The organism is Alkalihalobacillus sp. BA299, from assembly GCF_017745675.1.
Taxonomy (GTDB): Bacteria; Bacillota; Bacilli; order Bacillales; family Bacillaceae_F; genus Alkalihalobacterium.
Genome location: NZ_JAFLJM010000014.1, coordinates 57,672 through 141,026, shown reverse-complemented (window position 1 = coordinate 141,026; position 83,355 = coordinate 57,672). Strand labels below are relative to the sequence as shown.

Sequence of the window (83,355 nt, the reverse complement as noted above, 5' to 3'; positions counted from 1 at the left end):
TATTACATTGATAAGGTCAATCCAAATGGAACATTTAGTCCTAATAGTAAGTCTTGGACTAATTCTAATATCACTGTTGGTTTAGATGTTAGCGACTCTCGTTCAGGAATAAAACAGTTTAGATACCGTACTTATTCAAATGGAACGTGGAGTTCATATAGTTCATGGATAACCGGCACTAGCACCGATATTACATTATCAACCGAAGGACAAAATCGTATCCATATTCAATCCGAAGATAAAGCGGGGAATATTGGTAATGATTATTCAGGTTACTATTACATTGATAAGGTCAATCCAAATGGAACATTTAGTCCTAATAGTAAGTCTTGGACTAATTCTAATATCACTGTTGGTTTAGATGTTAGCGACTCTCGTTCAGGAATAAAACAGTTTAGATACCGTACTTATTCAAATGGAACGTGGAGTTCATATAGTTCATGGATAACCGGCACTAGCACCGATATTACATTATCAACCGAAGGACAAAATCGTATCCATATTCAATCCGAAGATAAAGCAGGGAATATAGGTAATGATTATTCAGGTTACTATTACATTGATAAGACTGATCCAAATAACTATTCCCACGGAATAACTGGACATACTTATAAAAATGGGGATAATTATTGGGTGAAACCGAACCAAAGCTTGGATGTTCGATTACGTGCCTATGATTATTCATCACGAGTGTATCTAAGTTATATTCGTTTGTATGGTTCGTCGGATGCTCGTTCTCAACACAATTGGAATAGCAGCGATTCTACACATCTAAATAACTATCTAACTAGTAGTGACATAATTGTTAATTCAGTATCGAGAACATATAAAAGTAGTGATAATCGATATAAAGAAGTTACTTTTAATGTGACACCGAAAACACATGGTCAATATTATAACGTGTATAGTTTGTATCGGGATAATGCTACAAATTGGAGCGACAATTACTCCTGGTATTCAACAGGCATGACTATTCGAACAGATGCTGTAGCACCGACTCACGTTTCAAATGGAGTTTATGGAGCTAGATTTGTTAATGGTGGTGATTACTGGATTCGACCTAATGACAATGTTGATATAAGGGTAAGACAAAACGATCCTCATTCTGGTAACAAATTTCAAAATTTACGATTTACTGGTAGTGACGTTGATGCCCGTTCACAACATTTGTTTAGCAATTCTAGCACACATAATAATCATTGGATGACAAGTTCTCATGTGAGTATTAATTCAGCCCATCGTGAAGAAAACACAAATTATGGCCGTGTTTTATGGAATGTGACAGCAAAAACACATGGACATACGTATGATATTCAATATTATTTTAGGGATAACGTAAATAATTCCAGAGGTTATCTTAATACTGGTAAACGTTTAAGAATAGATGGTGTTGCTCCATCTGTTGTCTATAGAAATAAAGAAGATACTAGCAATTTCACGAGCAGAGATTGGTCAGATGATGACATTGAAGTGCGTTTGAAGTATAGTGACTCACATTCGGGTTATAAACGGTCTCGATATGTTTGGACATTATCTCCTAGTACACCAAGTGAAAGTGAATGGTCTGCTTGGACAACTGATTCGAACTATGTTGTTACAAAAACAACAAAGGGAAAATGGTATCTTCATACCCAAATGCAGGATAATGTTGGTAACACAAGAACAGTCGTAAATGGAGAATACCGTTTAAATCATTATCCAGTAGCAGGATTTGAATTTGATAGCGGCACTTACTATATAGGTGACGCTATCAGCGTAACAAGTTTGTCCTATGATCCAGATGGTGATCCAATTACTCATGATTATGAGATTACAAAACCAGACAACACGAAAGTCACTTTTACAACACCTAACTTTACTTATGTTCCTGATATACCAGGTAATTACAAATTTACACTAACAGTAACAGATAACACCGGATTTTCAGACACTGTTTCAGCTACTATTTATGTTAATGACTTAACCCTAACAGGAAAGGTGCTTCATACTCCTGAGTGGGAATCAAAACACGATGCTTTAGGTCATGATCCATTAGAGTTTTATAGTGGAGAAAAATTTATACTTGAAGCGGATGTTACAGATTATCCAATTGATTATGTAACTGTAGATTTTGAAGGGACACAGGATAATGGTAATTTATATACTAGAACCATTACTTTATCCTATGCTTCGCCAACTCTTTATAGTGGAGAATTGTTTGATTCTCAGTTTACTGAAACAGGTACTACTCTTAAAAACGGAACTGTTAAATTCACCTTTACGGTGAGGTATGAAAACGGAATTGTAAAAACTGATGTTGTTTATCCGACCATCATCGGTTCGGTGTGGGACTACTTTAAAATTCACAGACGTTACTAAATTTTAATAATATGTTAATCATATTATTAAATGTCACAAATTATATTATAATTTGTCATAAAATCAGTATTAGCAAACCCTTGTTAATACTGGTTTTTTTATTTATTTCTTTAATAAGTGCTTTTTATTCCTTATGGTAAACTGACAATTAAAAAGTACTAAAATATATTGGTATTAATTATATTTGTCATAATTTGTTCCGTTTATGTCATAATTCGTATATGTTTTTAACTCCTTTGCTATCTCCACTTGTTTCATACATTTTTTGTGTAAGCGTAAGCTCATTTCTTTCTTAGTCAACTTTTCTTTTAACACTTTAACTACTTCATTCTTTTATAAGATTTTTTATCTTATTATAAGCAATAACAATTTTTTGCGAAAGTAAGTAAGAGATGTGAGTCTCTATTGTGAATAGGAGATGTGGTCACGATAGAATTAAGCAGCAAGACTTGTTTTATCACGTTTAAAGATTGCTGTTTGTAAAATAACTAAGTGACAGCTACCGTATTATGTTTTATATTGAGTTTAAGTTTAAGTTTAAGTTAATTTACTTTACTTTCCAATGAAAAATGGTGATTAAGTTCCACATTACAGAAAGGAGAGTCTTTAAAATTTCGCGAAAAGATAGCGTTACATTAGATAAATTTCCAAGTTTAATAAAGGAATGGCATTCTACAAAAAATGAAGAATTGTCTCCAAGTGAACTTACTAGCGGTTCCGGTAAAAAAGTTTGGTGGCAATGTGCAAAAGGTCACGAATGGCAAGCATTAATTTATTCCCGAACAAGTGGAAGAGGGTGCCCATATTGTTCAGGAAAAAGAGTTACTAAATCTACCTCACTTGGATTTAAACATCCAAACCTTTTAAAAGAATGGAATTATAAAAAAAATAAAGATATAGATCCATTTGCTGTTGCTCCCAAATCAAATAAAAAGGTTTGGTGGGAATGTAAAAATAAACATGAATGGAAAACATCTATTGCTCATAGGACTACTGATGGGACAAAATGCCCTTATTGTACAAATCAGAAAGTATCTAATTCTAATAGCTTAGCAACAAAATTTCCAGAGATCGCGAAAGAGTGGCATTCCATAAAAAACAATAAAAGTCCCAGCAAAGTAATAAGTGGTTCTAATAAAAGGGTTTGGTGGCTATGCGAACAAGGACATGAATGGCAGGCAACCATAATAGATAGAACAGAAAAAAAATACGGGTGTCCATACTGCTCTGGAAGAAGAGTAACTCTAGAAAACTGTTTAGCAACAGTGAATCCTAAAATTGCTGGAGAGTGGGTTCATAAGCGAAATGGTGATCTTACTCCTAGAGATGTTTTACCTAAATCAGGAAAAAAAGTATGGTGGCAATGTGAGCAAGGACATGAATGGCAGGCTACGGTCTATAACCGTACATATGGGTATGGATGCCCCTACTGTGTAGGACAGAAGGCATCTAGAGAAAATAACCTTTTGATTATTAGACCCGAAGTAGCAAAGCAATGGCATCCAACAAAAAATGATTCTTTAACCCCCCATGATGTTACCCCGAATTCTAAAATAGTAGTATGGTGGATTTGTCCAAAAGGGCACGAATGGCTAGAAGCTGTGGTAAAAAGAAAGAATAACAATTGTCCTTATTGTCAATCAATTGCTATACAAAAACCACAACTTCTTAAAGAATGGCATCCATTAAAAAATGGAGATTTATCGCCTTTTGATTTCACGCCTGGTTCTGATAAAAAGGTATGGTGGAAATGTGTAAAGGGGCATGAATGGAAAAGTAGTATATATAATAGAAGCAAAGGTGTTGGTTGCCCATTATGTAATGCATATACCCAAAGTTCATTTGCTGAAAAAGCTGTCTTTTATTATTTGTTAAGAGTATTTCCAGACTCTACGAGTAGATATATTTTTAACATTAATGACAAAGATTATGAAGTAGATATATACGTATCAAGTATTAATTTAGCCATTGAGTACGATGGGTATTATTATCATTCAAGTCATGATTCCTACAAAAGAGATCGAAACAAGAATAAAGCTTTACAAACTCAAGGAGTTAAACTTGTCAGAATACGAGAAGAAGGCTTGTTAAATTTTAATGAGGAACATCCTAAAGTGTTGATTAGAAAATATGATAAAGACGATCAATCGTTAAGTGAAGTTATTTTCGAATTAATTATGTATATAAAGAAAGTCCTCAATCATAATATCTTAATTCCAGAAATAGATGTAGAAAAGGATAGAACTTTAATTACTGAATTAATGGAGTATGGTGAAATAAAGAATAGTTTTGGAAAAGTAAGACCTGATTTAGTTAAAGAATGGAACAGTGAGAAAAATGGAAAATTAACCCCCTTTATGTTTAGTGCCGGTTCAACAAAAAAGGTATGGTGGCAATGTTCAAAAGGTCATGAATGGCAAGCTGGAATAAATAGTAGAGGTAGACAAAATGGAACTGGTTGTCCTTTTTGTGCAGGAAAAAAAGTAAACTTAGAAAATTGTTTAGAAACAATAAACCCTAGTCTAGCAGCAGAATGGCACCCCATAAAAAATAAAAAATTAACACCTAAAGATGTAACTTTGAACTCTGGAAAAAAAGTGTGGTGGCTTTGTTCCAAAGGACATGAATGGATATCGTCTATTAATCACAGATCCAATGGTAAAGGGTGTCCTTTTTGTGCAGGTCAAAAAGTTTCTAATGATAATAGCCTTTCTATAAAAATGCCTGGATTGGCAATAGAGTGGCATTCAACAAAAAATAGTTTAACCCCCTATGATGTCACATGTGGATCGGGTAAAAAAGTATGGTGGCAATGTGAGCAAGGACATGAATGGCAGGCAACAATTAATAGCAGAGTAGGAGGTAGAAGGTGTCCATATTGCAGTGGAAGGAAACCGACTCCCGAAAACTGTTTGGAGACAGTATTTCCAAATTTAGCGACAGAATGGCACCCTATTAAAAACAAAGATATAACTCCTAGAGATGTTTTACCTAAGTCAGGAAAAAAAGTATGGTGGCAATGCGAGCAGGGACATGAATGGCAGGCAAAAATAAATAATCGAGCAAACCTTGGCAGAGGATGCCCGTATTGTAACAACCAAATTAAAATGTATAAGAGATATAATTAATGTAGTTAATGACAAACGAAATCAATTTGTAAATATGGTAATCGAGGCATTGAAAGTGATTATTTCAACCAGTAATAAGTCCATTTTTTCATTACGGGAAGTGGCCATGAAAATTCTGGCGTAGGTTTATGATATAAATTTATTAAAAATCGACCGTTATTTATGACATTAAATAATGTAATTCACATAATACCTTTTTGGAAGTCAGTTTTACTGGCTTCCATTTATTTTTCCTATAAATAGGGGTATTCAATTGTAGTAGTCCTAATTACCTAGGTGATTTTATAGGTATTTATTCCCCTTTTTAGTTAAATGTTCACTTTTAATGGTTTTTCATTTCTGTTATTATGGTATTATTAATAATTTTACTATCCCTACAAATTTTTCTTTGATCACGAACTATATAATACCTAAAAAAATTAGTTATATTTGTTTAATTTTTAAAAAAAGGATAGAATTAAATACTTTTCAATTTTTAATCAATTACTATAATGGTAACAGTTTGTTTCAGAAAGGTAGGTTATAGTAGTGATAACTAAGGAGAGAGTCGAGTTTATGGGAATGGTCTTAAGCGATTACATCTTTCGAAAAACATACTTTCTTGCAGATGATAATACAGTGGTTGAATTTTTCTCATTAATTGAAGAGCGAAGAACTATATTTAAAAATAATCCAAAAGAAAATAGATTTACTGCAATCACTCTAAAAACTGATTTAAGAGAAATTCCTATAGATAATTTTGATGTATCTTTTGTAGAAAAATTAATGAATGAAGATGAAATCGTTGAAAAATACCGTGTTACAAAAGAGAAAAAGGATAAGCTTCTCCAATATAATTCTTTATTTGAAGCTAAAGCATCCGACTATCCAAAAAATCTAAATTAACAGTAGATATTATTGTTATTAATAGAGGTTTCATATATAATATAACTACATATAGTATTTCTTTTTAGTTTTTTTATTGTGCGACCATTTATTTAGGTCAGCAGAGTAGTTATTAAATTTCAAGAGCCCTTCGGGTTCAGACTAGAACACTACCAGTGTGTTCATTTTTATTAGTCTGTTCCTTGAAGGGCTTTTTTGCATTTTAAGGAGGTGAGAGGAAGTAGTTTATTAATCTAGTCTTTTTTCAGATTTAAGGGTGTATTTTCTAAAAAACTTTTTTGAAAGGGTGTTTTGTTTATGCTATTTAAGCATCAACTAAGTTGTTCTGTGAATTGTATTATTGGAAGCGGGGTTTTTATGTATGTTTAAGATAACGTGTTTTATCGAACATTCTCCCGAAAAACTTTCAGCTGCATTAACTGGATTACATTTTCAGAATAAAAAAGAAGGATTTATTTGGAGTGTAGATGGCCACATTTTTAGAATTGAACCGTTCAAATATCAAGGTAGAGCCACTAATTCTTATGGTTATCGTGTTTATTTTGACGGGTCTATTGATGGTGGGATTTATTTATTCGATTTATCTATGGGTTTTTTAAATCCAAAGGTTACGGGTGTTGAATATAATCTTTATCATCAAAACAGAGATAAAAATGATTGGTTAAAAGACTTAAATTCTCGAAAATCGTATCAGAAATCAGATACACTCGGTATTTACCGAAAAGGGAATGTTGGAGTCGTGGTATTAGATGATTGTGTGAATTTACAAATTCGTGCAACAAAAAAACGGTCATTAAAATTGATTGAGTGTTTGAAGCAGATCGATATGATACAGGAAGAAATTAAACCTGTTGAATACGATCTTTTTTCAATTCTGGAAGAAGGTGTTGCTATATGACCTTCGACTTTTATGTTGGAAACACTCAGTATACCGTTGGAGAGAGTATGATTCGAAAGAATGGAGAAGTTATTTTTCAAGGAAAACTCTATATTTATAGGTTGATCTTTGGAATGCCAGCTTTAATCATCATTAGCGAGAATGAAAACATTTCTCCTAAAGTGTTTAAAACCGGTAATGTTACTTCTATTCTTCCACACTATGAATTTTTAGAAGGTGAACAACAACCCACTAAACTCATTTATCAAATTGAATTTAAAAAACAGGGTTCACGTTCTATAAGAGGTTATAGTTGTCTTGCAGTATCTGATGTTCATGCAGCACAGCTTTTTCGAATTCGATATAAGGAAGAAGAAGCCATGATTTTATCTATTTCTTTATCGGAAAGAGAACAAAAACAAGCGTAAATTTTTCAGAGTGTAGTAAGAGATGGTGCAACGGAGCCTCTCTTTTTTTATTTCAAAATACCGAATGGAGTGTTCAAAATGAATAAAACAATAGATTTTCTTTCAAATAAAAAAAATAAACAGCGTCTTTTACGCCTTTTAAAGAAGAACGGAGAGTATTTAGGATTTCGTAAAACAGAAGGATTTATTTATCTTCTTAATATTGGAGAAGTCGATGGGAATGCCGTATTTATTGAAGTAGCACTAAATAACGGTGATTTAACCATTCTCGGTACTCATGTTGGTGAAGAAGTTAATGAATTTATTCATATTGCAAATTAATCATTTTTTAATAGGGAGGAATTTAATATGTTAAACAGTAGTCAAAGAGATGTTTGGGGGCTAAATTTAAGCCATACCGCTGCTTAATTACTAAACTTTTGAGAAAGTACTTAATAAACCAAGTGAGACAGTATGAGATTTATTCATACTGTCTTTCTATTTAAGGAGGATACACGATGATAGATAAAAAGACTGGTAAGGCTTATCGGAAATTGGTTACTGCTAGTTCACAATATGAAGCGTTTAAGATTATCGACAGATTAGATCCTCATATTGCAAAACGAGTATTACTTACGCTTTTTATGAATTCAAATCAATACGCTAAACAATAAGTTTTACCTAAAACAGTCTTGAATTCTACAAACTTCTTAATCGGAGGGATTACAAATGAAATTTAACACTATTAAGGATTTACCTTTAGTTATTGGAAATGTTCTAGATTCAAATAATTTTATCAATAAGTCTTTTGCTATGACTGTTGATCAAATTCCTTATTTTATTATGGAACATAGAACAAGTAATAATCGTTTACGGGTTCTTGCTCCTGTAACGGAATTTCCCTTACTAGAGGTAGATAACGGAGTTTTGGATGATTGTTGTGAAGAAGAATACCTAAATGAATTGTTTAGTACTTTGCTTAATTTACATGCAGGAATCGAAGAAGCTAGAGAGTTTAAGCCATTATGTCAAACATAATGAGTAAATAAACACATTTTTCATTAACCAAATAGCCCCTTCCTAGTGGGAGTAAACTAATCATACTCCCCGTGTACTAGGTGGGGAGTCTATTGGAGGAATTTTAAAATGAAAAGAAATTGTGAATGTAAATTTGATGGTTTTGAACTTGTACGTTGTGAAACGTGTTTAGAGTATGAAAAGTTTAAAGAGGGACTAGAAACTGAACCTACAGAGGTAGCGGGGTCCATAATGGAGGATTTACTTGAAAATCGCTTTTATCAACGTATGAAGATGGCTGAAGATAACACTAAAGCTATAAAGAAAACTTTGAGAGAACAATTAGAAAGTCATGAGAGCAAAAGGCATGAATTTAAAAACCATAACCTAGTCGCTAAGTTTGTTGCTAAAAAAGTAGCGAACACCGACTATGAAGGGTTAAATGAATTTTTAAATGATATCGGTTTACTTGTGCCTACTGTAAAGCTTAATCATAAAGACATTAAGAAGGATGCTCTATTGTTAGATGCTTTTTCTCCATATCAATTGGAACAAAAGTATAAACTTCATATTGCATTCAATAAAGAGGGGAAATTAATCAAACAATATCCTACACAAAGTTTTGAGGAACAATGTATCAATGAACTAATCGATTCTTATTCAAACTGGAATAGTGAACACAAACGCTTAGTGACTCAGTATGAGGAAACTAAAATTGAATTGCTTGCTTGCCCAATATTGAAAAAAGAAAAGAAGGTTAGCCATAAATATGGTTCTGTATCAAGAGTAGCCTTAGATCCTGAATATAACATTTCGCAAATTTACGATGAATTAGGAGCCGATTTCCTTATTCGTTACGGTAAACCGGATTCAGAGAAGTTACAGGAATTTGTATATAAAGGATTGCTTTCTCAAAAAGACATAGACCAATTTAAACAAGTCATTGATATTCGATTAGATTTCATCGTGCTTACATTGGATGCCGAAGAAAGAATGCTTTCCATGTTACACAATAAAAAGATGATAGCAGCTCAAAATCGACGTATTGGATAAATAGGAAAACATTAAATATTAAAGGGAGGGAATGTCCTCTTGCTAAGCATATTAGCAGGGGGACTCCCCTCTTTATGCTTAGTAATGACAACAAACATGAATGATATTTTTGAGAATATAAAAGAACATATGAAGGAAGTTTACCTTCGAGAAAAGAAAACATTAGCTATGGCTTTTAGTGGTGGAAAAGATAGTACTTTAATGCTTCTTTTATTGTGGGAAATGCTTGCTTCTTTACCGTTAGAACAACGGACTAAAAAGGTTCACCTTATTTCTTCAGATACAGGTGTCGAAACACCAGATATGACCGATTATGTCTATCGTGCCATATCTTCCATACAAAAATCTGCTAAAGAGCAACAGATCCCAATTGAAGCTACCATGATTCAACCTAGTTTGAAACAGAGCTTTTGGTGGAAAATTCTTGGTCGAGGTACTTTAATTTCTACACCAAATACTCGTCATAGATGGTGTACGCATACACTTAAGATTTCTCCTACACAAGAGAAGTTAAAGGAGTTATTGGCAACCGCTCCCGTTCGTTTTGATAACCAAGATAAGTATCAGCTGATTTTAATGTTGGGGACCCGTTTAGAAGAGTCAGCGCGACGTAAAGCATCAATGGAGCATTTTCAATTGAGCGAAGAATCACTTTTTAGTCGGCATAGTGATTTCGATGAAATACTATGTTATTCCCCATTAAAATTTGTCACCGCTGATGAATTATGGTTCAAACTCATGGATTATACAATATTCCCATTTGGTGTTGATTTTCAAGAATTAACAGTCCAATATGGTGAATCAGTCATGGAATGTGGAGTCAAGGTTTCGAGTGAACAAGGTAATTCTTGTGGTAGTGCTGGAAGTAGACAAGGTTGCTGGACTTGCGGTTTAATCAGTGGCAAAGACCCTATGCTTGTTCGTCACATTGAAGAAGGAAAATCTAAATATCAGTACCTTTTAGATTGGAAAACCTTGATGTTACGAATGAGAAATGACATACGCTTTCGAGAAGTCTTACCGCGACAACAATTCAATAAAAAATTGAAGGAATTAGCGGAAAAACGGAAAAAGAAAAAGCAAGTAGGTTTATTTGAGTTATTCGATGAACACGCACATACAGACCGTTATATGACGTTTCAAAAAGCTGAGAGGGATGAATATTCTCCAGGTGCAATGACAGTAGAAGGTCGTCGTATTCTATTAGAATACTTGCTATATATTCAAGAACAGACCAACTATAAACTCATTCATGAATACGAAGTGAATGCTATCCTCGATTGTTGGAAGGAGCTTGATGGAATTATTGTAAAGCGTGAGGATTTGAAACCAAAGGAATTTTCTTATGATGGAGAAGTTATTTTTCTTCCAGATAAGAAGATCAACAAGAAATTAACGACAAATCCTAATCCTGTTTTTTATGTGACAATCGATATGTCGATGGAAGAAGGAGAGCTTTATGAATTCTTTAAAGAACGCCAACAAGCTACTGGACAAAGTTATTTCTTCTTTCCCGCTACAATGGACTTTAAAGAACTTACCATTGTATATAACCAAGTTACTTTCGTTGTGTACAAGGAAGGTATTCTAGAGTCTATTGAAGCGCATAATGAGATTTTTAGATGGTTAGGGTGGCATTACGGTTCATTTACCGAGAAAACGAAAAAAGCGGCCTTAAATCATTTGATGCTAAGTGCTATTGGTGAAGGTTTAATCCATAGACAAAAAGAGAAAGAAAAAGAAAAGTTACGTTCAATGCCTAAAGTAGAGGTTCCAGTTATGGAAAATGATAATGGACAATTTACTTTAGCAATTTAACATAGAAATTGCCTTGAAGACTCAATGAGTTTCAGGGCTTTTTATTTTGGGGAGAAAGAGTAATAAAAAGAAAGAAGAAAGAACAAAAAATGCTCTTTCTTCAAGCCTTGTATTGCTCTTATACTGTTTCAAGAGAACGATATGATTTAGGGTGAAGTTTCCCTTCACCAATGTGAATCACTTTCTGATCCTCATGCGTTAACTCGAAAAGTTCCGAAGCTAATTCCTCTGAAACTCCGTAGGTCCAAGCTCGTTTAACATCTCCTGAGTCCTGATTCCACACAACAAGCCAGAATAGTTTAATTTCATTGTTTACTAACATATAACCACTTCCTTTTATATTTTTCGCAATTTATATGCGATATATATAATGGTAAATCATAAACTTTAGAATGGATATTATAGGGGATTTTTTTATTAAATGCATTTTCTTTACCATACACATCCATTTTTTCAATTAACCTACTATTAACTTTAGACCATTTTCTTGTTATTGTTATGTGATATAAAGGGGGAGTGTAATTTGCTTAATACACCAATTAAACCCATGCTTCTCCAACCTTCAACAACTATTCCCAAAGGGGAATTTCTACACCAATTAAAAATGGATGGGCATAGAACACTTTTACATTACGATCATGGGAAGATTAAAGTCTTTACCAGGCACATGAATGACGTAACTGCCAAATATCCTGAACTTCAACATATTAGACTGCCTGTAGATACTTGTATTTTGGATGGTGAACTTATTTGTTTTGATGAATCAGATCCACCAAAACCTTGTTTTGATAGTCTAACTACTCGTTTCCAAGCATCTAATCCAAATAAAATACAATCTCTTTTAAATACTTTACCGGTTTCATTTTCAGCATTTGATATTATTTTTCTTAATGGTCAAAGTCTAATTGATAAAAATTTAGCTTTTCGGTTTAATAAACTCCAATCCATTATTACGAATGAACCTTATATTTCGTTATGTCCAACCTTTTCAGATGGTGAGGCTCTCTTTGAGAAAATCGTAGAGTTAGGACTTGAGGGAGTTTGCAGTAAGTCGTTATCCGGTTTCTATCGTTTGAATGAAAGACCAACATCCAAAAGTAATGATGTATGGTTCAAAATTAAAAATTACCAGTACCAAATTATACAAATAGGAGCTTTGAGAAAAGGAGAATTTGGGTGGATGATGCTGCAAGATGGTAAGTATCGAGGGATTTTAGAATTTGTTCCACCTGATGAAAGGAAAGCATTTTATCAAGTTTCTAAACAGCTAGTTAAAGGTGAAGATAAAAAATATATCTACCTAGAACCACGTTTACAATGCAAGGTAAAATATCAATGCCTTTCCAAGAAAGGTTTAATGAGAAGTGCAAGTTTTGTAGAATTTATCTATTAACAATAATGCAGCATTGAAAATATGTTCATATTATTACGAACATAACTTCAATGCTTTTTTAATGTTTGATTATTGTTCGAATCTCTCATGATGAATACGGAAGTGGAACTGTCGTTGAATATCGAGATAATTACATATTTGTAGACCTAGATGATGGAGAAAAAATGATGTTCATCGCTACTGATTCTGTTATTGATTATAAAAATATTGAATTCTAATTTCATATATTGTCTTTTAATTTAAACAATAGTATTATAGATTTATAAGTATTTTTGTTTTTGTTTTTTTGTGTGCGACCTATATTTAAAGGTCAGCAGGGTAACTATTAAACTACGGAGCCATTTTGGTTCAGACTATGACACAACAAGTGTGTCTTTTATTAGTCCGAACCGAAATGGCTCTTTTTGCATTTTAGGGGGTGATTTTATCGAGTAGTAATGAATCTTTGTCTTTAATTGTTTTTTCAGATCAAAGGGTGTAGTTTAAAAAATTCTATTGAAAGGGTGTTTTATTGTGAAAGCAGCAGTTAACCAATCATTTGAAACTCTTAGTCAAGTTACGGAGGCATTTTCGTCAAATAGACGTTATGGAGCAGAAATTATTTTGCCTGATGGTGAACGTCGTTACTTCCGTAGCAGAAGTTGTAGTAAGAAGGAAGCCGAGAAAGAAATATTAGTCTATGTTGCTAGTATTGAAAATTACCTCAATCGACCTGTTTTTTGGCGCTTTGCTGGAGATAAGGTATATCGAATGGGTAATCTTGATGCTCCTAAAGGAAAGCTACGACAAAAGATCAAAAAAGCGGTTTTAGAATTTTTTGATTTAGACTAAGAGAAGGAGTGATATGATGGTCAGTTTTTTCATGGGAGTCATTTTTTTGTGTTGTGGAATTGGTTGTTTAATTTACAGGGATTTTCTCCTGAAATCATAACTTATTTCATCAATCTAAAAATCAAATTTAATTAAACATTTGGGAGGAAAACGAAATGAATCGCACAATACTTGTAGGACGTTTAACAAAGGACCCGGAGCTTAGATACACACCAAGTGGAGTAGCTGTTGCAACATTTACGTTAGCAGTTAATCGCACTTTCACGAATCAACAAGGTGAACGAGAGGCTGACTTTATTAATTGTGTTGTTTGGAGAAAGCCCGCTGAAAATGTTGCGAATTTCTTAAAAAAAGGAAGTCTTGCAGGAGTAGATGGTCGTCTTCAATCAAGAAGCTATGAAGGTCAGGATGGTAAGCGTGTTTTTGTAACTGAAGTTGTTGCAGAAAGTGTACAATTCTTGGAACCTAAAAATAGTAACAATGCACAGGGTGGCGGTAATCAACAAGGACAAGATAATTATGGCGCTAATCGTGGAAATAATCGTAATCAGAATTCTTACAATAATGATCCTTTTGCAAATGAAGGTCAACCTATTGATATTTCTGATGATGATTTGCCCTTTTGAGCAGCGTTGATGTAAATTGTCTTGAATTAACCAAAAGAGTGTTTTAATCCAATCGGATTGAACACTCTTTTTTATTTTATTAATCATTGAGAGGGTGAAGTAAGATGAATGAATATGAGGTAATTCGAAATGGTGAAAGTGTATTAACTGATTCTGCTGAAGGCATTCGTATTTGGATGGAAGATGAAATAGGAGATAAGCTTAACTTTATTGTCATGCTGCAAGAAAATGATGATGACGATGAGTTAGAAGTTTATTTGCATACTGACAATTACGAGGATCTAGAATCAGAACAACTTTTAAAACTTAATGAATTAGGATTATCTGAACATAATTCTCTTCAAGCTATTTGTAAGGTGTTAGACATAACCGTTCTTCAGTAAAACCTTAGTGCTTTTTATATAGCTTTCAATCCCTAGTGTAGAGGGGAATTAATCTAAACTCCCCCTACACAAAAAGGGGAGTTGAAAGGGTGTATATTAATGAATAAACAAGAGAAAATCAAAGTCATTAAAACCTTATCTGCAGGTGATGTAGTTACTTTAACCGATGGTAGAAAAGCCGAGTTCGTTGAAATAAAGCGAACAAAGTGGGTTGGCATTATCGAGGGTACACGTTACCGCATTCCAGCTGAAATGTTTGCAAATAAAGGAGAAGGACTTTCAGATGAAATTCTTTTAGAGAGAGCAAAAGCTCAGCAATCTAAACAACATGAACTTAATCAAAAGAAGACTCAACTTAAAGCACTAAAACCAGGTGACATTATTGAAGTATCTTCTGGTGAAAAGGTTGCTTTTCTTAAGTTGAACCGGACTAAGTTTATTGGGGAAGAAAACGATGGCATTCAATATAGCTATCCAATCTCCATGTTTGTGAAACTTGTTGAGAACAGAAAGCTAGATCCAAAGAAAGAAAGTATCAAAAAACTTGCTAAGAAATACAAAGGCCATACCATTCAAACTGGTTGGGGACCATCGAAAATTGGGTCACTATCAGCTGATGAAAGGTATGTAATCATGTATGAATTTGGTGAGGAACGATACGATTTAACTTTAGAGGACTTCTTAGAAGAAATGAAGTCTAATGGATTAGTTTAATAAACTCAATATCCGTTAATGGTTTGAAGGGAGAATATTTATGAGTAAGCAAAATCAGAGTGAAAATACTGTTGTATTCAATTTGGAAAAAATGAAGAAGTTTGCTGATCAAGATGCCTTAATTAAATTTATGGCCAACGATTTAGCAAAGAAAAATGGCAATTTAGAAGAAGCCTACCAAATTGTGTTTAACAGTGAAGTATTAGGAGATTCGACTATGGAGGATATATACAAATCTTTATAGTCCATTAAAGAAAAAGATCAATATTGGTCTTTTTCTTTTATTTTTAGAATCTTTAGGAGGAATGTTGGATGCCAAAAGCTGAGTTTATTTCTAAAAAACAATTAATCGATAAGCTGCAAAGCTATGGTTATGACCTTTTTTATGATGGAACAACGGATATTAATAAATCGGTTGTATATGAAATTGCTATCAATGAAGGTTATCGGTTTGAAGCAGCACTCGACCTTTGGGAAACACCCATTTATTAATCTAATTTTTAGGGAGGAATTTTAAAATGTCACATATCGGTAATAAGCTGCGTGCTGGATTTTTTGCTACCCCAGAACGTCAAGGAGAGTATATTTATCAACTATTAGATGTGCAATCAGATGGTGCTTGGTTTGACCCTACTTGTGGTGAAGGAGCAATTTTACAACAAATTGCCCAAAACCGTGAAAATGTAGAAATCAAAACCTATGGCGTCGAATTAGATAAAGGAAGGTTTGAAAAAGCCAACCAAGTCTTAGACCATTGTATTAATGCCCCGATTGAGTCAATGGTGATACAGAATGATGTTTTTTCTTGTGTCTTTCTAAATCCACCATATGATTTTACCATGAAGGGTATTGAAGATAATGGAGCGGAACGGAAAGAGTATCTAGAACTTGTTAGAAACACTAGATATCTTAAAGAAGGTGGAGTCATGATTTATGTAATCCCTTCTTACCGCTTTGCTGATAAAAAGATTGCTCGTCATTTAGCGAATTACTTTGAAAATATAGGAATGCTCCGTTTTAGTGATGAGGATTATGATGATTTTCGTCAATGTGTTTTTATTGGAACGAAAAAAAGAGGAAAGTTTAAAGATTTTAATGAAAAACTTTTGGAATTCCTAATGAATTTAGATAATGAGGATTTTGTTAAAACAAAAGTTACCCCTCTTAATCTATTAGTTGGGAAACATCAATGGACCGTTCCAGGTGGAGCTACAGAGTTACGGACATTCTACACAAAATTAGAGTTGAAAACCGATTATCATAATGCCATTCGCACTTCTAAGGGTATGGAACAATTTAAAGCCCGTACAAAGCCGAAAGAATTGGAAATTGGCGGTCACCCTATCTTACCATTAAATCAAGGTCAAATGGCGCTCTTACTTGCGTCAGGTGCTGTTAATGGGCTTTTAGGAGAAGGGGATGATCTTCATCTTGTACAAGGTCTTGAGATTGTTTCTAAAATCCAAGAAGAAGAAGTAAAAGTACATGATAGTGGGGCAAAGACTAAAATTATGAAAGAACGGACTAAGCGGGATGTTTCAGTTAAAGTTATTACACCCGCCGGATTAGTTCGTAAACTTGTGTAGAAGTATTTTATTAATCAATTTGAGAGTGTATTTATCAGAGAATGAGTCTTTAAGTAGACTTGTTCTCTTTTTTTATTAACTAAACAAGGAGAGGTATAAATGGCACAACAAATAAGTTTATTCGATATAGAGGCCAGTAATAAACCGGTAGATATTCGTACAGACGTACAAGGGAATCGTAAAATTTCCTATGACGTGGGTGAGGAAATTGCGGGGAGTAGAAAAAGTGAAGCTGCTTTACGAAAATTGTTTGCAGATAAAAAATCAGTAGAGCTATTGGATCAAATTGAAGGTAGTTCAGCTGTACTTGCTGCGGAATTAGTTTCAAAACAAGAATTGTTTGCAGATTTTTCACTGGAAGATGAAAAAGAGAAAGGTGTAGATGTTAAGGTTGCTCGATTAAAGCAATTGTTAATTCAACGTATCGACTCTCAGCCTTCAGACAGTGCAAAAACTCGTAAAGCCTATTTTCATGCTACTCAAGAATTGAAGAAGCGATTTAATGAATTGGTTACTTGGGAACAATTTAGTTCGTTTATCGACAAGATGAATAATCAACTTGTCTTTGAAGGATCTGACAGTACCTATACAGAAAACCACATTGCTAATTTGCGGAAGGAATTAAATGATACAGATAAGTCGGATACAAAGGCAGTTAATACTTTGAAAAGACGTATTGAATTAGCTGAGAAACGTTTAGATTGTATCATCGATGCAAATCAATGGAATTTCAGTGTATTAGGTAAATCCTTTAAAAACTTTTTCACCAAACAAGCGAGTATTAATAGTACCCTTAGTACCATTAACAAATTGCAGTCCTGGGATGAACTTCTTGCACCAAAAAAATCTACTAAAACAGGAAAGAAGAATAAGCCTGTTTGGGAAAGAGAGTTACCAGAACGACCTGACCGCAATGGTGGGCGAGTGACGAATGTAGAAAAGCCGGAAGATATGCTTCGTATCTTTATGTTCCGAGGAATACAATTTGGAAATTACGTTAATGACGACAAGGGATTAGAGCATATCTTTAGATGCTCCGAAGCTTTTCATGACCTTGCAGATATTTTAGGTGTTTCCGATTTTGATGTCTCCTTAAACTCCGATCTTGCCCTAGCTTTTGGTGCAAGAGGAAGAGGAAAGGCGCTTGCTCATTATGAGCCGCGCGAACGAGTCATTAATTTTACTCGGGATAAAGGTACTTTAGGTGTGACCGCTCATGAATGGTTTCATGCCTTAGATAACTTCCTGTTTTCGCATTCCCATAACCATAAAAATGGTCATATCGGATACTTATCAAATTTAGAGGGAATTGGCTTAACCATTGTAAGTGATATAAAAAATGCTATGAGTGACTTAATCAAAGAAATCAAAGAAGGAAACTCTTTATCTTATTTACAAAATGAAAATAAAGAAGGCGATAAATGGCGTGTTAGTTCTTCCTTTAAGGCTATGTATAGCAAATATAAAGGTGATTTAACAGCCATCATGACGCATTACTATCATGAAGCTAAGTCCCGCTTGGATTATCGAGTAAAGATGCTGTCTTTTTATAGTTCAAGTGACCGAGATAAAGAAGTTCAGAGGTTTGAACGTAGGATGGCAAGAGATTTAAAGAAAAGTGCTCAAGCTTTAGCCTGGTATCACGAACAACAAACAGGAGAAAGAGTAGAAAGCATTCCTTATCCAAGCGATAAAAGTGAGTTTTTCTTACAGTCTATCTCTTTAGATCGTGGTAAAGAAGGGAAGTATTGGTCCAGCAATGTTGAACTTGCAGCTCGTGCTTTTGAAGCATGGGTGCAAGATAAGTTAACAGAGCAAGGCAGACGTAGTGATTACCTTGTTTGTGGAACAAATGATTCCCTCGCTTATCCAACTGGAGAAGAACGCACTAAAATAAACGAAAAGATAGACGTATTTGTAGAAAAATTAACAAAATATGTTCTGTTCTAAGGGAGAGATATAATAATGACATTAAACTACTGTGAATTTAACCATGACTTTTTCTTAAATGAAAATATTAGTTGGTATAACCGAAAGGGAGTTTATAAATTAGATGATGAAATCAACGTAACCATTGAGTTAGTAACCAACGGTGTTCATAAAACTTATAAAGGATACCTGGTTTCGATCATTCATAAAACCAACGGTAAAATCGACAGTGAGTACTTCGATTTTGATGCCTATATGAGCATTGAGAACCGCATAGACGACCGTTCGGATTATCCTGGCGGATTTAGCATTGTTCAGCACGTTTGCGCCCGTGAAGGTATTCCTAAGTGGTATATTGCAAAACCTCATAATGAAGATATTAATTATATGGGGAATATGATTTTTCATTATATTGAACGTTGGAGAAGGTAAATATTAATGTATCATAGAGGAGGAAAACAATAATGAAGAAACCTATCGCTCCTATACAAGCGGATATTATCTTTAAGGCTCTTTATTATACAGCACGTAATGAAGGTGTTGAAATAAAAGAAGAGTTGACTGAAATATATGAAGTATTAGCAGAAGACAATCCAAACGAAACACACGTAATAGATACTGTAGATGTTATGGAATATTTAAGCGAATTCATTAAAAATAGTAGTGAATATCGTGAATATTTCATAAAAGAAGATGATTGTAATGATTTAGATGATGAAATTTGATTTACTTTTGAAATTTGTGTTGATTTTATAATGAGAGTTTTTGTAGCTATGTAATTTAAAAAAGGTAGAGTTGTATTACACAGTTCTACCTTTTTTTATATACTTATTGGTCACTCTTTCCTTTAATAGAAATCCCTATTCAATATATTTTAAGGATATGATACTATTAAACTATGACACAATTCGGGAAAAGAATGGAAATTTCTCTGTGTAATATGGGTGTGAATCTAGAATTTTAGACTTAAACATACAAAAACACCCACTTGTTAATATTCATTAGATGTGGATTGGGACCCCGCTTCTAATTGAATATTTGGGAACAGTGGGCTTTGAGTTATTATAACTATTGATAGTTTACCATAAGTTACAAAACTTGTGAACTCAATTCCACGTTCCTATTACAGATAAAAGTAATAGGAGGCTCTATTTTGAAATGGAAAATGACAAGAAAAAAAATCTAAAGGAACGTTACGATAGATTAATATACTATCGTTACCAGGAGACTGGTGATAAGATTCCTCGAAAACGGAAGAGAAAAGGAAAAGACAACCAATACTACGATGAAGTATATTTTGAAACTGAACTTGAACGAATTTTCTTTTCGGAGGAAGAAGTGAAAGCCTTCTCTTTGGACAAGCATGGTCAACACATTCCGTATGTTGATGGGGAGTTAACAATTCTAAATAACTATCTTTTTGACTTTTGGGGATGGTATCTAAAGGCAGAAGGGTTAGCCTTATACGGTCACTTAAAACGTCATGCTTACGGTAAAAAAGATTGGTGCTTTCCTAATTTAGAGTTGATTTCATTAAAAATGAGTAAATCTGTACCTACTATTCGTAATTATTTAGAACTGCTAGAACGGTATGGTTTCATCTATAAATTCGGAGTGCTTAATAAAGACAATGAGGGAAGAGAAGAATCTCCTTTGTATAAGATCAGAAAGAAAATTCCTTTTCTTACTGAGAAATTATTGAATGGTGATCCCAGTATACAGATAGATACAAAACTTCCTAAACATATACAGGAAGCTCAGAAGAAAGAAAAAGAAGGTTTACCAGAGCGATTATTTAAAGACCATGAAAAATATGTGGCCGAAATGATGGCTAATGCTGAATCTGTTTCAATTGATGTGGAGTTGAATTTTGAAGAGGTTTATAATGAACTTCTAAAAAGAGGTCAACGTCAAGCTAAGAAAAAGTCAGCTCTTGAACAATCGAAACAATTAGAGATAAAGAAAGATTTTATCTTTGAAGAGATAACTGAGTCAGATAAGCTAATATGGAAAGCGGTACTAAGATTTATAGAAGGTAAAGTAAGTAAGCCTTCTTTTGATACATGGTTTAAGAACACTTTTGCAGTAACACGCAAATCAAATATTTATATATTCGTTCCTAATGAATTTTCAAGAGATTGGATATCGAATAATCAAGGCTATCAATCTTTAATTCAAGAAGCCTTATCGGAATATGCTCCATCAATTGACGAGATCATTATTAAGAGTATTACAGACCAAACATTTGACCTAGAGTGAAGCTAAAAGCTTTGCTCTTTTTTTATTTTTTAATATACCGATAAATCTTTTATGGGTTCCCGTAAAATTTCTATGGGTAGGGGTAAAATCCTTATGGGGATACCCGTAAAATTTTTACGGGTATCAAAAAAGGGGAGGGGTAAAATTTTTACGGGTAGGTTATCCACAGAATTGACCCATAAAATCTTTATGGGGGAGGGGTAAAATTTTTACCCCCTAATTCATACCCATAAAATTTTTATGGGGGGGGGGTAAGAATTTTATGCCGAATAAGTACTATCTTTAATAAATACAATTTTTTAAAATAATATATATTATATAGAGCTAAAAATTAAAATAGAACTTTTAATCTATCAACCTATTTTGTAAGTCTTGTCATATGAAAAAGATAAAGGTATAATATAGCTATATTTATTTACTTATTTGTTTTTTAGTGTTGCGACCACATTTTGTAGGTCAGCAGGGTAGTTATTACATTTACAGCCTTTGAGGTTGAGTATTTCACACGACAAGTGTGTCTACTAAACTTCAAAGGCTTTTTGCGTTTATTTTACGTCAAAAAACTTAAGATGCGTGGTATTAAAACGAGAATTGAAAGGACTCTATCCTTTTTTAGTTCTCGTTTTTTTTATATATAAAACTTTTTTCAGAAAGGGTGTAAGGTATGAAGAAACATTTTAAGAAGAAGGGTGACTATCCTTCAGCAAAAGAAAGAGTGGAGGAATTAATTAAAACATTAGAAGAGGGAGTCAGCAATTTTCAGTATGATCCAGAGGAATTTAAAGCGCTATTGGAAATGAAGGCATTAATGCCGAATTATAGTTTCAGAAATCTTTTAGTCGCTAAAGCCCAGCTACCTGAAGCTAGTTTCATTGCTCCGTTTAAACGATGGGGAGAACTAGGCAGAAAGGTTAAAAAGGGTTCAAAATCTATCCGTATCTTTGCACCTCGATTTAAAAAAGTTGAGGAAGAAGAAGCGGGTAATGGAGAAAAACATAAACTTGTCGGTTTTATAGCTGTTCCAGTATTTGATGTTTCTCAAACAGAAGGAGAACCGTTACCAATTGACCGTTTTAAAATCCAACTTGAAGGCGATTGTCCTGAGGCTAAGGAAATTATAAAAATGGTTGAAGAAATTTCGGATTTTCCTATCAGCTATGGGGATACTGGAGATGCTAATGGTTTTTATTCCCAACTAGATCATAGCATAACCGTTTCAGATAAACTTTCCATTAATCATCGAGCTAAGACATTGGTACATGAATATGTACATTCACAATGTCATCAACTCGGAGATAAAAGTTCTTCTAAAGAAAGGGAAGTTGTTGCTGAGGGTTGTGCATTTGTCGTTTGTAATTACTTCGGCCTTGATACAGCGGATTATTCTTTCCGATATGTTAAAGGTTGGTCCCAGGGTGATGAAGACGCATTAATGACATTTGGTTCTCAAATTTGTGATGTATCAGGTAAAATCATTCATCAATTTGAGGTATGGAAAGAAGCTAAGCAAAACCAAGAACAAGTTCAAATAACAGAAGTGGCTTAAAAGCATTATTTTTCAGTGATTAAAACACTTATAAATTAATCTTAAAAGGGAGGTGTATCCCTATCTTGAAAGTCTTAGATAGGGTGCACTTCTGCCCTATCTTTGTTTTATTGATAGGGAACTACAATGGGAGATATTAAAAAAATCAATTGGAAACAACCAGAGACAGAAGAAAACCCAAAGATGTTAGAGGTTTATCTTGAACAAGCTTATCAAAACGCATTATGTTTTGCTTTAGCTTGCGAAGAGCCTGAAAAAAATTGGCAAGAGCCTCGATTATTAATGACTGTTATTGCAGGAAGTGATTCTACATTACAAGCAATGAAAGCAGCTATTGATAGTGGACTCAATGGAATTTCTTTTGGGCATGGTGTGAAGTCCTTAACTGGATACGATTTTGAACGTGAGTTTCGAATTGAATCTGAAAAAGGGAAATTTGAAAAGTTTCCAATGACTATTAATCACAATCGTAAAGCATTAGCTATCGTTCATGATGATTTATTAGGAAACGGTAATTATATACTTAGTTTTGATGGAGATCCTGCCGAAGAAGTTCGCAAAGTATTAGGGGGAGGTAAATACGGATTAAATATTCTTCCGGAATGGAAAGATATCGTATTTAACGAACTTGAAGAACGTGGACACCTGGAACAAATTGAACTTTATTTTGATAAAGGGGTTTTTCCTGACGGGTTAAGTTTATTAAAACTAAATCTTGAGGAAGAAAATGCAGATAATCTCATTTCAGAACTAATTAAATTAGAGAAAATTAAGTTTCCTAAGAGCGGTACTGGTGAAACATTGAAAGATATTGACTCTTTAACGGATTATATGCAGGGATATTCAAATGCAATGGTTGCAAAGCTATCAGCTGAGATTTCTCCCACTCATAATCCATTAGAAGATGAAGGATATAAGGGATTCAATGATTTTAAGCGACCTTTATTTCCAGTCCAATCTCATGTTTCAACTGCTGTCGCAAAACGTCTTCAAGGACAAAAATCAGTTATTATTCAAGGGGAAATGAGTACTGGAAAATCCGCTATGATGACTGCTGTTGCTGATGCTGTAAATAAAATGAGAGGGAAAAAAGGTTACTTTGCGTGTCTGATGGTTCCACCTTCTTTAACTAAGAAGTGGGCAACCGAAGAAATTCATTTCTTATTACCAGATGCTAAGGTTTACCATATCCAAAACACAAAGGATTTAATCGACATTCATGTGAATTGGGAGAGAAATGGTAAACCAAAACCAAAGGTACCAACTTTCTTTGTTATCAGTTTTACAACGATGAGAGGCGATTGTAGCCTAGAGCCTGTTGTTTATTGGCAAGAAAAGAAAACGAAAAAACAGACTGCTGAACAAACTTTACCTTATCGTTATGGATACATTTGTCCTGATTGTGGGAATGCCCATCAGGTCATTGAAAACAAAAGTGTTGAAATGAACGAGAATGGTGAAGAAGAGGAAAAGCTTACGAAAAGAGCAATGTTGTTTAATGAATTTGGAACAACTCGACGTCTTCATAATACAAAGACTCCTGCTAATGCTTTTTGTAGTGAGTGTGGTTCGTCTTTATGGACTAAACGAGTGCCAACCCGCTATTCATCTTTTTCAGAATGGGCGCAACATGAAAAGAAAATTGTTCATGCTGCGAAGGATGGAAATGGTAGATTGGTTAAACATATTCAATCTGGTCAACCTGAACCACCTAAAGCGGTAGGTAAACCTAGAAGAATAGCAACCATTGAGTATATCAGACGCCAAATGAAAAACTTCTTTGATATTAGTATTATCGATGAAGTGCATGAGCTTAAAGGTGGTATGACAGCTCAAGGGAATTCCTTAGGTTCACTAGCTGCTTCATCTAAAAAGGTTGTAGCTGGCACAGGTACTTTGTTTGGAGGTAAAGCCGAGGATGTTTATTATTTGCTCTGGCGCTTATTTCCACATGAAATGGTTAATGCAGGTTTCAAATATTCAGAGGTTAATAAATGGAATCAAGAATTCGGTAATATCGAAACGACCATTTATGATCAAGGTGAGGGTGAATATAGTAACAAACAATCTAGAGGTGGAACTAAACGTACATCTAAAGTTCTCCCAGGAATAAGTCCATTTGTATTCGGGAAATTTCTCGTACAAAATACTGTTCTAGTAAGATTAACGGACGTATGGCCTGATCCTGTAGAACTTGTTAATGTCCCTACTATTCTTGTAGATATGGATGCTGAACTAAGAGAAGCATATCAAGATATGTCTCACACGTTCGAGAATGCTATTCAATCTCATGATGAAGGACATAAGTTGTACTTGCCTTATACAGATAGTGGAATAGCATACCCAGATAATCCATTTACATTCCCTGAATTCCGCTTAAAAACGGATGATGGAGACCGTATACCGATTTGGGACCCGATCCACTTAGATGAAGATCATATTCTACCGAAAGAGAAAAAATTGCAAGAGTTGGTTAGTACGGAAATATCCGAAAATCGACCATCTATCATTTATGTCCGTGACACTGGTTCTTCAAAAGCAGAACGTGATATTCAGCCTCGATTAGAGAAGGTTCTTTCCCAAGTGGAAGGTGCAAAAGTTGCTGTATTACGAACTGGAACAACTGGAACATCGGATAGAAGTGATTGGTTACGAAAAAAGGTAGAGAAAGAGGGCTATAACGTCATAATTGTATCTACCAAATTAGTAAAAGTAGGTTTGGATTTGCTTTGTACACCAACACTTATTTTTTATCAATTTGATTGGTCTTTATTTACGATGAACCAAGCGAGCAGACGTGCCTGGAGAATTGGCCAAACTGAAGAATGTAGACTCTTTTACCTTGCGTATCGAGAAACATTCCAAGAAAGTATGGCTCAATTAGTAGCTCAAAAAAATAAAGCCGCACAGGCACTTAATGGAGATGTAAGTACAGATGGACTTAACGCAATGTTAGGGGATGAAGGAGATCTTCAATCTATGCTTATCAAATCTATTAAGAAAGGCGAAAAGTTAAAAGGTTCAACAGAAGAGTGGGTTGCTACAACCTCTGACCGTGCTAGAGAATTACTTCAAGGTATCGGTAAGAAGAAAAAGGTATCCATTAAAGACCAATTTATTGCATGGGCGAAACAACAAATCGATTCACCTTCTACTCGAAATGTATTGATTTCTAATGCAGAAACAATCGTATCAAGAGTTGAAAATGGAGAGGTAATAGGATTTAAAGTACAAAAGGATGTACTCCAAGTTGATTTAATTGAAGCATTTGGTTTTGACATGGTTGCTGATGGAACTGTTTTGGCTCATTTAGTTGATAAGCCTAAGAAAACAGTGAAAACAGCATCGTTTGAAACTTCATCTGTTGAACTAATTGAAGTTAAGTCAGAAGAAGGCAAACGAAAAAAACGTGGCAAGTCAGCTCCAGTTGAAGGACAACTTGGTTTCGAACTTTTTGCTTAAAACATACATTTTGGGGAGGAAAATTTACTAATGATTTCAATCTCAGGTTTACTTTCAATTTCTTTTATAGTTGTTTATTTCCTATTGGAATGGTATGCTCAGCAGCTTTCTTATGAGGCACATGCACAAAAGAAAGGAGATTATGTTCCAGATAGTGATTATCAAATTAAGACTAATCCAGATGGAACGAATGATTACTCTGAGTTATATGCAGATGCAATAGAAGAAAGAAAGAAAGCGAGAAGAGCTGCGGTTGAAACGTCTAATATCAAGGGGACAGAAACAGAATCACTTCTGTCCTCTTTACAACAAGAACTTGAAGATGATTCAGAATTACAATCACTTGTGTCATCTGTACCACCAGAAGAGGATATTGAAGACAATCAACCATTAACTAACGAGGAAGATATAAAACCACATTTTCAGGAACAAGAACCTATAGAACTAGAAAACTCTATAGATGAGGAAATTAAAGAGAGAGAGAAACCTATCCCTAAAAGCGAAAATTCTTTTGATATACAAGAACGGATTTATGAGTTAAGAAATCGGTTAAGTGAGTTTTCAAAGGAAGAAGCGGATATGGTCGATATTGAAGCAATGATTATGACTCAATATGAGTTATTTCAATTAGAGGGGAGAGAAGATCAAGTGCGTCAGCTGGAAGAAGATTTCTTTATGTATTTTCCGAAATCATCAAGTCACTCTACATATGAAAATATCCCAAAAGTGTACGAGGAAGATATTTTGACACTTGAAGATATGGAAATGGAACGTGAACAACCGAGTCCAAAATCTCCTAAACATTCAACTTCAAGAATTTCAGATAATATCTTGGGCCTTCAACGTTGGAGAGGTAGAGTAATTGGTAAAGCGGGAGACTATATACATTTCCAGGATTATTCACGTATTTGGATAAAAGCCGGTAATAAGATCAATAAAATCAATGTAGGTGATGAATTGATTTTAGAGGTTTTACGGAGTGATAGCGAAGTAATAATGAAACAAATGTTTCGAGTAAAAAATAAAAATTCACAACCACAATCAGAGGTTGTGAATCAGTAAGTTAAATTTTCAGGGGAGAGCGACTATAATAGCTTTTTGTCGCCTCCTACTTAAAAGGGATAAAAACTTGTCATTTGTCATTTTTAAGTAGGAGTAACCTATCAAATATTAAAAGGAGAGATTAGATTTTAGAATACTTTATATTTTTGGGAAAATTACGTTAATATAAGCATTAAAAAAACGGGGTGTTTTTCCTAATTTTCCATAGTCCTTTAATACTAAAAAATGTTAAGTTTTACGAAAAAAATAGCGAAAAAGTGGCACAATAAGTATAATATTGTCAGATAAACAGGAAAATCGTTAAAAAGACACAGTATTTTACCGATATAAAAATGAGAAACTTTCATTTGACTAGGAAAAATAGTCTAGGAGGGGAACGTCAATGTTATTGAATGAAAGGAAGATAAAAAAACACATAATCAAGCAGCAACTCAAGGAAAATAGTATAAAAGAAGTAGATTTTAGATATAACAAACATAAAAAAGATGTCTTAATGGATACAAAAGGAATAGGTAGTATTATCCATGAGGAAGAATTTTATGAAAATCTATATGAAGATGTATTAAGTGTTGATTCCTTCTGTATAGCAAGATTAGCCAAACGATTTAACTCTAACATGAAAATATCAACTACTGTTTTACCAGATGGTTGTATGGATTTTAGCTCTGTTAGTGTTAGTGTGAACATAACTGTACCCAATAAACAGGATATCTTAAATGAAAATACGGAAAAGGTTAAAATCCGTGGTTTTCTTTACTCTCAATACAAAAAACTTGTACCATTCTATCAATATATAAAATCTATTGAATTTATTTATCAGAATTATAGATTATGTAATGTAACGGTTGATATGGAATTAGACTTAGACAAAGTTAATTCTTTGTTTGAAACCAACGCATTTAATAGCCAAATACTAGAACAGTGGTTAGCTACATATGAAGTCATCCATGAACAAAGTGCCGACGAGCATAGCATTTACTTTAAATTGCCAATTATTAAAGGGCAAATGAGGTTTGATATGCGAGAAGAATGTATGAGAGCTAGATATGAGTATGAAAGAGAAGAAGTTTAGTAGTTAAGATTTAGTTTTTTATCACAGCATAATGAAACGTCGGTATTGATTATTCTGTTATAACAAACTCAAAAAAATACGATAAAGGCAAACCAGTGGAAACGCTGGGACGCAAAACTAGAGGGGTTTATCAATCATTGGATATGCCAGCCAGTTGCCGGAAATAGTCAGTTACTTAAGTGCTATATTTCGGGTATAGTATTTTTTTATGCAAAAAAGGAGGGAGGTTAACTAAATGTCGTCGATACTTGTTGATATTAAATATATGTCGTGGGTGCTTGCTAACGCTAATAATAATTTACCTAATTTTATTAAAGATCCAAAAGAGAATAATCATGTAATTGAAAAGAAAGACACTTCAGATTTATTAGGATTTTCTCAATCGTTCGACTCTTGGATAGGTCCCGTTTATAACTTTGGTATCAACATGTTAACCATTTTATTTATTGCAGCCATAATTAGTATGGCATTTGCTATCATTACCAAGACAGGTCAATGGATGAAATGGGCTACGGGAACTATGGTCTTTTCTTTTATTGCACTTTTAATTTTAAGAATTGGACCGATTATTTTCTTGACAACAAATGCTGTGGGAATTACACTGATTGTAAGTGACACCGTTGGATTTTTAAAAGCAGTCTCATTTTGGGCAGCAATAGGTATGATACTTGTTGGTCTATACATTCGACTTTTACATAAAGTTGTATCTGATCATCCGGAGTATTTCCGATGGTCAAAGGGTTTATTTGTAGGTGCTTTAATATTAGGTGTACTATCGGGGGTTATTCCGCTTCTCTTTAAAGTTGTTTAACCTCCTATCGTATTCAAGGAGGTTAAACCTATGCACTTAAAGGTTGTTGTTGATAATACTGTTAAACAAAATGTTGAACATAAATTTGAAAAAGAAACGAAAACTTGCCGTACTCATTGCTTCTATTTTGATTCGCGCACTCAGAAATGTGGGATTTTCAAGAATATTGAAGCTGATGATCCTAAAACCGTACTCCGATGCCAAAAGTTTAGTGACTGGACATTGGAAGAAGATGATGAAGAAATTTATGAGTTAATTGAAGATGATTTTACAGTTGAATTTGACGATGAGAATTTTCTGTTTGAACTAATGGGCGATAAATTTTCTGAGGAACAATCTAAGTATCCAATGGAGCCTGATTTTAGTTCTAATAGAGATGATGCTATATGGTATGTTTCACCAGATAAGTCTTTTGGCTGCTGGGTAATAAATAAATCAAAAAAACGATTTGTAGCTGTTAACCCGGAAGGTAATGTTGAAACTGGCTGGGGAAAAAAAATCTACAAATCTCCATTTCCTTTACATGATCACGAATCATCAATTCCTTTGAAATCTAGAATGGCATGGTATGTAGATGAACAAGGCTGGGGCCAATATGTTTTATTGATAAATGGAAAGATTGAAATGCTTTCAGCTCCAAAGCCTTCTAATTGGGGAAAGTAATTGTGTAAAGGATGGAAAATAAGGTATAATTAAAATTATAAAAATTTGATATCTCTAAAGGGACAGCCCTAAGTTACGATAAATTCGTACCTTAGGGCTGTTTTGCTTTTTTTAGGGTTTTTAATGTAAGGGGTAGGTAAAAGTGAGGTTAGCAATACTAGATGATCAAACTCTTTTAAGGGATGGTCTAAAACAAATATTATCCATTCAAAACATTTTTCATAGTATAAAAACTTACGGAAGTTATGAAATTGAAAAACTCAAGGATGATATTCCCGATTTTCTAATCATCGATTTATCGGTTCAGACACAAAGGGTTTTTGATTTAATGGAATTTTTTATTTCTAGGAATGTGTCTGTTGTGGTTTTTACTAATGAAGTAAATCCTTCAATAGTTCTTAAATCTATCCGGCATGGAATAAGCGGATATATGTTAAAAAGCATGAGAACAAAAGAATTACTATATGGAATGAGTGTCATTTTAAAAGGATGTACCTTTTTTCATCATCAAATTTCCGATTTGCTTTTGAAGGAATATATGGAAGTATCGGGTTTAGAAAATAAGTCGAAATTAGTTCAAATGAAGAAGCGACCACTAGGGTTATTAACCAACAGGGAATGGGAAGTTCTCGATTTATTAGCAAAGGGTTACAACAACACAATTCTGAGTGAAGAGTTAGGAATTAGTGATAAAACTGCTAAAGTTCATGTTGCGAATATCTTAAAAAAGTTAAAAGTTAGTGATCGTACTACAGCTGTAATTATTGCGGTTAAAAGAGGGTGGACTACCTTACCTAATGAATGTGAGTTAGATAAATTGTTTAACAATTAAAAATTATTTGACAAATACAACTTCCCTATAGTATTATTCACTTACAATAGTTCAAAACATACAACAAGTGTTATAAATATAAATAAGGAGTGTTGGAATTATGAAAAAACAAACAATTGCAATTATAGGCGGTAGCCAGGAACAAACTTTTATTAAGGTAGGAAAGAAATTTAATTGTAATGTACTCTTCCATAACGGTAAAACCAGGAATGGAGGCGTAAAAAAAGATTTCAAAAATATCGTCAAGAAATCAGATTGTGTCATTATCATGCTGGGTGCTTGTGGACACATCACAATGGATATAGTGAAGAAGCTTTGCAAAGAATTTGATAAACCTGTCATTTTTCAACATGGATTTGGAGCATCACTAGCGATTCAAAAGGGAGTAGAAGCCGTTAGTAAAGCTGCAGCATAATAAGGGAGTTTTCAAAATGAGTAATTGTACTAAAAATGAACGAAAAGAAAAAATGATCCATTCTTTAATTGAATTAGGGATTTACAAAAGAAATGATGGTAAACAGTTGTATGAACTATCTGAAGATGAACTTGAAATAGAAATAAAAAATGTAGTGGATTTAATACGAAATCATTATGGAATAAATAGAAAAACATCATAAGAAACCTTAGAAGGAAGGAGAACTAATATGTTAGCACCAGGGCATAAAGCTTTTGGGTTTCTATGGGGGATTATCGGAATCACCATACTTAATCTTTTGGGTAAAGTACCGGACCATTTATTTTCAACTCTAATTTACTTTTCTTTAGTTTTAATTGGATCAATCTTTCCAGATATAGATAAATCGAATAGTTATCTAGGACGAAGAACAAAAATGATATCTATTCCACTTAGTATCATCTTTGGCCATCGTAAGTTTTTCCACTCAATACTATTTGTTGCTTTGGTCTATGTAGTTGGGATGATTCTTATAAAAAGATGGACTGGGATTTATATTATCTGAATGGTTTTATCGTTGGAATTATCTCTCACCTGATTGCTGATTATTTTACAAAACGTGGGATTCCTATTTTATATCCTTTTTCAAAAACATATTTTCGATTTCTGGTGACTTTTAAAACAGGTTCATTAATTGAATACTCTATAACTGGTCTTTTAATAATCATCAATGTGTTCTTACTTATAGTCTTTGTTCGAAACGGATTAATTGTTGTTTAATCTTAACTTTTTAGTAAAAGGAGTTATTTTTTATGAGAAAGATGGAAGATAAATTATTACTTCGATATCAAGAAATGACAACATCGGAAATGAGGGAGAGTCTTGCTCTTAAAAAGGAACGATTAAAAATCGCAAAAGCAAACTATGAATTTGAGTATTCTACAATGCTTATTGAAGAAATTAAGGAAATCCAATGTGAGTTACAACGCCGTAAGAAAGTTAGTTAATTGGAAATCTATGAAAAAATAAAAGAGGTATTGTTAGTTATGAAAAAATCTATTTTAAAACCAAAGAAACAAGCTCAACTAACTGATATTGTTGAATTTACTAGAAAAGAAAACACCTATAGAGGAAGGGTTATTATGCTCCGTGAAAAGACAGTTATGGTTCAATTTTTGGACCCACAAGCTCACATAGAGTTAGCTTATGAGAATAATAAGACAGTCGTATCTCATGATAATTACAAGATTGTAAGGTAAAAGCTGATAGCGAATCGTTATTAGCTTTCTGTTATTTTTAAAAATAAAAAAGGAGGTTGACCGGGAAATGCCGTCCGTATTAATAATTGCCGAAAAGCCGAGTCAAGCAGAGCGGTTATCTCTTCCTTTCGGTGGTAAAAAGCAAAAAGATTGTTACATTATCTCTCCGTGTGAAACATTTCCTAAAGGCGCTAGAATTGTTTGGTGTGTAGGCCATATCATGGAGCTGGCTGAAGCTAAGGAGTATTCAGAAGAATATGCAGAGTGGAAATTAGAACATTTACCAATTATACCTAACCCTAAGTTTCAATTAAATGTTGTTTCTAATAAAAAGACTGTGTTCAATACCATTAAGAAATATATTAATGAATCTACTACAATGGAAATCATTAACGCTGGTGATCCAGCAAGGGAAGGTCAACTTTTAGTCGATGAAGTTATTAACGTAACGAATTTTAAACGTAAGCCTGTTAAGCGACTATGGACAACTTCACTTACTGCAGGTGCGGTTAAGAAGGCATTTTCTAACCTTAAGGATAATAAGGAATATAAATCCCTTTACGACGAAGCATTATCCAGACAACATAGTGACTGGTTGGTAGGAATTAATATGTCAAGGTGTGCCAGTATTCTAATGCAGCAAAAGGGAGTTGACCGTTCATTAGGAGCTTTTAGTGTAGGGAGAATACAGACACCTTTGCTTTCAATTATCTATGATAGAGAAATTCATATAGAAAATTTCAAATCTAAACCTTATTGGGATGTATATGCTGATTTTAATATTAATGGGCATACATACAGAGGAAAATGGTTTAAAGGCGAAACAGACCATATATTTTATAAACAAAAAGCAGAAGCTTTAATGGTAGTTATTAAAGATAAACCCGCTTATGTCTATTCGATTGATTCTGAAAGAAAAGATTATAAACCACCAAGATTTTATAATTTATCATCCTTACAAGAGGAAGGGAATAAACGCTTCAAATACAGTCCAAAGCAAACCTTAGATATTGCCCAATCTTTATACGAAAAAGGGTATATCAGTTACCCGCGGTCGAGTCCAGAGGTTGTTACAGAAGAAGAAGCAAGTGAATTCCCTAATATTTTAGAGAAATTAGCTTCTGTTCCTTTGTATCAATCATTATTACCCGCTCCTATTGAAAGTCTTATGGGGAATAAACGGTATGTCGACAATGAGGGGGTTGATGATCACCATGCAATAATTGTAACCGACCAGATACCAAATCTCTCAAGCTTATCCCAGGCAGAGTCCAATATTTATGATATGATTGCTCGTCGTGTGATTGCTGCACATTTTCCGGATGCTTCATTTGATATATCCTCTATTATTACGGTTGCAGATGAAAACTTTTCTTTTTTAACAAAAGGGAAAGTAGTAGTCGAGGAAGGATGGAAGAAAGTTATTTATCCATCGGGAGAGGAAAAACATGAAGGGGGCCAATCAGAAGAATCAGAGGAAAACAATACTCTTCCACCTTTACAGGTAAATGAAAGTGGGGTTGTTCAATCTACCTCATATAAGGAAGGTAAGACTCAATCCAAACCACAATTTACATTAGGTTCATTAATCAGTGTTATGAAGAATGCTGGAAGTACGGTTGAATCCTCAGATAAAGAAGGATATAAAAATAGCGACTTTGCATTAGGTACAGAAGCTACAAGAGCAGGAATTATCGAACAGATCCAAAAACAAAAATATATTTCTGTAAAGAAAAATCAAGTTTATCTTACATCAAAAGGAAGAATGTTAATTGAAGCACTAAAATATTCTAATGGAATCCTAACCTCGCCTTTAATGACCGGGCAATGGGAGGTTGCTTTAAGTAAAATCAGTAAGGGAGAAAAAACCTACGGTTCTTTTATAGAGGTAACTAAAGCTATGGTTACTAAAACGATCACTGAAACAATTAAAAGCTCGGAACAATGGGATTTTCAAGAAATGATTGAAGAAAGTAGGCAAGAAGTCATAGTGGGCAATTGTAAGTTATGTGGTGGTCCAGTAATTGATAAAGGAAGTTTCTATGGATGTGAGAACTATGCTAAAACTCAATGCGGATTTTCTATTTCTAAGAAAATAGCAGGGAAAACTCTTACCCAAGCAAATGTAAAAAGTATTCTTATGAAGGGAACAACTCCACTTATAAAAGGATTTAAAAAGAAAAATAAAGATGATACATTTGATGCCTTTTTAATTTGGGATTCAAATCAAAATAAATTGACTTTTAGTTTCGAGGGAGTCTCTCCAAAGAAGAAAAGTAACTAATGGAGGTTTACTTAACGGAAATTAACAATCAAAGGGGGAGGAAGAATGGCTGCATGGCGAGTAGATGGAAAGGTGTACGATATAACCAATTATAGTGAGGATGTACGGACTAATCTATATAAGCGGTGGCATGGTAAAGGTGCAACTATTGAGTGTTTATGTAACCAAACAGAAAACCAGTATCCGTTAATGCACATTAAAAAGAGCTCAAGAAATGTTTATTTTCCTGCGAACAATGCTTCTAATTCTAAAAAAAATATCGAACATTCAGAGGACTGTACTTACAATACATTGTACAGAAATCATTTGGGATCTTTAGGAATTAACGTCTTAGATGATGGTACTATTGAGTGTACACTTAAGGATAAAAAACAGAAGGAAAAAACGGATAACAAGGGTCCTGAAAAATCCAAACTTACATCTAATTCTATTCCTGGCATTCCATCTGTACCTAAATCCGCTTTACGCTTTTTGTTTTTAACTTTAATACAAAAATATGAGATCCATACATTCAAACCTGAACAGGAAAGAAATATTGACAAACGTCTTTATAAAGCTTGTTGCGAAACGGTTGTAAATAAGACAAATCTTAAAAGTGTTCTCTATTTAACCAATGAAAAGTTTAAATATCATTTTAAAAAACATCAATTTATCGTCGGATGGGGAAGGAAAGACCAATATCAAAAGGATGGGAAGTTTATTTCTATCCCTATGTATTCATTAGCTGAACCAACTTCATTTATTTACGAACACAAAGTACCTCAATGGATATTTGAGGAAGCGACTTTTACCAAAGCAGCTGTAAGTACTGGGTATTGGGTAATATGGAGAGATAAAGATTCTAATGGAATATTACGAGATAAAGAGATTATCTTTGTTCCAGCAGAAGAAAATACAATGATCCCTATTGACTCTTCCTTAGAAGAAAAAATGTTGAAATATCTTATGTCAAAGCAAATTTCATTTAAAAAACCGCAAATTATGTCAGTAGGAGATGATCTTCTTCCTGATTTCATCCTTACTGATAATAAGCCTAATACCATTATCGAAGTAGCGGGATTGTTGGATAATGAAGGATATGAAAAAAGGTTAAGAGAAAAAGAGCAACATTATAAGAATAAAGGTCTCCATTATATTGAATGGGATGGAAAAGAAGAATTAGAAAATCTGGTATTCAATTAATCTGAAATAAAGTAAGAGGGTAGGAAGATTCAAATGGGTATAAATGTTGTTATAATATCTGCTTATGTAATGTCTTTTGTTTATTTATTTTATGCTTTCCTACAATTAGCTACTTCTGACGCAATAAATTGGCGAAGACATTTATTAATATCACTTATTATTATATTTGGAACATCTCTCTTAATAACCTGGAAGTTTAGTATATGGTTTTCAACAGGAGTAAGCGTTATATTCCTCATATTCATTATCATAATTTATGCAAAAATAGCCGATACGCTTAGATTAAGGAGAGAACCATAAAATATATGGCCTAATGACCGATATAACAAATGCACAAACGTAACTAAAAGGAGGAAGATGATGAAGGTTGTTAGTATCAGTGAATCTAAAAAATCAACATTTGAATATTATTTAAGGGAAAATGGAAATAAATATGACCTTATGAAATGGGACCCTAGTTCTAATCATATGTTAAAGAAAATAGAGTCTTTTGATAGTCTAGACGAATTGGAGCCGTCTTTAGTTAAAACTTTAATTGAAAATGAGGAAAAGGTTTTTCCGAAGTCAGAAGAGGTAGAAAGATCTATTGATAATCTTATAGGAAATCTTGAGAGGAAAGAAAGAAAAAAGAATTGGTCAAATTCAAAAAAAGAGGATAACTAATCAAATAAAATAATGATTGGAATATTTATGTAAATTTTTGTACGTTAAAAAATCTCAACAAGGATGTTCCTTGTTTTATATACGTTAAGACATTTACCAAAAATCCAAATGAATTCTAATGTCCTGATAAATCAGGGCTTTTTTATTAAGTAGAATCTTATCAAAAATAGAGAATGTATGTTTGTACTTTCTAATTTTTTTTTGTAAAATTTATATAGCTAGTATTCTCTTTAATAAAGTCTTAAAAATCGGAGGACAAAATATTATATGGTTTGGTTTAACGATGCTCAACATGCTGTAAAAATAAAAAAATCTCGTGATGAATTATTTGTCCAAGCAACATTTGATATTTTTGATCAACTAGAATCAATGGGTTTTGAAAGTCGAGAGGGTCAGTTTAACCTTGCTTTAGATATAGCTGAAGCAATTAGGGATAAGAGAAAATTAATGGTTGAGGCAGGTGTAGGTATTGGAAAGTCATTAGGGTATCTAATTCCTGGGTTAATATTAAGTAAGTATTCGTTTAAACCAATAATAATTGCGACTTCAACGATTCAATTAACTGAACAACTACAAAATGATGTAAAATTAGCATCTTCGATTGCAGGTATACCCGCAATGTCTATTGTAGGTAAAGGAAGAAATAACTATGCTTGTCAAGATAAAGTTCTCCAAAATTTGTCCAATTTAAAAGATATACCAAAATGGATCACTGATTGGGTAGTAGAATCAAACAATCAGGATAGAGGCGAAGCTCCTAAGCCGATAGAAAACAAAATTTGGGACCGTATTTCTGTAGATAAATGTAAATTTGAAAAATGTGATTATAAGCAGAATTGTAGATTTTATATGATGAGAGAAGCAATTAAAGGATTCTTAAATCATAATGTAATCATTGTTAACCAAGACTTATTAATTGCAAATCTATTGAGAGTAAGTGAAGGTTACAGTGCTTTTATAACGGAAAATCATTCATTATTAGTTATTGATGAGGCACATAATCTTGAAGAAAAAACTAGGAATGCTTTAACTAAAGAATGGGGTTTAAAAAAGGTTGAAGTTTTACTTAAAGATGTAACTAATTTGCTATCAAGAAGATACGATTTTAAAGAGATAAAGGAACTTATTAAACACTCTAAGAAAGAGGTTAATGATTTATTTAGTGATTTTTGGCAATTTGCAAAGAACGAACTAAATCAATCCCATGTAGAACATTCAGAACGTATTAATATTGGATTGTTAAAATATAACCCTACTCTATTAATAGATTATATGTATGCAATTAGAGATAGGATTGAATTGCATACTACTTTTGATGAACGTGAACAAGAGGAATTATTATCAAAAGTTATTGAATTTACGACTCTTTTAACTGAACTTGATAAACAAACTTCTTCAAATCTCCTATTTTGGGCAGAAATAGGAAAGCATAAAAACTTAAAAAGCCTAAAAATCTGTTTTGCTCCCAAAGACATTGCAGGAACTTTAAATGAAATTCTATTTGAACATCATTTCAATAAACCTGTTATTTTAACTTCAGCTACATTAACACAGCCTGGTAATACTTTGGAAGAAAAATATAAATATCAAATGGATTCAATTGGATACCAGGAAGATGTAACCGAACCAAAAGAATCTCCTTTTCCATATAATCTTAATTCAAGGCTTTATATACCAAATGGAATTGCACATCCTACTAACGAAAAAAAACAGTATTTGAATCAAATTACGGAAGAGATTTTGAAATTAGGGAAAATCACTCAAGGAAGGACATTAGTTTTATTTACTTCCAAAGAAGACCTAGACACTGTTTATAATAATTTAATTGTTAGGGAATCAGCTTTATCTATTCTTAAGCAAATAGAGGGATCTAATCAAAATAGTATTATAGATGAATTCATACATCTAAAAGGTATTTTATTGTCTACAGGAGTGTTTTGGGAAGGGATAAACATAAAAGGACTAGATTTATCTTCAGTTATTGTAACTAGACTTCCTTTTCCAGTTCCCGACCCCATAATTAATTATAAAACGCAGCAATCCAAAGATGGTTTTAATGAAGTTATTTTACCTGAAATGATCACAAAATTAAGGCAGGGAGCAGGTAGACTTATTCGTTCTGAATTTGATAAAGGATTATTAACAATTCTGGATCAACGTGTATCTGACGCTGCTACAAATGATTATAAACATAGAGTATTAGATGCGTTGCCTATTAAAAACAAGTTAACTAATCTTCAAGATGTGAAAGCATTTTTTAATCAAGAAATTATCCCCTACTATTAATCAAGAGAAATTACTTAAAAATCACCTTTCAGTAGGTGATTTTTTTTGAACTAAAAAATAGGTATAGAACATTTTTTCTTATTTAACTGTTAATTATTTGGTAAAATAGTAGCATAGTTATTCTTTTAAAAGTTTAAAGTACGGATTTAACAATTTTGATAACAGAGAATATCTTACCTAATAGTAGAGAGATTGTGGAAAAAGGAAAAAAGCCAGAATTAAGACATCGTAGATGGTTTTCTTTTGATATGATAATAGAATAGTAAACTATTTTAATTCGTAATATATACTATTTTTTAATGTGGGGAGGAAAGACCTATATGGAAGTGTTCAATAATACTACTAAAATAGTGAAAGATGATTTAGAAAAAGTCATTACACCAGGAAGCCGTATTTCTATTGCAGCAGCTTGTTTTTCAATATATGCATATAAGGAATTAAAGCGACAATTAAGTAATATTGATTCCTTGCGTTTTATCTTTACTTCCCCAACATTTGTCACCGAAAAATCTCCAAAGGAAAAACGCGAATTTTATATTCCTCGATTACAAAGAGAAACGAGCCTTTATGGTACTGAATTTGAAGTGAAATTAAGAAATGAGTTGTCGCAAAAAGCAATCGCCAGAGAATGTGCTGACTGGATACGCAAGAAAGTTACCTTTAAGTCAAACTCTACACAAGATAGTATGGGTGGATTCTTCAATGTCCAAACAGATAATCAACAGTTTACCTATATGCCACTAAACGGATTTACAACAGTTGATATTGGATGTGAGAGAGGTAACAACATCTATAATATGGTGAATAAATTTGAAGCACCATTTAGCAGTGAATATGTTCGACTCTTCGATAATATTTGGAATGATGAGGGCCGATTACAAGATGTTACCGAAGAAGTAATTCAATACATATCTGCTGTTTATCAAGAAAACTCACCGGAACTTATTTATTTTATGACACTTTATAATATATTTAGTGAATTTCTTGAGGATATTTCAGAAGATGTACTCCCCAACGAAGCAACTGGTTTTAAAGAGAGTCTGATCTGGAACAAACTGTATAACTTTCAGAAAGATTCTGCTTTAGCAATCATAAATAAACTTGAACAGTATAATGGTTGTATTCTAGCGGACAGTGTTGGTCTTGGAAAAACATTTACTGCACTTGGAGTTATCAAATACTATGAAAATCGTAATAAAAATGTCCTTGTACTTTGTCCTAAAAAACTCAAAGATAACTGGATGACTTATAGAGGTAATTTAATCAATAATCCTCTTGCAAAAGACCGTCTCCGTTATGATGTGCTCTTTCATACTGATTTATCCCGTGAACGGGGGGATTCTGTAATTGGCTTGCCACTGGATCGCATCAATTGGGGAAACTACGATTTAGTAGTGATTGATGAATCTCATAACTTCCGCAACGGTGGTGCAACTTCAGGAGAATTCGATGAGAAAGAAAATCGTTATTTAAAATTACTCAATAAGGTTATTCGACCTGGTGTGAAAACGAAAGTTTTAATGCTTTCTGCCACTCCTGTTAACAACCGTTTTAATGATCTTCGAAATCAACTTGCATTAGCCTATGAAGGTAATTCAGAGCTGCTAAACGAAAAACTTAACACAAAAACTGATATTGATACGATTTTTCGCCAAGCACAGAAAGTCTATAATGCTTGGAGTAAACAGACTCCTGAACGTCGTACAACGGATTCTTTACTTAAACAATTAAGTTTTGATTTTTTTGAGGTTTTGGATAGTGTAACTATTGCACGTTCAAGAAAGCACATTCAGCGTTATTATGATACTTCTGAAATTGGTACTTTCCCGGAACGAAATGAACCAATTTCGAAACGTCCAAAGTTGACAACGTTGAATAATGCTATTAACTATGAACAAATTTATGAACACTTATCTGAATTGAATTTATCTATTTACACTCCTACTAACTATATTCTTGCAAGCAGGTTAAGTAATTATATCGATTTGGATTCGGAAGAAAGTAAACGTTTATCCCAAAGTGGACGAGAGGAAGGAATTCGTCGTTTAATGAGTATCAATCTGCTTAAACGAATGGAGAGTTCAGTTCATTCCTTCAAATTGACAGTAAAACGCATTTATGAGCAAATAAACGAAACGATAAACACAATAAAAGAATTTCGTTCTAATACTGAAATTACTGTAAGGGATATTGATTATGATGATTTGGATTTAGATGATCAAAACATAGACATTTTTCGAGTTGGGAGAAAATTTAGAATAGACATCAATGATATGGATTACCTATCATGGCAGCGTGATTTAGAGGCTGATAAGGAATTACTTGAATTGTTGATACTTATGATTGAAGATATTACTCCAAAATATGATTCTAAACTAAACGAACTATTGAAAGTCATAGAAAATAAAATCAATAATCCTATTAACCCGGGGAATAAAAAAGTTATTATTTTCACTGCTTTTTCTGATACAGCAGAATATTTATACGAAAATGTAAGTAATTATGTCAAAAATAAATTTGGATTAAATAGTGCGTTAATCACGGGATCAATTGAAGGTAAAACCACCATTCAAAAGTTCCCAAATGATATGAACACAATTTTGACCTGTTTTTCCCCGGTTTCAAAGGGAAAAGAATTGGTAATGCCGAACGATAAAAACAACATTGACATTTTAATTGCTACAGATTGTATTTCTGAAGGTCAAAATCTACAGGATTGTGATTACTGTATCAATTATGATATTCACTGGAACCCAGTACGCATTATCCAACGTTTCGGCCGAGTTGACCGCATAGGAAGTAAGAATTCGGTTATTCAACTGGTAAACTTCTGGCCAGATATAACGTTAGATGACTATATTAACTTGAAGAGCCGTGTGGAATCAAGAATGCGAATATCTGTTATGACATCGACAGGTGATGATGATTACATAAATCAAGAAGAAAATGGAGATTTAGTCTACCGTCGCCAACAGTTGGAAAAACTTCAGAATGAAGTTGTTGATCTTGAGGAAATGACTACTGGTATTTCAATTATGGATTTGGGTCTGAATGAGTTTAGAATGGATTTACTTGCATATATAAAAGAACATCCAAATCTGGAACGAACTCCATATGGTATTCATGCTGTGGTTCGTGGTGAAAAGCCTGGTGTAATCTTCATATTAAAAAATGTGAATAGGTTAGGAGATTCCGAAAGTCATAATCGGCTTCATCCATTTTATATTGTTTATATTGGTGATGATGGTGAGATTATTATAAATCATCTTGAACCTAAAGCAATACTTGATATGATGCGATATCTTTCTCGGGACAAAAAAGAGCCAGATATTGAGGCCTGCCAATTCTTTAATCGTGAAACAAGAGATGGAAGAAAGATGGACCGCATATCTAATTTGCTTCAACATGCAATTTCGTCCATTATTACCGTTAAAGAGGAGAGTGATTTGGATAGTTTTTTTGGTGATGGACAGACGACATTTTTGACGGAAAACATTTCTGGACTTGATGACTTTGATCTAATTTGTTTTATGGTGGTGTTAGAATGCTAACATTTCCAAGCAAAACAACTGTAGGAAGAATCATGCCAAAAGAGGCATTTTATAAACGACTTACACTTAAAGGTGATGTTCGAGACAAATTTGTATCAGATGTAAGACGCATAGTATTGGAGTACAAACTGGCACCAGATACTTTAAACGTTGAGAAGGGTAAGGAAATATCCGAAATTCTCGTACTTTCCATTGATTTGAAAAAAAAGGAGATGGACTTTCGGATCGTTGAAAATATAGCACGCCAAAATGCTCATAAATTGATCTTCCTTTTAAAATTCCAAGAACATGGACAATTGGCTATCTATTATAACAAACTTTATAAAACCAAGTGGATGCCATTAGAGAACATGAAACTGGATGCTAAAGGTCTTAATCTTGATACCATTTGGGAGGAATTTATCGAACAAATTGCTTTGGAAGAAGAAAAGGTTTCTCATAACAAGAGTCTTTCTGTTGATGAAAGGTTAGAGAAACAGGAAATTATTCTTAAACTACAAAAGGAAATCGATAGATTAGAACGTATCTCTCGAAAAGAAAAACAACCTAAAAAGAAATTTGAACAATTTACTCAACTTCAGAGAATGAAGAAAAAATTAGCTGAAGAAAAAGGGGAATAAATATGGGAAAATTGAAAATGCATTCCTTGGATAAAGTAGATGAAAATATAAAAAAAATCGGGGAACTATTTCCGAACACTTTAACAGAAGTTATTAAAGGTTATAGGGAAGATGGTTCCCCTATTCTTGAAAATGCCATTGATTTTGATGTACTGAGACAAGAACTTTCAAATATTTTAGTAGAAGGCCCTGAGGAAAGGTACCAATTTACATGGCCGGACAAGAAAAAATCGATATTACTGGCCAATGCTCCAATCGGCAAAACACTTCGTCCTTATCGGGATGAAAGTGTGGATTTTGATAGTACTGAGAACCTGTACATCGAAGGAGATAATTTGGAAGCCCTTAAGCTGTTACAAGAAACCTATCTTGGTAAGGTAAATGTAATCTATATTGACCCTCCATACAATACTGGTAATGACTTTGTTTATGAGGATGACTTTGTACAAAATACAGATGAGTACTTGGCTAACAGTGGGCAATTTGATGAAGAAGGAAATCGACTTGTGCCTAACCTTGAAAGTAATGGTCGATTTCATACAGATTGGTTGAATATGATTTACCCTCGACTAAGGCTAGCGAAGGATTTGTTAAGTGATGATGGTGTAATTTTTATTAGTATTGATGATAATGAAGTTGATAATCTAGTTAAGTGTTGTAGAGAAATTTTCGGTGGATCCAATTACATAGCCACTTTTCCTTGGAGAAAACGGACAGCTAAATCGGATGTTCCTTTTGGTATTTCCCAGGATTATGAGTGGATTATTGCATGTGCAAAATCAAAGGATTTCATCGGTTGTGTTAAAGGTAAAGAAAGAAGATATTATGAAACACCTGATTTACCAAATAGACCTTGGAGAATTCATGACTTAACAAAACAAACAAGTGCCAGTGAACGTCCAAAAAGCAATTTTACAATGATAAACCCAAAAACTGGTGAGCAATATCCAGCTAATCCTAATAGAACATGGGCTATAACAATTGATACTTTTCAAAAATATTATGATGAGAAAAGAATAGTATTTCCGGGTGACTATGATTTTCTAAATATATCAAAACCAGCTTTTCGATATTTTAAAGAGGATGATGAGAAAAAAGCTGGAAAGTACTTTGGAACTAAACCAGTAAGCACAAGATTTCCTGAAGATATTGGAATGTCACTTGATGGAACAAAAGAAATTTCCGATATTTTTGGTGGAAAGGTTTTTAGCTTTCCAAAGCCAACTATGCTAATAAAATTTTTGCTTAACGCCTCTACTATGCTAAATAAAGATTCTGTAATTCTTGATTTCTTTTCTGGTTCCTCAACGACTGCTCATGCAGTAATGCAGTTAAACGCTGAGGATGGGGGAAATAGAAAATTTATTATGATTCAAATACCAGAGGAAACAGATGAAAAATCGGCAGCTTTTAAAGAAGGATACAAAAATATTAGTGAAATTGGAAAAGAACGTATTAGACGTGTAGGGAAAAAAATACAAAAAGAAAACCCAGAAGTCGCGGATAAATTGGATTTCGGTTTTCGCGTTTTAAAAGTGGATACCACAAACATGCAGGATGTTTTCTATAACCCTTCCGAGTATTCACAAGAGGACCTGTTTGACCATGAGGACAACATAAAACCGGATCGTACACCTGAAGACTTATTGTTCCAGGTTATGTTGGATTTAGGGGTATTACTATCAAGTAAAATTGAGGAAACGGAAATTGGTGGTAAAAAGGTGTTTGACGTGGCAGATGGTTATCTAATCGCTTGTTTTGATAGTAATGTGAATGGGGATGTAATTACTGAAATTGCGAAAAGGAAGCCTTATTATGCTGTATTCCGTGACAGCAGTATGGCAAGTGACAGTGTTGCAACAAATTTTGAACAAATTTTTGAAACATATAGCCCTACTACCGTAAGAAAGGTTCTGTAGAGGAGGTTCACAATGAAGTTTAAATTTAAAGTTCAACAATATCAAACCGACGCTGTTAACAGTGCTGTGAATGTATTTGCGGGACAACCTTTCAACAATAGTGTGAGCTATGTCCGAGATTTAGGAATAAAAGAAGAAAAGCAATATTATCAAACAACTTTGTTTTCTGATCCAGAAGGGATAGAAGAAGATGAAACAACAGGATTTAAAAATTCTGGTATTGCTTTATCAAGTGAACAATTGCTTTTAAATATTCGAAATATGCAGGCTCGTAATAACATAAAGCAGTCAGAAAGTTTAGTTAGCCATCTAGGAAAATGTAGTTTAGATGTAGAAATGGAGACCGGAACAGGTAAAACCTATGTTTACATAAAGACTATCTTTGAATTAAATCAAAAATACGGTTGGAATAAATTTATTGTAGTTGTTCCTTCTATTGCAATTCGTGAAGGTGTAAAGAAGACATTTGAAATCACACAAGAACATTTTATGGAGCATTACGGTAAGAAGACTCGTTTCTTTATCTATAACAGTAAAAATCTTACTGAACTAGATCATTTTAGTTCCGATGCTGGAATAAATGTTATGATAATCAACATTCAGGCATTTAATACTTCGATGAAAGAAGGTGCTAGAAGTAAAGAGGCACGTCGAATATACGAAAAATTAGATGAATTCGGCAGTCGTAGACCTATTGATGTAATCAAAGCAAATCGTCCAATACTCATTTTGGACGAGCCACAAAAGATGGGTGGGGATAAGACCCAGAAGGCTTTGGAGAATTTCAATCCTTTATTTTGCTTAAATTACTCTGCTACACATGCTCATCAGCATAATTTAGTGTATGTTTTAGATGCAGTAGATGCCTACAACAAACGTTTGGTAAAAAAAATAGAAGTTAAAGGATTTGAGGTTAAAAATTTTCGAGGTACAGATAAATATTTGTATCTTGAAAATATTATTATATCTCCTAGCAAGCCTCCAATGGCCAGAATTGAGTTGGAGATAAAATATCAAAAGTCTATTAACCGTGAAACTCGAATCCTTGGTGTTGACGATAACCTTTATTCGGTATCTAATGATATGGAACAGTACAGAGGGTTCCATATCAGCGAAATTGATCCAGTACGTGGTACAGTAACCTTCACCAATGGAGAGGTAATATCACGAGGTGAAGTTGTTGGAGATGTATCAGAAAGGGATATGCGTCGTATTCAGATACGTGAAACGATTATTTCCCATTTTGAAAAAGAAAAACAACTGTTTGAACTCGGAATTAAAACACTTTCCCTATTCTTTATTGATGAAGTAGCCAAGTATCGTGTCTATAACGAGGAAGGTGAAGAAGTCAACTCTGAATACGGAGAAATGTTTGAACAAGAGTATATAAGTATTCTAAATAATTATATTACCCTTGAAGATACGCCATATTCCCGGTATTTAAATAGTATTGATCCAAAGGCAACCCATACGGGATATTTCAGTATCGATAAACAAGGACGTAAAGTAGATAGTCCTACTAAAAGAGGCAGCGACGAGAGTGATGATATATCTGCCTATGATTTGATACTAAAAAATAAAGAACGTCTTCTTGACTTTAAAGAACCTGTTCGTTTCATCTTTTCACATTCTGCATTACGCGAAGGTTGGGATAATCCTAACGTTTTCCAAATTTGTACATTAAAGCATGGAGGAATTAGTCCGACACAAAAGCGTCAAGAAGTAGGTCGTGGTCTGCGCCTTTGTGTCAATCAAAATGGAGAACGTATGGATCTTGAAAAATGCGGTAGTTCTATACATTCAATAAATTTACTAACTGTTATTGCTAGTGAAGGATATAGAAATTTCGTAGCTGATTTACAAACAGGCATAAAAGAAGCACTTTATGATCGTCCTTCTAAAGCAACACAGGAGTATTTTACAGGTAAGACAATTATTGTCGAAGAACAACCTGTGGTGCTAGACGTCACACATGCAAAGGCTATCTACCGTTATTTGCTTAAAAATGATTATATCGACGACAATGATAATGTAACTGAAGATTATCGAAATGATTTAGAAAATAACTGTCTAGCTCCTCTACCTGAAACACTTACACCTTTAGGGGAAGGTGTGCACACTTTAATACAAAGTGTTTTTGATGAAAGTGTTTTAAAAGAAATGGTAGATAATGGCCATAATACTAAGATTGAAGAAAACCCCCTTAATGACAATTTTTTTAAAAAGGAATTTCAAACATTATGGGGATATATTAACCATCAGTACGCTTATACTGTAGAATTTGAAAGTGAAGAACTGATTCAGAAAGCTATCAAACACATTAACGAAAAAATGTTTGTCACCAAACTCCAATACACGGTAATTTCTGGTCAGCAAGTTGCCGATTTAGATGAAAATGCAGTTGGTCGTGGAGATAGTTTCAATCAAGATAATACAAGAACAGAAACCCTTCGACACGCAGAGACAAGCCAAATCAAATATGACTTGGTAGGAAAAATTGCTGAAGGAACTACCCTTACCCGACGCACAATTGTTAAAATTTTGTCTGGTATTCAAAATCATATATTTGCAATGTTTAAACATAATCCAGAAGAATTTATCACCAAAGCCATTCGGTTGATAAAAGAACAAAAGGCTACAATGATAGTTGAACATATTTCCTACGACCAAATTGAAAAGCAGTATGACAGTAGTATTTTTACAGCTGGTAAAGGTTCTGTTGATTTTACAAAAGCGTTCCGAGCAAAAAAACATGTTCAGGATTTTGTTTTTACCGACGGATTGGCAGAAAAAAGTGTAGAACGACGTTTTGCCGAAGATATGGATATGGCTGAAGAAGTTTGTGTGTATGCAAAATTGCCAAAAGGTTTTGCAATTCCTACGCCTGTAGGTAGCTACTCACCAGACTGGGCAATTGCTTTCAATAAAGGGTCTGTCAAACACATATATTTTATTGCTGAGACAAAGGGGACTATGGAAAGTCTCAATCTTCGTCCAATTGAGCAAGCTAAAATTGCATGTGCAAAGCGACTCTTTAATCAAATATCGACAAGTAAAGTTAAATACCATGATGTAGACAGTTACCAAAGCTTACTAAATATTATGGGTAAGTTGTAATTGATAATAGTCTAATTATTTTTTTGCTAGAAACCGACACATACTCTGTGGTCGGTTTTTTATATTAACGATTTCTTTCCAACTGTTGACATCACAAATTAATTATTTTGTGTAACTGAATATATCGACAGTACACGAGGTTAAACAGTATTAAACTACTATTTGGAAATATTTGATATAATTATAGTAACAATTTCTTATGGAGGGATTTATATGGGTAAACGTGGGATTATGCAACACGGGTTATTCAAAACGTTTTTAACACGGGGCAAATTTAAATCCGTATTTAAACCGTTAATATATAAAAAAGAGGACCACGTACATTCTGACTTTTTAAACGCTTTTTTACCAACAGTAAACGGACTTAACCTAGATGATAATCAATTACGTTTTGTAGCGTATTGGTTATATATTGTACCTAAAGAACTGTTTGAAGAGGTATTTATTGCGAATGAAAACGGTGAATACTATTTAACTGCCGTAAAAGAATCAGATTTAAAGAACGGTCATTTATGTGCGTACTATACGCAAGCCTTTGTATTATGGTATTTAGAACAGATATTAAAAAATAGTGAAGAGTTTGGTAATATCGTAGGAATAAGCATAGAAGACTTTGAGTACGTAATAACAAAGTTTTACGGTGCTAAAAATTTAACTATGCAGTATTTAGATGAAATTAGAACGCAGTTTGACCTTCCAACTATGCAAGTAGATCCTAGGGACTGGGGCATAATTTACGTCCATAACATATATGACTTGCTAATAAACGATGAACAAGTAAAATATAACTCTATTAACAAATGGGATAAAGATATAATCGAAAAAAATAACTTTATAGCGTTTATTGCTCAGTTTTTTGCGGATAAAAAAGAACAATCACTTATAATAATGAATAATTAACGGGGGTGGCGATATGACACCGATACAAAAGGCATCATATTATTTCGTTATTATTAATTCCGTACTAGCTAACGTATTTTATTTTATGTTTCTAAACGATGACCCTTATACGTTAGGTACTATATTAACCGTTTTGAAAGTAACAGGGATAACCATTGGCTTACACTTATACATAGTAATCTTTCACGGTTTTTTACAACAAATCGTACCACGTAAAGAGCCAATATTAATACGTAATGAAACGCCTGCTTTTATGGATTCTGAACACTTTTACTATGACAGAAACCACGAAATACACTTAGCGGAAAATGCACCTCCAGAGTTAGTAGCAGAGGTAAAACAATATATTAAGGATTACAACGAGTGGTTAGCTGAATGGCAACACAATAAACATAAGGTTTCGAGAGATTGAAAGTATAAAGCACTATTTAGACTTTAATTAAAGGAGCATCGGTTAATGATGCTCCTTTAATTAAATCTAATATCAATAATATCTCTCATTTTTAATATGTACTTTTCTTCAAATTTATCCAGGACTCTAAATTCTTTCTTTATAGGATCTAAGTAGTGTATATGACCGATTAAGATTTTATGCTCCCCATTCTTGTAGTAAACTAAACAGAGTTCACTGTTATTTTCCATCGCTTCACAAACGATTTCATTCATTTCTTCTAATTTTTGAATATCCAATTCTACACGAGGTTTACGATTTTGTTCCTTTTCTACTTCTTTTAGCATCCTTTTATGTTCAGGTAGAAATGCTGCCGGTTGCCATTTTACAATTCCACGATCTTTAAACATGAACAACACACCATTCATTATTTTATTATTCAATATTATATACGAATGTATGTTCCTTTTTCAATGAAAATAAAAACTGACTAATGTTTAGTCAGCAGAAAAGGGCTAGTCAATGGTTATAATTCCAATTTTAATTGAAATGGGGATAATAGCTGTACGGTTATCAGCATTCAGCTTTAACATTATTTTACTCATATGATTTTTTAAAGTTCTTGGAGAAATAAACAACCTTTTAGAAATCTCATCATAACTACCACCATATGTTATCAAATCTTCAAGGACTTCAATTTCTCTATTTGATAATAGATGTTTTTTTGCAACTTCCTTATTTAACATTTAATTCGCGTTTCTGTTTGAACCAGGTATTTTCCGGTACGATTCCAGTAATACTTTTTGATACACAGTACTAAGATATGATTTATATTGTTTCATAATTTTTAACGCATCTATAAGTGGATCACTTTTGCCATCATGTAATCCAGTAACACCTGCACTAATAAGTTGATGAATCTTGTCTATTTCACTTTCTACATTTACTACACAAAGCTGAGTGTCTTCAGAAATTTTCTTTACATCGTGTACATAATTTAGTGTATCGGTTAATGTAAGTCCATCTTCATCATTAATTACCTTAACCAAAATTTCAGGTTGGCTTTTTTCTAATATATTTAAGCTTTCATCATAATTATTTTCAATCCCTATTATTTTTAACTCGTCGTTATCTAGGGAATGTTCGTCAAAATTGTTTTGAGTATCGAGAATTAGAACAGAATTCTCTTGAATGTCCATTTAAAACACGCCCTATTCATTTCTCTTCTTTTTTCTATTTTCACTAATTTGGATAAAACTTGTGCTGGAATAATTTCCTATTTTATTCAAAAAATTAAATTAAAATTTTGATTCATCCCACAATAAAGCAACATTATTTTCTTTTTTCATGTAACGTTCTAAATACACTTTTGTTGTTTCAATTGATTCATGACCGAGAGTTTGTTGGATTCTAAATATATCAGCTCCATTTTGAGCACTATATATAGCAAAGTAATGCCTAAAATGGTGTGGCCCGATTTTACCAGAATGCTTTATAACATTTGTTTTTTCTATAATATCAGTTATATAGTTAGATAAGTATTTAGGTGAATAAGGTTTCATTTTATTGGTAGTAAAAAGAGGACTGTGATCAGTATGATTTAAGACCGTGTTTAACCCTCTTCGCTTTCTAAAAGCGATTATCCGTTCAAAGACATTATTGAAAATTAAAAGTTCTCTTGGTTTATTTCCTTTACCAATCACCTTTAACCAATACTTACCGTTATAAGCGTCATAATATAAATCGGAAAACTTGCTGTTAGCAATCTCAGCGACACGGGCTCCAGTCGTTGCAAGGACAGATAACAAAGCGTAATTAATCGTGTGTGATTTATAATAATCGAGAAGTTGAGAAACTTGATCATAAGAAAGTTCACGATTGGGTCGATCCCATTCTCTTAAATTCGTACTTGCTAAATCAAGTGTCACATCTTCATTCAAATATCCCTCTCTATACAACCATATTAAAAAAGATTTTATAACAACCGTTTTCCAACTTAATGTAGCTGCAGAGTATTTTCCTCCGTTTCTTCCTAAGGGTGCATTTTTCAACCACTCTTGGTATCTCCTTATGTGTCTTTTTCGTAATAACTTAAATAATGAGGTTTCTTGATAATCATTTACGTCAGAACGAATTTCATCCGAAAATTCATTAATCCTTTTGTAAAATTGTAGCAACTCACGAATGTAATCCTTCCGAGTATCTCTATTTCTGTTTTTCTTTTCATCGGTATCTTTAGGTCTATGTACGAAATAATAAATTAATTCAATATCTGAGAACCACTGGAAAGAAGGGTAACCTTCTTTTTCATTTTCTTCTTTTTCATATTGCAGTTCTTCGAACCGATTGTTTTTAGATAGCTTATTTATTACTTCTGTTTTATTGCTATCTAACTTTGAAATAATCTTTTCAAAGTCTTTTGTATCTCTTTGTAAATTTGATGAACTTATTATTAAAGACATAGTTATTCTCCTTTCATTTAGTAATAAGTTAATCATCATAAAGTTAGTAAACATAACTAATTTCTCTAAAACTTATTATACATGAAGGTTAGGATAGTTGTGTGGTCAACTGTAAGAATACTTTATTCTTCCATTATCCTATTAACGTATACAACTTTATAAAAAGTTAGTAAATTGTCTATGTTTATGTTAACATAAACATAGTTAGTAATACTATTGTTATAATGTAATAACTTAACAAAAGATTTCTTAGTTGGTAAAATGAAAAGGAGAGGACTATTTATGAAAAAAGAAATGTGTAATGTATGTCAAAAGGAATTTGATGCAGAAGTACTGATTAAAATGGGTTCGCTTTTTGATGATTCTATTACCTATACTTGTGAACAGTGTTTTTCAGAAGGCGGGGAACACGAACCTGTAGGTGAAGGAAGATCCCAGGCTAAAATGATGAAGTTTAATGTGGTTGTTAATGATGAAAAACCAATAGAAGTTGTATCTACCTCAAAAGATAAAGCTTTTACATTAGCACAAATCCTTGATGAATTTAACAACCTTGTATTGAGAAGTATTGAGTTAAATGAAGAAGTACATATAACTGTGAGTCCGGCTGAAGGGGCGTAATAGAACTGCTTTTAAAGATTTCAAAGGAAGTTAACGTGAACAAAAGTATGATGATTAACTTATCTAAGACCAATTAAGCATTGGTCTTTTTGTCAAAATAACATCGTAAAGGAGAGCGCAAAATGAAAAAGTTTTTAGTAATAAAAAGAACGGATAATGCTGATTACTTCCATTCTGTTATTAAAGCGGAGTCTTTAGATAATGCTGCTGAAATTTTCGAAGAATCAAGTGAATATGACCATTTAACCACTTATTTCATCTATCCTCTAGTCGATTATTCATTTAATGAAAATAATCGTATTATTGTACCACCAAATACAAAAATGAAAATAATCCGTGCCTTTAAATTGGGAGATTAGTTAATGGAAAAGAAAAACGTTAAACAGCTTGATATTTTCTCTATGAACATTGAACCAAAGGAACCTACCGAAAAGGCAAAAGAGCCAGAGAGAGAAAATATTGAGGTAGATGAAGTCGTAATTCAACTTGATAGTTTAGATGAACAATTTCAAGTGAAGGATTTTGTTGAAATTATACGCACTAAAAATAAAGTAGATCCTAGTGATGAATTATATGTATCTGAATTTATCGGCAAAAAAGGAACAATTGTTGAAATTGAGAAAAAAAGCAATCCCATTGCCTATTGGGTTGACTTTGGTAAAAGTAGAGGGATTTTCTATGCCAGTGATATGAGATTTATTAGATAAAAAAAGAGCGCATCATTAGTGAAGTGCAATCTTTATTCAAGAGGAAGAGAGAGAAACCATGAAATTGTTGACTTACTATGAAGCAATGGACCGCTTAGTTGAATTATATGAAAAATATATTCACGTTGAGAGTCAAATCGAAATTCAGAAGGAACACCCAGAGGTTTTAAGGCAACTACTGAAAGAAAAAAAGAGGTTGCTGTCTGAAATTAAACCTTTATCTGGAGAACCTCTATCTACTATCAAAGAGATGGTGGAAGACCATAAATCTTCTCGCACGAATTGGAGGTAATAAACATGGAAAGTGATAAAAAAAGGCTAACGACAGGTGATGTAGCCAAACTATTAGAGGTTACAGAACATACAGTATATAACTATATTAAGCAAAATAAGATTGTACCTTTTAATAAAGATACTTGGCATTGGGATGGGCAATATTTCTTTTATGAAGAGGATATTAATGTAGATACTTTAGTTGAAAAGAAACCAGGTAAAACTACTGGAGAGGTTGCTAAAGAATTAGGTGTTTCGCAAACCACAGTATTAAAGTATATAAATAGTGGTGAACTAGAAGCTACGTTACAATCTTATAAAGGGCGCGATATGTACTTTATAGCTGATGATGAAGTAAAGCGGTTTATAGAGAATTATTCTAAGCAGAAGAAATATGAGAAGAAATCGTTTTATTCAAAGGAAACTGGGTATTGCTTATTTCAATTGTTTTTTAATTCTAAATTAAATAAAGTTGCAAGGATAAAAGAAATCAGTAATGAAGGAATCATAGCTCTTACGGAAGATGGAAGAACAGTAGAAATAAATGAACTAAAATCAGAAGGTTTTAATCCTGCCTACATTATAGAAGAAGGGAAATATAATACGAAAAAAGGTCATGCAAAATTCCGTTTTACGAAACCTAGACAAATAAAATCAACTACCTATAAAATCATTGATCTATTTTATCAAAGTGCTGGCCCTTTAAATATTCGATTATTTGAAGAAGAAGATATGATTGAAATCGAGATTAAACCAACTCTTATCGAAATTGACCGACAAGAATTTATGGATGAAATCAACATGCTGCAACAAAGTTTAATTGAGGGAAATGTATCCATAAGACATAATGGTGTTTTAATCGATTCTGATTTAGAAGTTTTACAATTATATCTACCATCTGACCTTAAAGCAGAAATAAAGAAAAGAGCCGAACGTCAAAACATTACAATGGATGAGTTGATGTTAGAAGTAGTGAGGAAAGAATTTCAAAGGGATTATGAAAAATGATCACATATTTTTATGTGATTATTTTTTTATCTTAAGTTTAAGAATTTTACCTTTTGGTAAACCTTAATTTTAGGTAAACCTATATATACGTAAGGATTTATGTTCATAAGTCTCTTATTTTGTTTTACAAAAGGTTTACCTTAAATATTTAAAAATGCCTAAATAAGTGTTATTATATAACCATTAATAATGAAAAGGTAAACCATATTTATAAAAATAGAAAGGTGCGGTAAACTTGGCTGAACAAAGGCTTTGGCAAGCTAAATTAGATGAAGAACAGTACGGAGAGGTCGAGTCACTATTTGAACAAGCTCTTGCAGAAGGTAAGGTAGAAAATAAGAAAGATTTCCAATTAAAACTTGTTCAAATGTGGAAAATGTCCCGCTTAAAAGAAGGGAAGGGTTTACCTAAAATAGACCCTTTAATTGTTGGCAAATATTCAGGAGATATTTCACGTTTAGAAAGTTTAACAAGTCAAATAGATAAGCTATTTATTGGTTTGCTTGAACACTTTACCAGTGAACAAACAACAACAACAAAGGAATTTGAAAAGAAGACTGCTGAATTAATGGCTGAAATAGAAAAACTCCAACAAGAACGTGACCTTGCTTATGAAGGTCGAAAACTAGCATTAGAAGATAAGAAGGAGTCTGATGTTGCTAAAGAAAAAGCCATTAGTGAAAAGGAAAGTATGCAGCAACACCTTAATGACGTAGAGAGAAGTATTGAATTGGAACGGAAAACCCATGAACAAGCAACCACTTCATTAAATAAGGATCTAGAACACGAGCAAGAACGTAGTCGGCTAAAAGACCAACAAATAGCAAATTTGCATGGTGAACTTCAAGAATCTAAAGAGTTAATTGCTGAGAATAAAGAAATTGCAGATAAGTTAAGAGAAAGAGAAAATGAAATTATTAGGATTAAACAAGAACATGAATATGATTTAAAAGAAAAGCTCTTAATGAAAGAAACAGACTTGCGTAATGAATTTAACCAAAAGTTGAGTGAAGAACGAAAAGATATTCGGAAAGAAGCTAAGCAAGAAGCCTGGGAAGTGTGTAATGCCAAACTTGAGAACTTAAAGGATACTCACAAAATTGAAATTGAAAATTTGAAAAATCGTTATGAAAATGAGATTGAAATGTTAAAAAAGGATATTAATAAAATTAAAAATGACAATAAAGAGGATATAGCTAATTTAAAAAGAGAATATGAAAATAAAATTAACTCTTTACAAAATAAACCTAAAAAATAGAAGATTGTTTGGGTGACACCTTATAAAATTTGATACCACTTAAATAAGAAACTATGGATTGTCTAGTAGAGAAGTATTATAATAAGTAGAGATATTTATACGGTCAATGGGAACTCCCCAGTAAGCAAGGCAGATACCTGTCTTTGTTTGTTGGGGAGTTTTTTGTATCCGTTAGGCAAGGGGGGGAAACAATGTCTATTTTTGGATTTTTAATTTCGTTACTTGGTTTGTTTTTAATAACATTCACATTGATTTGGATGTATAACCCAAAAACTATTAAACGCCAATCGATAATATATACTCAACTTTTTGGCTGTACGTTGATTAGCTTAGGTTTATCTATATAAATTAGGATTTTAGAAAGGAAGGATTAAATGAAAATCGGAAAAATATTAGCTATTGTATTTCTTATTACTTTATTAAGTGCTTGCGCTCCAAGAGTTAGCGATGAAGTACCTACTGATACCAATAAAAATTTACTTGAAGATGCCATTGATGTTGTTGGTTTTGGAGAAAAGCTAAATGAAGAGGTTGGCGATACAGTAGAAGATACAGTTGATGATACTGTAGAGAGTACAATTACTAATTTTTTTGGTGAAACAGTTGGTAAGTTTATTGGCGATAAAGTTGGTGACGTAGCTGGGAAAGCTGCAGGTACAGCTGTAAAAAAATCACTAGGCGAAGACATATTTAATATTAAAAATAAAATAGAAAGTATTACAGGTGAAGAACTATCTAATGATACTAAATTAAAAAATGCGGTTGTTCATAGTTGCTATGATGGCGATACTTGTGACATTGAATTTTTAGATGAAGACGGAAATGGAAATGGAAAGATTATTACTACTAGAATACTTAATTTAGATACACCTGAAATAAAAGAAGGGCATTTATTTACAAAAGAGGCCAGAGAGTTTGCTAGAAAGATATTGGTTAATCAAACAGTAGTTATAGAAATATCTGAGAAAGCAGAACCTTTCGATAAATATTCCCGTTTATTAGCGTACATATGGGTTGGGGATCATCTTTATGAAGAGTTAGTTATCAAAAATGGATTAGGTATTGTCCGATATGTTATTGAACCTGATACTAAATATGCTTCGTTTTTGAGGGAAGTAGAGAAAGTTGCTAAGGATAAGAAAATAGGGGTTTGGAGTGTACCTGGATTAGTGAAAGATGGAAATAACGGTTATGATAAGGTGGTTAAGTAAGGTGAAAAAGATAGTCGGGGGCATTTCTTTAATATTATTAGGTATTATCTTCTTTTTCGTAGAATGGTATCTTTACTTTCTTTATAGTTTTGATGGACTTAACAGTGAATATTTATTTCCTATTGTATTATTTATTGGACTTTATCTTTTTTTATGGATTTTATATATAAAATCATTTATGGAAATGAAAAAGAGAGTAAAACCGAGAAAGGAGAGTAAGGAATATTAATATTAGATATTATGGAATTGATTGGAATAAATTGGAATAAATCATTTGAAATGTAAGTTATATTCTATAGCTAAAAATATCGTAAAGAAGTAAAACAAACAATCCCAGTATAAAAATACAATATAGGACTACAATATTCAGTTCCAATAATGAATAAGGTGATTGATTTAGTCAAATGAGATAATGTATATATAGATTTTATGGGCATTAAAAAATCATGTGAAAAATAATATTAATAATCCTTCATGTATACAAAAATGTTTAGGTGGTGAACTAGATTGGAACATAAATTACGTATTCTTGATGAATTAGAAGATGAATTTACTTCTAATGATTTTTCTATAATTAAAGATATTATAAAAGGAATAGAAGAGACGGATGGATCAAAAGAATTTGATATTAAATACTGGAAAGAAGCAATAGATGAGATTTATGATGAGGTATATTTATCCAACCGAAAACAAGGATTAAGAAATACTGTTATGTATGGTAGTAACGATGTGCAGTCTCACTTTGTTTTTTATAGTCTTTATAAATTAGTTTCGGATGAATCAAAGGCTTTAAAACAAGCAGAATTAGCCCATAAATATTACATAAAAAATACCCTATCTTATCAATGGGAGAATTTAGTTTATAAGGCTCTTAGAGAACTCTATGGTGAAGCTATCGTTTCAGATTGTGTACTTCCTAACGATAAAAGACCAGATTTAGTAATTAATCCAACTTATAATAAAATAAAATTTCATTCAAAAGGATCAAGGATTCTAAAAGCAGACAAAATTATTGATATGAAAACAAGCATTTACCACGCTTCAAAAGAAAACAGGTATTATAAAGAATACTGTCAGGAATTAATTATTGTATATATTCTTGATTATAAAAATAAGAAAGACAAAGATATAACTTATGTTTCAGCGGAAGATCTAAAGGAGAGTATTTCTGATAAAAAAATTATTAACGAAATAACGGCTATACAAAAGAAAATGAAAATTAATTTTTTAATAAATGATTTTGATAAAAGGTTAAAATTATAACAAAATTTTCAAAAGTCTAAGAAAATAATAAAGCAGATTACTGATACTTTTTTTAATACCGGAAATCAAAACATTCAAAATTGTTGTAACCGCCAAGTAGAAATGAACACTTTCGCTAAATAAGACTGAACACTATTTTCTAGTATAAAAGGTCGGATTATATAGGGGCTATTACCTGTTATCCGACCTATTTTTTAGTTTATAAACTTCATATTCCATATGATCTAAAGCACTTGTCCATCGAAGCCCTGAAATTTCAGGAAGTAGGTCACGATAGCAACCCCAATTTAGAATATGAATATTCTTTAAATCCTGTTCTGGTATGGAAGTGAGGTTTTTAGAATTGTAAGCAGGCTTATGTACATAGATTAATAGTTTTTCTGCAAGATCAATTTCTTTTGACCACTTTTCTTCTGAAGGCGTAAATTCTCCTGCTAACCTACCTATATAAATTTGAAGATTATTGGAATCATTTGTATCCCACCAGTTTTCCTGGGATACTCTCTTGCCAATCGTTTGTAAATCCGCCTTTCCGATATAAAGTAGTACGTTACTTCCATAAACAGGGTGCTTACCGTATATCGAATAAAATCCGTAATCTTTTTCTTCATCTGTTAAAATATGAAGTTCATCCAAATGAAAATGTCCTTCCCAATCAATGTGTATTAACTCCATGTTTTTTGCCATTTCTTTTCTCCTAATCGATTATAAGTAAAACTGCTAATAGTAATCATTCTATTTGAAAATCAATTTTCCTTCATTTAGGTATACTAATAACTCCCTACTGTAACAGTTTATAGATGTAGTCGTTGTTTAACTATTCATGATTAGAAGCGGTTGTTAGTTTTGTAATTGCTAAATAAAACTACAATTTTTTCCTTTATAATATGGATAACATAGATTTAGAGGAGGACAAACATATATGAAAATAGAAATTGGAGAATCTTTAATGCTGTCATGGCTTCGTCATATTAAAAAGTGCCAGTCTGTTCAATTAAATTGGAAGCCATCTATAAATCATTGGAAGTTGGACAATGAAAATGATATTGAAAAAATTATGCAAACGGTTAGTACATATTTTGAAGAAAAGTATTCATTCAATATTTTTAAGAACAATAAATCCCATTTACAACTGATACAGCAAGGGGAAATGGATGCTTTGGGATTAAGAATAAAAAACGGTGCTGTTCATGGAATTTATGGAGTAGATGTTTCATTTCATGAAGCGGGTTTGAATTATGGTAGCAAGATTGAAACAGTAGAACGTGTGATAAAGAAAATTGTTCGTACTTCAATGGTTATGTTTGGTTACTTTAATATGAGAAAAGGTACGATTATTTTTGCATCTCCTAAGATTAATAAATCTACCTATGAACCATTAATTTCTGCAATTGACGAAATAAATGAACTTTATAATTCCTTAAATTTGGAATTTACAATAGAAATAATAGCAAATGAAGATTTCCAAATTCAAATCTTAGAGCCAGTGGTTGCACTTTCTTCAACCGTAGCAGACACCTCTGAGCTTTTTTTGAGAAGTATTCAAATGTATCAAATGTTTTTATCATCTAATACTGGTACAACCGATAAACATGATGGAACTGTTGTGACTAAAAGTAGTAAATCATTCACTGATTCAAATGAAAAACCGATAGCAGTTTTTGTTCGTGATATAATCGATGACCTAATTAACCAAAATAAACTTCCAAAAGAAAAGATTGTTCATTTATGTGATGCTCGATACAGCAAGGAGACCTTTTTACTTCCATATCCCATGCTACAAAAGGTTATTGAAGGTACGCCCCTTTCCTCACAACGCAAAATAAATGGTAGAGACCGATACTATGTAAATCCAATAAAAGTGCATGGTGAAAAATATTTACTTTGTAACCATTGGGTAGAGAAAAGTAGACATCCGTTTAAGGTGTGGCTTGAACAAGTAAGTAAATAAGCAATGTAAAGTTCGATGTTTTATATCTCATTGACGAACAACCTAATGTTTTAATCTTTGGAATAGTTGCTTATAACTATTATTTTGAAATCCCAGTAAAAAAGGGTTTAATATTAAACCATTCATCCACGAATATAATAAATTTGTGAAATAATGGGGTTTTAAATATAATCCTGATAGCCCATTTAAAGTGCATCTGATCCAACGAAAGCAAAGGACTTCACCTTACCGTAAACATAATTGAAAAGATTATGATTTAAATGCATATATAAAACAACAAGTATATATGCTTTTTTTGCTAAACTGGTAAAGAGATAAAAAACTCGATTAAAAATGCCACAAATCATCATTATGATGGTCTGTGGCATTTTTGTTACCCTATTTTTTCTTCGAATTTACAATTTTTATATTTCCTTTTGTCTTTTTGCTCAGTTTCGCCAACTCTTTAGCTTGCTCTTTTGTAACAGAACGTTGCATTTATTTTCTCCTCCTAACAAGGGTTACTTGTAAAACAAGTATGGTCAAAATTTTAAGAATTTATAACATAAAGTCTAGTAATCACTCATAGAGTATAATAAACCATTTGGACAAACGACCCTGACTTAATCTAATAGATACTCTTTTAAAAGGAGTGATAACGTTGAATCTAAATCCCATGTATCAGAAAACAAAACCAAAACTTCCACCGAATGAAAAACAATATAATAAGCCTTCTAGACCCAGAAAAGAAAGATCAGATAAGAAGAAGGATGTTAAAGTTCCGCTTACTGAAGAACAAAAGAGACTGGTGAGATGGGGAGCGTATAAAAAGGAAATGACAGCTACTTCATTTTCGACCATGTTAGTTGAACAAGCCTTAACCAAACCATATATTAAAGGATTACCCGTAATTCCTTATGAAGATACATATGATTATGTTCACATTAAATTAAAAAAGACTGAATATGATGAGGTTGTACGATTATCTATTCTTTGGAATGTTTCTGTTAGGAAAGGTGTACATCGAATTTTATTATCCATGCTAGAAGATGGAGATGAATAATATGGAGAGAGTAAAATATAGTAAGCTCGATTTAATTGGTAATGAATTGACGAAGTTAAAAGATAAAACTTTTGCAGAAAAGGCATTATCATTTCTTTTATTTTCAGGAAAGAATGTTCATCTTAAAATCTATATACCAAATGACCTTTATCTTAGAGCAGAGGTTTTTTGCGATGATATAAGAGAATTATCAGAAGATGAGTTTGATCAAAATATATTATTAGGTATTTTATATGAGGATTTTTTAAGAGTGAATCGAGCAAAAGAATCTCTTTTCAATTTATATCGAAGATTAACTGTACATGAAAAGAAGTCTCCTAGTATTAAAGGGTTGCACATAGATGATTATTACCACGATGATCCTTATGAAGATACACATGAACTAACAGTACGCATTCAACGTAAAGAGGCATTGCGAGGTGAGGTCTTGCTGAGTGATCTAAGTAATTTCTACCCGGACCATCCTTTTACGTTAGAAATGGTGCTTGAAACCATATACATTGATTTTCTTGAAGATATTAAAAAAGATGGCAGCCATAAAGCGGTTAAAGAATTACTTAAGAGAATGGAAGGATAATATGACGATAATGACGGTTGTGACGACTAATCGCAGATAAAATGTTATTGATGATATTTTGTCTTAAAAAACAATTGTTATTGGAAACATATTCTAGTATATTTAGATTATAAATGTTTTATTTTTTGTTTTTTTAGTGTTGCGACCTATTTTTTACGGTCAGCAGAGTAGTTATCAATCATAGCGGTCCTTCGGATCGATTTCTATTACACTACCAGTGTGTCTATTTCGCACTACAGTGTATCAAGAATCGGTTGAAGGCCGCTTTTTTGTGTTTTTATCAGACTTTTAGAGAGGAGTGGTAATATGTTTACTAACATATTAATAGCAATGTTTGTAGGTGGATTTGTTGGTATCTTAGGACATAGAGTTACTCATAAAAAATATATAAAGCCTAAGAAAACTAAAACCTCTTTCACACTCGGTTTCTTTGATGATATGCTTTTTGGTGCTGTTGGAGCCATTGGTATGGTACTTTTGGCAGACACCACTTCAATTGACCGAGTAATTTTGATTTCTATAGGTTCTGGAATGGGTGGAGAAGCTATTTTACGAAGACTTGACCTTTCGAAACAGAATTCTAAAATAGATACTCATATCAAGGAAATCAACGGAAGATTAGAAAGAGAATTAAATCCAGAAAACAATGAGAACAACAATAATCAAGACTAGAAATTTAGTCTTGATTATGCTACATACTACAAGTGAAAAATGTTATAATAAGGAAAAGGTTACGGAAGGAATGAAACTATGCCGAAACTTGTGGATGTTTTAACAAATGAAGAGAAGATCGAAATTGACAGATTAAAGGTTGCTTTATTGGAATCTAAAACACGTAAAGATATAAGATACTATCGTAATCAGATTGACGCGATATTAGATAGGGCAGAACAACGTTATTTTAGTACGAAAGAAATAAAGTCGGCTAAAGAGGAACAATCAGCTACCTTATTAGCTAGTTATTAAACTTAAGAGTAGTAAACGTAGCAAGAGAAATAGCACAGTACATATTAAATGTATTGTGCTATTTTTAGTTATAAGCAAAAATGTTATTTTAAATCATAATATGGTAGATAAATAAAGGATAATTCAATATAATAAGATTATAAGATTTTTTTGTTTTTTTATTTTTTGTGTTGCGACCATTTATTTAGGTCAGCAGAGTAGTTATTAAATTTCAAGAGCCCTTCGGGTTCAGACTAGAACACTACCAGTGTGTTCATTTTTATTAGTCTGTTCCTTGAAGGGCTCTTTTGCATTTCTAGGAGGTGAGAGGAAGTAGTTTATTAATCTAGTCTTTTTTCAAGATTTAAAGGGTGTATTTTAAAAAACTTTTTTGAAAGGGTGCTTTATGTGAGTTGGTTAGATGAAGGCATTATGAGGGATACAATGGAGTTACAATCTTTGTTTCATGAAAAGATCGAATTGAAGTTTTATGATTTAGGTAAAACGTATTCGAAACTTGCACTTGTTTCTATTGAGGATACTCCAGTTGAAGAAAAAACTAAGCCTGTATTTTACTTTTATCGAGACGATATTTATATTGATTTTGATAAAAGAGATCCTGACTATAAAGGAACATTAGTGGCTTTTGATTATGGCGGGCAATCTTATACCGCGAAGTATTTTTATAGCCAAAAGCTAAAGAAAAGCACGAGTGGAAAGTTAAGTATTTATGATGTGATTCGTGATTTATATGCAAATACACATAGATAAAACTTAACAAATAACAATCTATTAAGGGTGTAGAAACGATTAGGAATTTTTATTTTCCTAGTCGTTTTTTGTTTTTAGCAAACTTTTTTCAGAGAGGAATGGGGCATATGTGTAATAAAAAGAATATGTCGGAAAAGGAAATGGTTAAACAACTTTATTTAAATACAATCATTGGAAAGAGAAGTAAATTTTTAAGGGGTTATGTTTCATATTCCGATTACTGTGAGTGGGTAAATAAAATGGCTAAACATTTACTTGAATTAGGATTTTCTACTCAAGAAATGAGCTTTATTGTACAACAAGCGGAAGATAAAGCGAACATTTTAGTTAAAGGAAATATTCTCGGTACTAAGAGGGACTAATTTAAGTGGAATTGTCATTAAATAAACTTTAAATAAGGGAGGGAATTCCCATTATGCAATGGTATGAGGCTTTCTCATATCATTGTTTTATGGGGTTTAACATGAGTATAAAGATGAAAAAGGTATATACTGTTAGCCAAAAAGCTGAAAAACCAAGATTGTTTTTGCAACACTTAGTTTGTGAAGCAGCGGGTTTTAAACCAGGAGAAGAAATTTATGTAGCAATGAATGAAGAAACCGAAGAGATCATTATTCAAAATCAACCTATCGAAACAGAGTTTCACAAGGTTCACGTTTCTTCCAGAGTAAATAAAACCAGTGGTAAACGTCGTCCTTTGATTGATACTGCCGGAACACAATATAGTAGTGTTATAGCGATTAAGCAAAAAGTAGAAATTTGTGTATTTCAGAAAAAAGGTAACCTTTGTAGAGTAGTAGTAAGGCCACTACGCTATAAGATGATGGAAAATGCCTCAATCCCAACCCAAAGTGATGAAAGGCTACGATTGTTATCAGTTTGTAGTGGAGCGGGTATAGGTACATCGGCATTTATGAATGGTTATTTTACTCCTGTAATGGAAATTGAGTATGAAGATGACTCAGCTGAAAACTTAAAGCTTAATTATCCAAAGTCTTATCTTTTTAATGGAGACTTAAAGGATTGTCATGAGGTAGCCGAAGCGGATGTGGTGAACCTTACATTGCCATGCGATGAATATTCTAGCCTGGGTGAAGGTCAATCAGGGGTATTCGATAATTTAATCTTAGCAACCGTTAAGATTATCACTACCTCTAAAGCCAAAGCTATTTTTATGGAGAATGTACCTCAATTTTACAAGAGTGAGAGCTTTCATTTGCTGAAAGACCTATTGAAATCTGAGTTTCCTTACTGGACTGAAAAACAAATTGAGAGTTATGAGTTTGGTTCAATAGCAAGAAGAAACCGGAAATATGTTTGTGCTTTTAAGGAGGAAGAACAATTCCTTTCTTTTCAGTTTCCGAAACCTCCAAAGGTTCGTAGAAAGAAGTTAAAGGATTTTCTAGATCCAAAGCATATAGAACATGAGTGGAAAAGTTTAGAGAAATGGATGGCCAGCTTTAATTCAAGAGATGCCTGGAAAGACCGTTCATTAGAAAAGTCCTTCGTTACGGAACAGGCACAGGAACTAAATTGTATTCCAAAAAGATATAGATCCCATTGTGCTTCAAATTCTTACGTTTTAAACGATGAGAAAACACATTGGCGGTTCTTATCTATAAATGAAATTAGAAAGATATTAGGAGTACCAGAATGGTTTAGTTTCAGTGAACATATTCCTGAATGGAGAATCTGTGAAATGTTGGGTCAGAGTGTCGATTGTAGAGTTATTTCAGCAATCGCTAACCAATTAGCCATATCTTTTGTTAAAGCTGCAAATATGATCAAATCTGTTGCTAAAAAAGCGTCAGATAGGATTGAATCTGTTTCAATCAATGATAGAGGTCAACTTGAATTAGTTATTTAAGCAATAAACATATAATACGAGGGAGGAAATAATATGAAAACTAAGTATAATTATGAGTATCCAGATGCAAAAGGTGAGGTAATTTGTTCTTATTGTGATTTTAAAACAGACTTACCCGTAAATTTTTGTTGTGGTTTGGTTGTGGAAAAGAATTAGAGAGTTATAAAAAACAAGGGCTTACTAACTGATAGCCGTATATAAAAAATGAAAAAGCGTTTGGAAACATTATTGTATCCAAGCGCTTTTATTTTTACCTATTATTTATTTATATTTTTTTCTTTAATATCTTCATATACACAATCACGGATCATGTGCTTTAGTGTTTGGACTTCACCATTAGGATTAGGTAATGAACTAATTATTTTTTTTAAATTTTCTAAATCAAACTTCCCCATCATCTTATCATCTTCAAATGCCACTAGACCTTTAAAGGATTGACCGTTTATATTCCATTCGGCAGCAAGAACGTAAAAAGGGGGGGTTGTTTTCTCTTGAACGATTGATACATTTCGATTAATACCCATTTTTTTATCCTCCTTTCTTTTATTCATGTACTACGACATTAAAGTAGGTAACTGGAACAAATAATGATGGTAACTCTTTTATAAAGTTTTTATTTAATGGGTGTTTTCTTTAATATATTAGTTTTTATTTAGAACATATAGTTACCAACATTAATGTAAGTATAAAAATCAAGTAGAAGGCTTTGAACTCCTTGATTTAAAGAAATTTTTAGTTACCAACTATAATGTAATTTTTATACAATCACTATTTTTGACCATCTTTGACCTTATGTTAAATTTTTAAACATTTATTTTCAAGTAAAATGCTTACTAAAAAAGTCTCCCGTTATAAATTGATTATGATATAATAACTTTATAAGTTTTTTCTTTTTATTTTTTTAGTTTGCGACTTTTTAAAGGTCTGCAGGGTAGTTATCAAATAGTTGAGCCCTTCGGGTTCAGATTAGCACACGACCAGTGTGTCTATTAATCTGATTCCTGAAGGGCTTTTTGCATTTTAGGAGGTGAGTGGAATGGTTTATTAATCTATTTAGTTGTGAGGTTAGGTGTTTATTAGTCTTGTTTTTTAAAATCAAATTATAGGAGTGGATATTTATGAAAAAGGAGTTTTCTGTTTCGCAAGTAATCTTAGCAATCGGTCTAATAGTGGGGTGTCTTATTTTACTTGCATCTTATTCAATGAAGCTGCAAGCAGGAGATAATATTAGTAGTAAATGGGTCCTTGTTTATGATGTGCATCATGCTGGAGAAATGTATGTTTTGTATGATGACACAATCAAAAAAGTATTTATTCCAGGTCCCGAAGGTTGGACAAAAGAACATGACGCTTTCGCTAAAAAACTTTTAGAAGATTCTATTGTCGAACTTAGAAATTTCGAAAGGGATAGTAATGGAATTTATCCTGAGAGAATTTTCATTGATGGTGAGAGCGTACAAGAATTGTTAGACAAAATTGAGGGTGGCGTTTATTAATCTAATCTTTTTTCAGATATAAGGGTGTATTTTCTTAAAAAGCTTGTTGAAAGGGTGATTTTAAGGTGCTCTTTTTAGAGGAAAGGAATGCAAAAGTTGCGGAATCAATCTTCACAACTGCTACTATCGTCATTCGTCATATGGAAATACAAAGATATATCCAGTATCCGACTATTATTAACTGGTATGGAATTAGAGGTATTTTTGTAACTCCACGAAAAACGGTTTGGCAAGCACTTTGTGAGTTTGATTCATATTACTATTCTTCTACAGAATGGTGTATCGTACCAGATCCTGATTTAGTAATAAGAGCAATTAATCAAGCTGTTTCGAACAATAGTTGAATATTGAGAGTGTCAGAATCGATAGGTAATCGGTTCTTTTTTTATTTCATCAATCGAAAGAGAGGGTTTTTTTTATGAAAGAACAAGCTTGGAATTTAGTTCAAACACTTTTAGAAACAATGAATGAGCTGGGGGCAGAGGTAAAGGAAGATAGAACACATTTATCGGTTTCTTTACCGAAAAGTCAAGATAGGATTATCTTGAGTAAACAATTGTTTTCTATCCGGTATGCTTCATTTCAGCTAAATGCTTCAGGTTTAAAAGATGATTGTCCCTATTATTCAGTTGACCTTGTTTTTAACAATTGGACTTATGTGGGCCTTCAATTTTGCAACATCACAGATGATGATTACTTAAAATTTGTTGATCATGTTGCTTTCTTTATTGACCGTATGAAGAAACATATTTTTCAAAAGTGTATGCCAGGTAAACTGGAAGAACTAATTACGACCTATCATGAAATTTACATGAAGTACAATTCCTATCGAACAAGAGAAATGTATCTCTTATGGAAACAAACAAAGGGATTGGTACAAAGTGAATATGCTCGATGGGTGAAGGAAAAGAAAGTAAAAAATCATAACAACGGTAGGGTATATCGCAGATTGCTTAATTTAAAAGCATCTCTACCTCATGCTCTAAAGTTTGCTTCTGAATATGGCATAACCGTTAAAAAGCGTAATGTTTCAGAGGATTCGGCAGCTAGTAAATATCATGTTTATTGTTCCCTTTTGGATGAACGAAACAATGCTATTTCAGAGTACACCAATAATCCTTATGAAACTACTCGGTTACTGATTAAAAAAAACAATCTAGCTTAAGAGAGGTATGTAAATATGGAATTTTTTAAAGGACGTACCGTAAAAGTCGGACAAGAGGTGGATGTCTACAGAAATTTGCATCATGGTGGTTATTCCATTCGTTGCTCCCGCTCCAAAATGGTTCTTGCAAGGTGCGATAGTGTACGAATTACCGATTGTGAATTTCGTGTCAGCGAACCCGGTAGACAGAAGGTACTTGAATTTAAGAGAAAATCTGTTCATGCGTACATAAAAGGAATTTATGTTGCTGCAGATGAGGCACTTGAAGACCATTCTGATATGACTAGAGTGATTTATTACAATCCCTACGAAACAGACCTTTTTAAAGACATAACAACTAATGAGCCAATAAAAAAAATGGATGAAGTCTTTTGTTATGGAAAAGTCGTTTATGCCAGGGAAAAGGAAATTAACTCAAAAGAGAATGAACAATTATCTCTTTTGTAAGTTAAATAACAATCTAATTTAAAGGGTGATTAAGATGTTACGAAAAGTGAAGTGGGAAACTCACGACGGAGAGATCAAAGGTGAAAATCTAGCTATAGGAAACCTAGTATTCTTTAAAGGTCAATGGAGTGGTTTATTATTCCATGTCATGGGGCTAGGACTGACTAAAGCTGAAAAAGCTTTAAATTTTCCTAGAAATAAGGAGAAAGTAACCTTTTATTGTTTAAGATGGGGGATTACATTCCACAGCAAGGGTTCTACTTATCTTGATGACTTACTGAATGTTGTGATTACATCTGATGAACCGTTGAGAAAAAAGCAATCTACTAGAAGAGAGGGAATATAAGATGTTAAAAAAGTTTGTAGAGGAAGTTAGCTTTTACAAGAATGCAGACGAATCAGGGGAGTTGTTTGTTAAACAGTTTGATACTTATGAACAGGCTTACGAATTCATTGAAAATACAGATTGTGATGTAATTGAGTATGATACTGTTGAAGTTAAAACTGACCCTGAAATGCTCGTTTTTGTGAATGTATATGGAGTAGAAAGGGCATATGGTGGACCAGAAGAAGGCGGTTGGTGGTACAACACACATGATTGTCTTGAAAGTGTTCCAGTAGCGAATAAAAACTCAAAAAAAATGAAGGAATACATGGAGGAAAAATACGCTCATGTGAATCGAGGCAATATTTATAGTGTTTTAGGTGGTGCTGAATTAGCAGTATACGTCGAACGTATACCTTGCCAATCTCAAACTAGAGAACGCCCACATTATGAGTAATTAATAATCAATATTTATACAGAGCTTTCTGTATCGTGGAGGGGTTAAAGCAATCTAATTGACTAGGAATAGTCAGCTAGGTTGCTTTTTTAGTAAGTAATGGGAATGGTATTATCTCAGGTTCACGTTTTTATGAAATTTCTCAAAAGAACAATTGTCTTTTTTAGAGCAACTAAAAGCCAAAATGAAACAGAATGGATTAAAAGCATGGAGTCAATATGAACTTCCACTAACAGAAGAAGATTTATACCTTATAACAGATCATGATTTTAAGTTGGATGCTTGATAAGGTATATCTTCTAAGGAAGGGATTAGACCTTTCGTGAGATTTATATATAAGAAACCAATATTGCGTAGGAGAGAGGATGATTAATGGTGCTTAATGGTGTTATAGGTAAACGTTGTGAAGTCCCTGACAACTTCCTTGTAAAAGTTAGAAAAAGGCGTATGACTAAACAGGGAACTATCAGAGGTTTTTATATAAACGAATATTGGCATCCTTACACATATCGTGCTTTTCATATTGAATTTGATGATGGTACAAAAAGCACTTACAAAGCGAAAGATGTTAAATTCCTTAATTAACATTTATTGAGAGTATGAGACTATAAAACTTAAAATAGGGAGTGTTTTTTATGTATGAAAAAACGTGTATGCAATGTAGACAAAAATTTTTTAAAAAGAAGGTGAAGTAACCGAATTTAAAGATGGCTATTGTCATGATTGCTATAGCGTTGATGGTGTAATGTGGATGGATAGTAACTGCAATCTTTATTATATAGATGATGAGGGTCATAGAATACCTGCTCCTTTATGGAGAGAAGAACAATTATGGAGTGTTGATGATGTTGTTCTTGATGATTCTCAAGTTTCTGATGAAGATTTTATTGAATCAATGTACGAACATGATGAACAGTTACCATTTTGATTTCCACATTAATTAAAAAATAGAGTAATTAAATAATCATAACACAAGGAGGGGTGCCCCTTTTAACACTATGGGGCAGCAGCTCCTAGTGTTATTTGGGATTTTAATATGAGTGAAAATAAGCAAAAATTAATCGAATTAGCAGAGAGATTAGCCATACCGTTACCAGAAGAAATGGGGTCTTTTGATGGATACTCCCTTCATTGTAATTTCAGCGGGGGGAAGGACTCAATCGCTTTAGTTTTACTCTTACTTTATGGATATAAAGTGCCAAAAGAGAAGATCCAACTAATTCATATGCGAGTTGATTCATCAGAAGAAAGGAATCCTAATCCTTTGTTTGATTGGCCTCAAACAGATGAATATTTACGGTATTGCGCGAAAAAACTTGATTTACCTTTAGTTATTATCAGTTCCCCCAAAAGCTTAGAGGAACGTATAAGGGATAGAGGATTATGGCCTGCTCCTAGTCAGCAGTTTTGTACTTCTTATCAAAAGAGAGATGTTTATGCAAAGTGGGTTCGTTCTCTAGGACCAGGTAGGTATCTTTGCCTTTCAGGTGAAAGAGCAGAAGAGAGTTCTAGACGTGCTCAAAACCTTGCTAAATCCACTTTTAGGGTTTATAAAAGCGCTAATGCACCTACGAAAAATCGCTTTGTAGATTGGTATCGACCTATACATCACCTTCTAACAGATGAAGTTTGGGAGTTAATGAGATTGGCAGATATTGAGCCACATCCATGCTATCAAAATGTTTCTCGCTGTTCATGTAGATTTTGTATATTCTTATCTCCAAAAGAGATGAAAAAAGTTGCTGAACTGTATCCTGAGGAATTTCAAAAGTTAGTAGAGATGGAGAAACAAATGGGACATACCATGAAATATGAAAAAGGGAATTCTATTTCATTAGAAGAGTTTATTAATAAGGCGAATACGAATGATGACCAATTAGAATTAGACTTATTTAAGCCTTGTGCTACTTGGGCATAAAACAAGCTATATATAGGGGGAAATATAATGGAAACAAAATCAAGCCGATCGGGATTTACAAAGTTAGGATTTAGTAAAGCGGGATTTAGCGCTTGTTCTCATTGGGCAAGTTGTTCAATGGGGAAGCTAGAATGTCATTATGCTGCGATAGATCCAGAAGTGAAAAATTATTGTGGTTGTTATCAAAGACACCATTCTATTCCAAAAGAAAAAACGTATATTATCAAGAGTGTTGAAACCAGTAAAACACCAATTGAAACAAAGAATAATTTTTATAAATTCGAAAATCTTGAAGGACGTTTATTAGGAAAATCATTAGTTGATTCGCTCAATACCAAAGTTGGAGAGCAATTTATTTTACGACCAACCAATCAAAATATAGGTACTCATTTCTTTGTTAACCGCTCGTCTGACAATGAATGGTTAGGCTGCTATGAGGTTAAAGATTTTGAGATCCTAAAGGAGTTTGCTAATGAGAAAGAACTACTAGATTATCTCTCAATTGGCACTGAAAAAGAGTTAAAGGTTGAAAAAAGCTTTGAGAATATGGAACAATTAAGTTTGTTTTGATAAATAAAAGTGGGGGAAATAAAAATGGAATTACTTGTGGCTATTGTGGAGGCATTTGGTATTTTTGTATCTTCAATACTGGGACCTTCCAAGAAAAAGATCAATAAGAATATCAGTATTTTAAAAAAGTATGATTGGTTTAATAAAATATATGAAAACCAAGAATATAGAAAGTTAATAGATGAAAATAAACCAACCCGACATTTAATTGGTACTATGAACATTTCAAAAGCATCAAAAAATCAAGATAAAATGGACAAGTTCAAAGAGAGATTACTAAAAAAGTTAAATGAACAAAAGAGTTTAACTCATTAAGTTCTAGAAGCTTCACTTTTACATGAGTGAAGCTTCTTTTTTATGTATTTATGTATGGTAATTATGGTTCAATAATTATTATTTTCCTTGAATTTACTTGTTAATATAGTATTATAAAATTATAAGTATTTTATTTTTTCTTTCTTTTTTGTGCGACCTATTTTAAAGGTCAGCAGGGTAACTATTAAACTCAGGAGCCTTTCAGGTTCAGATTATCACACAATAAGTGTGTCTATTAATCTGATTCTTGAAAGGCTCTTTTTGCGTTTTAAGGAGGTGAGTGTGGAAGTTATTAGTCTAATCTTTTTTCAGATTTAAGGGGTGTTTTTCTTAAAAAACTTGTTGAAAGGGTGTTTTTATGTTTGAAAAATCTTTTTATTCTTGTCTTATCTTTATTGTTCTTACTGTAGGTGTTTTGAGCTTAATCTTTCTAGGATTAGGGGTAGCCGAATTGTATGAACTATTTTGGGATAAAGCATTAAGAAGACCGTAAGTATAAATCATTAGAAAGGTAGTAGCCTAGGTGTGTCAATCAATATTGGACAGACCTTTTTATTATGTCACTTATAAAAAGGAGAGGATATTTAATGCAAGCAATTTATATTTCAACTGTATTTGGTGAATACATGGGAGATTGGAAGAAATCTGTTGAGAATAATAGTGCGTGGAAATACATTGGTGGAGGGTTCCGTTCTGAAAGACATGGTTTTACGCTTTTTATGCGATTTTCAGAAGCTTTAAAAGTAACCATGTACGAATGTTCAGTTTCTTCACCAAGTAGCCATCGAGTTGCTGATTTAGAGCAATTCAACTTTGAACAAGCATGGAAAGTGATGTGGGGGAGTCGAAACATATCTCCAGATCATATCACAATTCTTACAAGAGAGAATTATATGGACTTCCTATTAAACTCAAATTCTGTTTGGAAAAAAGAGCAGGAAAGAGGAAATTGTATCATTCATCATCCGACTCAAAGCACATTTGAAAGTGATGAAGAAGGTACGTTTAACAATTTATCAGTAGACCAACCTGGTTCTGTTCAGGTGTATCTTCGTAAATTAACAGCAATGGGGTTTCCAATTAATCAAAAATTCCTATCCAATGTAGGTTAATTAATAGAGAGGGGAAATAAAAATGTCAAAAAATAAAGTCTTAATAGAGAAAGTTAAATTAACAAGAAACGGAATGTACTTTGAAGATGAAGATTTATATACGATCAGTCATTGTAGGAAATGTAAAGAAGACTTTGTTCTTCATTCTCATGATAACCCAGCATACGATGGTCCAAGAGTTTATGAGTTTCCAGATGTATGCGACGACTGCTTATAAATCAATTTTTAGGTACATTATTTATTAATTCGGGAGGATATATATGAAAACATTTATAAATTTTCTTAAGAGACTATGGAGAGAGGACGATAGCCGAGTTTTAATCACTTTTAAAAACATGGCTAAAAACCAAAATTTTAGAGAGTTAACTGAAGAGGAAATGAAAACTATTCGTAGTGGCCCTATCTCTTCTGCAAAAGAATTTAAGAGAGGTAACTTGTCATGAAACCATTATATTTTGAGAATCAACATAAGGATTGTATCGGTCAAGAGCATAAATACACGTTGTATGTAGCTTTTAGAGATGATCCTGAATTGAGAGTAATCGGTTATATCCAATATACAACTTTACATGATGAGCTATTTGTTGATTATGTTGAAGTAAAGGAAGAACTGAGACGACAAGGCATTGGAAAAGCTCTTTACCGAAAGTTATACGAATTGAATAAGGATTGTTCTTTTAAAGAGTCGGGGTATTACACCGAACCGGGAAGTAAAATCCGTAAATGGTTCAACGAGGAAGTGCTTGGAGGTAAAGTAGCATGATAAATAACGTACTTCAAAAAGCTTTGAGAGGATTTCAATTGATTAAAGTACGCTATTACATGAAGAGTAATTCTTCCGGTCAGCTTCATATTTACGAATGTGAAACAGAGTACGAATACAAAGCATTCTTAGAATGCTATGGGGATTCAATTGAAATATTTAGCGTAGAGTAAAGGTTTAAAAAAATAAACATTAGATAATGAGGGGATATTCAAATCAAATTTTGAGTATCCCTTCTTTTTATTTGAAAGGGTGTATTAAGTGAATATAACAGACACATTAGTCCAGTTATGGGAACAAGAGTATCCAGAGCAATCCAGTCAATTTCCTAAGTTTTTCGAATGGGAAGAAAAGATGATTTCTATTAGTGAATTAGGCTTTTTTCAACCTAGTAATATGGAGAAAGCTAAACAATATTTTGACCTTATGAAACAAGGTACTGAATTTCCTCCATTGGTAGTTTTACATTTTGGGGGAGACCATTATGAACTAATAGATGGATTTCATCGGATTTGGGCCAGAAATCAATTGTGCGAAACCTTTGTTAAGGTATTAGTCGGGAGAAACAGATTTGAGAGGTGTTCCTAATGGATAAATTTCAGTTTAAAGCAAGAACATTAGAGAGGAAATTCCAAAGGAAAATGAAGAAGTATAATCAATTCTACACAGTAACAGGTAAAAAAAATACTGTAGTTGAATACACGAAAGATACTTTTTCTTTTATAACAGAACGTAATGGTGGTTTATTAGAAATATCACGAAAGAACTTGCGAAAAGCAATAACCTTTGTATTTTTCAAAAGAACCACTACACGAAAGGAACTTGAAAAATTCTCTAAGTATTCCAGTGCAATTTTAGGAGTGCTTTTTGAGGTATTTAGTGAGATCAGCAGAGTCCAACGTATGGAAAATGGACTGCTGCGCCTCACTTTAACATCAACAAGATTTTATTTTTCAGGCCTTTGTAGAAGTCCTGGTGACATGGAGTTAATCGCAAATGAAGGTGGTAAATTTGTACTTTTAAGTTACTATAACATTCGCCACCAGAAGAATGAACAATGGCTCCATTACTTAAAAAAGTATAATATGAGGGCAATTATTGACTCAGGTGCTTTTTCTGTTTTTGAAGTATTGGAAAAGAAGAAAAAAGAAAAAGTTCAACAGATGGAGTTATTCTCAGATGAAGATATACCTTATATCTCTATTGAAGCATATGCAAATTTCATTAATAGGTATAAGGATTGCCCGCTTATTATGGGGTTTCTAAACCTTGATGTGATTGGAGATCCAATAGGAACGAAAGAAAATTATAAAAAGTTAAAGCTATTAACAAATACGGATATTATTCCGGTTTGGCAAGTAAGTGATACGTTTGAGGAACTTCAAAAGCTTACAGAAGAAAGTCCTTCTTTAATCGGTATTGGGGGATGTGTTCCAATGCTACTGTCTAATCAAAAAGAGAAGGTGCGAGATATTTTAGAAAAAGTATTTCAAATATGTAAGAATATTCCCGTACATGGACTAGGAATAGCAAATGACCTTTTATATCAATTTCCTTTCCACTCAACTGATTCTATATCTTGGGTAAATTCAAGGAAAAATGGTACTAGAAAGCTATATTTGGACAATGGAGAGAAAGTTGATGCTCCACCCTATATGAGTCTATTGGAAATTTTACGTCAAAATATAGGCTATCTAGCGGGGTTAGAGGATTTCTATGAAAGACCACAATTATCATTTGATTTTGACTTTGTTGGCTAGTTTAAAAAGAAGACTTGGTTTAACCAGGCTTTTTTATGTAGAGTAAGTATTGAGAATTGCACCTGCTTTATAGCAGGTGGTTTATTTTTCTTTAAGGATTTTATAATCAATTTTGCTTTTTTCGGATATAGTTTGTATGTTATGTTCTAATTCAGCTGGAAATCCTTTAAAGTTAGGAATTAACTTTTGAATGGCTTGGTATGATGTTTCAAAGTATTGTGCTGCCTTCTTATATTTAATCTGACGTTGATAGTAGTTAGCTAATAAATTAGCGTAATGAGCAACGTTTTCCCACTGATTTCTCTTTTTAAAATAAGGAAGTGCTTTATCCCTAATATAAAGCTTATATTCATCTGTATTAGTTTTTTCTAATAGTAAAAAGCCGTAAGTTTTTAAATGAAATTCATATTCGTCTTGTTCCTTATTTTCTTTTATTAATTCGTTCCCGATTTCAAGCCAATACAAACTTTGTAGGGGAGCATTTAATTTTTTATATTCATCAACTAAGTAACAAATGGTTTTTAAACGACTAGACACAGGTATGTTTTCTGTTATCTTTACATTTTTCTCAAAATATTGAATTGCCTCACGAGAGTCCCCTTGATTTGAATATAAAACCCCCATTTTTTCATTTGCTCGGTATAGTAAGTCAACGTTATTAGAGTCCTTACCATATTTTAAAACAAATAAAGTTGATTCTTTTGCTTCCTCAATCATACCTATCCTTTGGTAAACAAGACCTTCAAGGAATTTACAATGTACGACCATATAAGTGTTATTTAATTTTTTATAAATTTCCAGAGCCTTTGCTAAAAAATATATGACTGCTTGATCTATTCTTAGTTCATGAGACACATAAGAAATTAAATAATAAAAATATCCTTTTTCCCACTCTTGAAGTGAAGCGGAACCTATATACTCAAGGGCTATACTATAATTGTCCATAGCTCCTTTTTTATCGTTTATACGATAAAAATAGAATCCTTTAAATTTATAGAAAAAAAACTTTAATTCTTCATCTAAGAATTCCTTATATTGATTAAGCTCTCTTAATTGACGTTTGGCTTCTTTCAAATCATCTATGTTTACTAAGTAATGTAGTTTAAAAATCTTAAATTTAATTATGTGGTAGGGGGTGGTAATCTTATCCATTATTTTGTTCAAACTCTTAAATGTCCTAGTTGCTGCTTGCTTTTTATTATTAGCGATACTTCTATTCCAATTTCTTAATATAGATAATAATTTTTGTGGATCAACAAGGTTTACTACATTTATTTGTAGTCGTTCAAACAGTTTTTCAATTATCTCAGTATTAGCTGTAACTTTACCGTTTTCGATTTTACTCAAATAAGAAACAGAGCATATATTATTAGCTAAATCAGATTGAGAAATATTTTTTTCTTTTCTAAAGAAACGTATTTTTTTTCCTACATCCATAAAAGTTCCCCCAAATAATACCGAAAGCTTATCCTTATAGTATGAAAGTACTACAATAATTATACCATTTTACTGTAAAATGGTGGTTGTTAAATAGCAATAAAAGGGAATAAAGTTTATAATTATTATTGAAATACCTTTTTTAGTTTTATATAATAGATGGTAGATTTAAGGAAATCAAATTCAAATTACATAATTCGCAATGGGAGCTCCCCAGCAATAAAAGGTATAGTAACCTTTTATTTGTTGGCGAGCTTTTTTTGTGTGAAGGGAGATTAACATGGAAGAAAAAAAGCAAGAGCAAACAATCGAAAAAGGGGTATTTCGAACTAACTTATTATTACCCTGGCTAACAACTGATTTAGAGGTTACCACAAAGCGTTTCATAGGATATAACCGTAACACTTTACTTGGACTTATTCCTTTTGGAAAGAATGAGGTAACTTTTCCTTTAAAGAATATTGCATCTGTATCAACTTCAACAAAATTTCATGGGAAACGCTTTGCTTTCGGTTTATTTTTTGTACTAGCAAGTTTAGCTGGATTATCTGATAACTTTGCTTCTTCGGTAATTTTTTTCCTCATTGGAATTTTGCCTTTACTTAACAGTTATACATCAACTTTTAAGATCACAAATAATGCAGGTGAATCACCAACTATTGAGATATCTATTTTGGAAAAAGGGAACGTTCAATCATTCGCAAATAAAGTAAATGATGCAATAGTATACGAAACTGCTTAATAAATAAACAGAGGGTGAAATTTTAATGTTGACTACAGTGGAAAGATTGAAGGAAGAGATCGAACAAAAAAAGATGGAAATGATATCGACCGCAGAAAATAAAGGTATGACAAGCCTTGAAACTCTTCACTGTAGCCAGGAATTAGATAAACTCATCTATAAATTTCAAAAAATAGCATTAAAGAACAGATAGACCTCTTTTTAAAAAGGGGTTCTTCTTTTTTCGGTTAATACAAGGAGGGGAACGTAATGTCAAAGTGGTTAACACCAGAAGAAATACACATTAGAAAAGAACGAAAGAAGAAAATTCTATATATATCAATGCCGATAATGGCTGCTGCAATTGGAGCCATTGTTACAGTCTTAGCAAGTAGTATCTAAACCAAGGATTGGTTTATAAAAAGGTAGATTAAAATAGGAGGATTCCAATTGTTATCTTATAAGGAAAAAGAGCTTATAAAGGATTATTTAATCAGACATAATCTCTTTAATCTAAAGGACTTATGTAACTATTTAATGGATAACGGAGCTAGTAAAGAAACATACTCGACTGGAAAACCAAAAATTTTCCCTTATGCAGCAGTTTATATAAAATCATATATACCAGGCATTGAAATGAAACGTCATGAAAATAATATATTGTATGAAATTAAAGGGGAATTACCAGTTAATACAGAAATGGAAGAGGAAGTTGAACCTAAAGAAAAAAATACACCAAGTAAAATAGGGCAACTTAGTTTGTTTTAGGTTAAAAATAGTGATTGATGCGTAGACGGGTACTTATTAAAAATCCATTTTTTTATTATTAATCTAGCAAAATAGTTTTCATAGTTTGTTTAAAAACAAGAATGATTGTCCATACTTATGTTAGACATTAAAAATGGTTGATTCTACTAACATCTCATTTATTTCTCGTGGTGCTGCAGACTGTATCATTACTGAAACCCTTAGAGGAAATAGGGATTTTGCTATCATATTATAAAGATAAGTTAAAACAAATAAGTTAAGACATAAATAAAAGAAGTTTAAAAATTAGTATTTGAAAATACGTTAGCCATATATGAAAGATATGAACCGGAGAAAAGGGAACTGTAAAGCAGGTTACCCTTTTTATTTTTTTCAATATTCTGTGCGTTAAATGCGGATTTAACGAACATTTAAATGTGGTAATAAGAATGTCTGTTTGGTATAATAAAAGGACTAGAAATAATTTCTAGTCCTTTTATTGGTATGGATGCTACGCACCACTATTTTATGGCGTAGTGAGTAGTACCACCAAGTAATAAATAACGTGTCGCTATTTATAGGGCGCAACAAGTTATGTATTACTATACCTATTTATATTACAACTTTATTCTATTATGCATGATTTAAAATAATTTGTAAAGAGGTCTACCTATGCAGCAGCAACCATTCACTAACCATTCTATCAAAGTGTTTTTTGATGAAAGCGGAAAAAACCAAGAACGTCCCCACTTGATGGGTGGAGTTCTAATACCATCAGATTACTATAATACTCCAGCTATTCAGGAATTAAATGAAATCATTCGTACTTCAAAGATCCATTGGACTGATTATAACGGTGATAGTCAAAAGCGTAATAAAATATGGAAGATATTACGAACAATACTTCAAAAAGAACATCTATTAACGATGAACGTTATCTCTTATAACCAATCTAAGATTGAGGAAAATTCAAAAAAGTTTAAAAATACATATCCAGATATTGCAGATCAGACCATTTTCATGAAGTTTCCCGAAAGAATTATCTATGGATTATTAAGAGGATATGGTTCTCATGTTCATCTTGATACACATATTCTAATTGAAGATGACACAACATATCATAATGCGAGTTATGACTTAAGAAATCAGTTATTTCAGCAATTAAACATACAATCTATTTATCGGGGAGAACGCTTTACAATTACTGAAGCTGATTACTACTCTAAACAAACTGAAGTTGGTATAGAGATTATTGACATCCTACTCGGGATAGTACGAACGATTATTCGTAACGATGAACCTACTAGTCGTCCTATACGGGAAAAGAACAAATTCATCATATCCCTATTAGAAGCAGAACCAAGTTTTAATAGTTTCTTAAAAAATATTAAATATTTTGAATGGGGAATCTCACATGAATTAGTTGAAATAGATTTTGAGAGTTACCTTAATATCTTTATTAGTTCAAACCTTTCTCCAGGTATAAATAAATAACTTATATTCTATTCCGTATTTATTCAAATTTATTTATAAGGAAGTGTAACTTTGAATCAGATTTCTTTTGATGAACTATTTATAGAAGATAACAAGGAAAAAAACGAATCCGCCCCTCAACACCACTACAGAGTGAAATTATGTCCCTTTTGGATTCAGGGGAAACTAGCGCATTGGAAATATGTGAGAAATTAATTGAGTTAGGATTAATATCTACAAAGCGGTTTTCAACCAATAAGCCGAAAGATTATGGTCAAGTATACTCTATTTTAGAAAGTTTGGTTTTACAGGGAACGGTAAAATTTATTGAAGACAAAGAAAAGCAAGATCGAATCTATGAAATAGTTCATTAAGTAATTACTTTTATAAAAGAGCCTTTTAGACATACTTCATATCATGAAGTTTAATGAAGGAGGAAAATATGAAGGACATAAAACGACTTAAAAACTTTATACTCGATATAGATATTTACATAATTATTATATTTGTTATTTCTTTTTTTTATGTCGTTCTGTACCATTTATTCCTAATTAGAATCCCAGGTACATTCCCTTACGCATATGAATTTGGGAAAATATCAGAGGTTATTTCAATTTCATTAGTAGCAGCAGTTATATTTTATTTCTTTAATGTTCATATACCTGAGTACAAACGGAAAGCTACTGAATGGAAGTTTATTAGTTACGAATTATCTAATATTACTGTGCTAATAATTCGATTAAATGATCTTATATACAAAAATGCCACGTTAGAAAAAGGACAGTATTTTGACAAAGTTTACTCTGAAACTTTAACTAAAGAACAATTAGAGGTGTGTTGCAAGACTATTGATCCAAATAATACTGTAATTATGTCGGTTGAGTATGGGGATATCCATTTTAAAAATTGGTTCCAACTTTTTGATTATTTACACAGTGAAATTAAAACGATAAGAAAAGAAATAAGCACAAATTTTTTATTTTACGACGAAGAGCTAACTAATATATTAAATTCTATAAATAGAGAATTTGATATTTATCTTAATAGATTTAAAGGAAATAAAGTTAATACTTATAACGGACTCCAATACTTTTTAGATGGCCTTATAATTTTAAATAATTTCCGTCAGAAAATAAATAATTATAAAAAAAAGGTAAATTATTAAATGAAATTTCCAGAACTAATGTTCGTTAAAATTGTATTTCATGTGAAATTCGACAAAAAACGACAGAGGGTGAATATATGGCTTCTGAATCATTAGAAAAGCAAAAACATGAGAAACGACTAAATGAGCACCTAAAAGAGTTCCCTTCTTATGTAAAGGAATATGTACAGGCACAAAAAAGAAAAAAACGTTCCCCCTCTACCCTTCTTGGTTACATACATGAATTCAAAAAGTTCTTTTTATACTTACAAGAAGAAGGTATTGCTGAGCAAAAGGATATAAAGGATATTCCCTACACTGTATTGGAAACTTTGCGTAAAGACCAGGTAGAGTTTTATGTTGATTATTTACGAGAAGAAGATATTGAAGTACGGAAAAATGTATTTAAAAAGAGATCAGATGCAGCGGTTAATCGTAATATTTCTGCTCTTACCTCCCTCTTTACCTATTTGACAACTCAAACAGAAAATAAAGATGGAGAATGTTATTTTTATAGGAATGTTATGAGTAAGATTCCGTTATTAGCTGAGTCGGAAACTGCAAATAGACGTTCAGCTTCAATGAGTTCAAAAATCCTTCACGACCAATCTATTACAGATTTCTTATACTTTGTAAAACATGAGTACGAGAATAAAATAGATGGTAAACAAAAAGAACGATTTAAAAAGAATAAAGAGCGTGATGTAGCTATCCTCTCTTTGTTTTTAGGTACCGGGTTAAGGGTAAGTGAGGTTGCAAGTTTAACTCTTGATTCCATTAACTATAAAGAATATCAAATTGATGTGGTTAGAAAAGGCGGTAAGGAAGATACAATTGAGATCCTTCCTGACTCTCTAGAAGATTTAAAGAATTATCTTAGTGTGAGAAATAGCAAATATAAGGCCACTGAAGGAGATTTTTATATATTTGTTACTAATTATCAAGGAACTGTTAAACCTATGTCAGTTCGAACAATTCAAAATTTAGTAGAACGATATACAAAAGCATTTAATCAAGGACAACGGTCTTTAAGTCCTCATAAATTGCGACATTCATTTGCTGGGGAACATTTGAAAAATAGTGGTGGTAATATTATTTTACTTCGTGATCAGCTAGGTCATAATTCAATTGAAACCACATCTCTATATACCAACCTTGACCGTAAAGAGCATAAAAAAGTCATGAAGAATATAAGTGAATCCAGAATGTTTAAAGATAATAATTAAGTCCTGCTTAGCAGGACTTTTTTAAATGTGCTTTATTCTAATTTCTAAATAGGTCTTTTATAGCTTCATCTCCGGAAATAAGGTTGTCCGTTAAGAACTTAGGTATAAAAGTAACATGATACCATTGATTCATTCCGCTATATGAATTTCTTAATTGCCTCATAACTTCCATTCTATTCTTGTCCACTTTAAAAGTTGAAGAATAAGACTTTCCATGTTCATTAACCTCTAAAATTGTATGCTTTTCTGTATCTTCTAAAATGGTAGCTTTCGATACAACTCTTTCTTGCAAAAGAATTTTAACGACTGTTTCTCCGTTCATTTTCCCTCTCCTTTATATCCAGTTGTATTTATCTATATTTGCTCTTTTTCATATCTTTCCTTCATTTTTTCAATAAGTATATCCTTTTTTAAGGTAAGTGGAAAAAGAGCAACAACATCTTCAATTTGTTTTACGTTTTCTAATCTATACCGTACAAAGTTGTTCACTTTTATTTTAGGGACTCCATACTTTGAAATAAATCTTGCTATTTCAACATCATAATTAAAATGAAAAGGTGATGCTGCACCATTCAATAGGTCTTTGTTCGACACTAAATTTTCAGGGTACACCTCCATTGGTTCAATCTGTTCCTCTTCTTTGAATATTTGAACTGGTGCACAATCAGCTATCAGTTTGTTAAGCCAGGCAGTAGCCTTCTTTAAAGGTAACGACTCAAATGTTTCTCTTATTTCTAAAGGAAGGTCATCTTTGAATAGTTGTTGCTGCCTTCTTATAATGCTCCCTTTCTCTAATACATAGCGGTTATAGTCAGAACACGAAATTAGTAATCTCTTGTTGAAGTATTCAATTAAATGTTCTTGATCGCCATAATATTTAAAACAAGCCAGTTTTGCATAAGTGGTTAATACAACATGAGAAACCTCTGGCACTATCTTAGTCCGAACATAATCATAAGAAACTGATAAATGGTTAGCAATATCTTGTACGGTTAATGTATATCCCTCATTGATAAAATCGACAATTTCCTCTGCTAATACAGCA

At 32.8% G+C, this 83,355-nt stretch carries 96 protein-coding genes, 2 pseudogenes and 1 riboswitch (1 of these 99 cut by a window edge); of the genes and pseudogenes, 88 read left to right on the top strand and 10 right to left on the bottom strand.

The window, feature by feature from the left end; translation table 11 throughout:
- From J0N78_RS18145 to J0N78_RS18080, 10 genes are all read left to right on the top strand, one after another.
- On the top strand, positions 1–2,358 hold a 2,358-nt coding region (locus J0N78_RS18145), incomplete at its 5' end, for an Ig-like domain-containing protein (RefSeq protein ID WP_247747407.1).
- A 572-nt stretch (positions 2,359–2,930) separates the two neighbouring features.
- Positions 2,931–5,486 carry a zinc-ribbon domain-containing protein gene (locus J0N78_RS25935; protein ID WP_307794968.1) on the top strand — a complete coding sequence of 852 codons (2,556 nt, stop codon included), beginning with the start codon at positions 2,931–2,933 and terminating at the stop codon, positions 5,484–5,486.
- A gap of 555 nt (positions 5,487–6,041) precedes the next feature.
- Positions 6,042–6,371: a hypothetical protein gene (locus J0N78_RS18115; protein ID WP_209124514.1), complete on the top strand. Its 330-nt coding sequence runs from the start codon at positions 6,042–6,044 to the stop codon at positions 6,369–6,371.
- Positions 6,372–6,732: 361 nt separating this feature from the next.
- A complete protein-coding gene (locus J0N78_RS18110; protein ID WP_209124513.1) occupies positions 6,733–7,269 on the top strand; it encodes a hypothetical protein in 537 nt (178 codons plus the stop codon).
- Positions 7,270–7,316: 47 nt separating this feature from the next.
- Positions 7,317–7,676 carry a hypothetical protein gene (locus tag J0N78_RS18105; RefSeq protein WP_209124512.1) on the top strand — a complete coding sequence of 120 codons (360 nt, stop codon included), beginning with the start codon at positions 7,317–7,319 and terminating at the stop codon, positions 7,674–7,676.
- Positions 7,677–7,754: 78 nt separating this feature from the next.
- Positions 7,755–7,997 carry a hypothetical protein gene (locus tag J0N78_RS18100; protein ID WP_209124511.1) on the top strand — a complete coding sequence of 81 codons (243 nt, stop codon included), beginning with the start codon at positions 7,755–7,757 and terminating at the stop codon, positions 7,995–7,997.
- Between the two features lie 176 nt (positions 7,998–8,173).
- On the top strand, positions 8,174–8,329 hold the full coding sequence (locus tag J0N78_RS18095) for a hypothetical protein (RefSeq protein WP_209124510.1): 156 nt from the start codon (positions 8,174–8,176) through the stop codon (positions 8,327–8,329).
- 55 nt (positions 8,330–8,384) lie between these two features.
- Positions 8,385–8,693, top strand: coding sequence for a hypothetical protein (locus J0N78_RS18090; protein WP_209124509.1), 309 nt, complete (start codon positions 8,385–8,387; stop codon positions 8,691–8,693).
- Between the two features lie 108 nt (positions 8,694–8,801).
- Positions 8,802–9,725 (top strand): hypothetical protein, encoded by a 924-nt coding sequence (locus J0N78_RS18085; RefSeq protein WP_209124508.1) that lies wholly within the window; start codon positions 8,802–8,804, stop codon positions 9,723–9,725.
- A 39-nt stretch (positions 9,726–9,764) separates the two neighbouring features.
- Positions 9,765–11,543, top strand: a complete 1,779-nt coding sequence (locus J0N78_RS18080; RefSeq protein WP_209124507.1) for a phosphoadenosine phosphosulfate reductase domain-containing protein — start codon at positions 9,765–9,767, stop codon at positions 11,541–11,543.
- Between the two features lie 118 nt (positions 11,544–11,661).
- Here J0N78_RS18080 and J0N78_RS18075 read toward each other — a convergent pair whose 3' ends face one another.
- On the bottom strand, positions 11,662–11,865 hold the full coding sequence (locus J0N78_RS18075; protein ID WP_209124506.1) for a hypothetical protein: 204 nt from the start codon (positions 11,863–11,865) through the stop codon (positions 11,662–11,664).
- Positions 11,866–12,066: 201 nt separating this feature from the next.
- On the opposite strand from J0N78_RS18075, the gene J0N78_RS18070 reads away from it, so the two are divergent.
- The 35 genes and pseudogenes from J0N78_RS18070 to J0N78_RS17895 all read left to right on the top strand — a co-directional run bounded on the left by J0N78_RS18070 (position 12,067) and on the right by J0N78_RS17895 (position 49,299).
- Positions 12,067–12,936: an ATP-dependent DNA ligase gene (locus J0N78_RS18070; protein WP_209124505.1), complete on the top strand. Its 870-nt coding sequence runs from the start codon at positions 12,067–12,069 to the stop codon at positions 12,934–12,936.
- A gap of 65 nt (positions 12,937–13,001) precedes the next feature.
- Positions 13,002–13,154, top strand: coding sequence for a hypothetical protein (locus J0N78_RS18065; RefSeq protein ID WP_209124504.1), 153 nt, complete (start codon positions 13,002–13,004; stop codon positions 13,152–13,154).
- A gap of 295 nt (positions 13,155–13,449) precedes the next feature.
- Positions 13,450–13,767, top strand: a complete 318-nt coding sequence (locus J0N78_RS18060; protein WP_209124503.1) for a DUF6018 family natural product bioysynthesis protein — start codon at positions 13,450–13,452, stop codon at positions 13,765–13,767.
- A 155-nt stretch (positions 13,768–13,922) separates the two neighbouring features.
- Positions 13,923–14,393 (top strand): single-stranded DNA-binding protein, encoded by a 471-nt coding sequence (ssb, locus tag J0N78_RS18055; RefSeq protein ID WP_209124502.1) that lies wholly within the window; start codon positions 13,923–13,925, stop codon positions 14,391–14,393.
- 104 nt (positions 14,394–14,497) lie between these two features.
- Positions 14,498–14,776 carry a hypothetical protein gene (locus J0N78_RS18050; protein WP_209124501.1) on the top strand — a complete coding sequence of 93 codons (279 nt, stop codon included), beginning with the start codon at positions 14,498–14,500 and terminating at the stop codon, positions 14,774–14,776.
- Between the two features lie 99 nt (positions 14,777–14,875).
- On the top strand, positions 14,876–15,490 hold the full coding sequence (locus J0N78_RS18045; protein WP_209124500.1) for a hypothetical protein: 615 nt from the start codon (positions 14,876–14,878) through the stop codon (positions 15,488–15,490).
- Positions 15,491–15,530: 40 nt separating this feature from the next.
- The gene (locus tag J0N78_RS18040; protein WP_209124499.1) at positions 15,531–15,734 is read left to right on the top strand and encodes a hypothetical protein; all 204 of its coding nucleotides are present in this window, start codon (positions 15,531–15,533) and stop codon (positions 15,732–15,734) included.
- A 68-nt stretch (positions 15,735–15,802) separates the two neighbouring features.
- Positions 15,803–15,982, top strand: a complete 180-nt coding sequence (locus J0N78_RS18035) for a hypothetical protein (RefSeq protein WP_209124498.1) — start codon at positions 15,803–15,805, stop codon at positions 15,980–15,982.
- A 26-nt stretch (positions 15,983–16,008) separates the two neighbouring features.
- Positions 16,009–17,076: a DUF6094 domain-containing protein gene (locus tag J0N78_RS18030; protein ID WP_247747405.1), complete on the top strand. Its 1,068-nt coding sequence runs from the start codon at positions 16,009–16,011 to the stop codon at positions 17,074–17,076.
- A gap of 99 nt (positions 17,077–17,175) precedes the next feature.
- A complete protein-coding gene (locus tag J0N78_RS18025; RefSeq protein WP_209124497.1) occupies positions 17,176–19,026 on the top strand; it encodes an LPD1 domain-containing protein in 1,851 nt (616 codons plus the stop codon).
- A gap of 15 nt (positions 19,027–19,041) precedes the next feature.
- Complete coding sequence (locus J0N78_RS18020) at positions 19,042–19,437, top strand: hypothetical protein (protein ID WP_209124496.1); 396 nt, start codon at positions 19,042–19,044, stop codon at positions 19,435–19,437.
- Between the two features lie 32 nt (positions 19,438–19,469).
- Positions 19,470–19,730 carry a hypothetical protein gene (locus J0N78_RS18015; RefSeq protein WP_209124495.1) on the top strand — a complete coding sequence of 87 codons (261 nt, stop codon included), beginning with the start codon at positions 19,470–19,472 and terminating at the stop codon, positions 19,728–19,730.
- A 433-nt stretch (positions 19,731–20,163) separates the two neighbouring features.
- Complete coding sequence (locus J0N78_RS18010; protein ID WP_209124494.1) at positions 20,164–21,264, top strand: DnaA N-terminal domain-containing protein; 1,101 nt, start codon at positions 20,164–20,166, stop codon at positions 21,262–21,264.
- A gap of 664 nt (positions 21,265–21,928) precedes the next feature.
- Positions 21,929–22,810: an ArdC-like ssDNA-binding domain-containing protein gene (locus J0N78_RS18005; RefSeq protein ID WP_209124493.1), complete on the top strand. Its 882-nt coding sequence runs from the start codon at positions 21,929–21,931 to the stop codon at positions 22,808–22,810.
- A 126-nt stretch (positions 22,811–22,936) separates the two neighbouring features.
- Complete coding sequence (locus tag J0N78_RS18000; protein ID WP_209124492.1) at positions 22,937–26,272, top strand: helicase-related protein; 3,336 nt, start codon at positions 22,937–22,939, stop codon at positions 26,270–26,272.
- A 30-nt stretch (positions 26,273–26,302) separates the two neighbouring features.
- Entirely contained in the window at positions 26,303–27,334 is a 1,032-nt protein-coding gene (locus J0N78_RS17995) for a hypothetical protein (protein ID WP_209124491.1), read from the top strand.
- A 382-nt stretch (positions 27,335–27,716) separates the two neighbouring features.
- Positions 27,717–28,406 carry a hypothetical protein gene (locus tag J0N78_RS17990; RefSeq protein ID WP_209124490.1) on the top strand — a complete coding sequence of 230 codons (690 nt, stop codon included), beginning with the start codon at positions 27,717–27,719 and terminating at the stop codon, positions 28,404–28,406.
- 76 nt (positions 28,407–28,482) lie between these two features.
- A riboswitch (cyclic di-GMP riboswitch) is annotated at positions 28,483–28,568 on the top strand.
- A gap of 73 nt (positions 28,569–28,641) precedes the next feature.
- Positions 28,642–29,217 (top strand): hypothetical protein, encoded by a 576-nt coding sequence (locus J0N78_RS17985; RefSeq protein ID WP_209124489.1) that lies wholly within the window; start codon positions 28,642–28,644, stop codon positions 29,215–29,217.
- Between the two features lie 30 nt (positions 29,218–29,247).
- The gene (locus tag J0N78_RS17980) at positions 29,248–29,880 is read left to right on the top strand and encodes a hypothetical protein (RefSeq protein WP_209124488.1); all 633 of its coding nucleotides are present in this window, start codon (positions 29,248–29,250) and stop codon (positions 29,878–29,880) included.
- A gap of 142 nt (positions 29,881–30,022) precedes the next feature.
- On the top strand, positions 30,023–30,712 hold the full coding sequence (locus J0N78_RS26390; RefSeq protein ID WP_209124487.1) for a LuxR C-terminal-related transcriptional regulator: 690 nt from the start codon (positions 30,023–30,025) through the stop codon (positions 30,710–30,712).
- A gap of 100 nt (positions 30,713–30,812) precedes the next feature.
- Positions 30,813–31,127 (top strand): DUF2325 domain-containing protein, encoded by a 315-nt coding sequence (locus J0N78_RS17970; protein WP_209124486.1) that lies wholly within the window; start codon positions 30,813–30,815, stop codon positions 31,125–31,127.
- A 16-nt stretch (positions 31,128–31,143) separates the two neighbouring features.
- The gene (locus J0N78_RS17965; RefSeq protein WP_209124485.1) at positions 31,144–31,329 is read left to right on the top strand and encodes a Fur-regulated basic protein FbpA; all 186 of its coding nucleotides are present in this window, start codon (positions 31,144–31,146) and stop codon (positions 31,327–31,329) included.
- A gap of 27 nt (positions 31,330–31,356) precedes the next feature.
- A pseudogene (locus J0N78_RS26545) lies at positions 31,357–31,886 on the top strand (metal-dependent hydrolase).
- A gap of 32 nt (positions 31,887–31,918) precedes the next feature.
- A complete protein-coding gene (locus J0N78_RS17950; RefSeq protein ID WP_209124482.1) occupies positions 31,919–32,113 on the top strand; it encodes a hypothetical protein in 195 nt (64 codons plus the stop codon).
- Positions 32,114–32,365 (top strand): DUF2187 family protein, encoded by a 252-nt coding sequence (locus J0N78_RS17945; protein WP_209124481.1) that lies wholly within the window; start codon positions 32,114–32,116, stop codon positions 32,363–32,365.
- A gap of 67 nt (positions 32,366–32,432) precedes the next feature.
- The gene (locus J0N78_RS17940; protein ID WP_209124480.1) at positions 32,433–34,649 is read left to right on the top strand and encodes a type IA DNA topoisomerase; all 2,217 of its coding nucleotides are present in this window, start codon (positions 32,433–32,435) and stop codon (positions 34,647–34,649) included.
- A gap of 45 nt (positions 34,650–34,694) precedes the next feature.
- The gene (locus tag J0N78_RS17935; protein WP_209124479.1) at positions 34,695–35,831 is read left to right on the top strand and encodes a hypothetical protein; all 1,137 of its coding nucleotides are present in this window, start codon (positions 34,695–34,697) and stop codon (positions 35,829–35,831) included.
- Positions 35,832–36,191: 360 nt separating this feature from the next.
- Positions 36,192–36,494 carry a hypothetical protein gene (locus J0N78_RS17930; RefSeq protein WP_209124478.1) on the top strand — a complete coding sequence of 101 codons (303 nt, stop codon included), beginning with the start codon at positions 36,192–36,194 and terminating at the stop codon, positions 36,492–36,494.
- Between the two features lie 267 nt (positions 36,495–36,761).
- Positions 36,762–38,780: an ATP-dependent DNA helicase gene (locus J0N78_RS17925; RefSeq protein WP_209124477.1), complete on the top strand. Its 2,019-nt coding sequence runs from the start codon at positions 36,762–36,764 to the stop codon at positions 38,778–38,780.
- 320 nt (positions 38,781–39,100) lie between these two features.
- On the top strand, positions 39,101–42,331 hold the full coding sequence (locus J0N78_RS17920; protein ID WP_209124476.1) for a helicase-related protein: 3,231 nt from the start codon (positions 39,101–39,103) through the stop codon (positions 42,329–42,331).
- Entirely contained in the window at positions 42,325–42,951 is a 627-nt protein-coding gene (locus J0N78_RS17915; RefSeq protein WP_209124475.1) for a DUF4391 domain-containing protein, read from the top strand. Before J0N78_RS17920 ends, J0N78_RS17915 begins: the two co-directional genes overlap by 7 nt.
- A gap of 17 nt (positions 42,952–42,968) precedes the next feature.
- The gene (locus tag J0N78_RS17910; protein WP_247747411.1) at positions 42,969–44,870 is read left to right on the top strand and encodes a site-specific DNA-methyltransferase; all 1,902 of its coding nucleotides are present in this window, start codon (positions 42,969–42,971) and stop codon (positions 44,868–44,870) included.
- 12 nt (positions 44,871–44,882) lie between these two features.
- Positions 44,883–47,987: a type III restriction-modification system endonuclease gene (locus J0N78_RS17905; RefSeq protein ID WP_209124473.1), complete on the top strand. Its 3,105-nt coding sequence runs from the start codon at positions 44,883–44,885 to the stop codon at positions 47,985–47,987.
- A gap of 213 nt (positions 47,988–48,200) precedes the next feature.
- On the top strand, positions 48,201–48,887 hold the full coding sequence (locus tag J0N78_RS17900; RefSeq protein ID WP_209124472.1) for a hypothetical protein: 687 nt from the start codon (positions 48,201–48,203) through the stop codon (positions 48,885–48,887).
- A 13-nt stretch (positions 48,888–48,900) separates the two neighbouring features.
- The gene (locus J0N78_RS17895) at positions 48,901–49,299 is read left to right on the top strand and encodes a hypothetical protein (protein ID WP_209124471.1); all 399 of its coding nucleotides are present in this window, start codon (positions 48,901–48,903) and stop codon (positions 49,297–49,299) included.
- A gap of 56 nt (positions 49,300–49,355) precedes the next feature.
- On the opposite strand, the gene J0N78_RS17890 is transcribed toward J0N78_RS17895, so the two are convergent.
- The 4 genes from J0N78_RS17890 to J0N78_RS17875 form a co-directional block, all read right to left on the bottom strand.
- Positions 49,356–49,688, bottom strand: a complete 333-nt coding sequence (locus J0N78_RS17890) for a YolD-like family protein (RefSeq protein WP_209124470.1) — start codon at positions 49,686–49,688, stop codon at positions 49,356–49,358.
- 105 nt (positions 49,689–49,793) lie between these two features.
- Positions 49,794–50,024, bottom strand: coding sequence for a response regulator transcription factor (locus J0N78_RS17885; protein ID WP_209124469.1), 231 nt, complete (start codon positions 50,022–50,024; stop codon positions 49,794–49,796).
- Positions 50,025–50,477: a response regulator transcription factor gene (locus J0N78_RS17880; RefSeq protein ID WP_209124468.1), complete on the bottom strand. Its 453-nt coding sequence runs from the start codon at positions 50,475–50,477 to the stop codon at positions 50,025–50,027.
- A gap of 99 nt (positions 50,478–50,576) precedes the next feature.
- Positions 50,577–51,740: a tyrosine-type recombinase/integrase gene (locus J0N78_RS17875; RefSeq protein WP_209124467.1), complete on the bottom strand. Its 1,164-nt coding sequence runs from the start codon at positions 51,738–51,740 to the stop codon at positions 50,577–50,579.
- A gap of 282 nt (positions 51,741–52,022) precedes the next feature.
- Between J0N78_RS17875 and J0N78_RS17870 the strand changes: the two genes are divergently transcribed.
- The 9 genes from J0N78_RS17870 (at position 52,023) to J0N78_RS17830 (ending at position 58,081) form a co-directional block, all read left to right on the top strand.
- Positions 52,023–52,361, top strand: coding sequence for a hypothetical protein (locus J0N78_RS17870; RefSeq protein ID WP_209124466.1), 339 nt, complete (start codon positions 52,023–52,025; stop codon positions 52,359–52,361).
- 122 nt (positions 52,362–52,483) lie between these two features.
- Positions 52,484–52,720, top strand: coding sequence for a hypothetical protein (locus J0N78_RS17865; protein WP_209124465.1), 237 nt, complete (start codon positions 52,484–52,486; stop codon positions 52,718–52,720).
- A 3-nt stretch (positions 52,721–52,723) separates the two neighbouring features.
- Positions 52,724–53,068: a hypothetical protein gene (locus J0N78_RS17860; RefSeq protein ID WP_209124464.1), complete on the top strand. Its 345-nt coding sequence runs from the start codon at positions 52,724–52,726 to the stop codon at positions 53,066–53,068.
- Between the two features lie 58 nt (positions 53,069–53,126).
- Positions 53,127–53,360 carry a hypothetical protein gene (locus tag J0N78_RS17855; RefSeq protein ID WP_209124463.1) on the top strand — a complete coding sequence of 78 codons (234 nt, stop codon included), beginning with the start codon at positions 53,127–53,129 and terminating at the stop codon, positions 53,358–53,360.
- A gap of 5 nt (positions 53,361–53,365) precedes the next feature.
- Positions 53,366–54,349: a helix-turn-helix domain-containing protein gene (locus J0N78_RS17850; protein WP_209124462.1), complete on the top strand. Its 984-nt coding sequence runs from the start codon at positions 53,366–53,368 to the stop codon at positions 54,347–54,349.
- A 235-nt stretch (positions 54,350–54,584) separates the two neighbouring features.
- On the top strand, positions 54,585–55,607 hold the full coding sequence (locus tag J0N78_RS17845) for a coiled-coil domain-containing protein (RefSeq protein WP_209124461.1): 1,023 nt from the start codon (positions 54,585–54,587) through the stop codon (positions 55,605–55,607).
- Positions 55,608–55,981: 374 nt separating this feature from the next.
- Positions 55,982–56,818, top strand: coding sequence for a thermonuclease family protein (locus J0N78_RS17840; RefSeq protein ID WP_209124460.1), 837 nt, complete (start codon positions 55,982–55,984; stop codon positions 56,816–56,818).
- A gap of 1 nt (position 56,819) precedes the next feature.
- Positions 56,820–57,047, top strand: coding sequence for a hypothetical protein (locus J0N78_RS17835; RefSeq protein WP_209124459.1), 228 nt, complete (start codon positions 56,820–56,822; stop codon positions 57,045–57,047).
- A gap of 278 nt (positions 57,048–57,325) precedes the next feature.
- Entirely contained in the window at positions 57,326–58,081 is a 756-nt protein-coding gene (locus J0N78_RS17830) for a hypothetical protein (RefSeq protein WP_209124458.1), read from the top strand.
- A 171-nt stretch (positions 58,082–58,252) separates the two neighbouring features.
- On the opposite strand, the gene J0N78_RS17825 is transcribed toward J0N78_RS17830, so the two are convergent.
- Positions 58,253–58,768, bottom strand: coding sequence for a hypothetical protein (locus J0N78_RS17825; protein ID WP_209124457.1), 516 nt, complete (start codon positions 58,766–58,768; stop codon positions 58,253–58,255).
- A 235-nt stretch (positions 58,769–59,003) separates the two neighbouring features.
- Here J0N78_RS17825 and J0N78_RS17820 point away from each other — a divergent pair, with 235 nt between their 5' ends.
- From J0N78_RS17820 to J0N78_RS26235, 9 genes are all read left to right on the top strand, one after another.
- Positions 59,004–60,032 (top strand): hypothetical protein, encoded by a 1,029-nt coding sequence (locus J0N78_RS17820; RefSeq protein WP_209124456.1) that lies wholly within the window; start codon positions 59,004–59,006, stop codon positions 60,030–60,032.
- Positions 60,033–60,672: 640 nt separating this feature from the next.
- On the top strand, positions 60,673–61,074 hold the full coding sequence (locus tag J0N78_RS17815; protein WP_209124455.1) for a hypothetical protein: 402 nt from the start codon (positions 60,673–60,675) through the stop codon (positions 61,072–61,074).
- A gap of 1 nt (position 61,075) precedes the next feature.
- Positions 61,076–61,651 (top strand): hypothetical protein, encoded by a 576-nt coding sequence (locus tag J0N78_RS17810; RefSeq protein WP_209124454.1) that lies wholly within the window; start codon positions 61,076–61,078, stop codon positions 61,649–61,651.
- A gap of 306 nt (positions 61,652–61,957) precedes the next feature.
- A complete protein-coding gene (locus J0N78_RS17805; protein WP_209124453.1) occupies positions 61,958–62,323 on the top strand; it encodes a DUF4257 domain-containing protein in 366 nt (121 codons plus the stop codon).
- Positions 62,324–62,401: 78 nt separating this feature from the next.
- Entirely contained in the window at positions 62,402–62,617 is a 216-nt protein-coding gene (locus J0N78_RS17800) for a hypothetical protein (protein ID WP_209124452.1), read from the top strand.
- Positions 62,618–63,004: 387 nt separating this feature from the next.
- Positions 63,005–63,367: a hypothetical protein gene (locus J0N78_RS17795; protein ID WP_209124451.1), complete on the top strand. Its 363-nt coding sequence runs from the start codon at positions 63,005–63,007 to the stop codon at positions 63,365–63,367.
- A 107-nt stretch (positions 63,368–63,474) separates the two neighbouring features.
- Positions 63,475–63,729, top strand: coding sequence for a hypothetical protein (locus J0N78_RS17790; RefSeq protein ID WP_209124449.1), 255 nt, complete (start codon positions 63,475–63,477; stop codon positions 63,727–63,729).
- A gap of 53 nt (positions 63,730–63,782) precedes the next feature.
- On the top strand, positions 63,783–65,234 hold the full coding sequence (locus tag J0N78_RS17785; RefSeq protein ID WP_247747404.1) for a DNA cytosine methyltransferase: 1,452 nt from the start codon (positions 63,783–63,785) through the stop codon (positions 65,232–65,234).
- A 33-nt stretch (positions 65,235–65,267) separates the two neighbouring features.
- Entirely contained in the window at positions 65,268–65,390 is a 123-nt protein-coding gene (locus J0N78_RS26235) for a hypothetical protein (RefSeq protein WP_280637250.1), read from the top strand.
- Positions 65,391–65,491: 101 nt separating this feature from the next.
- On the opposite strand, the gene J0N78_RS17780 is transcribed toward J0N78_RS26235, so the two are convergent.
- Positions 65,492–65,758: a hypothetical protein gene (locus tag J0N78_RS17780; RefSeq protein WP_209124447.1), complete on the bottom strand. Its 267-nt coding sequence runs from the start codon at positions 65,756–65,758 to the stop codon at positions 65,492–65,494.
- A 594-nt stretch (positions 65,759–66,352) separates the two neighbouring features.
- Between J0N78_RS17780 and J0N78_RS17775 the strand changes: the two genes are divergently transcribed.
- The 17 genes from J0N78_RS17775 (at position 66,353) to J0N78_RS17695 (ending at position 75,562) form a co-directional block, all read left to right on the top strand.
- Complete coding sequence (locus tag J0N78_RS17775) at positions 66,353–66,730, top strand: hypothetical protein (protein ID WP_209124446.1); 378 nt, start codon at positions 66,353–66,355, stop codon at positions 66,728–66,730.
- Between the two features lie 65 nt (positions 66,731–66,795).
- On the top strand, positions 66,796–67,074 hold the full coding sequence (locus J0N78_RS17770; RefSeq protein ID WP_209124444.1) for a hypothetical protein: 279 nt from the start codon (positions 66,796–66,798) through the stop codon (positions 67,072–67,074).
- 74 nt (positions 67,075–67,148) lie between these two features.
- Positions 67,149–67,895 (top strand): hypothetical protein, encoded by a 747-nt coding sequence (locus J0N78_RS17765; RefSeq protein ID WP_209124443.1) that lies wholly within the window; start codon positions 67,149–67,151, stop codon positions 67,893–67,895.
- A 15-nt stretch (positions 67,896–67,910) separates the two neighbouring features.
- Entirely contained in the window at positions 67,911–68,342 is a 432-nt protein-coding gene (locus J0N78_RS17760; RefSeq protein ID WP_209124441.1) for a hypothetical protein, read from the top strand.
- 34 nt (positions 68,343–68,376) lie between these two features.
- Complete coding sequence (locus tag J0N78_RS17755; RefSeq protein WP_209124440.1) at positions 68,377–68,688, top strand: hypothetical protein; 312 nt, start codon at positions 68,377–68,379, stop codon at positions 68,686–68,688.
- 1 nt (position 68,689) lies between these two features.
- Positions 68,690–69,124 carry a hypothetical protein gene (locus J0N78_RS17750; RefSeq protein ID WP_209124438.1) on the top strand — a complete coding sequence of 145 codons (435 nt, stop codon included), beginning with the start codon at positions 68,690–68,692 and terminating at the stop codon, positions 69,122–69,124.
- A 372-nt stretch (positions 69,125–69,496) separates the two neighbouring features.
- On the top strand, positions 69,497–69,709 hold the full coding sequence (locus J0N78_RS17745) for a hypothetical protein (RefSeq protein ID WP_209124437.1): 213 nt from the start codon (positions 69,497–69,499) through the stop codon (positions 69,707–69,709).
- 166 nt (positions 69,710–69,875) lie between these two features.
- Positions 69,876–70,052, top strand: coding sequence for a hypothetical protein (locus J0N78_RS17740; protein WP_209124435.1), 177 nt, complete (start codon positions 69,876–69,878; stop codon positions 70,050–70,052).
- 108 nt (positions 70,053–70,160) lie between these two features.
- Positions 70,161–71,042: a phosphoadenosine phosphosulfate reductase domain-containing protein gene (locus J0N78_RS17735; RefSeq protein WP_209124433.1), complete on the top strand. Its 882-nt coding sequence runs from the start codon at positions 70,161–70,163 to the stop codon at positions 71,040–71,042.
- A gap of 27 nt (positions 71,043–71,069) precedes the next feature.
- Entirely contained in the window at positions 71,070–71,612 is a 543-nt protein-coding gene (locus tag J0N78_RS17730; RefSeq protein WP_209124432.1) for a hypothetical protein, read from the top strand.
- Between the two features lie 24 nt (positions 71,613–71,636).
- Entirely contained in the window at positions 71,637–71,927 is a 291-nt protein-coding gene (locus tag J0N78_RS17725) for a hypothetical protein (protein WP_209124430.1), read from the top strand.
- A 587-nt stretch (positions 71,928–72,514) separates the two neighbouring features.
- A complete protein-coding gene (locus tag J0N78_RS17720; RefSeq protein WP_209124428.1) occupies positions 72,515–73,039 on the top strand; it encodes a hypothetical protein in 525 nt (174 codons plus the stop codon).
- A gap of 22 nt (positions 73,040–73,061) precedes the next feature.
- Positions 73,062–73,256, top strand: coding sequence for a hypothetical protein (locus tag J0N78_RS17715; protein ID WP_209124427.1), 195 nt, complete (start codon positions 73,062–73,064; stop codon positions 73,254–73,256).
- Between the two features lie 43 nt (positions 73,257–73,299).
- Positions 73,300–73,482 carry a hypothetical protein gene (locus tag J0N78_RS17710; protein ID WP_209124425.1) on the top strand — a complete coding sequence of 61 codons (183 nt, stop codon included), beginning with the start codon at positions 73,300–73,302 and terminating at the stop codon, positions 73,480–73,482.
- A complete protein-coding gene (locus J0N78_RS17705; RefSeq protein ID WP_209124424.1) occupies positions 73,479–73,802 on the top strand; it encodes a GNAT family N-acetyltransferase in 324 nt (107 codons plus the stop codon). Before J0N78_RS17710 ends, J0N78_RS17705 begins: the two co-directional genes overlap by 4 nt.
- A gap of 261 nt (positions 73,803–74,063) precedes the next feature.
- A complete protein-coding gene (locus tag J0N78_RS26385; protein WP_209124422.1) occupies positions 74,064–74,390 on the top strand; it encodes a ParB N-terminal domain-containing protein in 327 nt (108 codons plus the stop codon).
- Positions 74,390–75,562 carry a hypothetical protein gene (locus tag J0N78_RS17695; RefSeq protein WP_209124421.1) on the top strand — a complete coding sequence of 391 codons (1,173 nt, stop codon included), beginning with the start codon at positions 74,390–74,392 and terminating at the stop codon, positions 75,560–75,562. The genes J0N78_RS26385 and J0N78_RS17695 overlap by 1 nt, the downstream gene beginning before the upstream one ends.
- A gap of 81 nt (positions 75,563–75,643) precedes the next feature.
- On the opposite strand, the gene J0N78_RS17690 is transcribed toward J0N78_RS17695, so the two are convergent.
- Positions 75,644–76,999, bottom strand: coding sequence for a helix-turn-helix domain-containing protein (locus J0N78_RS17690; RefSeq protein WP_209124419.1), 1,356 nt, complete (start codon positions 76,997–76,999; stop codon positions 75,644–75,646).
- A 280-nt stretch (positions 77,000–77,279) separates the two neighbouring features.
- On the opposite strand from J0N78_RS17690, the gene J0N78_RS17685 reads away from it, so the two are divergent.
- The 8 genes and pseudogenes from J0N78_RS17685 (at position 77,280) to xerS (ending at position 82,310) form a co-directional block, all read left to right on the top strand.
- The gene (locus J0N78_RS17685; protein ID WP_209124417.1) at positions 77,280–77,741 is read left to right on the top strand and encodes a hypothetical protein; all 462 of its coding nucleotides are present in this window, start codon (positions 77,280–77,282) and stop codon (positions 77,739–77,741) included.
- A gap of 25 nt (positions 77,742–77,766) precedes the next feature.
- Positions 77,767–77,934: an aspartyl-phosphate phosphatase Spo0E family protein gene (locus tag J0N78_RS17680; protein ID WP_209124415.1), complete on the top strand. Its 168-nt coding sequence runs from the start codon at positions 77,767–77,769 to the stop codon at positions 77,932–77,934.
- 56 nt (positions 77,935–77,990) lie between these two features.
- Positions 77,991–78,122, top strand: coding sequence for a hypothetical protein (locus J0N78_RS26230; RefSeq protein WP_280637249.1), 132 nt, complete (start codon positions 77,991–77,993; stop codon positions 78,120–78,122).
- Positions 78,123–78,170: 48 nt separating this feature from the next.
- Positions 78,171–78,488, top strand: a complete 318-nt coding sequence (locus tag J0N78_RS17675) for a DUF3895 domain-containing protein (protein ID WP_209124413.1) — start codon at positions 78,171–78,173, stop codon at positions 78,486–78,488.
- A gap of 651 nt (positions 78,489–79,139) precedes the next feature.
- Positions 79,140–79,961, top strand: coding sequence for a DUF3800 domain-containing protein (locus tag J0N78_RS17670; protein ID WP_209124411.1), 822 nt, complete (start codon positions 79,140–79,142; stop codon positions 79,959–79,961).
- Positions 79,962–80,012: 51 nt separating this feature from the next.
- A pseudogene (locus J0N78_RS17665) lies at positions 80,013–80,314 on the top strand (DUF3895 domain-containing protein).
- 68 nt (positions 80,315–80,382) lie between these two features.
- Positions 80,383–81,105 carry a hypothetical protein gene (locus J0N78_RS17660; RefSeq protein WP_209124410.1) on the top strand — a complete coding sequence of 241 codons (723 nt, stop codon included), beginning with the start codon at positions 80,383–80,385 and terminating at the stop codon, positions 81,103–81,105.
- A 77-nt stretch (positions 81,106–81,182) separates the two neighbouring features.
- Positions 81,183–82,310: a tyrosine recombinase XerS gene (xerS, locus tag J0N78_RS17655; protein ID WP_209124409.1), complete on the top strand. Its 1,128-nt coding sequence runs from the start codon at positions 81,183–81,185 to the stop codon at positions 82,308–82,310.
- Positions 82,311–82,347: 37 nt separating this feature from the next.
- Here the strand turns inward: xerS and J0N78_RS17650 are convergent, their stop codons facing one another.
- Both J0N78_RS17650 and J0N78_RS17645 read right to left on the bottom strand, forming a co-directional pair.
- Positions 82,348–82,632 (bottom strand): hypothetical protein, encoded by a 285-nt coding sequence (locus J0N78_RS17650; RefSeq protein WP_209124407.1) that lies wholly within the window; start codon positions 82,630–82,632, stop codon positions 82,348–82,350.
- 32 nt (positions 82,633–82,664) lie between these two features.
- On the bottom strand, positions 82,665–83,355 hold the 3' portion of the coding sequence (locus tag J0N78_RS17645) for a hypothetical protein (RefSeq protein WP_209124406.1). It continues 41 nt past the right edge of the window; 691 of the gene's 732 nt are visible here — the last part of the coding sequence; its start codon lies beyond the right edge, outside the window; its stop codon occupies positions 82,665–82,667.

Bases quoted from the DNA above. Each gene is read 5' to 3' on its own strand.
- J0N78_RS17860 (WP_209124464.1), top strand. From the start codon at position 52,724: ATGGAAAAGAAAAACGTTAAACAGCTTGATATTTTCTCTATGAACATT.
- J0N78_RS17820 (WP_209124456.1), top strand. From the start codon at position 59,004: ATGAAAATAGAAATTGGAGAATCTTTAATGCTGTCATGGCTTCGTCAT.
- J0N78_RS17865 (WP_209124465.1), top strand. From the start codon at position 52,484: ATGAAAAAGTTTTTAGTAATAAAAAGAACGGATAATGCTGATTACTTC.
- J0N78_RS17970 (WP_209124486.1), top strand. From the start codon at position 30,813: ATGAAAAAACAAACAATTGCAATTATAGGCGGTAGCCAGGAACAAACT.
- J0N78_RS17705 (WP_209124424.1), top strand. From the start codon at position 73,479: ATGAAACCATTATATTTTGAGAATCAACATAAGGATTGTATCGGTCAA.
- J0N78_RS17910 (WP_247747411.1), top strand. From the start codon at position 42,969: ATGCATTCCTTGGATAAAGTAGATGAAAATATAAAAAAAATCGGGGAA.
- J0N78_RS26235 (WP_280637250.1), top strand. From the start codon at position 65,268: ATGAAAACTAAGTATAATTATGAGTATCCAGATGCAAAAGGTGAGGTA.
- J0N78_RS17760 (WP_209124441.1), top strand. From the start codon at position 67,911: ATGGAATTTTTTAAAGGACGTACCGTAAAAGTCGGACAAGAGGTGGAT.
- J0N78_RS17930 (WP_209124478.1), top strand. From the start codon at position 36,192: ATGAAGGTTGTTAGTATCAGTGAATCTAAAAAATCAACATTTGAATAT.
- J0N78_RS17790 (WP_209124449.1), top strand. From the start codon at position 63,475: ATGTGTAATAAAAAGAATATGTCGGAAAAGGAAATGGTTAAACAACTT.
- J0N78_RS17775 (WP_209124446.1), top strand. From the start codon at position 66,353: ATGAAAAAGGAGTTTTCTGTTTCGCAAGTAATCTTAGCAATCGGTCTA.
- J0N78_RS17915 (WP_209124475.1), top strand. From the start codon at position 42,325: ATGCTAACATTTCCAAGCAAAACAACTGTAGGAAGAATCATGCCAAAA.
- J0N78_RS17905 (WP_209124473.1), top strand. From the start codon at position 44,883: ATGAAGTTTAAATTTAAAGTTCAACAATATCAAACCGACGCTGTTAAC.
- J0N78_RS17825 (WP_209124457.1), bottom strand. From the start codon at position 58,768: ATGGCAAAAAACATGGAGTTAATACACATTGATTGGGAAGGACATTTT.
- J0N78_RS18030 (WP_247747405.1), top strand. From the start codon at position 16,009: ATGTCACATATCGGTAATAAGCTGCGTGCTGGATTTTTTGCTACCCCA.
- J0N78_RS17800 (WP_209124452.1), top strand. From the start codon at position 62,402: ATGCCGAAACTTGTGGATGTTTTAACAAATGAAGAGAAGATCGAAATT.
- J0N78_RS18005 (WP_209124493.1), top strand. From the start codon at position 21,929: ATGAAGAAACATTTTAAGAAGAAGGGTGACTATCCTTCAGCAAAAGAA.
- J0N78_RS18040 (WP_209124499.1), top strand. From the start codon at position 15,531: ATGAGTAAGCAAAATCAGAGTGAAAATACTGTTGTATTCAATTTGGAA.
- J0N78_RS18010 (WP_209124494.1), top strand. From the start codon at position 20,164: ATGGAAAATGACAAGAAAAAAAATCTAAAGGAACGTTACGATAGATTA.
- J0N78_RS18045 (WP_209124500.1), top strand. From the start codon at position 14,876: ATGAATAAACAAGAGAAAATCAAAGTCATTAAAACCTTATCTGCAGGT.
- J0N78_RS17685 (WP_209124417.1), top strand. From the start codon at position 77,280: ATGGAAGAAAAAAAGCAAGAGCAAACAATCGAAAAAGGGGTATTTCGA.
- J0N78_RS17900 (WP_209124472.1), top strand. From the start codon at position 48,201: ATGGGTAAACGTGGGATTATGCAACACGGGTTATTCAAAACGTTTTTA.
- J0N78_RS17920 (WP_209124476.1), top strand. From the start codon at position 39,101: ATGGAAGTGTTCAATAATACTACTAAAATAGTGAAAGATGATTTAGAA.
- J0N78_RS17870 (WP_209124466.1), top strand. From the start codon at position 52,023: ATGAAAAAAGAAATGTGTAATGTATGTCAAAAGGAATTTGATGCAGAA.
- J0N78_RS18085 (WP_209124508.1), top strand. From the start codon at position 8,802: ATGAAAAGAAATTGTGAATGTAAATTTGATGGTTTTGAACTTGTACGT.
- J0N78_RS17710 (WP_209124425.1), top strand. From the start codon at position 73,300: ATGAAAACATTTATAAATTTTCTTAAGAGACTATGGAGAGAGGACGAT.
- J0N78_RS17890 (WP_209124470.1), bottom strand. From the start codon at position 49,688: ATGTTTAAAGATCGTGGAATTGTAAAATGGCAACCGGCAGCATTTCTA.
- J0N78_RS17995 (WP_209124491.1), top strand. From the start codon at position 26,303: ATGATTTCAATCTCAGGTTTACTTTCAATTTCTTTTATAGTTGTTTAT.
- J0N78_RS17990 (WP_209124490.1), top strand. From the start codon at position 27,717: ATGTTATTGAATGAAAGGAAGATAAAAAAACACATAATCAAGCAGCAA.
- J0N78_RS26230 (WP_280637249.1), top strand. From the start codon at position 77,991: ATGTCAAAGTGGTTAACACCAGAAGAAATACACATTAGAAAAGAACGA.
- J0N78_RS17840 (WP_209124460.1), top strand. From the start codon at position 55,982: ATGAAAATCGGAAAAATATTAGCTATTGTATTTCTTATTACTTTATTA.
- J0N78_RS18015 (WP_209124495.1), top strand. From the start codon at position 19,470: ATGAAGAAACCTATCGCTCCTATACAAGCGGATATTATCTTTAAGGCT.
- J0N78_RS18115 (WP_209124514.1), top strand. From the start codon at position 6,042: ATGGGAATGGTCTTAAGCGATTACATCTTTCGAAAAACATACTTTCTT.
- J0N78_RS17730 (WP_209124432.1), top strand. From the start codon at position 71,070: ATGGAAACAAAATCAAGCCGATCGGGATTTACAAAGTTAGGATTTAGT.
- J0N78_RS17735 (WP_209124433.1), top strand. From the start codon at position 70,161: ATGAGTGAAAATAAGCAAAAATTAATCGAATTAGCAGAGAGATTAGCC.
- J0N78_RS17740 (WP_209124435.1), top strand. From the start codon at position 69,876: ATGGATAGTAACTGCAATCTTTATTATATAGATGATGAGGGTCATAGA.
- J0N78_RS18105 (WP_209124512.1), top strand. From the start codon at position 7,317: ATGATTCGAAAGAATGGAGAAGTTATTTTTCAAGGAAAACTCTATATT.
- J0N78_RS17885 (WP_209124469.1), bottom strand. From the start codon at position 50,024: ATGTTAAATAAGGAAGTTGCAAAAAAACATCTATTATCAAATAGAGAA.
- J0N78_RS17780 (WP_209124447.1), bottom strand. From the start codon at position 65,758: ATGGGTATTAATCGAAATGTATCAATCGTTCAAGAGAAAACAACCCCC.
- ssb (WP_209124502.1), top strand. From the start codon at position 13,923: ATGAATCGCACAATACTTGTAGGACGTTTAACAAAGGACCCGGAGCTT.
- J0N78_RS17880 (WP_209124468.1), bottom strand. From the start codon at position 50,477: ATGGACATTCAAGAGAATTCTGTTCTAATTCTCGATACTCAAAACAAT.
- J0N78_RS18025 (WP_209124497.1), top strand. From the start codon at position 17,176: ATGGCACAACAAATAAGTTTATTCGATATAGAGGCCAGTAATAAACCG.
- J0N78_RS17850 (WP_209124462.1), top strand. From the start codon at position 53,366: ATGGAAAGTGATAAAAAAAGGCTAACGACAGGTGATGTAGCCAAACTA.
- J0N78_RS17935 (WP_209124479.1), top strand. From the start codon at position 34,695: ATGGCTGCATGGCGAGTAGATGGAAAGGTGTACGATATAACCAATTAT.
- J0N78_RS17810 (WP_209124454.1), top strand. From the start codon at position 61,076: ATGGAGAGAGTAAAATATAGTAAGCTCGATTTAATTGGTAATGAATTG.
- J0N78_RS17680 (WP_209124415.1), top strand. From the start codon at position 77,767: ATGTTGACTACAGTGGAAAGATTGAAGGAAGAGATCGAACAAAAAAAG.
- J0N78_RS17670 (WP_209124411.1), top strand. From the start codon at position 79,140: ATGCAGCAGCAACCATTCACTAACCATTCTATCAAAGTGTTTTTTGAT.
- J0N78_RS18100 (WP_209124511.1), top strand. From the start codon at position 7,755: ATGAATAAAACAATAGATTTTCTTTCAAATAAAAAAAATAAACAGCGT.
- J0N78_RS17985 (WP_209124489.1), top strand. From the start codon at position 28,642: ATGTCGTCGATACTTGTTGATATTAAATATATGTCGTGGGTGCTTGCT.
- J0N78_RS17785 (WP_247747404.1), top strand. From the start codon at position 63,783: ATGCAATGGTATGAGGCTTTCTCATATCATTGTTTTATGGGGTTTAAC.
- J0N78_RS18000 (WP_209124492.1), top strand. From the start codon at position 22,937: ATGGGAGATATTAAAAAAATCAATTGGAAACAACCAGAGACAGAAGAA.
- J0N78_RS18090 (WP_209124509.1), top strand. From the start codon at position 8,385: ATGAAATTTAACACTATTAAGGATTTACCTTTAGTTATTGGAAATGTT.
- J0N78_RS18020 (WP_209124496.1), top strand. From the start codon at position 19,042: ATGACATTAAACTACTGTGAATTTAACCATGACTTTTTCTTAAATGAA.
- J0N78_RS18050 (WP_209124501.1), top strand. From the start codon at position 14,498: ATGAATGAATATGAGGTAATTCGAAATGGTGAAAGTGTATTAACTGAT.
- J0N78_RS17650 (WP_209124407.1), bottom strand. From the start codon at position 82,632: ATGAACGGAGAAACAGTCGTTAAAATTCTTTTGCAAGAAAGAGTTGTA.
- J0N78_RS17855 (WP_209124463.1), top strand. From the start codon at position 53,127: ATGAAATTGTTGACTTACTATGAAGCAATGGACCGCTTAGTTGAATTA.
- J0N78_RS17965 (WP_209124485.1), top strand. From the start codon at position 31,144: ATGAGTAATTGTACTAAAAATGAACGAAAAGAAAAAATGATCCATTCT.
- J0N78_RS17805 (WP_209124453.1), top strand. From the start codon at position 61,958: ATGTTTACTAACATATTAATAGCAATGTTTGTAGGTGGATTTGTTGGT.
- J0N78_RS17660 (WP_209124410.1), top strand. From the start codon at position 80,383: ATGAAGGACATAAAACGACTTAAAAACTTTATACTCGATATAGATATT.
- J0N78_RS18110 (WP_209124513.1), top strand. From the start codon at position 6,733: ATGTTTAAGATAACGTGTTTTATCGAACATTCTCCCGAAAAACTTTCA.
- J0N78_RS18095 (WP_209124510.1), top strand. From the start codon at position 8,174: ATGATAGATAAAAAGACTGGTAAGGCTTATCGGAAATTGGTTACTGCT.
- J0N78_RS18035 (WP_209124498.1), top strand. From the start codon at position 15,803: ATGCCAAAAGCTGAGTTTATTTCTAAAAAACAATTAATCGATAAGCTG.
- J0N78_RS17765 (WP_209124443.1), top strand. From the start codon at position 67,149: ATGAAAGAACAAGCTTGGAATTTAGTTCAAACACTTTTAGAAACAATG.
- J0N78_RS17875 (WP_209124467.1), bottom strand. From the start codon at position 51,740: ATGTCTTTAATAATAAGTTCATCAAATTTACAAAGAGATACAAAAGAC.
- J0N78_RS17940 (WP_209124480.1), top strand. From the start codon at position 32,433: ATGCCGTCCGTATTAATAATTGCCGAAAAGCCGAGTCAAGCAGAGCGG.
- J0N78_RS17715 (WP_209124427.1), top strand. From the start codon at position 73,062: ATGTCAAAAAATAAAGTCTTAATAGAGAAAGTTAAATTAACAAGAAAC.
- J0N78_RS17745 (WP_209124437.1), top strand. From the start codon at position 69,497: ATGGTGCTTAATGGTGTTATAGGTAAACGTTGTGAAGTCCCTGACAAC.
- J0N78_RS18075 (WP_209124506.1), bottom strand. From the start codon at position 11,865: ATGTTAGTAAACAATGAAATTAAACTATTCTGGCTTGTTGTGTGGAAT.
- J0N78_RS17695 (WP_209124421.1), top strand. From the start codon at position 74,390: ATGGATAAATTTCAGTTTAAAGCAAGAACATTAGAGAGGAAATTCCAA.
- xerS (WP_209124409.1), top strand. From the start codon at position 81,183: ATGGCTTCTGAATCATTAGAAAAGCAAAAACATGAGAAACGACTAAAT.
- J0N78_RS17755 (WP_209124440.1), top strand. From the start codon at position 68,377: ATGTTACGAAAAGTGAAGTGGGAAACTCACGACGGAGAGATCAAAGGT.
- J0N78_RS17725 (WP_209124430.1), top strand. From the start codon at position 71,637: ATGGAATTACTTGTGGCTATTGTGGAGGCATTTGGTATTTTTGTATCT.
- J0N78_RS17895 (WP_209124471.1), top strand. From the start codon at position 48,901: ATGACACCGATACAAAAGGCATCATATTATTTCGTTATTATTAATTCC.
- J0N78_RS17720 (WP_209124428.1), top strand. From the start codon at position 72,515: ATGCAAGCAATTTATATTTCAACTGTATTTGGTGAATACATGGGAGAT.
- J0N78_RS17690 (WP_209124419.1), bottom strand. From the start codon at position 76,999: ATGGATGTAGGAAAAAAAATACGTTTCTTTAGAAAAGAAAAAAATATT.
- J0N78_RS17980 (WP_209124488.1), top strand. From the start codon at position 29,248: ATGCACTTAAAGGTTGTTGTTGATAATACTGTTAAACAAAATGTTGAA.
- J0N78_RS17925 (WP_209124477.1), top strand. From the start codon at position 36,762: ATGGTTTGGTTTAACGATGCTCAACATGCTGTAAAAATAAAAAAATCT.
- J0N78_RS17950 (WP_209124482.1), top strand. From the start codon at position 31,919: ATGAGAAAGATGGAAGATAAATTATTACTTCGATATCAAGAAATGACA.
- J0N78_RS17750 (WP_209124438.1), top strand. From the start codon at position 68,690: ATGTTAAAAAAGTTTGTAGAGGAAGTTAGCTTTTACAAGAATGCAGAC.